Consider the following 115,343-nt stretch of genomic DNA (forward strand, 5'->3'; position numbering starts at 1 on the left):
ACAGATGCCGAAGAAAGTCATCAATTCACTGTAACGGTCGAGTACCGAATCGTAAAGCGCACCGAACTTGGAACCCATATTGCCCAGGCGAGCCACACGTCCGTCCATCATATCGAACAATCCGGCAAACAGAATCACACCTCCTGCCCAGCCGATAATGGCCAAATCGTTTTGTCCGCCATAAATGCCGGCATACACAAACATACCTGCCGCTACTACATTCAGGATAAATCCGGTAGTGGTGATAAAGTTAGGAGTGATCCCTATTTTAATCATTCCGCGTATCAGGGGATTGATAATCTTATAAATCAGCTGTTGTAAATAATCTCTGTAATTCATCTGTTTAAATCTGTTTATATCTAAATCTTCTGTATTTTCAATCTGTATATATCTAATTCTTTCGTTTTTCCATCAGTCTTTTCAATCCGTTTTTTCAGTTTCTTTTTCCGAATAAACTTCTGATATCTATATTCCGGTAAACAAAAAAGCGCTGCATATTATAATTCCAAAACAGTGCAACGATGATTGCCACTACCACTTTAGGGATAATGAAAAAATCTCCGAAATACAGGCTAAGTGTGTCGCGTACCCAGGGAATCTTCGCTAATGATTCCGTCAGCGCATACGTTCCCCACGTATTGAGCCAAACGCTGCAAACCCATACAAGGATAAATTTTACGGCAACGTGCGTTTTCTTTCCTTTCGATTTAAAAGTCCATTTATAGTTGATAACGCAATTTACGATTCCTCCATAGATAGCTCCCGCCAAGGTGGCATATACATAGTAGACATCAAACAGCCTGACCAGAAGAATCGTAACGAGAAAGTCTGCAATAGTTGCCATTTGAGCAGAAAGCTGCGCCCTCAAGAACATGAAGATGCCACCTTTCTGGGAAATCATCCGTGCAACTTTTTTCAGCCAATCACCCATCTCGTTCCCACTAGCAAAATAAAACTATACACTCCCGCCAAAACATCGTCCATCATTACCCCTACTCCACCTTTCAGGCTTTCCATGCGGCGTATGCCCAACGGCTTGGCTATATCAAAGATACGGAACAGGGCAAAAGCCGCAATCACGTACCAAAACCATTTGTCATCATTGGGAACAGCCAACAACGGTATCCACACTCCCACCATCTCATCTACTACCACACGCGAAGGATCTTCTCCCCAATAAGTCTCCAACTTATCGGCAGCCCAAATGCCGGCGAATGTAAATACAATCACCAAAGCGGCAGTCAGCCATAATACCAAAGAGAAAGGAAGGAGAAAATAAAGTGCAATCCAAATGATAGAAGCAAGCAACGCCCCAGCCGTGCCGGGAGCAAAAGGAGAAAAACCGGAGCCAAAGCCCGTGCCTATAAAAACAGGTAGAAAGGGAGGACGCTTCATTTATTACTAATTACTAATTACAAACTACGAGTCGGTTGTGTCACGAGTCCCCAAAACAAATGGGGGATTTGTACAATAAAAAAGTAAAAGTTGAGGTTGAGCATCCACCAGGCTTTATAGGATGGTAAATCTCAATCTCAACTTAGTATTTGGGGTTACTGATTAAGCTAAGTAATCAGGTTCTTTTTCACCAATCATGTTACGCAATGTCTGTTTTACCATTCTCCATTGTGTAAACAAGTCGTGTTCGGGCTGATGTTCGAAATCGTGCATCGGGCTCTTGCAGAAGAATGACAACCAAGTCTGGATGCCACACATGCCTGCACGCATTGCCAAGTCGCTGAACAACACAAGGTCAAGAGCGATAGGAGCTGCAAGGATAGAGTCGCGGCAAAGGAAGTTCACCTTGATTTCCATCGGGTAGCCCATCCATCCGAAGATGTCGATGTTGTCCCATGCTTCTTTGTTGTCTTTGCGGGGAGGATAGTAGTTGATACGTACTTTATGATAAACATCTCCGTAGAGATCCGGATATTTTTCCGGTTCGAAGATAGTGTCGATTACAGACAGCTTGCTGACTTCTTTTGTCTTGAAGTTGTCCGGATCATCGAGCACTTCACCGTCACGGTTACCGAGGATATTGGTAGAGAACCAACCGTTCACACCCAGCATACGGGTTTTGAACATCGGAGCCAATACGGTTTTCATCAGTGTCTGACCACTCTTGAAGTCTTTACCGGAGATAGGTACATTCTTTTGTTTAGAGAATTCCCACATAGCAGGAGTATCTACACACAAGTTAGGAGCACCCATTACGAACGGAGCACCTTCTGCAATGGCAGCATACGCATAACACATACTCGGAGAAATCACGTCTGTGTTGTTTTCCTTCATTGCTTTCTCTAAAGCAGCGAGTGACATGTGTTCGTCAGACAGCGGAATGTAAATTTCAGTACTTGCAGCCCAAAGCACCACTACGCGTTCGCAGTTGTTAGCAGCCTTGAAGTCGCGGATATCCTGACGAAGTTGTTCCACCATTTCCCAGCGGGTAGCGGCCTTCTTTACGTGTGTACCGTTCAGACGTTTTGCCCAGTTGTGATCGAAAGCAGCCGGCATCGGTTTGATAGCTTCCAACTCTTCTTTCACTCCATTCAGGTCCTTTTCTTTCAAAACCTCGGCATACATAGCTGCCTCGTATGCGTTGTCCGGGAAAATATCCCATCCTCCGAAAACAATGTCTTCCAAATTCGTCAAGGGCACAACGTCCTTGATGAGTTTTTCTTCGTTGTTCTCCATACGCATTGTGGCTAACTGTGTAATAGATCCTATCGGTTTTGCCAGTCCCTTGCGAGAGGCTAGTGTACCTACAATCATTGTGGTAGCTACCGCGCCACCCACTCCAACTACCAGTACGCCAAGACGCCCGGTAGCGGGTTTAATTTCTTGTTTCATTTCTATTCTATTAAAATTAAACTAAAATTGATGCAAAAATAAGATTAATTAATTACTAATACGGTCTTTGTTTGTCATATAAACATTGCAATTAGCAGGATTTAACTTTTAAAAGGTCATGTGGAGACTTATCCTCAAGCCTGATCTGTCAATCCCGGGCGAATCACGATAAGTGAGCCTCCAGATATAGTCTAAACGCAATACCTTGAAAATGTTTTCGATACCGACACCCGCCTCCACGTAAGGCGTTTTCCCCATTGTTTGCGTGTTTTCTATCGGAAAAGCAAACAAACCGTCACTCAAAGCCGGATTGTTTTTATCGCTCAAATGTCCATATAATCCACGGCAGGAAACTATTTCCCTCCATTTTAGTTTTTTCAACAACGGCACTCGGTTGAACAGCCAGCCGTTGAGGAAATAAGTAACATCCCACGAGAAATACTCATCGTTCATAAACTCCATCGCATTCATCAACGAGTAGGATTCCGGTTGGATGGTATAAGAAAGGTTGGCGTTAGGCATGATAAGCAACGGAAAAGGAACTTTATCCCACACTTTACCAGCTTTCAATATAACGTCCGTATAGCCGAACGCGGAAAACCAGAAACGTTTCTGGACACCGGCTTCGGTATGATTGTAAGTGTAATCGCTACCCAACACTCCTTTTCCGGAAATGGTATGCGACAGGGTAAACACCGGCGCATCCAACGATACGGGAAAACGGTTCCATTGGGTCTGGAAGAATTTCTCGTTCGGAGCATAACGCAGTTTCAACTCTGCGGCACTGATAGAGAAATCTTTTACCGGAGTGTAGGCATCTCCTTCTTTCTTTAAAAAAGGAATCAAGTAGGAGGAGTCATCTTTCCGTGTGCGTGCTGTCAACTGGAAAGAAAAACCGGAATAGAACTCATTGGTATAGGTCATCTCCGCCTGCCGGAAATAGCCGATACGGTCGTCTTTCTCGCGTTTCAAAGCCAGAAACACGTTGTCTTTACTTGTATACAGGTAATTTTGTCCGTACTGGTTCACATCTGATTCGTAACGCAATTTCAGTGAATGGATAGGAAATTCGTTGGCGTATTCTTTTTTCTTTTTGAAAGAATATTCCAGTTCCGCCAATCCTTTCACTCTTTCATCTTTAAAACCGTAAGCCACATAACCTTTGCCAAACAGGTGCGGATTGAGCCAGGCGGTAGTCATACCTCCGGCACGGATACGGGGGCCTTCCAATGCGTTACCGCTGATAGTGGCATTCATCGGACCGATATAAAAAAGCGGCGCTTCTTTGGAGGTAGGAATATATCCCGTAAAGAGAATGGAAAGCACTTTCTCTGTCCAGTAGTATACCGGATAACTGCGTAATTGTGTCATCAGGCGGTCTACCGAGTTCTCCTGCCGGGAGATGGCGGCTTCCGGGCGATTCTCAGCCCAGAATGTTTCGGGACGCGACAGGGCTTCCGTCTCTTCAATAATACGTTCGGGTTTGGTGAAGGCTTTGTCGGATTCGGCAGTCGGCGTAAAGGTGTAGTTGCTGTAATCCGCTACCCGGCGGGCAAAAATACCGTCCTGCCCTTCGGTCAGTTTAAACTCAACAGTGATGCTTTCATGATCGAGCAGGCGCGTTCCGTCTTCGGCACGCTTAAATTCCTGCTCGAGCAACATATAGTCCACAAAGTTCAGGTTTATCTTTTGGGGAAAGTTGAATACGGCACGTTTAACAAAGTAAGTAGAGTCGAGCGTCACATACAGGTGTCCGTTGAAACCGAAAGATTCGGAATTGAAAGGTGTGAAAGCGAGGTCTGCACAAGGCTCTCCGGCAATCTGCAACGTGTCCATCAGGTAATATTTATAAAAGCCTGTACCGATACGGGACAAGGGACTGACAAACTTATTTGTAAACAGGGAAATGTTGTTTTCGTAGATATCGACGTCTTTAAAGACTTCATTGATGGCTGCCTGCATCCCTTGTTTAGAGAGAAATTCATCAACACTGGCCTGTTTGCGTCCTTTCACCCATTGCTTCTCAGAATGGGGAGATTTCCGGTAATAGTCTGTGGCAAGCAGTTCACGGGCTGATACCGTCAGAATCGGTTTACCGGTAACGGCAGAAGTATCTACGTATTCGGTCAGGAAATCAAATTTACGATATAGCCATTTTTTCTGTTTCTCTTCATCGAAGTTATTCAACGCAAAGGTGGTCTTTTCATAACGTTCGCGTTGCCAGAAGTCTTTCTCATAGGGAGAGTAGTTGTCACGGCTTTCAATCATACGGCGGACAAATTCTACGGCAGGATTATCTTTCTTCCGATAGTGCTCACGTTTGGGTTTGACCACTACTTCGCCAAGCGCGTATTCGGTAGGCGCAAGTGCTACTTTATAGAATGCATTACGGGCAGGACGAATGGTACGGATATAGTCATCATAACCGATTACAGAGATTACAAGCACTGCTTCCGAGCGATGAGTCTTGAAGTAAAAACGCCCGTCGCTTCCGGTAGTAGTTCCTTCAGTCGTATCTTTTAAGCGTACAGATGCATAAGGCAAAGGTTCTTTGGTCAGAGAATCAGTCACTACCCCTTGTACCACATACTGCGCACTAAGCGGAATACTGATAGCCAATAAAAGAAAGAGCGTCAATGTGCCTTTTTTCATTAATCTCATACCTTAAATCCTATTGAATTGAGCGAGGCAAAGGTATGAGTGATTTTAAGACAAAAAAAGGTCTATTTGATGGAAGAAATGTTCTTATTTGACACAATTAGGGGAAAATAATACGGAATCGGGTCAGTCCGTCGGCATAGGTTCGCAAAGAGAATGTGCATCCATGACGCATCAGCACTTCGCGAATAAAGATGAGTCCGATTCCCTGACCGTTCGGTTTGGTGGAGAAGAAAGGACTGAACAGTTTAGCTTCTGTTTCTTTGCTGATTCCCTGACCGTTATCTATCACTTCAACAGTGGCCGGAGCGAGGGTGCGGACTATTATTTCCCCATCGGTTTCAATGCTTTCCGCAGCATTCTTGATGATATTCACAAGTACTTGTTCAAACAAAGCGGCATCCAGCATCACATCTTTCATGCTTTCGTCTATTTCCATGCGGAGGGTGATGCGACGGTCATTGCACATTCCTTCCATAAACCGCTTGCAGGTGAAAACCAAATCATTCAGGTTGACAGAAGAAAGTGTCGGCTCGGGGATTTTCACCACATCGGCAAAGCGGGTAATGAAACGACTCATCGAGAAACAACGGTCGGTACATACACGCATCACGTCGCAGATGTCTTCCATTCCTTCTTCGCAGGAAAGGGCTTGTTCTACCGTATCCAGTGTGGAAGTAATGCCGGCAGTCGTGTTGTTCACTTCGTGGGCAATCATGCGGATCACTTTCTCATAGGCTTTCTTTTCCGCTTTCATCACTTCGTCGGTGAGGGTTTCTACCAAGTAGAAGGGATGCTGAAATCCACGATCAACAAATGAAGAATGAGTGCACCGGTAGATATTCGAGTCGTTCAGACGGACGGTTACCGTCTCTCCTTTCGGCAGGTCGGCCAATTCCAGTGCTAACGGAGAATCAATCTCTTTCATCTTCTTGCCTTGTACGTCTTCCAAACGGACACCCAGCATCTTCAAAGCCATCGGATTCAATTCTGAAAGGTCTTCATCCAAAGAAGTTATAATCACTCCCATCGGAGAAGCTTTAATCAACAAATCGAGAAAATTATTCTGTTCACGCAGGCGGAGACGTTCATTCTTGAGCTGTTCCATCATGCGGTTGAAGATATTCACCACACGGTCGGCTTCATATTGACCTACAGGGCTAAGACGGCTACTGAAATCCTGTTCACGCAACAGTTCCATACCACTTCCGATTGTATTCAACGGCTTCACGATCTTACGATAGAAAAAGGTCAGATAAATGAGGATGAAAAGTATCAGCCCCTCCCCTATGTAGAAAAAGATTGCATTCAGTTGACTGGAAAGGAACAGCAATACACTACCTAATGCCAGCAGCAAAAAGACCAAGATGTAAAAAAATCCTTTTATACGCACGTTATCTTGTGGTTAACGGTTAATCTGTCACACTGTTATATTATATTTTTCGAGACGGCGGTAGAGTGCTGCACGACTGATACCCAATGCTGTAGCTACCTGACTCAAATTTCCTTTGTAACGTTCCAACGCCTGGAGAATGGTCCGGCGTTCTATTTCATCCAAAGTCATACCGGCCAGAGCCGTGCCTTCAGTTACTCTTGCACCATCGTGGCGAATATACTGCGCATCGAAGTCGGAAGCATCGAGAAGCGGTTTACCACTTACCAAAATGGTACGTTCCACCAAGTTCTTCAATTCACGAATATTCCCCGGATAGGGCAAACGGCTCAAGAATTGCATAGCATCGGCAGAGAATTCCGTACGAGGCAATCCGTTGGTTACCGCCTGACGGTCGGCAAAGTGACGTGCCAGCAAGGGAATATCTTCACGACGTTCGCGCAGGGCAGGTAATTTCACTGTTATCAGATTGATACGATAAAAGAGGTCTTCACGAAAAGTACGTTCGCCCACCATCTTGCGCAAATCGGCATTGGTGGCCGATACTACCCGGATATCCGTCTTTCGCGGACGGCTGTCACCGAGCACTTCAAAGGTCTGATCCTGCAATACACGCAGTAACTTCACTTGGCATGAAAGATCGAGATCTCCTATTTCATCCAGAAAAATCGTCCCTTTGTTTGCCATTTCAAAACGTCCGATACGGTCTGCGGAAGCATCGGTAAAAGCTCCTTTCTTATGCCCGAACATTTCACTTTCGAACAGGCTTTGAGAGATACCTCCAAGATTCACTTTCACAAAGGGGTGTTTGGCACGCTGACTGTTGATATGAATGGCTTCGGCTATCAATTCTTTACCGGTTCCACTTTCTCCTGTAATGAGAACAGAGGCATTAGTCTTTGCTATGCGGGCAATCGTGTTCAACACATCCATCAATCCCTGGCTACGCCCGATGATGTGGCTGCGGTTGAAAGAATCACTCTGTTCCAGTGTTGGTTCCTGTGGAGTGCCCGAAAGTTGGAGTGCCGTTTCGATACGTTGCAACAAGGCGGCATTATTCCAGGGCTTCGTAATGAAATCAAAAGCTCCTGCCTGCATTCCTTGCACGGCAAGCTGGATACTTCCCCAAGCGGTCATCAATATCACTGGTGTTTCAGGACGGAATATTTTTACTTGTTTAAGCAGGGTTAAACCCTCCTCACCCGTTGTAGAAAGAGTGAAGTTCATATCCATCAGGATTAAATCCGGAGCTACGGAACGCACTACTTCTATAGCTTCCCGTGGACCGGGAACGGTCTGTGCTTCATATCCTGCCCGCTTCAACATGAAGCTAAGCGAAGAACGCACTGCGCTATCATCATCAATTATCAGAATCATAGTTCAATTTGAGTTTTGCCCAGTCAATTAACAACTTTTTCTCACACTTCAAAGGTACTAATAAATAGTTAGCTACCAAATGATTGATATATAAATCACGGAATACACGCCTCAATAATACAAGTTACGTAATAAAACTGTTATCTTATTATTGTATTTAAGATTTTCCACAAAATAATACTATTTCCAACAAGTTCCTCCATAAAATTCAAAAGCTTTTCTCTACCCTTTTTATTGCCGGATGATTTCATCAAAATCAGCTTCAAGTTCGGTATTGGTACGAAAATCCCATAGCGTCAGACTGCGAATCTGATAATAGTAATACCAATAATAATAAAGTTCGGAAATATGTTTCTGCCTCGCATCATCTTTAGAGTTCTGCGCATCATTCAAATCCAAGGTATTGATTTTACCTATCAGGAAAGTTTCAATACTTGTTTTATATCGTTGCTGGGCTATCGCATCGGCTTCTTTGGCTATGTCCAATTGTTGTGCCTGATTATTGAAATGCTCCACCAACAGGAAAATATCCTGATTGAAGTTTATCTGTTCCTGACGAATCTTTGAAAGCACTACATCCCGATTACTCTTGGCTACCCGTACTTTCCCACGACGTTTTCCCCAATCGAGAATCGGAATCTTAACGCCTACCTGAACAATCTGATTATCCTGCAAATTCCTGTAAACAGCTGGAAAATTCCGGTTCTCACCCGTATATCCTACGCTTGCAAACAAATCGACACTACGCAAATTTCCGCGTGCGGTAGCTACTTCATAATCGGCTTCCAACTGGCGACGACGGATATTCTGTGCGAATGAATTACGTTCCAATGCTTTATTTAACACCTGATTATACTCCATCTTCGGACCATCCACAGCTTCGGGAAGAACAGGACTAAGAACTTCATCCTCCCCTACTCCCAAAAATGCACGGAGCTGGAACATCTTGGCATTGAGATCACTCTCTGCTTCCGTCAATGCTGCTTTTGCATTTAAGGCGGAAAGTTTCAACTGCAAGAGTTCATTCTCGGAGATCTGTCCCATTTTACGTTTGGCAAGGGCTACTTCATAAAGGTGGTCGGCGTTTGTCTGATTCTGTTTCGCCGTGCCAAGATTTTCTTTTGCCAACAAAAGATTAAAGTAATAGGTGATGGCACGCATCGTCACTTCTTCGGTAGCAGTGATAAAAGCAGCTTTTGCTTCGGCATAACGAACCGGTTCGATACGTCTGTTCCACTTTATATTATTGACTCCAAAGATGGGTTGTGTGAGTTGCAATGTAACAGGAACCGACATAAAATGACGGTCTCCTCCGGCTCCCAATTGCTTGATATAGTCGAGAGAGGAAGTCAGCGAGAGTTTGCCACCGGTAAGCCAGATATTTTGGTCGATGGAAAGATCGCCGGTAAGCCCCAATGTGTTATTACGAACGAAACCATAAGAACCGTCCGAATTTTGATAGGAGCTATATGATTTGTTATAATTAGGCAGGGTTCCGGTCAGATTGACTTCTGGCAGAAGATCGGCACGAAAGGTACGGAATTCCCAATAGGCCGTTTTCAATTCATTCAAGGCAACAGCAGCGTCAACAGATTGAGCACGCGCCATAGCAATAGCTTCATTCAAGGTTATTTTCCTTTCCTTCTGTGCCGACAATACCAACGGCAGGCAAACGGCAACAAGAGCAAACAATATACTTTTCTTTTTCATCATGCACAGTATTTTCCACTATGAGAGAATCAAACGATGTGCCAAAAAAGTAAAGTTTTTATTATCAACAGATTAGAAAATAAGGAAGGTGTTCATTTTCGGACACTATGCCCAAAAGTGAACGTCCGATTATTCGCAGTAGTTAGGAAGGCGCACTGTGAAACGAGTGCCTTTACCTACTTCGGAGGTGACAGAGATGGTGCCATCCAGACGTTCGACGATGGTCTGGCAAATACTTAATCCCAAACCTGCTCCTTGCGTAAAATTATCGACTTTATAGAATCGTTCGAATATATGACGGATACCTTCTTTAGAAATACCGACTCCGGTATCCTCCACAAAGATGCGGGTGTAGTCGGGAACTTCATCATCTTCATAGCCGAAAGTAATGAAACCGCTACTCGTAAATTTAGCAGCGTTATTTATCAGATTATTCACGACTTGCTGCAAACGTACATTATCTGTTGTGAGATATTTCTTATCACTTTCGGGCATACGTAACACCAGCTCTACTCCCGGTGGCATATTCAAACGTTGAGAATCATGGACGGTCTTTAATAACAGCGGCAGGTTATGCTCGGCGAACATAAATTCCATGGTTCCCGATTCGATACGTGACAAATCAAGAATATCATTAATCAAAGCCAACAACAGGCCGCAATTCTTATTAATGGTTCCGATAAACTGGGCAATCTCTTCTCCTGTAAAACCACTCGTATCGCTTAGCAAATCGGAGAAACCTACAATTGCATTCAGCGGAGTCCGAATCTCGTGACTCATGTTGGCAAGGAACGCCGATTTCAGTTTGTCAGCCTGGAGGGCTTTATCACGAGCCTCTCTCATCTCCTGCTCGGCAGTCTTATATCGCTGAATACTCTGACAAACACCTAATATATTGTACAATGAATCTTGTGTCAACCCCGTGATTACGGAAGAACGGTATTCCCACCATTCATACTCTCCGTTGACATTTCGCTGACGGAAGTTCAGACGGGTATTGGAATCTTCCCCTGTCAATGCTCTATCAAACAACGGACTTATTTCTTTCAGATCTTCAGGATGGATAGTGCGATCCATTTCATCACGGGGGATGGTAGTAACCGATTCATCGTATCCAAGCCGTTTCAAGAAACCTTGCGGGAAAATGAAACAGTTCGTTTCCATATCAAACTGCCACGGATATATGGAGCTTTCGTCCACTGCCATATCAAAGAAACGTTTCTGCATTTCTTCATCCGAAATATTCCGCGCAGAAAGTGCCATGCCGGTAATCACATCCTTTGAACGGATCGGAACAATTTCCCCCGACACCGGGAAGTACTTATCACTATGCACTTCTTTCATGAAAGCTCCCTGAGGTATCTTCACACTTTCTCCTTTTGAAGCTACCTGCTTCAGCATTCTATGAAGAATGTCCCGACCGTTATAATATATCTTGAAGATACTGCCTGCCATCATTCCTTCATAAAAACGCCCACCTGACTCATACGGCAAGTGAAGCATTTGTAATAAGGAACGGTTTGTGAAATGAATATGCAAATCAGTATCATACGTTATCACACCATCACGGATAGAATGAAATACATTATCGAACTCATTACGCTGTTCCACCAGTTTGTTCTGTACCAGCAAGCGGGTCTGTGCCTGAATCCGTCGTTTGGATTCACGCCGGTTGGCACGCATCAGCCACACGATAGAGGCTATCAACAATGCGAGGATAGACGGATAAAGAAGTATAAAAAGGTATTTATATTTCTCCCAATATGGTTCATTGACTATGGTTCCGCTAGAGGATACTTTATCAGGATCGACATGGAAAAAATCTAATTGCTTGTAATCATAGATGAATCCCTGTGTAATTTCCGTCACTCCTATGTCCTTGGGAGATGTACCTTTCAAAATCAAAGCTGCTCTTTGAGCTGCCAATAATGCTGATGTATAGCTGTCGGCATCATAAGCACCAAACACGCCATTAGTCAGTCCCACATTCTGAGTTGAAAATACGGGCGCTTTTGAGTTTTTACCTACGAATGAAAGGAAAGGCGACCATTTAGGAGCAACGACCAAACGCTCGTAGCTGTTACGAGGGTAACAAATTGCGGCAATGATATGACTAGTCGTATGATTTTGGGTATTATAGATTTTCATCCTATAATCCGGGTTGTCTTTCTGAAAGATTTTCCACTCCTCCTCAAAATCTTCAAGCCCTTTGTTGCTTAAAAAGCTGTTATCTATCACACAAACAACTTCTTTCCGCCGGGGAAATATCTTTTGTGCCTGACGTAATATAACATCGAAATCCGGATTGGCAGTGAATCCGCAAACATTGGGATGAGTGTTAATCAATTTCGTGTCGGGATACTTAATACCGAAAAACACTACCGGAATCTGTAAAGGCAATGAATCCCCACATGCAAAAAGGGTATAAAAAGCTTCATCACTCGCTGTTACAATCAAATCTGTCTGCCTGTCGCGGGCACGCTGACAAAAACGACGCATGATTACTTTCTCGGAATTGAATGTCCAAAAATCTGCATCAAGATATTCCGTTGTTATGTTCACCTTCAGGCCACTCTCTTTAAATCCTTTTGCCAAGCCCTGATTAAGATCACTATGCCAAGGGGTCTGCGAGGTGTAAGACTGTATAAAAAGGATATTGAATGTACGTTCCGCTGCCACCGCCTGAGTAAGAACAGCAAAAAACAGAACTATAAACATACAATAGTAGCGTCGATTCATATAATTAAAACCTGCGGTGTTTTCAATATTATGCCGACAAAGATACGTTAAATCTATTGAAAACAAATAGATAGCCTAAGTTTTTTATTCTTCGCGTAACGCTTCGGCAGGCTGTATGCGGATTGCCTGACGAGCAGGAAACCAAATACCAATGAGAATCATCAAAGCCATCAGGAAGTAGGTTATAATAAACGTGATTAGAAAACGCACTACTCCCCACTCTATAACCCCTCCAGTCAATTCCAGATAGCCTATATTATAACATATGGCGGCGGCAGGCAAAGCGGCCAGAGTCAATAATAGTAGTCCTTCTTTATTCAAACGCTGCCAAAGCTGCATCCGACTGGACCCGACTGCTATACGAAGCGCAGACTCGGCACGACGGTGTTGCGTACGAAACCAGAATGTGCCGACAATACCCAGCAGGATATTGAGTAATAAGAAGCCCATCATCCAGAAACGTACCTGTACCTGGTTATAGCTCTCTTGCTGGAAGTCATTTCGTATATCTTCATAATCATGCACTTTCAGGATGAATAAGTTACCGACACTCAACTGGTTGGCGGACAATTTCATCAAATATTCCGCAAAGTCTTGGGAGGTCCCTGGTTTCACGCGCAGACATACTTCTATATTTGAAGGATAAAATTCTCCTTCCAGTTTCGCCATTTCCTTTTCCGTAAAAGCAATAGCCACATATCGATCACTATAATTAGCCCAGAAGTCATTATAACGTACCTTCGTTGACAAAGCTCCTATTTTATATACTTCCGTAGAATCATCCACTTCAACTACTTCCTTACCCAACAGCATGCGGTCTCCTTTATATTTTTTGGGCCAGAAATTTTCACCGACTACCACATTGCCATTTTCTAAAGCCTGCACCAATGGCTGATAACCGCGTCCATCGGTACTTTGATAACGAAATACCTGAAAAAAACCGGGAGTCATCACCCGCTGCAACGGGTTACTAACCAATGTATCAAGACGCAGCATTATGCCGGAATTATTTCCAATATAGGGACGCGAATTGCTGGATACAGAAACAGCTTCCACTTCCGGCAACCTCCGGAGACGATTGGCCAACTCGATGATATCTTGTCCTAAAGTTGTACTCTTTTGCTCTTTCGAAAGATAGGAATCACTCTTGTCGTTTTTCAGACTTAGCTCTAAATAATACGTATCGGTAATATCAAATCCTACTGGCTCGTAATAAGTACGCGCCGTCACATACGTCCAGTCGACCACATACCACAGGACAACAAAAACAATTAATAGTTCTGACCATAACCATCCGTTTGACCGGCGTTCATTCCATATTTGTTTTAATAGTTGCATTTTCTTTAGAATTAATGAGTTGAAGAATTATCTTTCGTTGATGGCATCCACAATATTGGTGCGAGTTACTTTCCATGCCGGAATGGCGGCACTTAGCAAATTGAGCAAGAAGCAAGCCAGAAATGCCAATAGGAACATGACAGGGTCAAACAGTAAGTCGACACACATGGTCCGCAAATCTTCCACCCCATTGGATACAAAGTCTATGGAGAAAAGCATTCCTCCCAAAAGGAAGGCGGCAACATAACTTAATACCAGTCCGAGAATTCCCCCGAACAGGGAATAAAGCATATTTTCGGACAATACCTGCATCATAAGCTCCCGTCTGGGTGCACCAAAGGCTTTTCTCACTCCTATTTCAGAAATACGCTTACGCATACGTGACAAAGTGAGTCCGGACAAGTTGACGGCAGGGACAATCAACAAGACAAGTAATGTCAGTATGTATTGCCGTACTGCTTCTTTCACAGCCGGAGGATTGTTGGCGGAATAGCGTTGCGCGGCTACGAAATAAGTATCAGGCTGTCCACGATAGAGTAAATCGAAATTGGGATGCCCTGCCATAAAGATAGCCCGCAAGCGGTCTGCTTCCTGATGAATAGCCGGAAAATCGTCTTTTGATTTAGCCAGAATGTAAACGGCAGTCATGCCCATGATATCGTCATTGCCCCAAGTTTCTGTAAAGGCATTTGTTGAACTCAAAGGAATCCAGGCTTGCGCATAAGCGTACTTCGCCAGTTTAGAGACCGGACGTACCACTCCGCAAACAATATAGGCAGAATGATTCAGAAGGAATGTTTTTCCAACCACTTCTGATGTCCCGAACAGGTGGCGAGCCATATCTTCGGAAATCACAGCTTTTGCTGCTCCGGCATCAAAATCGGCATTATCGTATGGTTTGCCGGATAGAAACTCAAATTCAAATATTTTCCAGAAGGCATCGTCTGTTTGCAACACACTACAACTTTTCATCTCACCTGCCGGTTTAGCGGCCAGCATTGTTTCCCGTAAAATGTTAGTAATGGAAACAACTTCGGGAGTTGTCATTGCTTTGAAACAAGCCTTTGCCGTATTGTATCCGATAGGGCCATTGCTTTGCCTATTCACATTGGACTTACTTTGAAGTCCGGCAAACCGGAAAATGAGCATCCGGTCACGATGGGTTTCCGGCGCAAAGGGAGTAATAGTCGCACGTAAAGTAATCACGATCACCATTATCATAGCAATAGCCAAAGCTGTACCAATAATGGAAATAGAAGAAAGCAGTTTATTTTCTCCCAACAGATGGAATGCTTGTTTAAAATAGAGTTTTATCATTATCGTTACCAGTATAGAGTTCAGTATATTTCTTACCCGTCTTTTTTATTCTTTTTCGATTAGGTTCCACAGGAGTTCGTCAAAGAACGTTCCACATTAGAAATTCCAGCCCTTCTTTGTTATATCCTTACATTTCAGGTTTTTGTGATTGATTTTACCAACACCATCCTTTTTAAAGAAAGCAGTATCAGCCTTACCCGATAAAGTGATATTTCCTACTCCATCCACTTTAGCCTTGATAATACCACAGTCAACATTCATTTTCATATTGCCTACTCCATCGACATCGAGTTTCAGTTCATCGCAATGAAGATTTTTCACGTTGCAATTTCCCACTCCGTCAAGTTTGAAAGCTATATTTTTAAGATTCAATTTTTCCTTTGCATCAAAGTTCCCTACCCCGTCGATTTTCACTTTACTCAAATCGGGAGCAGTTATGTAAAAAATCAGATTCTTGACATTCTTTGCATTCTTCTCTTTATAATCGATAACCAGTGTACCGTTCTTCACCGTTACCCGGGTTTTCTCTACAAATTCGGAAGGTCCTTCCAAACGGCAGGTACATTCTGCCGATTGAGCGAAAATAATATTTCCGACAGATTGCAGGTTGATGGCAGAAAAGTCGCCTACATTATAATCTTTACTCACATTTTGTGCTGATAGCGAACAAAAAGCAGCACTTAACAGGATAGCTATCGCAACGATGAAAATATTCTTTGTCATGGTGGTTTTTAATTTAGAGATATATCAATTTGTTTTTCTATTTAGTTTCATGTATAAAACGCAGGTTCTACTGCACTTGTCGTCCGTCAAAAAAACGAATGGTACGCGAAGTCTGCTTCGCCTGTTCTTCATTATGGGTGACCATGACGATGGTGCGTCCATCTTCTTTATTCAACCGGTGAAGCAGCTCCATCACTTCGGCTCCCATCTTTGAATCCAAGTTACCTGTCGGCTCATCGGCAAGGATTATTTCGGGATTACCGATAATAGCACGGGCAATAGCCACACGTTGGCACTGACCACCGGAAAGTTGTGTAGGAAAATGTCTCATACGATGACTTAACCCTACTTTTTCCAATACCTCTTGTGCCAACCGCTTTCGCTCACTACTGCCAACACGACGATAAAGTAAAGGCAGCTCCACATTATCCATAACATTTAACGAATTAATCAAATGGAAAGACTGAAACACAAAACCAAGCGTTTTATTACGAAAAACGGCCAATTCTTTGTCTTTCATCCCTTCGGTACGTATCCCATTGATTTCTACCATTCCCATAGTAGGTGTGTCAAGTAATCCCATTATATTCAACAACGTAGATTTTCCACACCCGGAAGGTCCCATTATACTTAAGAATTCCCCACGTTCTACCGTCAGATTCACATTTTCCAACGCTACCGTTTCAATCTCATCAGTACGGTAGATTTTGGAAAGAGAGTTCAATGTTATCATAACTTCTAGTATTTAATTTATTTGATCTTCAACTTATTCTTGTTCTTATATGCACTCATATCGCTTACCACTACCCTGTCACCCGGTTGCAATCCACTCAAAACTTCTACATATTCAAAGTTTGAATCACCCAACTGTATTTTACGTTTGGCCAGTTCATCGTCAGAGTTGCAGACAAACAGTTCGTATTCACCACGTCCAACATAGAATGAGCCATTGGCAACACGCATCACATCCTCCTTTACAGCATTCATCACATAAACATCTGTCTTCAATCCGGAGCGCAGACGACGGTGATTATCTTCCTTCAACTGAACCGTGAATGATATGACGCCATTCTTGGATAACGGTGTTACACTACTGACCGTTCCTTCCAGTTTATCGCTTCCTATCTTAACAATTGCTTTTCCTCCGGCTGCCACACGGTCGCCATACGTATCAGCAATCTCGCCTTCTACCTTAAAATGACTTAAATCGGAAATGATAGCGACTTGCCCGCCTTCAGAAATCTGCGCACCAATCTGGTTATTAATATAGGTAAGAATAGCTCTGCGCGGAGAACGGATTTGCGCATCATCCAAAGTACGTTTCTTTTCGGAGAGACTCTTGCGGAAGATATTAAAATCAAGTTCCTGCACTTTCAGTTCGGCAGCAGCCACCTCCTTCTCATTTTTATATTGCTGCTGGAGTTGTTCGTACTCTAACTGGGCAACATTATAGCTCAATTCAGCCTGGCGCACTTTATCCGTTGTTCCCGCACCGAGACTGTCCAGATAGTGTTCATTTCTCAACTCAACCTTCATCCGGCTTAATTTCATAGCCGAAACTTTGATCTGCATCGCCATATCGGAAAGCTTCGTCTGATTATTGACACGAAGCTGATCGAGCTTATACCGACGCATCTGCTCTTCGTCCAGCAACTTTTTATATTCGGTTTCCGTACTCTGAAGGTCGAGTTTCAGAATCGGAGTACCTACATCTACGCTATCTCCTCCTTTTTTATAGACTTCAAGAATACGACTGTTGATTGGAGAATTGATTATTTCTTCAAATGCAGGAACCACCTTGCCGGAAGCACTGACACTTACCTCAATAACTCCTTTATCGACTGTGGAAAAGACAAGATCTTTTGCCTCCACTCCTGCCCTTAGTACAGATATAAGTACACCAATGACAATAATACTTGCCGCTCCAATGGATGAATAACGAATGATCTTCTTATTACGCTCTTTCTGACGTACTTCTTTAGGAATTTCTCTGTCCATATCTGATCGTTTACGATTTTATCATGTATCAATTTAGCATTTCATATACCAAATCTATGCCAAAACCGTAAGTGATTGATAAATAGAATATAACAAAAAACAAAGGGTGTCCGATATCGGACACCCTGTACGAATTTACCGTTCAGAATATGAATCTATCCACTTATTGGCGGAATGTCAGTATACCTGGATAATGACGGATTGTCAACTACGGTATAATGACTTCTCATTTACTATTTTTCTCTTGTCCGGAAGGTTCCCGGCTCTCCTGCGGAGAGTGTTGCTTCGGTTCCTGTATCAGTTCTTTTCCCCAATGATTAGTCTCCTCCAGCTTTTCACGATCACGAATTTCTTTTGCTTTACGGGCATAGACAATCATACGCATAGATTGATCGTAAGTGAAATAATTCCAGATCCAATTCAAGAGCACAATGACTTTATTACGCACTCCAAGGATAGAACGCAGATGAACAACCAGCCACATCACCCAGGCAAACCATCCCTGCATCTTTACTTTACTAAACTCTGCCACGGCACGATTGCGCCCGACAGTCGCCATCGAACCTAAATTGCGGTAATGGAAAGGTTTCATTTCCTGCCCTTTCTCTATACGAATCAGATTCTTTGCCAGCAGTTCTCCTTGCTGGATCGCCACTTGTGCCAGTTGAGGATGCCCGTTCGGGTAATTCTCATCAGCCAACTGAATACATTGGTCACCAATAGCAAACACATTGCTCATCCCTTCTACACGGTTGAATGAATCGACTTTAATACGTCCTCCACGTCCAATCAAAGAGGCATCCAGATTGCCGATAGTCACACCGGTGACACCACTCACCCAAATAAAAGTACGCGTGGCAATCTCTGTACCATCTTCAAGTACTACTTTATGGTCACGATAATCCACAACACGTTTATTCAACAGGATATTTACTCCCATTTCACGAAGAAACTGTTCAGCGTGTGCAGAAGATTCTTCCGACATTCCAGCAAGCAATCGCGGCCCGGCTTCAATCAAATAGATATGCATCAGACTGCTGGGCATATCAGGATAATCATTCGGCAAGACGAATTTCTTCATCTCGGAAAGTATTCCGGCTATTTCTATTCCGGTTGCTCCACCTCCTACAATTACGATATTCAGTAGTTCTTGTTGTTCCTGTTTCGTTGAACAGGTCAGCGCCCGTTCCAGATTAGCCAAAAGAGCGTTTCGCAATCCCATCGCTTCTGACACATTTTTCATTGGCATGGCTTCCTCTTCGATATGTTTATTACCGAAATAGTTGGTTGTGGTACCTGCCGCTAACACCAGATAGTCATATTCCGCTTTTCCGATGGAAGTCTGAATCATATTCTTTTCCGGGAAAATGGCACGTACTTCCGCCATACGGAAATAGAAATCTTTCCGGTGCTGGAATATTTTACGGAAGGGGAAAGAGATGGAAGTTGGCTCCATACCGGCCGAGGCCACCTGATAAATCAAAGGAGGAAACTGATGATAGTTGTTTTTATCTATCAGTACGACCTGAAAGCCTGACTTTTTCAGCTTGTTAGCCAGTTTCAAGCCACCGAAACCACCGCCTACTATGACGACACGTTTCTTATTAGTTTTTGCAATGTTAAGACTCATATTCTAATCATGTTTTATCCAGATAATAACACATGAATGAGTCATTAAGTTTTCGAAATTCGAAACTTTTGAGAGAAGTCTCTATCGCAGACGCAAACGGTCTCCTATCTCCGGAACATACTCACCATCCTTACGATTCATCTTATACAGATTTTTGAGACGGATACCATATTTTTGAGAGATGCCATGCATGGAATCTCCATCCTTCACAACATATACAGTATAAGGTTTGGAAGCCTTTTTCTTCTTGCTCTTCAGGTAGATGATATCTCCTTCCACCAGAGTATAATCACGCTGCAAGTCGTTGTACTTCACAAGTTTCTTCCAACTAATATCAAATTCGTTGCCTAAATCTTTAAAGGTATCACCGTTGCGGGCTACCACATAAGCGATATCATTAGCGATATACACTTGATGCGGGTTCATCAACCAAGGATTCTTTTTCAGTTTCCGTTCCGAATATACCCCCTTACGGTCGTATTTATACAGGTCATAATCTTCGATAATTGTAATCAGACGGTTAGCATAAGAAGGATCGGTAGCATAGCCTGCTTTTTTCAGTCCACGCGCCCAGCCTTTATAGTCGGTAATATCGAGTTTGAAAAGAAAGGCGTAACGGGCACCTCTTCTAAGGAAGTCGGAATGATCTTCGTAAGAGTCACGGGGATGCTTATAAGCACGGAAACATTCGTTGCGTGCATCATCATCATGACGAACCGTACGTCCCCGCCAGCTGCTTCCACATTTAATACCAAAATGGTTGTTGCTCTTTCGCGCCAACTGGCTATATCCGGCACCGCTTTCCAGCAATCCTTGTGCCAGCGTGATACTAGCCGGAATCTTATGAAGCTTCATCTGTTCAACAGCCAAATCACTATACTTATTTATATATTCGATGTAACGGGCATTCCGCTTCTGCGCCTGCACTCCTACGGCAAAGAAGAAAACGACGGTTAAAAAGATAAGTCTATGCAGTTTATTCTCCATTTTTATTCAGATGTGGATTAGATGGCACAAAAATCCGAAAAATAATTGGGATTATCAATCTCTTTCCTAACTTTGTAACATTAATTGTAGAAACCAATACCCTGACGTATATGAAAGACCTCACAATTACCGCTATTATTAAAGTATATCAATATGATGAGTTGAATGAGGCCGATCGGGCACTTATGAAGACTGCCATGGAGGCAACAGCTCGTAGTTATTCTCCGTACTCCCATTTCTCCGTAGGTGCCGCCGCGCTATTAGGCAACGGGACGGTGGTGACAGGAACCAATCAGGAAAATGCGGCCTATCCGTCGGGACTTTGTGCAGAACGTACTACATTATTCTATGCCAACTCTCAATATCCCGACCAACCGGTTGTCACTCTTGCCATTGCGGCACGAACGGAAAAGGACTTTATCGACCATCCGATTCCTCCCTGCGGGGCTTGCCGGCAAGTGATTCTGGAAACGGAAAAGCGTTACAAACAGCCCATCCGCATCCTATTATATGGCAAAGAATGTATCTACGAAGTAAAAAGTATAGGCGATCTACTGCCATTATCATTTGACGCATCAGCAATGGAGGATTAATTATGTTACAACAATATCACACGAAACTAAAAGGGACACTCGCACTTACAGACTCTTATCTGACAGAAAAAGCACTGCAAAAAGAAAAAGGGCTTTATAAATTTATATGGGTACGCAACGGAAGCATCACGGTAGAAATCGACCACCAGGAAATGACGCTTACCAAAGATGAAGTGATTTCACTCACCCATCTGCAACATCTCGAATTTAAATCGATTGACGGCGAATACCTGACTTTGTTGTTCAACAGCAATTTCTATTGTATCTATGGCAACGACCATGAAGTGTCATGCAGCGGTTTCCTGTTCAACGGCTCATCTCACCTGATCCGTTTCACACTGAATGAAAAAGAACGTAAAGAACTCGACACTATTACCGAAGCACTGGAAAACGAATTTACTGTTTCCGACAGCCTGCAAGAAGAGATGTTGCGCATCCTGCTGAAACGTTTCATTATTCAATGTACCCGGATTGCACGTCATCGCATGAATATCACCCGTGAAAAAGAATCCGGCTTCGAGATTGTCCGCCAATACTATAACTTGGTCGACGAGCATTACCGGACAAAAAAACAGGTACAGGACTATGCCGATATGCTTCATAAATCTCCCAAGACACTATCGAACATCTTTTCTACCTGCAAACTGCCTTCGCCGCTTCGGGTTATCCACGAACGGGTGGAAGCGGAAGCTAAACGTCTCCTGCTTTACAGCAACAAAAGTGCCAAAGAAATTGCCGATATTCTGGGATTTGAAGACCAGGCTTCATTCAGCCGTTTCTTCAAAAATATGACCGGACAGAGCGCCGTGCAATTCAGAAATACACAGGAAGGGAAAAATTGATAAGGTATACGGAAGTATTGCTATTTGGGGGGTAGTGGGAATGGACGACCTTTGCCACATAAGATAAACCCATTAAAACCCCAACAAAATGAAAGAGAAATTGATCGCTTTACTGACCTTCACTTCAAGTCTGAAAAGTTTTGGTATTAAATTTATCCGCGTTGCCATCCTGATAGTATTTGTATGGATAGGCGGATTGAAGTATTTCCACTATGAAGCCGACGGGATTGTTCCGTTTGTAGCCAACAGTCCTTTTATGAGTTTCTTCTATGCTAAAGGTGCACCCGAATACAAAGAACATAAAAATGCGGAGGGTGCTTTCGTCCCGGAAAATCGTGCATGGCACGAAGCAAACCGCACTTATACTTTCTCTTACGGACTGGGAGGTCTTATTATGAGCATTGGCATACTGGTATTCCTGGGAATCTTTTTCCCAAAAGTGGGATTGGCAGGCGACACTCTGGCTATTATCATGACGCTCGGAACACTTTCTTTTCTTGTCACTACCCCGGAAGTCTGGGTCCCCGACTTGGGAAGCGGAGAATTCGGTTTCCCGTTACTGTCCGGTGCAGGACGGTTGGTGATTAAAGACATTGTGATCCTGGCCAGTGCTGTAGTGTTATTATCCGACTCGTCACAACGCGTACTCAAAACACTTAAAAAAGACTAAGACAACCACTAAAGAGGATTCTGACTTCTTGCCATTGCGGAACAAATCGTATTTTCAGACTGTTATATAGTCTCATACGAATCGTTAATACAAGAAGTTATGAAACAATATGATGCAATTATTATAGGATTCGGCAAGGCAGGGAAAACCCTGGCTGCCGAACTTTCCAACCGCGGATGGCAAGTGGCCATCGTAGAACGTTCCAACATGATGTATGGAGGAAGCTGTCCGAATGTAGCCTGTGTCCCAACAAAGACACTGGTGCATGAAGCCGAGGTTTCCGCTTTGCTTTACCACGATGATTTTCCGAAGCAGGCGAATATGTACAAACAGGCCATCGGCCGAAAGAACCGCCTCACTTCCTTTCTTAGGAATGATAATTACGAAAGACTAAGCAAACGTCCTAATGTGACTATCTACACCGGGATGGGTTCTTTTATATCCGCGAATACTATAAAGGTAACACTACCTGAAGGATATATCGAGCTGCAAGGAAAAGAGATTTTTATCAATACGGGGTCTACTCCTATTATCCCGGCAATAGATGGCATTCAGCAAAGTCAGCATGTATATACCAGTAGCACGCTTCTGGACTTAAGCGTACTTCCTCATCACCTGATTATCATAGGTGGAGGATATATCGGACTGGAGTTCGCTTCTATGTATGCCGGTTTCGGCAGTAAAGTGACGATACTCGAAGGAGGAAACAAATTTATGCCTCGTGAAGATCGGGATATTGCAAACAGCGTCAAAGAAGTGATGGAGAAGAAAGGTATTGAAATCCATCTGAACGCTCGTGCGCAGTCTATCCATGACACGAATGACGGAGTGACACTGACTTACTCGGACATATCCGACGGTACTCCTTATTATGTAGATGGAGATGCCATTCTTATCGCAACGGGACGTAAACCGATGATTGAGGGATTGAATCTGCAAGCAGCGGGTGTAGGAGTTGATGCTCACGGAGCTATCATCGTAAACGATCAGTTACGCACTACTGTTCCTCATATATGGGCAATGGGAGATGTGAAAGGCGGATCGCAATTTACATATCTCTCGCTGGATGATTTCCGGATTATCCGTGACCAGCTCTTCGGCGACAAGAAACGTGATATCGGAGACCGTGATCCTGTGCAATATGCAGTGTTTATTGATCCGCCATTGGCACATATCGGAATCAGTGAAGAAGAAGCTCTGAAAAGAGGATATTCATTTAAGGTTTCCCGGTTGCCGGCTTCCTCCATCGTCCGTACCCGTACATTGAGGCAGACTGATGGTATGCTAAAAGCTATCATCAATAATCATAACGGGAAGATTATGGGCTGTACTCTATTCTGCGCCGATGCTTCAGAAATCATCAATATCGTAGCTATGGCGATAAAAACAGGGCAAACCTCTACATTCTTGCGCGATTTTATCTTCACGCATCCCAGTATGAGTGAGGGATTAAATCAACTGTTTGATGTATAAGAATAAGAAAGAGTATAACTCACTTCTAAAACAGAGCCTCTGAATAGAGTAAACAGAGGCTCTATTTGGAGTAATCGGAGGCTCTGAATGAGGTAAACGGAGCCTCTAAATAAATGAAATTCATTCTTTTTCAGTCTTAATAGAGTGAAATCTAATAGAAAGTGTTATCTTTGCAGCCAAGTTAAACTATATACCTACCGCAATGAGAATTACTAAGTAAGACAACACTTCTAAGTAAACATCACTTTTCTTATATGCTTTTTCTATTTTGTTAAGCATCACGAAATCCGTGTTGTTTAGCCAGTATTGTGTTTGTCGTTCCCCTATCCTGTGATTTTTTTCACTCTATTTTCAACCTCAAACCCAATAGATCATCATGTCTATCAGTATCCAACAAATCAGCTATATCCATCCGGATAAAGAAGTATTATTCAGTGACCTCAATTTTGCCATCAGTAAAGGGCAGAAACTAGGATTAGTCGGTAACAATGGCTGTGGCAAATCTACTTTGCTACAAATTATTGCCGGACAGTTATCACCCTCTTCCGGTGTCATTGTCCGCCCGGACGACCTATATTATATCCCGCAACATTTCGGGCAATATGATTCACTGACCATCGCACAGGCTCTTCAGATAGAGCGTAAACAGCAAGCTCTGCACGCTATCCTGGCAGGAGATGTCTCAAACGAACATTTCACTATGCTAAATGATGACTGGAATATCGAAGAACGTTCCATTGCCGCTCTCGATTTATGGGGATTAGGACAGTTTACGCTATCCTACCCGATGAATCTGCTTAGTGGCGGCGAAAAGACCCGCGTATTCCTGGCAGGTATGGACATTCATCATCCATCTGTCATACTTATGGATGAACCGACCAATCATCTCGATTCTTCCGGCAGACAACGTTTATATGACTGGGTAGAAAAATATCGTTCCACCCTGTTAGTGGTAAGTCATGACCGTACTCTGCTCAATCTTCTCCCCGAAATTTGCGAATTGGAGAAGCATCAAATCAATTATTATGGCGGAAATTACGAATTCTACAAAGAACAAAAAACGCTGATGCAGGAAGCATTGCAACAACGTATTGAAGAAAAAGAAAAGGCACTACGTATTGCCCGTAAAGTGGCTCGCGAAACGGCCGAACGCAGGGACAAACAGAATGTACGCGGCGAAAAGAGTAATATAAAAAAAGGAGTTCCACGCATTGTATTGAACGCACTCCAAGGGAAATCCGAGAAGAGCACTAGTAAACTGACTGGCGTTCATCAGGAGAAAGCCGAGAAGTTAACAAATGAACGCAACCAGCTTCGAGGTTCGCTCTCTCCGACTGCGGCATTAAAAACCGATTTCAACAGTTCCTCGCTTCATACCGGGAAGATATTAGTGACAGCAAAAGAGATTAACTTCAGTTATCATTCCAATTCGATTAACAATGATATTCAGGAAAATAGTATCTCAAAACAACAGCTTTGGCAAGCTCCTGTCAGCTTTCAGCTAAAGAGCGGAGACCGCCTCCGTATAGAAGGAGCCAACGGTAGCGGGAAAACAACTCTATTGAAATTAATCACCGGCCAACTTCAACCACAGGAAGGAACCCTGACACGGACGGACTTTAGCTATGTCTATTTGAATCAAGAGTATTCGATCATTGACGACCGGAACAGTATTCTTGAACAGGCTTACGCTTTCAACAGCCGGAATCTGCCGGAGCATGAAATAAAGATTATTCTAAACCGTTACTTGTTTCCTGCATCCGAATGGGACAAATCCTGCCGGAAACTTAGTGGTGGTGAGAAAATGCGTCTCGCTTTCTGCTGTCTGATGATTAGTAACAATACCCCTGATATGTTTATCCTGGATGAACCTACCAACAATTTGGACATACAAAGTATTGAAATTATCACCGCTACTATCAAAAATTATGCAGGTACTGTGATAGCAATCTCACACGACAATTATTTTATTCAGGAAATTGGTGTCGAACAATGCATTTTATTGAGTTAGTCTATTGATATTTTATCCAGGGCAACCGCACCAAAATTTAATTCATATCCGCACAGTTTTGAATAAAATAATGGAGTATTCTGGAAACGTTGTGGTAAATCTGAAAAAGATGATTGAGTTTTTAAGATTCCCCGTTATCTTTTTATTATAAGATATGGGTCAAAGGTGAGGGGTGGTGAGGGTAGATTTATAACCTTTTATTTTATTATTTTCTATACTATCTCCTTTTTTATCTATAAAAAAAAATACGAAAGTTATAAATCTACCCTCACCACCCCTCACCTTTGACCCATTCATTAGCGCACCGTTTAACTCGTTTCTATGCAGTTTTGATTCTTTTCACCACAGAGGACACGGAGGACACAGAGGTTATAATTATCTCTGAATTAGAACTTTGAAACCTCTATGTCCTCCGTGTCCTCTGTGGTGAAACTGTTCATTTATGCACGGTTATGAATCAAATTTTAGTGCAGTTGCCCTGTATTTTATCTGATAAGTCTAAATATCAATCTAGTTTTTTTATAACTTCGCAGCGCGAAGATCAAGAATTAGAATTAAAATGAATCAGACAGCACAATCATGGTGGTTTATCTTTTACAAAGACCAACTGCTTCTTGAGAAAAAAGAGGATGGCATATATACCGTCCCGTGTGGAGAAAGCTCTCCTATTGTTATTAAAGAAAAAACAACAGTACACAATATCACCACACTGGAAGGGAGAAACTGCAAGGCTTTCTCCCTCTCCTCTCCCATTGAAGAATCGGAGCAATGGATCATGATAGGGCTTCGTGCCTCCTATGAATATCTTCCTTTATCTCATTATCAGACAGCAGGAAAAGCACATGAGATTCTGCATTGGGATAAAAACAGCCGCTTCTGTTCTGCCTGCGGCACGCCTATGGAACAGAAAGAATCTATCATGAAGCGTTGTCCGAAATGTGGCCGGGAAGCATATCCTTCCATTTCCACAGCGATTCTTGTATTAGTGAGAAAAAAAGATTCACTACTTTTAGTGCACGCCCGCAATTTTAAAGGAACATTCAACAGTCTCGTTGCCGGATTCCTGGAAACCGGAGAAACATTAGAAGAATGTGTAGCACGTGAAGTGAAAGAAGAAACCGGACTGGATGTGAAGAATATCACTTATTTCGGTAATCAGCCCTGGCCTTATCCCAGCGGACTAATGGTCGGCTTTATTGCTGATTATGCCGGAGGAGAAATCAACCTCCAAGATGAAGAATTGAGTTCGGGAGACTTTTATACAAGAGACCATCTACCCGAACTTCCCAGAAAACTTAGTCTTGCCCGAAAAATGATTGATTGGTGGATAGAACACCCAAATGAATAAATCGAATATGGAATTATCAACAAAAACACCACGAATTGAAGTAGTAGATGCTCTTAGAGGATTTGCTGTAATGGCCATCCTTCTGGTTCATAACCTGGAGCATTTCATTTTCCCCGTATATCCGGAAAGTTCGCCTGAATGGCTCACCATTTTGGATGCCGGAGTATTTAATGCGACATTTTCACTGCTTGCCGGAAAATCTTATGCCATATTTGCTCTGCTTTTCGGATTCACTTTCTTTATCCAGTCGCACAACCAGCAGTTGAAAGGAAAAGACTTTGGTTACCGCTTTTTATGGAGAATGATATTGCTTGTAGGATTCGCCACATTGAATGCCGCTTTCTTCCCGGCAGGAGATGTCCTGCTTCTGTTTGCTGTAATCAGTCTCGTGCTGTTTATCGTACGTAAATGGAGTGACAAAGCTATTCTAATCACTGCCATCTTGTTTTCACTGCAACCGATTGAATGGTTTCATTATATAATGAGCCTTTTCAATCCTGCCTATACCCTACCCGATTTGAATGTCGGAGCCATGTATGCTGAAGTAGCAGAATACACCAAAGCCGGAAACTTCTGGGATTTTCTGATAGGTAATGTTACTTTAGGACAGAAAGCAAGCCTGTTTTGGGCCATCGGTGCCGGACGTTTCTTACAGACTGCCGGACTTTTCCTGTTTGGCTTATATATCGGACGCAAAGAATTGTTCGTAACTACCGAATCTCATTTGAAGTTCTGGATGAAAGCACTTATTATTGCAGCTATCAGTTTCGCGCCACTGTATTCTCTGAAAGAACAGATCATGCAAAGTGACAGCAGTTTAATTCAGCAAACGGTAGGTACTGCCTTTGATATGTGGCAGAAATTTGCATTTACGATTGTACTCGTTGCTTCCTTCGTGTTGCTTTATCAGAAGGATAAGTTCAAGAAAACTGTATCTAATCTGCGATTCTACGGAAAAATGAGCTTGACCAATTATATTTCTCAATCTATTTTGGGAGCCATTATCTATTTCCCATTCGGATTCTATCTTGCTCCTTACTGTGGATATACTCTTAGCCTGATTATCGGTATTATTCTTTTCCTGGCGCAAGTTCGGTTCTGCAAATGGTGGCTGTCTAAACATAAACAAGGACCATTGGAAACAATATGGCATAAATGGACTTGGATAGGCACGAAGAAATAACAGAAAAAAAGAAATAGCACTGACTGAAAAATAGACTAAGAAAGCAGGCCGCGAAATACACACAACTACAAACGAACAACTTACGAATATGAAACTGAACGTATCACTCTAAAGCATCAACAAAACGTGTGTATCCGCAGCCTGCCTGTTGAAATTGAGATGATGCCAATACAACAAGATTCTCGCAAGAAGGATTAGCAAGTGGACTTAAAGAATGCAAAGGAAATGAAAGAACTGTGCCAAGTTGAGGAAAAAGCCCGAAAATAGGCAGAATCAGGGCTATGTATAGAGAAAAAGAAGCGCCTCCATAATCTTCGAAAAGACCATGGAGGCGCTATTTATTATTTATCTTTCGTTATCTATATCTGAAATTTCAGAAGAAACAAAATCAGATACCCAATGATTTCTTCACTGCTTCAATCTTTTCCATTGCGGCAGATTCGGCAGAAGCATAACAATTGCGGCAACCCATTTCACCCTGAACTTCCATATAGAACTTAATCTTCGGTTCTGTACCTGAAGGACGAACAGAAACTTTGCTACCGTCTTCAGTGAAATATTGAAGCACGTTAGATGGTTCCGGCATATCAATTGCAGTTACGTTACCTTTATCATCTGTCTGTTTCAGTGTCTTATAATCTTTGCTCAAGATCACTTTAGAGCCACCCAATTCTTTCGGAGGATTGGCACGGAAGTTCTCCATCATAGCTTTGATTTCTTCAGCACCGCTCTTACCCGGTTTCACGACGTTTACAGTAAACTCTTTAGAGAATCCGTATTCTACGTAGATATCCAGCAACAACTGATACAAGGATTTACCATTATCTTTTGCCCATGCAGCAACTTCAGCAATCAAACAGCAAGCCGATACGGCATCTTTATCGCGAACGAAATCTTCGGCAAGGAATCCGTAGCTTTCTTCACCGCCACCGATATATTTCTGTTTGCCTTCACGCAAACGGATTTCACGGGCAATCCATTTAAATCCAGTGTAGCAATCAAGCATTTCGATGTTGTTCTTATCTGCGATTTTCTTGATTAGTTCAGTTGTAACGATTGTCTTCACACAGAACTCGCCACCTTTAATCTTACCCAGTTGTTTGTACTGCGTCAGAATATAATAAAGATACATCATACAAGTCTGGTTACCGTTAATCAGTACCCATTCGCCTTTATCATCCTTACAAGCAATACCCACACGGTCAGCATCCGGATCGGAAGCCATTACGAGATCAGCATCAATTTCTTTGGCAAGGTTTACAGCCATTGAAAGAGCTTCCGCATTTTCCGGATTCGGAGATACGACAGTCGGGAAGTTACCGTCCTTAATCATCTGTTCGGGCACAGTAAATACATTTTCGAATCCCCACATTTTCAATGCACGAGGAATCAACATCATACCTGTACCATGAATCGGAGTATAGACAATCTTCATATCTTTGTGACGGGCGATAGCTGCCGGATCGATAGAAACGGTTTTCACCATGTCCAGATAAACCTTATCAATGTCTTCACCGATAATCTGAATCAAATCCGGATTTCCCTGGAATTTGATATCGGCAGCAGAAGCAATTGCATTTACTTCATCGATAATGCCTTTATCGTGTGGAGCCAATACTTGTGCACCATCGTCCCAGTATGCCTTATAACCGTTGTATTCCTTCGGATTATGAGAAGCAGTCAGAATGATACCGCTCTGGCAACCGAGGTGACGGATGGCGAAAGACATTTCCGGTGTCGGACGCATGTCGTCAAACAGATATACTTTAATACCATTGGCGGAGAAAATATTAGCAGAAGTCTCCGCAAACAAACGGCTGTTGTTACGGCAGTCATGACCTACTACTACAGAAATCTGCGGCAGGTCTTTGAAGTTCTTCTTCAGATAGTTGGAAAGCCCTTGAGTAGCTGCACCTACCGTATAGATATTCATACGATTGCTACCTACACCCATAATACCACGTAGACCACCAGTACCAAACTCAAGGTCTTTGTAGAAAGCTTCAATTAGTTCGGTTTTATCATCGTTTTCCAACATACGCTTCACTTCAGCCTGGGTTTCAGCATCATAAGCCGGGGTTAGCCATTTTTCGGCTTTTTCAGTGACCTGTTTAATAAGTTCCTGATTTTCCATTTCGATTGTTATTTATTGGTTAATGAATTATTTATTATCAATTTCTTGAGCACACAAATGTAAAATAATAAGTTTATAATTCCTATTCTTTTAATTGAAATTTGAGAATTAAGAATTAAAAAGTGATATACTTAATACCTTATATCTCATACTTCATATCTATTCTTGTGGCACTTTATATCTGTCACCAGTCTGCTTGACATATTCCTGCAAGAATTCTTTCGGATATCCGGGACGCATCACTCCGGCAGGTTGTCCGATAGAATTACGCTCAAACTTACCGTCTTTAACGCGTTTCACCACTCCATCATTATACTTCACAATCAAGAATGTTCCCAATTGTTTCCAAGTATCGAAAGTGCTCTGTGCAGTCATATTTGTATAGTTTGTCAGAAAGTCAACTGCTGCATTCTTATCTTTTGCTAGCAGTTTGGCAGCCATTTCTTCAATACCTTCCTGCGCATTGTTGAAAGTAGTTTCCATTTCTTTCTGCGCTTCCCGTACATCACCAATCATTAAATCATAACGCGGATAGACCATATTAGACACCCAGTTGAAAATCCAGAAAGCAGAATTCCAAGAGAAAGTAATGTAATCGGCTCCGTCCACACGGGTATAACACACCGGCACCTTAGTAGCACAACAATAAACCGGGGTAAATACTGTCATATTCGCATCATCCACACCAAACCAAAGTACTCCGCCTATCGGGTCCGGCTTATGAGCGCGCATTTGTGCAACAAATACGAACCCACTTTGTTGAGTGGAAATCGGACGTTCGTTGAAATATTCCTGGCCGTCTACCTTGAAGTTCAGAGGAGAAAGACGGTAAGGTGTCTTATAAGGTCCGGCTCCGAAATCATTGGAGATGTCAAGAGGCGTTCCTTCGTAATGGTCGCGCATCATATCTTTCACATCTTGCACGGATAACTTATGTTTCGGTTTCACAAAAAGAGGCATCGGCGTATTGGTCTTTCCCTCAATATAAGGAAGATAATCTTTTCCGTTATCTGTGAACTTATTAAAATAACTCCACACACGAGCCTCACAGAAACGACGTGCACCAAAATCAAGAGGAGCATAGGCTAATGAAAAGCTAAAGTCTTTGTTTACTCCATTAAAATATCCCTTCTCACGGGCAAAAGAAACGACATCCGGAGAGTACATGCAGTTTTCCTTGTCGTTCATATCAAACTGGTGGATACGTGACTGGTTAGCATGTGCCGAGATACAATCATCGGGCACACGTACAGCTACCCAAACCGCTCCACGGATGCCAGGACCTTTACCAATCATTTCCATAATCCATATCTCGTTCGGATCGGCAATAGTAAAGGATTCTCCTTCGCTATAGTAGCCGTATTGCTGCACCAAATCGGTCATGATCTTAATAGCTTCACGGGCAGTGCGCGAACGTTGCAAACCGATATAAATCAGACTTCCGTAATCGATAATCCCTGTAGAATCGGCCAATTCCGGACGTCCGCCGAAAGTTGTCTCACCAATGGTAACCTGATATTCATTCATATTACCGACTACATTGTAAGTTTGGCGTGCCTGCTCTATTTCTCCCAGATACTTACCGGTATCCCATTCATAAACTTTCAACATCGTACCTTTTGGATAGGTAGCAGCCGGATAATGATAAAGTTCTCCGAATAAACCATACGAGTCGGCAGAATAGGAAACAATCGTCGAACCATCGGCAGACGCATTCTTTCCGACAATCAGATTGGTGCAGGCGAAGGTGTTCGCCACAGCCGCCATCAATACAGCGGCACAAAGAATAATTCTTCTCTTCATAATAAATATATGATTCACTTTTAATAATTTACCAAACAAAGCTTTCACGGGCCACTGTTTCATTTCCACAATAATCGGTCACTGTAAATTCAACAGTGTGCTTGCCTCCCTTCTTTACGTGTTTCGGGTCCAATGTACATTCCCAGTACGATTTCACAATATTGGGACGTCCGAAAAGCGCATACTTTCCGTCAATCGTTCCGCGATAGGAAGCTATTCCCGTGCCCTGATCTTTCAGCCGATAAACAATCTTTCCGTTTCTTCCCCACTGATTCTTGTTGACAGGGATAATCTCCGGCGGGATGGTATCGATGGCAACAGTGTAAGTTCCCAACTCCCGGATAGATGCTTTCATGTATCCGTCTTCATACTTTCCGCCTACGCTGTACTTTCCTCCCTTCGGAGTTACGCAGGCCACATAATATTTCGTCGTATCAGCAATTGGTTTTCTACGTAACCCGATACACAGCACACAAGCTGCATGTAGCGGAATCGCTTTATCATTCAGCTGATAAGTAAAAGCAACGGCACCACTATCCGCTTTCACCTGATAATTGAGGGGAACATCATCATACAACATGCCTTTCGGAACAACCAGGTTCAATCCCGGTTCTTGTAGATAATTAGTCTTATTCCAGGTAAAATAATATTTCTCCCGATGACTCAACGGTTCAATCGGTTGCTTCCGGCCCCGTACGGTGAAACTATATTTGGAAGTGTTTCCGAAAGCATCTTTTAGTGTATATAAAAACTGATAATCCCGTTCTTCGTCAATCGTCACCAACCCACGGTTGTCATTCGATGCTTTTAGCAGACGCAAAGTGTTCCCCGGATCAATGAATGATTTCATATATTGTCCGTAAGTCCATGAATTAATCATCCGGTTCTCTTCCTGCGAAAAACGATCTACGGTGCTGCGAAATATTTCATTTCCATCTACCGTAAGCACAACCGAATAAACACCATAATGGTTACTTACTCCATCCATGTAATCGTATGCTTTGATCCCCACACCTATCATTCTCCATGCTTCCACCGGACATTCACTATTGGGAAGGATGGTTTTATTCTCTTGCTTTCCATCCACTACTCCTTTACCTCGTTGTGGGAAAAACATAATGCCATCCGCTTTCGGAGCACGCGTATCTTTTATTTTCGACTGAAAGAAAGGCATAGGATCAATATAATCTCCCGATTCCGTTTCAAATACATCCAGGTGAAGATGCGGGCCGAACGAATATCCGGTGTTTCCGCTCCATGCGATCTGCTGACCTCCTTTCACCGGATATTCTCCCGGTTCGGGAACGATCTCTACTTCCCAATTTTCTTCTTCATACTGCAGTTTCTCCACCCTTTCGGCAATGGGAGAAACAAAACCACTCAAATGACGGTTGATAGTTGAATAGCCATTGTGATAACAGACATCAAGTACATATCCCGAACCATTCGTGACGCGAATACGCGAAATATAGCCATCAGCGAGAGCTCGGACGGGTTTACCGATAACTCCGCCTGTCTTAAAATCCAGTCCGCCGTGGAAGTGATTAGAGCGGATTTCTCCAAAGTTTCCACTCAATGTAAGAGGAAAGTCAAAAGGGGGCACAAAGGTTGCTTGCTTCTTCTCTTGTCCATACCCTCCGATGCAGCAAGCCAGCATCAGAGCAGTAATATATCGTCTCATCATTCCGTTCACTTTTTTACTCCCGCAAATGTACACTATTCCCACTAAACTATGAAATATCCGAGGAGAATGATGACCATAGATACTAGTTAATAATTCTTTTTAATGTTATATTCATTGCAAATTAGTATTCATTATGTTATTTATATTAGTACTTTTGTAGCCGTTTTTTAATTATAATTAAAAGTTAGAAACTCAATGAGAATGTATGTCAAAGTAATGGCAGCGGTCATTGCATGTATATTGCTGAGTGGAGAAACGCTCTCGGCATTTGCAACTACCCCCGCTACAGAAAATCTGAGTTGGTTTAAAAAGAAAAAGAAAAAACCAGAAGAGAAAGAAGAGGAGAGCAAAAGCGACTACGAGAAATTAGTGGAAGGCAGTAAAACGACCAAAGGGATGTTTGCTGTACATCAAAAGAAGAATGATTATTATTTTGAGATTCCCACCTCACTTTTGGGACGTGATTTATTAGTTGTCAATAAGCTGCAACGAGTTCCTGCCGAACTTAACGATGCGGGCGTAAACCGCGGAGTAAACTATGAGAATCAGATGGTTTGCATGGAATGGGACAAAGCAACGGGCAAACTAATGTTACGACAACAACGTCCATTACCTCTGGCCCCCCAAACGGATGCTATCTTCCGTTCGGTAAAGGATAATTTTATCTCACCATTGATTGCCGCATTCAAGATCGAAGCGGTCAATGCAGATTCTACGGCATTAGTAATCAAGGTGAATGATATTTATGATGGTACGGAAACCAGTATCAATAACGTATTTACCAATATCAATCTGGGTACTTCAGCCATCAAGAATTTATCACGTATTCTATCCATCAAATCCTTTTCAAACAATGTCGTGGCAACTTCCGAGTTGACTACCCGGGTAACAGAAGGCACTACTACTGTTTATGTAACGGTGGAAGTTAGTTCTTCTATTCTCTTACTGCCCGAAAAGCCGATGATGGGACGATTCGACAATCAGAAGGTCGGTTATTTCACGAATCCGTTATTAAGTTTCAGTGATGCACAGCAGCGTACGGATAAGACACAGTATATCACCCGCTGGCGCATGGAACCCAAACCGGAAGACCGGGAGGCTTATCTGAATGGTCAGATGGTGGAACCTGCCAAACCAATTGTCTTCTACATTGACAATTCAACTCCTTACCAATGGCGTTCGTACATAAAGAGAGGTATCGAGGACTGGCAGATTGCTTTTGAAAAGGCTGGTTTCAAGAATGCGATTATCGCCAAAGAAATCACGGACAGTATGCATGTAGACATGGATGATGTCAATTACTCCGTACTGACTTACGCTGCTTCGGAAAAGAAAAATGCAATGGGACCTTCTCTGTTAGATCCCCGTTCCGGAGAAATCCTGGAAGCCGATATTATGTGGTGGCACAATGTGCTTTCTATGGTACGTGAATGGATTACTGTCCAGACCGGAACAGTGTGTCCGGAAGCACGTAATGTGCAATTGCCTGATGCTTTGATGGGAGATGCCATTCGATTTGTAGCCTGTCATGAAGTAGGCCACTCTTTGGGCCTCCGCCACAATATGATGGGTTCATGGGCTTTCCCGACAGACTCATTACGTTCTGAGGCATTCACTTCCAGAATGAATTCTACCGCTTCATCCATCATGGATTATGCACGATTCAATTATATCGCACAGCCTGGAGATGGCGTGAAAGTTCTTTCTCCGCATATCGGTCCTTATGACATGTTCGCCATCGAATATGGGTATCGTTGGTACGGAAAGAATACTCCGGAAGAAGAAAAGGATATTTTATTCGATTTCTTGAGCAAACATACTGATCGGCTTTATAAATATAGTGAAGCACAGGATGTCCGCGATGCGGTAGATCCACGTGCACAGAACGAAGATTTAGGTGATGATCCGGTTCGTTCTTCTTTACTTGGCATTGAGAATCTGAAACGTATCGTTCCACAAATTCTTCAATGGACTACTACCGGTGAGAAGGGACAAACTTATGAAGAAGCATCTCGCCTCTACTATGCCGTAATCAACCAATGGAACAACTATTTATATCATGTCCTTGCCAATATTGGCGGTATCTACATTGAAAATACAATCGTAGGAGACGGCGTTAAAACTTACACATTCGTAGAGAAAGAGAAACAACAAGCTTCACTGAAATTTCTGATGGATGAAGTTTTGACATACCCTAAATGGTTGTTTGACACGGAAGTAGGACAATATACTTATCTGCTTCGCAATACTCCCATCGGAAAACAGGAGAATGCTCCGACACAAATCTTAAAGAACGCCCAAGCCTATATCCTTTGGGATTTACTTGGCAATACTCGTTTGATGCGTATGATAGAAAATGAATCTGTCAACGGAAAGAAAGCCTTTACAGTAGTGGAACTTATGGACGGACTTCATAAGAACATTTTCGGTGTTACCGAACGTGGTGGTATCCCTAACGTTATGGAACGTTCTTTGCAGAAAAACTTCCTCGATGCATTACTTACAGCCGCTGCAGAACCTGAAGCCGTTAAAATCAACAAGAAGATTGCCAACGAACATTTCTTGCTTGACCACGCTACTCCTTTCTGCAGCTGTTACGCTGCCGAACAACGTGCACTTCGTCAGGAAGACCGGATGGGTGCTCCACGTGTACTCAATTTCTATGGCAGTCAACTCAACCGTATTTCAGATGCTATTTCTGTGAAACGCGGTGAATTATTACGTATCAAGAAGTTGTTGCAGAACCGTCTCGGAACTTCCGATACCGCTGCACGCTATCATTATGAGGACATGATTCTGCGTATTAATACGGCTTTAGGAATCAAATAAAACCACTTATTACTTTAACTATCTACATTAATGAGAAAAAAATACTTGTGCATTCTTATATGCCTCTTTGCAAATGCGCTGGCCTTTGCCAGCGCTGCTAATCGTACAATCACCGGAGTCGTTATATCCGGTGAAGATAATGAACCTCTGATCGGCGCTTCCGTATATGTTAACGCAGACGATTTGAAAAAGGCCGGAGCATCACAGACTTCTCTAGGTACTATCACTGATATGGATGGTAAATTCTCCATTTCCATTCCGGAAAAGGTGACTAGGTTACATTGTAGTTATATAGGATTTGAAGAACAAGACATCGTTTTGCAAGCAGGAAAAGATACTTATCGTATTGTACTTCAAGCTTCTGCACACACATTGGGAGACGTCGTAGTAACCGGTTATCAAGAACTGGAACGTCGTAAACTGACTGCTGCCATTGCCAAAGTAGATGTTACAGATGGAATGGTAGGTGCTGCAAAAAGTATCGACCAGGCATTAGCGGGACAAATCGCCGGTGTGGCTGTAACGACAACTTCCGGTGCACCGGGAGCTCCAGCACGTATTCGTATTCGTGGTACTGCTTCACTGAATGGAACACAAGACCCGCTGTGGGTATTGGATGGAATACCATTGGAAGGGACTGATATTCCAGAAATCAACAAAGATAACGATAATGACATCGTAAATATGTCACAATCTTCTATCGCAGGTTTAAGTCCAAACGACATTGAAAGCATTACGATATTAAAAGATGCAGCTGCTACTGCTATCTATGGTGCACGTGCTGCAAATGGCGTAATTGTGGTAACAACCAAAAGAGGAAAAACCGGAAAACCTGTTATTAACTTCAATACTAAATTGACTTATACTCCAAATCTCAATACTTCACGACTCAACTTACTAAACTCGGAAGAGAAAGTCGATTTGGAACTTCAATTATTAAAAGAAGCACGGTTTGACATATTATGGGGATTAACAGATCCGATACCGGTATTTCCTGAAAAAGGAAAAGTTGCTGCTATCATGAAGCAATATAACTTAATAGACATCTATAAAGAACAGGGGTGGAACGGACTGACACCTGAAGCCCAAAATTCTATAAACAAACTGAAAACAATCAATACAGACTGGAATGATATATTATTCAGAGATGCTTTCACGCAAGAATATAACTTTAGCATTTCTGGTGGTAGCGAAAAGGTTACTTATTACAACTCACTTGGTTATGTCAAAGAAAACGGAAATGTACCAGGTGTAAGCATGAGCCGTTTTAATCTGACCAGTAAAACGTCTTACCAAATCAACAAAATATTAAAAATTGGAATGTCTATTTTTGCCAACAGACGCAAGAATAACACATTTATGACTGATACTTACGGACTTATTAACCCTATATATTATTCACGTATCGCCAACCCTTACTTTGCTCCGTTTGACGAACAAGGAAACTACCTTTACGATTACGACGTAGTCAGAAGTAATGAAACAGATGAAAAGCAAGGCTTCAATATATTCGAAGAACGAGCAAATACCAATAAAGAGTCTGTCACCACAGCCATCAATTCTATCTTTGATGTTCAGCTACGTTTTAACGATCAGTGGAAAGTTTATTCACAGATTGGTGTGCAATGGGATCAATTGTCGCAAGAAGAATATGCCGGGATAAATTCATATAATATTAGGAATATACGTGAAACCAATAAATATTGGAAAAATGGTGTACAAACCTATCTTATACCAGAAGGAGGCATGCTTAAAACAACTAATAGTACAACCTCACAACTCACATGGAAAATCCAGGGAGAATACAAAAACACATTTGGGGATATACATGACATACAAATAATGGCTGGTTCGGAAATTCGCAAAAACTGGGTAGACAACCAAGCCTCAACCGGATACGGATATGATCCCAAGAAACTAACATTCCAGAATCTCATATTTAAAGATGAAGCACAAGCCAATGATTGGAATCTAAAAACTAAATCGTACAAGGAAAACGCTTTTGCTTCTTTCTTTGCCAATGGTTCATATACTTTAATGAATCGTTATACATTGGGAGGAAGTGTGCGCATGGATGGTTCTGATTTATTCGGAGTAGATAAGAAATACCGTTTCTTACCAATCTATTCGGTAAGTGGTTTGTGGCGTTTATCTAATGAATCGTTCATTAGACAATACAAATGGATTGATAATTTAGCTCTTCGCCTTTCTTATGGTTTACAAGGAAATATTGATAAGGGAACCTCTCCATTCCTAGTCGGGAAATATGATAATGTGAATATTTTACCTGGTTACAGTGAAGAAAATATTATTATCAATAGTGCTCCCAACAGTAAATTACGCTGGGAAAAAACAGCATCTTACAATTTAGGAATGGATTTTTCCGTACTCAATCAAGCCATCAATCTTAGTGTAGATTACTACTATAGAAAAGGAACAGACTTAATTGGTTCTAAAGCATTAGCTTTGGAAAATGGATTCACTAATATGTCTATAAACTGGGCTAGTATGGAAAATAAAGGTGTAGAAGTAAATCTGCAGACACGTAATATCACCACTAAAAACTTCTCTTGGTACACTACTTTCAACTTCGCATATAATCAAAATAAAGTACTAAAAGTACTTACAGATAAAAGCCAAGTGACTCCTAGTCTGGAAGGATATCCTGTAGGTGCAATCTTTGCGCTAAAAACAAAAGGTATAAATCCTGATACAGGACAAATCTATCTTGAGAATAAAGAGGGCAAAGCTGTCACTGTAGAAGAATTATTTAGAATGACATCGAATGAAGACGGACTTGGCACTTACCAAATAGGACCGAATAGCGAAGAACAAAGAGATTTCTACAGCTATGTCGGAACGTCAGACGCTCCCTATACGGGCGGTTTTCTAAATACGTTCAATTACCGAAATTGGGAACTGAATCTGAATTTTTCATATAATTTTGGAGCACACGTAAAAACAACTCCAAGTTATAATGTGTCTGACTTAGATCCAGGACGCAATATGAATAGAGACATACTGGATAGATGGACACCGGAAAATAAAACAGGAAAATTCCCTGCATTAGCAACGTATAACTACAATCCGGCTGACTACTACTTGTTCAGTACTCGAAATGACATTTACAGATCACTGGACATCTGGGTAAAAAAACTAAGCTTTGTACGCTTACAAAATATTCGTCTTGCTTATCGGGTGCCATCCGAATGGCTGCATAAACTAAGTATCGGCGGAGCAACTGTAGGATTAGAGGCTCGTAACCTATTCGTTATCAGCTCTAATTATGATAATTATATGGATCCGGAGTCAATGGGCAACCTATACTCTACCCCAGTTCCCAAATCCATTACCTTCAATCTAAGTCTTAACTTTTAAAAAATATATTATGACAAAGAAAATATATTATATATTCACATTAATAGGAAGCCTGTTATTATCTTCTTGTGATAGTTATTTGGACATACAGCCAGTAGGCCAAGTAATTCCCAATACGCTAGCTGAATACAGAGCTTTATTCACAACAGCTTACAATACAGCACTCAATGACAGAGGAATATGCGAAATCAGAACAGATATCGCAACCATATTACAGTCTGATGCCACTTCCAAAAATTCTTTAGGAGATGTTGAAAAATGGAATGATGTTAATCCGAATGCAAGTACGAGACAATTTGGATGGGCGGCCTATTATACCAATATCTATTATGCCAACGCAATCATCGATAAAAAAGATGAAATATCAGAAGGAAGTCAAGAAGATATTAATCAATTAGTTGGAGAAGCTTACCTCATGAGAGCATATATGCACTTTATATTGGTCAATCTTTATGGACAACCTTATACAGCTGCCGGAGCATTAGAAACCAAAGCAGTTCCTCTCAAACTCAATACTGATTTAGAAGAAATACCATCACGAAACACTGTAAAAGAAATATATACCTCTATATTGTCTGATATAGAAACAGCAAGGAAACTGATTAATAAAAAAGAATGGGAAGTTCAATATTCATACCGTTTCTCAACATTGTCAGTAGATGCTATGGAATCACGGGTATATTTATACATGGGTGAATGGGGCAAATCTTATGAATCTTCGGAACGTGTACTAGCCGGAAAATCAACATTAGTGAACCTAAACAATGAAGGAGACAAACTTCCTAATGAATTTACATCTGTAGAAATGATCACTGCCTATGAAATTTTCCCGAATAGCGATTATGCCGGATCACTCTTACTGTACCCTGCATTTTTACAAGAATATGAGGAAGGAAAAGATCTACGCCCAAACAAGTACTATCAAGCAAATAAAAATGGAGATTATACTTCTATCAAAAGTGGTGAATCTAAATTCAAATGTACTTTCCGCACTGGAGAGTTTTATTTAAATTCAGCAGAAGCTGCTGCACATTTAAACAAATTGCCTGAAGCACGTTCACGACTTCTAAAGTTAGTAGAGAATCGTTATACACCAGAAGGTTATGAACAAAAGAAGAATGAAATAAATGCGATGAGCCAAGAAAAGCTAATCACAGAAATTCTGAAAGAACGCGCTCGTGAGCTTGCTTTTGAAGGACATCGCTGGTTTGATTTACGCCGAACTACTCGACCAGAAATCAAAAAAGAAATAGAAGATGTGACCTACACACTTGTACAAGATGATTCCCGCTATACATTGCGTATTCCACAAGATGCAATTGATGCCAATCCTGGATTATTAAACTAATAACATATTACCATCTATATTCTTATAGATATCACTAAATAACAAACTATAAAAAACTCTCTTTACCAAAAGCGTAAGGGGAGTTTTTTTATTCTGTCCACTAACTACTTTATATTTTATCTACACATCTCGTCCATCGCTAAATCTTTATCCCCCAAAAGAATTGCCGATTAACAGAAAATCCATATCTTTGTAGCGACTTATTACGATTAATAACGTAGAAGCGTTTAGAATATTATCTCTATTCAGAATCTGGTAAATTCTTTAATTGGGGAGATAATGGCAACTAAGCGTTCACGTCTTTGTTATATGCAAGGGCGTGGACTCTGTTGTTCATTTCCCAATAGGCTTACCAGAGCCTTGAATAGAATGAACTAACGACGTCCACGCTTCTCTTGTATATATATGGTATCCGGACGCTTACCACACAAACAATAAAGAAAATGAGCAGCACTATTACAAAGTTCTTCGCTTCTTTTTTAGCTTATGGGGTAGCTAATAAGAAAAAGCGCTTCTCGGCCATTGGCCGTTTCTCTGAAGGATTGGCACCGGTTAAAGGAAAAATCCAATGGGGATACATTAATAAAGAATATGACGTTGTCATTCCTCTAATGTATGAACGGGCTTTCTCGTTTAAAGAAGGATTAGGGATGGTAGTACTCAATTCTCAATACGGATTCATCGACCATACCGGACAAATACGGATTCCGTTTAAATACGCAGCCGCTCACTCGTTTGAGCAAGAATGTGCACGAGTATGTCACGATGGATTATGGGGACTGATTGACAGACAAGGAAACTACATTCTTCCACCGACTTACAGTCAAATAGAGCTATTCGCGGAAGGATTAGCCCTCGTCTCACTACACAACAAAGTAGGATTCATTAATAAGAAAGGAGAAGTTGTCATTCCGTTGGAATATGATAATGGATGCTCTTTTTCTGAAGGATTGGCTGCTGTTTGCATTGAAAGCCAGTCATCCAAGTGGGGATACATAAACAAAGATAATGAAGAAGTACTTCCTTTTAAGTACGATATTGCAGAACCCTTTTATAACAACATAGCTCGAGTGGGTCTCTATGGAAAAAACATGAAAATCAACAAGCAGGGCAGTGAATGTCTATAAAACAACCACTCTACGCATTTATTCATCTCAACACGCGAAGACATTCTGTTCTAAAACATCCCCTTACGAATAACAACGTAAGGGGATTTTTCGTACTTTCGAACACGTTAAATCTTTAATACGCAACATTATGATTATCGGAGTACCAAAGGAAATCAAAAACAATGAGAACCGTGTAGGCATGACACCTTCGGGAGTGGCTGAAGTGGTAAAACAAGGGCATCGGGTATTTATCCAACATACAGCGGGAATAAATAGCGGTTTTCCGGATGAAGCATATCAAGCTGTCGGCGCACATATCCTGCCAACAATAGAAGATATTTACGCCACTGCCGAGATGATCGTAAAGGTGAAAGAGCCGATAATCACTGAATATAACTTAATAAGAAAAGGACAGTTACTATTCACTTATTTCCATTTTGCTTCCGACAGGGAGTTAACCCTTGCCATGCTCTCCAACAAATCAATATGCCTGGCTTACGAAACTGTAGAAGAAGCAGACCACACATTACCTTTATTAATTCCGATGAGCGAAGTTGCCGGACGTATGTCTATTCAGGAAGGTGCCCGTTTCCTGGAAAAGCCGCAAGGTGGAAAAGGTATTCTTTTGGGAGGTGTGCCAGGTGTTAAACCGGCTAAAGTATTAATTTTAGGTGGCGGAATCGTAGGTAGCAATGCTGCGCAAATGGCTGCGGGAATGGGGGCAGACGTCACTATCACAGATATAAATCTGGCACGTTTGCGCTATTTGAGTGAAACACTTCCTAAGAATGTAAAGACATTGTATGCATCCGAACTAAGAATCAGAAAAGAATTGCCGGATGTTGATTTAGTTATCGGTTCCGTATTGATTCCCGGCGATAAAGCACCGCATCTGATTACTAAAGAGATGCTTTCGATGATGCAACCCGGCACAGTATTAGTAGATGTAGCGATTGACCAGGGAGGATGTTTCGAGACTTCTCACCCAACCACCCACAGTGCACCGACCTATATTGTAGACGGAATCATTCATTATGCAGTAGCTAATATTCCGGGAGCCGTACCTTATACTTCCACTCTTGCACTGACTAATGCTACCCTCCCCTACGTGATCGCTTTAGCAAATAAAGGATGGAAAAAAGCCTGCAAAGATAATCCGGCATTGGCTCTCGGACTGAATATTGTAGAAGGAAAAATCGTTTATAAAGCTGTAGCCGATGTATTTGGTTTGAAATACGAACCTGTCAGCCTATCATAAATGGGAATTTATATTTCTCCACAGCTTGCTGATAAGATTCAACCAATTCATTCATCACCTCTGCCACCGACTGTCGACGGGATATAATTGCCGAGACTTGTCCTATTTCCAGTTCACCTTCTTCCAAGTCACCTTCGAAGATACCTTTCTTGGCACGTCCGCGTCCGAGCAAAGTTCTTAATTCTTCGGAAGTAGCACCACTATCTTCAGCCTTCTCCACCGCTTCACGAAAAGCATTCTTTACCAATCGTGTCGGAGCCAGCTTTTTCAATAACAACTTAGTATCCCCTTCACCAAGACTCAAACAATAATCTTTAAATACCGGACTCGCAGAACTCTCTTCAGTCAGCGCAAAACGTGTTCCTATTTGTACGCCTTCGGCCCCCAACACCATAGCAGCCAATATTCCTTCTCCTGTACCAATACCTCCCGCGGCTATCAAAGGTAATGTTGTAGCCTCACGTACAGCCGGAATCAAACAGAAAGTCGTTGTTTCTTCCCGTCCATTATGCCCTCCGGCTTCAAAGCCTTCGGCCACTACTGCGTCCACCCCGGCTTCCTCACATTTCACAGCAAAACGAGAAGAAGATACGACATGAACAACTGTTATTCCACGTTCCTTCAACCATCCCGTCCATGTTTTCGGATTTCCGGCAGAGGTAAAAACAATCTTCACTCCCTCTTCCACCACAATATTCATAATCTCTTCTATCTGGGGATACATCAAAGGGATATTCACGCCAAAGGGAAACTTTGTGGCCGCATTACATTTACGGATATGTTCACGTAAAGTGTCCGGATGCATAGAACCGGCACCGATCAATCCCAATCCGCCGGCATTGCTCACGGCAGAAGCAAGACGCCAGCCGCTACACCACACCATGCCACCTTGAATAATAGGATATTGAATACCCAGAAGGGAAGTAATTCTATTCATAATTAATAATTTATCTATGTGTTAATATGTTGATGTACATTATACATTGTTACATCAACACATCATTATAACGTCTTCAGCGGGCAATCTGTTCGATGGGTTTATTTATCAACACAGTTGTAGAATCTCCATAAGTTCTCAAAACTTCCAATGTGCGGGCGCGGTTATCTCTGCCTTTCTTATTCCAGAACTCTTTGGTAAAGACAGCCATCAAGTCAAGTCCGCCGACCGTTCCGCCATTGATATACACTCCGCTCCCACCAAACAAGGGAATAGGTGCGTCCATCACTACCGAATTCACCATCATTCCATTGGCACGTTCACTCAACTGTCGGAAACGTACTCCGCTCGCCTGTATCTCATCCAAAGATTTACGCACCCCTTTCGCCATCGGATTACGTGCCCAGTTCGAGTAGGATCTTTGATGGCGTATCTCATAGAAAGGATCTCCCCGCCAAGTGTTTTTATCAATCTTTATCTTCTTCTGATAGATAGGATCCCAGTTATAACGGGTATTCGCCTTATATGGCATCAAACTCAACACCACTTTCGGTTTAGGCAAAGCTTCAGGAAGCGATTCATCAGGCATCATCCAGCTTTTCTCCTCCGACATTCGGGGAGTACCGACTGCAGTCCCGAAATCAATCGACTTTACAGCATCCATATTCAAATGCAATTCCTGGTCACTCTCCAGCAATTTCTTCAAATGCAAAGAGTCTTGCGCCGTCCATACTTGCGAATATGCAAATAAAGCCGTCAGGCACAGTACCATCGTTGCAATAAACCGTTTCAATCTATCCATCCTCTATCCTCTTTCATTACCTATTATTTGGGAGCGCTTCATATGCAATACACATATGTTTCTCACTTACGTTATCACTCATATTCTTCAATGAGAAGCGGTCTTTTGAGTGTAGCAATCCCCTGTCAGCAGCATAAGACTACTGATACAAACAAACGTTCCCACATGAATGTTTCCTATTTTTTACTTTCCGAAGGCTCCTCCTTTGTTACCACCAACGATAACCTGATCCACAAAGCGGCTCATCGTAGCACGGATCGATCGTCCATCTTGTTTTCGGATATTGGCGTTCTTCCCACCAATTACGATAACAAGCGGCCGCATCGAGCACTTCCTCATCAGTCAGGAAATAGATTGCTTCATAATTTTCAGCATTCGCCAATACCATTTTGCAACCTAATGACGGAGGTGTGCCCTGACGGATAGACTCAATCACCCAAAGCATACACTCACCCAACCGAATTTTACCGTTGTTCATATTATAAACTGACGGAAAAGAAGGAATAATAGTCAGATCTTCTGCATATTTTAAAAGTTCGGGGATGTCCTCTTCCGTGAAATGAGGAACCTCCACCACCCCTTTTTCATTCTTCATCTTGTACGTACCCGACTTCAATTGTTTCACAAAAAGGGCAACATCCGGATTGTTATAATCCATTTCTTCGCTGGTGCATCCTGTAAAAGATACGATGAGGCAAACAGCCATCCACAGCATTAGTAGTGTTTTTTTCATTTTCATAAGGATTAATACGTCATGCGAAGTCCGCAAAGTAAATTAAAATTAGTCGGCCGTTTCGTTCGTACCGTAGCCAGTTTCGAATCTGTCTTGAAATGACGCGAAACTCCGGGTTCGGCAAAAACAGCAAGTCGGTCATTAATCTTATAATTGATTCCAATACCGGCAGTCACTGCCAGTTGGATAGGTTCTTCTTTAAAACTGTTGTCCGGCGCACCGGCGATACATTTATCGACTATTCCTCCTACGGTAGCGTAAAGGTCTATTTTCTTCGTATCTACCAGTGTCACATTTACTTTAACGGGGATACCCAGATAGTGCAAATGCTGTCCTGCCGAACGAAGGTTTGAATAAAGTAATCCGGTTTCTATTGCGAGAGATTCGTTTAACTTACGTTCTACCGTTACCCCTGCGGAAACCGGCATTTTATACGTACCATTATCAGCCGGAAGCGCCGTGCCTACCTGAACTTTCATCGCCCAGCGATGCTTTTTCATAGCTTTAGGTTGAGCCACATTCACATTCGATTGTTCTTCCGGAGCAACAGATGATTCCGTATCACCGTTTATTGCCTGCCAATAGCCGTTATTCCCTTGATTACCATATCGGTTGCCATTTCCTGTAGAAGTGGTGGCAGAAAAAGAAAACGACATGGAGAAAGTGATAGAAAGCGAATCTTCCTCCTCTGTGTATTGTGACAGCATACCGTAAGACTTTGGAGCCGGTTTCGGCAACACCGGTTCTACCGGCAACGGTAACTGATTGACGCGTATTCCATCTCCATCCATCTGTCCTCCATTTGTCACGGCTATCTTTGTAAATGCTTCTTCCATTTCTTCTTTGGGAGAGAAATACAAGAAAGTAGCCGACGAGGCCGCCAAAACGAGCAATACAGATGCCGCAGCCGCCACACGGAAGAGCAGAATCCGACGACGATGCTGGCAAGCCACAGGTATTTCCTGCGAGAGCTCTTCCCAAAAGCCATCCCGTACACTCATCCCTGCATCAGCGAGACGCGTGCGAAACAGATCGGTTATTTCATCATTTTCTTTCTTCATGATTCCTATACTCTTTAATTCTTTTTGCTAACAAATACTTGGCCCGGTGCAACTGCGAAGTAGACGAATGTTCTTTAATGTGAAGCATCTTGGCTATCTCCTTGTGCGATTTCTCTTCAAACACATAAAGGTTGAAAACAGTTCGGCAACCATCCGGCAATTCGGCAATAAAAGCCATCAATTGCTCTTCGGAGATTCCAGCCCCTCCTCCCGAGTCCGATATATCCGGTATATCGGGAAGCTGCTCTTCATGCACTACCAACTGGCTGACTCGTTTCTCCCGCCGCAGGAAATCGAGTGATTGAGTAACCATCACCCGGGTGATCCATGTACAGAGCGAAGACTCGCCCCGGAACGAGAAGTTGGTAAAAATCTTGATGAAACCGTCATGCAGTACATCGTGCGCCGCATCCATATCGCCCGTATAGCGGAAACATACCGCCAGCATCTGTTTGGAATAGAGGGTGTAAAGTTCCTTTCGGGCTGAATCCTTTCCTGCCCGACAGCCCTTTATCAGTTCTATCTCGTTTTCCAAAGTCAATTACTTTTTTTTAAAATCGAACGTATGTCTGCGTCGTTTACTCATTAGACGCAAATGTTTGAGGAATGCTGCAAGGAATATTGCTAAAAGAAGTTAAACAGAAAGAAAATCACCACAGAAGACGCAGAGTACACAGAGGTTTTAAACTTACTTCATAGGAAGAATTTCCTATCATTGTTCCTCTGTGTACTCTGCGTCCTCTATGGCGAAAAAAAATCAGCACGCTTTGAAACTCATATCCAGTCCTTTCACTGAATGAGTCAAAGCTCCTACCGAGATGAAGTCTACGCCACATTCGGCATAGTCACGGAGGGTGTCAAAGGTAATGCCGCCCGAAGATTCGGTTTCGTATTTGCCTGCTACCATCTCCACTGCTTTCTTAGTCATTTCGGGAGTGAAGTTATCAAACATGATACGATCCACTCCGCCGAGGTCAAGAACTTGTTGCAGTTCGTCGAAGCTGCGGACTTCTATTTCTATTTTCAGGTCTTTGCCTTTTTCCTTGCAATATTCTTTAGCGCGAGTGATGGCTTTGTCGATACCTCCGGCAAAGTCTACGTGGTTGTCTTTCAGAAGAATCATATCGAACAAACCAATACGATGGTTTACTCCACCACCGATTTTCACTGCCATTTTTTCGAGGATGCGCATACCGGGAGTTGTCTTACGGGTGTCGAGCACACGGGTATTTGTTCCTTCCAATACCTTTGCATATTTGCGGGTCATGGTTGCGATGCCGCTCATACGCTGCATCACGTTCAACATCAGGCGTTCGGTTTGAAGCAAAGATTGCACTTTTCCTTCCACTACCATTGCTACATCGCCCGGTTTCACTTCTGTTCCGTCGTTGATAAACACTTCCACTTTCATGGTGGGGTCGAAGCGGTTGAAGATTTCTTTGGCTACTTCGATACCTGCCAATACGCCGGCTTCTTTGATAAGCAATTTTGATTTTCCCATTGCCGTAGCGGGAATACATGAAAGGGTGGTATGATCGCCATCACCTATATCTTCTGCAAAAGCAAGATCGATCAACTTGTCGATCAGTTCTTTTTCCTTATTCATTGATCTTGTCAATTCTTATTTGATGTATTAAATATTGATTCTGCACTTTCTTAAGGAAGCAATTCACACGAAAGTTTCCATTAGTAGTAGCCAACGTACCGATAACGAAACTTGATTCGTCTCGTTTTCCCTGATGGTTCACGTTAAATCCGCTGACTTTATTCTTCGTAAAGAATTCCTGCATCATAGCTGTTGCTTTCTGTTTGTCAACGTTTGTCGAGCGACCTTGGAGCACCAGGTTTACCTTGTCCCCCATATACTTACTTAGCTCTTGCGAGCTTCCTCTTTTAAATGCCGTAATCACTCCTGCCGGTATCTCTTGCGCCATTAGCAACGAGAGGGAAAGAAGCAATGCGGTCATTCCTACGAGCACTCGTTTGTTCATAATTACAAGCTTTTAAGTTGAAGTTTAAAGGCTTAAACTTTCAACTAATGATAGGCAAAGGTAAGCATTAATTGCAGAATAACATAAAAAATGCCTATTTTTGTGCAATAATCAGAATTGTAGACGTATGAAAACAACCCTGCTCGTCGTAGGACGAACCGTAGAACAACACTATATCACTGCCATCAACGACTATATCCAGCGTACCAAACGCTATATCACTTTTGACATGGAAGTGATTCCCGAACTGAAAAACACGAAGAGTCTTTCAATGGAAGTACAGAAAGAAAAGGAAGGAGAACTGATACTGAAAGCTCTTCAACCGGGTGACGTCGTGGTGCTGCTCGATGAGCACGGGAAAGAAATGCGTTCTCTTGAGTTTGCCGAATATATGAAGCGGAAAATGAATACGGTGAATAAACGATTGGTGTTCATTATCGGAGGCCCTTATGGCTTTTCAGAAAAAGTGTATCAGGCAGCACACGAAAAGATTTCAATGTCGAAGATGACTTTTTCTCATCAAATGATTCGACTGATATTCGTGGAGCAGATTTATCGGGCAATGACAATATTAAATGGAGGACCATATCATCACGAATAAAGTATTCCCAATATAGTGTCAAAAGGAGTAGCCTATTTGGCTACTCTGAATTAAACAGTTTCTTTGTAAGCTACAACCCGATAATATAGAAATAAAAAATATCAGAATAGTCTATCCCAATTCATCAGAATATAACTTATCAAATACCTTAATCAGTTTCCCCTCATTAGCAATCAAATTACGAAGTTCCGCCAACCGACCTGCGTTATCCGATTGAGGTATCCATAGTTTCAGATACCCTCCTTCTGCATATTTATCAGTAAGATGTTTCCGGAAGCGGGCATATTGCCCCTCTTTATCCATTTCCGGATAATGGGATAGCCCATATTGAACGGTACGACGCAAGGTGATTTCGGGATCTATAATTCGGTCGGCCTCGGCAACAATCATTCCATAAATTGTTCTGGGAACTTGTTTATTAGAGGCCCGATGATCTTCTATCGCTTCTTTCATTTGCAACAGTTGTTCTTCGGTAAACCAACGACGTAAAGTTTCATCAGCTAACAAAACTTTACCGGAGGCTATATGATGAAACTCACGCCCTTCATACAATCCCAAATCGTGATAAGCTGCAATGACGTAAACCATCGAATAATCGACTTCATAATGCGTCGCTAATTTCAGACTTTCCTCAATCACCTTTTCTACATGATCGACTTGATGCGCTTTATCAAAGTGGGCATATTGAGGGATAATATGTTTGCGAACATAGCTTTGTAATTCAGCGGGCACATGATGAGTCATATTCGATATTTTAATTAGTGAGTTTTTATATTTGTACTATTATTCCCGATTCATCTATTCACGATTCATCAAACGGTGTTCCGCCATCTGCTCGAATTTTGTTCCCGGACGACCGTAGTTGGCGTACGGATAGATAGAAATACCACCACGGGGAGTAAAGATACCTGTTACTTCAATATATTTGGGATTCATCAATCGGATAAGATCTTTCATTATGATGTTCACACAATCTTCATGAAAAGCACCATGACTGCGGAAACTGAAAAGATAGAGTTTCAAACTCTTACTTTCTACCATTTTTATATCAGGAATGTAGCTGATACGTATTTCGGCAAAATCCGGTTGCCCTGTGATAGGACACAGACTTGTAAATTCCGGGCAGTTAAAACGTACCCAATAGTCATTTTCAGGATGCTTATTATCAAAAGCTTCCAATACTTCAGGAGCATAATCTTGCTTATACTCGGTCTTTCTTCCTAATAAAGAAAGTTGGTCTTTTAATTCTGTCATTTTACTCGTTAACTACAATCCCTTCCCTAAACAAAAAAATGCATTTCCTCTTTCACCTATCACCGTCCTGCTTCAAACGCCTTATTCATCGATGTTTCAGTGGTGAATGATTCATTTTACAACCTATCACCACATCTATTACCTATCACCATCCACTCTTTCCCCGTCGTTTGCTTTATCCCCATCTTACTTGTTACGGCGTGTTTCATGACGTGAAACAAACGGTTTCATTAAACGGAACAAACGGTTTCAAGCCTTGGAACTAATAGTTTCAAGCGTTAGAAACTTTAGTTTCTCACCGATGAAACAACAGTTTCATACTATTGAAACTAATCTAAGCCAATACATTCCGGATATAAGCTACTATCATTTATTAATTAGCACTTACCGGTGACAATAGATGTGACGGCAAAATATCAAGTTTAGCTGCTGTCACCACTTGCTGTCACATACTAAATATCTTACAGCTAAACATTTATCTATAATAATGTGACAGATGACAGCAAAAAAATGCATTTTAATCTCTATGTAGAGATATTATTGATTCTTACTTTTTAAATACTTCTCCAATCCTTCCCGACGCAATGTACAAGCCGGGCAATGTCCGCAGCCATCTCCTTGAACACCATTATAGCATGTCAAAGTCTCGGTACGAATCAGTTCCAACACTCCCAGTTTGTCGGCTAACGCCCATGTCTCTGCTTTATCAATCCACATCAAAGGGGTGTGAATCACAAACTGTTCATCCATGGCCAGATTGAGAGTCACATTAAGAGACTTGATAAACGCATCCCTACAATCGGGATAACCGCTGAAATCCGTTTGGGAAACTCCCGTTACCAAATGATTAATACCACGTTCACGGGCATATACAGCCGCAATACTCAAAAAGAACAGGTTACGTCCCGGAACAAATGTATTGGGAACACTATCTGCCGGCTTTTCCTGATCCATCACCATGGTAGTATCGGTCAATGAATTATGGCCTAACTGTCCGATAAAGGAAACATCCATCACATCAAATTCCACTTCCGCTTTCCGGGCTATCTCCCGCGCAAGTTCCACTTCTTTCTGATGCTTCTGACCGTACAGAAAGCTCAAGGCATATACTTTTTTAAAGTTGCGTTTTGCCCAAAACAGGCAAGTGGTAGAATCCTGTCCACCACTAAACACAACCAACGCTGCTTCTCTATTCATATTTTTTATTAAATATCTTTGACTTTCAATACGTTATAAGAGATGTCCGTGTCGTAAACATCGCTACCGTCTATTTTCTTGATTGCTTTCACCACACGGATCGTCACCGGGAGGATTATAACCTCATACAGAGATTTCAGTACAATCTGAATCCCCATCATGATAAGCAGTTCTTTCCAGGCAATGACACCTCCAAAAGCTATCGGGAAGAAAATCAATGAATCGGCAGTCTCACCCACCACAGTCGACCAAATGGCACGGGCTGAAAAGTTACGTCCCTGACTGGCTACTTTCATTCTACTCATCACATACGCATTGAGAAACGAGCCTACCAAAAAGGCCATCAGACTGGCAGCCACAATACGGGGAGCCATACCGAACACAAAATCAAAATGTTCTTCGCCTTCCCAAAAAGGAGCAGCCGGAATGGCAACAGCTATCAATCCAAGAGCAACCACGAAGAAGTTCATGGCAAAACCACTCCAAATGATAAGGCGCGCTTTCTTGAATCCCCAAACCTCGGCGATACAGTCATTTATAATATAAGAAATAGGAAAAACCAATAATCCGGCTGTCACGGTCAAACTACCGATCTGGATTACTTTCGTTTCAAGAAGATTAGCTGCAATGAGGCAAACATTAAAGAGGATACCCAGCAGCATAAAGGGTACAGATACTTTTTCTTTCATAATTCCTGTTTTTTACGTGGTGTTCTAGAATACACGGCCGCTATTCACGGCATCATACGTCTTTTATTCTTTCGGGGTGCAAAGGTAAAAAATAAAACTGGAATTATCACATTCATCTTATCAGAATCTATATTTCCTCAAACAGAAGATAAAAAAAGCCTCCCCATCAGCGTCGTATTCTGACAGGGAGACTCATCACTTTGACCTTAAAACACATTACTCAATTAGAAAGGCGGCGCATCAGGAGGAGAAATCTTTCAGTTCCTCTTTCAACCGCTTACGGATGAAAAACAAACGGCTCTTCACCGTCCCCATCGGCAATCCTAATTTCTCAGCAATTTCTCTATACTTAAATCCGGCTACAAACATCTGAAAAGGCACTTTCATCTCTTCCGGTATGGAATGTATCACCCGGTACAACTGTTTCATATCATATGTAAATTCGAATCTGTCAGCATCCTCATCTTCTATCAGATGTTGTTGATTGATGGAATAGCTATCATCAATCAGGTTCATTTCGCGAACCGTGCGACGGTAGTTGTTCACGAAAATATTACGCATTAGCGTATACATCCACCCTTTCAGATTTTTGCTATACGTAAACTTCTCCTGATTATCTAATGCCTGCAACAAACAATCCTGAACCAAATCATTGGCAGATTCGCGATCTGCCGTCAATTTATATGCGAAGCGATGCAAATCCGGTTGTATCGCTAATATTCCTTTCGTAAAGTCTACTTTTTCCATCATCGTATTCCTTTTATCTAATTAGTACGATACAAAGATCCGCTTTTTTAGAATCATTATAAATAGCAATTCTTCCGATTAGTTTGGCTATTTTTCCTTTGCCCCTCTCAACCATTTCTTTTTTTAGTTGTTGATTGGGCATTCACCTAAAACTTAACTCATAATGAAAACAAGCTTTAAAATGGTAGCTATGCTACTGGGGATAGGAATTTTCCCCCTCTGTGCCCATGCACAAAAGAAGGTAATCATCGAAGATGAAGAGCCCAATTCGATCATGTTTGTTTCGAAGAACAAAGCAGGAGATGAGATCATCCGAATCATGAACGACCGTTCACAGATGCGCTTTCACGACCCGAATGCTCCCCGCTTCCTGCTCACTGACCAGAAAGGGAAATTCGCCCTCGGTATTGGAGGGTATGTTCGTGCAACGGCAGAGTATGACTTTAACGGTATCGTAAATGATGTCGATTTCTATCCGGCATTGATACCACAACGCGGAAGCGACAATTTTGCAAAGAACCAATTCCAAATGGACATCACCACTTCCACCCTGTTCCTCAAACTGGTAGGACGTACCAAGCATTTGGGAGACTTCATAGTTTACACTGCCGGAAACTTCCGTGGTGATGGAAAGACCTTCGAATTACAAAACGCTTACGCGCAATTTCTCGGTTTCACCATCGGGTACAGCTATGGTTCGTTCATGGACCTCTCCGCACTGCCTCCGACTATCGACTTTGCAGGTCCTAACGGTTCAGCCTTTTACCGCACTACGCAATTAAGCTATATGTATGATAAGTTGAAAAACTGGAAGTTTGGTGTTTCTATGGAAATGCCTTCGGTAGACGGCACAACCAACAATGATTTGTCTATCAACACCCAACGGATGCCGGACTTTGCCACTTCCGTACAGTATAACTGGAATAGCAACAGCCATATTAAATTAGGGGCTATTATCCGCAGCATGACTTATTCGAGCAATGTGCATGAAAAAGCCTATTCCGCTACCGGCTTCGGTCTGCAAGCCTCCACAACCTTCAATATTACCAAGAAATTGCAGGCATTCGGACAATTTAATTATGGAAAAGGTATCGGTTCCTATCTGAATGATTTAAGTAACCTGAACGTAGATATCGTCCCCGATCCCGACAAAGAAGGGAAAATGCAAGTTCTTCCGATGCTGGGATGGTACGCAGGATTGCAATACAATCTTTGTCCGAGCATCTTTATATCCGGAACATACAGTTTGTCCAGACTTTATTCTGAAAATGGATATCCAAGTGAAAATCCCGAATCCTATCGTAAAGGACAATATCTGGTAGCCAATGCTTTCTGGAATGTAAGCAGTAATCTGCAAGTCGGCGTTGAGTATTTGAGAGGATGGCGCACTGATTTCAGTTCCGCAACTCGTCATGCCAACCGGTTGAATATGCTGGTGCAGTATTCTTTCTAAACTGACATAATAAAACAAAAAAGCCGTCTCAACACCATGTTCGAGACGGCTTTTCTATATATAAAGGACTAGAAATTTAGAACTTATAGTTCACGCTCACACCAAATACTTTATTAGTACGGCTGTAAACGTCTTTATCCACTAATGATGCCATCGATGTTGCCTCTAAACCACGTGGTTTTTCTTTAGTGTAATCACTATATGTAGTCCAGAAATAAGCTACATCAAGGCTCAATGCCTGAGTAAAATTGATACGACCTCCAAAACCTACTGAATAAGAGTCACAAGAAAAACTTGTATCTGATTGGAAAGCGTCGCTCAAACCGTAGTCTGTTTTCTGATAACCTCCACTAACAGTGAATAATTTGTTAATATCCCACTCAACACCAGCCAAATACTCGTGTGTACCATGTTTCAATGTTTTCTGTTTGCCATCTGCCATACCAGCATTCTTATCATCAAAGAAGTGATATTCTACTGAAGCCCGAAGTGAAGGCAAAAACTCATAACTTGCTGCAACAGAAAGCATAGAAGGAAGATCACTTGGTGTGTTCACACCATTTTGGTAAGGTGCCACAAATGCTGCTGCGGCATCCGGAGCAACAATCTCATGAGTATCATTCTCAATATTCATATTGGCTTTAAACTCATACTTTGCAGCTAAATTCAACTTACCGAATTTTGCATCTACACCGATAATTGGCGTTAATCCCCAACCTGTCTGATCACAATCCAGTTTCAGCTTCGCATCATTCAACTGCTGCGATTTTTGCAATGCTGCTTGTTGCGCCTGCTCTAAAGTCATACCACCAGCCATAAGCTGTTTTATAATCTCACGTCCCAATTCTTCTGCCACACCTTCTTTCAAATTGATATCCAGAAAACCTTTATAGCCACCTGTAAAATAATTCATACGTGCACCAGCAAAAACTGAGAAGTGCTCATTTATTTTATAACTTGCTCCTAACTGCAAACCATAGATATACTGACGTCCCTCCATAGCGGAACTAATACTGTATTGATTAGGAGCTAGCATCCCCTGACCTATTGTATTGACCAAACTAATAGCAGCAGCATCGAACATAGGCAAACCATTATCAAAAGAAGCTTTTCCGCCACCACCAACAATAGCAAAGCTACCGGAAAATGCCCAGTCACCTTTTTTATATACAGCATGTATGGAAGGAATAACGGGAGCAGAAGCTTTTCCTTCATAATTACGCACAGTGGTCTGTCCATCCATAGTCCATAAAGGACTTGTAGCAGCAATATCACGAGTTTGATATGCACTTTGAATAGTAAGCGCTACTTGAAGACCATCTTTGGGAAGAAATGCCAGTCCGGCAGGATTACTATAAACTCCATCAACATCAATGGAAGCGCCGCGGGCTATCATGCGCAAGAAAGCAGCATTCTGATTCGTATTGGTTAGATAATCTCCGGCAAAAGTTGGAATTGAAACGATCAACATTGCAAGACCAATCAACGAAATTTTTCTCATCTAAATCTTTTTTTAATTATTTCGGGCGCAAAGATACAACATTATTGCACACCGAATACACGTTTGTGCATTTATTTTCATTTACCTGCCCATTTTAATTGAAAAAACAAACTGTTTCTAATGAAACAATCTATATTTATCACTATACAGAGAGCAAACAAATCCACCTGTTTTTACGTTTTAATAGAATAATAATTTATAGAATACTATTATGGCCTATACAATTGCATTTTTCGGCACAAAGCCTTATGACGAGTCTTCTTTCAATAAGAAAAACAAAGAATTCGGATTTGAAATACGTTATTACAAAGGAAATCTGAATAAGAACAATGTACTACTGACACAAGGTGTAGATGCTATATGTATCTTTGTTAATGACGTTGCCGATGCAGAAGTTATCCGTATTATGGCAGCTAATGGAGTAAAACTGCTAGCACTGCGATGTGCCGGATTCAACAATGTAGATTTGGATGCAGCTGCAGCTGCGGGAATTACCGTTGTACGCGTACCTGCTTACTCACCCTATGCGACTGCCGAATACACGGTAGCTCTTATGCTATCGCTAAACCGAAAAATACCCCGCGCCTCCTGGCGTACCAAAGACGGTAATTTCTCCCTGCATGGTCTGATGGGATTCGATATGCACGGAAAAACAGCAGGTATCATCGGCACAGGAAAAATAGCGAAAATACTGATTCACATCTTAAAAGGGTTCGGAATGAATATATTGGCTTATGACCTCTATCCGGACTACAACTTCGCCCGTCAAGAACAAATTGTTTATACTTCACTGGACGAATTATACCACAATTCGGATATTATCTCCTTACACTGTCCGCTCACTGAAGAGACCAAATACCTGATAAACGACTACTCTATCAGCAAAATGAAAGACGGAGTAATGATTATCAATACCGGTCGCGGGCAATTGATTCATACCAATGCGCTGATTGAAGGACTGAAGAACAAGAAAATAGGTTCCGCAGGACTGGACGTATACGAGGAAGAAAGCGAATACTTTTATGAAGATCAATCCGACCGCATCATCGATGATGATGTACTCGCCCGTTTGCTCTCGTTCAACAATGTGATCGTCACTTCTCATCAAGCTTTTTTCACACATGAAGCGATGGAGAATATTGCCGCAACCACCCTGCAAAACATAAAAGACTTTATCAATCATAAGCCTTTATTAAATGAAGTGAAGAAATAAAACTTTTAAGTCGCTTTCTTTGTTTACCAAACATATAAACAAATAAGAGAAAGGACAGTTTTTTATGAAAAAAGTAATACATAAAGCAGATACAAGAGGACATTCCCAGTATGATTGGCTGGACAGTTATCACACTTTCAGTTTTGACGAGTACTTCGACTCCGATCGTATCAATTTTGGTGCCCTTCGCGTATTGAATGATGACAAAGTTGCCCCCGGACAAGGTTTTCAGACTCACCCACACAAGAATATGGAAATCATTTCCATTCCTCTGAAAGGACATCTGCAACATGGAGACAGCAAGAAGAACAGCCGCATTATTACTGTCGGAGAAATTCAGACAATGAGTGCAGGAACAGGAATCTTCCATAGTGAAGTAAATGCAAGTCCGGTAGAACCGGTGGAATTCCTGCAGATTTGGATTATGCCGAGAGAACGGAACACCCGTCCCGTATATCAGGATTTCAGCATTGCAGAACTGGAGCGTCCGAACGAACTGGCAGTCATCGTATCTCCCGACGGTAGCACACCTGCTTCCCTTTTGCAAGATACCTGGTTCTCCATCGGCAAAGTAGAAGCCGGAAAGAAATTAGGTTATCACATGCATCAAAGTCATGCAGGCGTCTATATTTTTCTCATTGAAGGAGAAATAGTAGTAGACGGTGAAGTTCTGAAACGTCGTGATGGCATGGGTGTTTACGATACGAACAGCGTTGAACTGGAGACATTGAAAGACTCACATATTCTATTAATAGAAGTACCTATGTGATCTCATCATTAAAAATAATAAACTAAAGCTGCCAGATAATCTTATGGCGAAATTAAACATAGCAGATATCCGACAGGAATATACGAAAGGCGGGTTGCGGGAAAGTGAACTTCCCGGCGACCCGCTTTCGCTTTTCAGTCGTTGGCTGCAAGAAGCGATTGACGCAGAGGTGGATGAACCGACTGCGGTCATTGTAGGAACTGTATCCCCCGAAGGAAAACCGTCCACACGTACAGTATTGTTAAAAGGACTCCATGATGGAAAATTTATCTTTTATACCAATTACGAAAGCCGCAAAGGCAAACAATTGGCACAAAATCCATATATCTCCCTCTCTTTTGTCTGGCACGCCCTCGAAAGACAAATACATATAGAAGGAATAGCAACGAAAGTTTCACCGGAAGAATCGGATGAATACTTCCGGAAGCGTCCTTATAAAAGCCGGATTGGTGCACGAATTTCTCCGCAAAGTCAACCGATAACAAGTAGAATGCAGTTGATACGATCCTTCGTCAAAGAAGCCGCCCGATGGATTGGAAAAGAAGTGGAAAGACCTGATAATTGGGGCGGATATGCCGTCGCACCTACAAGGATTGAATTCTGGCAAGGACGCCCCAACCGACTGCACGACCGCTTTCTATACACCCTACAACCGGACGGAGAATGGAAAATCAGTCGTCTTGCTCCTTGATTTCGTCGATTTTCCTTGGCAACTCCAACTAGAATACGTAATATTGCAACTATAAAATAGTCAGCTTATGACACTGGATTATATTTATCACAGCGGTTTCGCCATCGAAATGGAAGGTGTAACCGTTATCATCGATTACTACAAAGATTCTTCCGAAACGGAACACAACCGGGGAATCGTGCATGATTATCTCCTGCAAAGGCCGGGTAAACTGTACGTATTGGCCACTCATTTCCATCCCGATCACTTTAACCGTGAAATATTGACTTGGAAAGAGCAACGCCCCGACATTCAATATATCTTCTCCAAAGATATTCTGAAGTCCCATCGCGCTAAAGCCGAAGATGCTTTCTATATAAAAAAAGGAGAAACATACGAAGACGACACAATCCGCATCGACGCCTTCGGATCGACGGATGTCGGCAGTTCGTTCCTTCTTCATTTACAAGATTGGAGTATCTTCCATGCCGGCGACTTGAACAACTGGCACTGGAGTGAAGAATCGACCGAAGAAGAGATACGAAAAGCCAATGGTGATTTCCTTGCAGAAGTTAAATATTTAAAAGAAAAAGTGCCAAATATCGATCTAGTGCTATTCCCGGTGGATCGGAGAATGGGAAAAGATTACATGAAAGGGGCAAAACAGTTCATCGAACAAATAAAAACTACTATATTTGTGCCCATGCACTTCAGTGAAGATTATGAAGGAGGAAATGCGCTCCGTAGTTTTGCTGAAAATGCAGGATGCCGTTTTATCAGCATCACCCGTCGGGGTGAAAGTTTTGAGATTACCAAATAAACACATTATAATTATGAATAAATTTACGATTCTGTTTCTTACCCTGTTTCTCGCATTGCCGATGGCAATGAAGGCAGATTCTGCAAAAGAGAAGAAAGATGACACCAGGTACCTTGCAGGAGCTGTTCCTGAAGTAGAAGGTAAAGTAGTATTTTCCAAAGAGTTCCAGATTCCCGGAATGAGTCAGGCACAAATCTATGACACAATGACAAAGTGGATGGATGAGCGTCTGAAAGAGAATAAAAATATCGACAGCCGCATTGTTTTCTCCGACGAAGCAAAAGGAACAATTGCCGGTATCGGAGAAGAATGGATTGTTTTCAGTTCCAGTGCCCTGTCATTAGACCGTACATTAATTAACTATCAGATTACAGTTACCTGTAAACCCGGAAATTGCCTGGTAGAGCTTGAAAAAATCCGTTTTACTTATCGTGAAACAGAAAAATATAAAGCCGAAGAATGGATTACTGATAAATATGCGCTCAATAAAGCTAAGACTAAATTAGTACGTGGCTTGGCTAAATGGCGTAGAAAAACCGTAGACTTCGCTGATGATATATTTATGGATGTAGCGGTAGCTTTCGGAGCACCCGACACCCGTCCGAAAACAGAGAAAAAGAAGAAAGAAGAAGAGCAGCAAAAACCATCAATCGTTGCAGCCGCAGGTCCTATTGTCATTGGTGGCGCAGATAAAAAGACTGACATAAAAGTGACAACTGGCGAACCGGCTCAAACCACTATTCCGGCGGCAACATTAACTCCTGCCACTCCGGCTACCAAAGTTTCATCTGACGCATCCGGCTATACAGAAGTTGATTTGAAACAAATTCCGGGCGAAGTATATGCTTTGATGGGAAGCGGCAAATTAGTGATCAGCATTGGAAAAGATGAGTTTAACATGACTAATATGACAGCAAACGCAGGTGGTGCACTCGGTTATCAATCAGGAAAAGCAGTTGCCTATTGTACGCTTTCACCCGATCAAGCTTACGATGCAATAGAAAAGGCAGATAGCTATACATTAAAATTGTACGCTCCGAACCAAACGACACCTTCAGCTGTTATCGAATGTAAGAAAATGCCTTCACAGACAACCCCGCAAGCCGGACAACCGCGCACATATGTCGGAGAAATCGTGAAGCTCTTAATGAAAAAATAAGGAAAATCGCAACAATGGAAATAAAAAGTAAATTTGACCATTTTAATATCAACGTTACCAATCTGGAGCGGAGTATCGCTTTTTATGAAAAAGCACTCGGCTTAAAAGAACATCATCGGAAAGAAGCATCCGACGGCTCGTTCACATTAGTCTACCTGACTGATAACGAAACAGGTTTCTTGCTGGAATTGACGTGGTTGAAAGATCATACTGCCCCATATGAACTGGGAGAAAACGAAAGCCATCTCTGCTTTCGTGTAGCCGGCGATTACGATGCAATCAGAGCTTATCACAAAGAAATGAATTGTGTATGTTTTGAGAACACTGCCATGGGGCTTTATTTCATCAATGACCCGGATGATTACTGGATTGAAATACTTCCACAAAAGTAAAAGGCCGTCCGTAAAGTTCCTAAAAAGAAAAGGGATGTCTAAAAGTCTCTTTTTTACAAGTTCACCCACGTTACAGATAGTTGTAGCGTGGGTGAATTTTCGTTTTTAGAACTTTTTAGACAACCCCTTTATAATATCAAGATTTTCCGAACAGCCTTTACTGTTTGTTTCTAAAAAACAAAGGATAGTCCCAAAATTGCCGCCAGTATAAAAAAACAACCAGGAACAAATTGGTTAACAAGCAGCCTCATTAGTTGCATTCTGGGCAACACGAACATATCATTCGCCTTATCTTTATCATACAATATGGTAACCTTATCATCTATATGATACTGTTTTGGATAAAGGTAAATGTTATTTTCCTCTTCACTCTTTAGATTAGAAGGAAAAAATTGGCAACACTTCTCGTCTTCTCCCTCCAATTTATATTTTATTTTTGGTATACATACATCAGTAATATTCATACCATCAGACTTTACCTGTGTCTCTATATCCACTACCTTTCCATGTGTTTTCCTGCTATACGCTTTTATTATCCTGCAATGAAGCATCCACAAGAGTCCCATTTTCAGAATTAGAAAAGCACCCCGCAACATAAGTATAACAGATACTACACAAATTATTATATTTATAACCATACTTTTATTTCTTATGACGGTTAGCTCTTTTCTTCCGGATATCTGCTTTCATCTTCGCTGCACCCGAACCATGCTGTCCGCGAATATACGTCGCTTTTTTTGCTTTCGTTTTCACCTTTTCCTCTTCTTGGGGCTTATCTTTCTTACCTTTAAAGACGATTCCACCCATGATTGCTTCTTCTATACTCATATAATCATTTATTAGTATTCAACATTTCCGACGGCAAAGATAACCCTTTTCTGCGGATTTATTTATCTTTGCAGAGTTAACAATCGTAACCACCAATGGCAACAACAACTCTTTCTGCAGAAAAGGACCCGATGGGAACCGCTATTTCTGATTATTTTAATCATCACAGAGCTGATCGTTTGCGGGTATTTTCTTCTCAATTCGAAGAAGATGAAATTCCCGTCAAAGAACTGTTTCGTAGTACACAGTCTATGCCTATACTAGAGCGTACTGCCCTACAAATGGCTACAGGGCGAATATTGGATGTAGGTGCCGGAAGCGGATGTCATGCACTGGCACTTCAGGAAATGGGAAAAGAAGTGTGTGCCATTGATATTTCTCCGCTATCCGTCGAAGTGATGCAACAACGTGGAGTGAACGATCCGCGCCTCATCAATCTTTTTGACGAAACATTTACCGAAACATTCGATACAATCCTGATGCTTATGAATGGCTCTGGAATTATCGGAAAACTGAATAATATGCCCGGATTCTTCCAACGGATGAAACGTATTCTCCGCCCCGGTGGATGTATACTCATGGATTCCAGCGATTTGCGCTATCTTTTTGAAGAAGAGGACGGCAGCATAGTTATTGATCTGGCCGGAGATTATTATGGAGAGATTGACTTCCAAATGCAATATAAAAATGTAAAAGGAGACACATTCGACTGGTTATATGTAGATTTTCAGACTCTTAGCTTATACGCTTCCGAATGTGGTTTTAAGGCAGAACTGGTGAAAGAAGGAAAACATTACGATTACCTGGTCAAACTTAGCATTGCTTGAGAAGCTCATCATTATATAGTGACGGTATGCTTCCCGGATAGCGACACTATATAACCAAAATAGTGACACCATCACATCAGGATAGCGTCACTATTTTTATATACTCATAAATGTTCTGTCAGAAACATCTGATGAAGGCTTTCTTTTATTTCAGCATTTCATTAATCGCCTGTACAAGAGAAGCAAACTCTTCTTCATTATACAAACGAGTCAGTTTTACAATTTTCCCTTCCTTGTCGATTAACACATTTCTTGTTATTCCGGATTCACGTAATGCATATTTTGCAAAAATATCAGCACCCGGGTCCAGTCCTAACGGATAAGTCACTCCGGTGGCCTTAGCAAAAGCCAGTACTTTGTCAAGAGGTTCGTCACGATCAATGCCAATTAAAGCAAAGTCAGGATTATTTTTATGCTTCAGCCAAATATCCTTTTCGATAAACGGCATTTCTTTACGACAAACTCCACACCAACTGGCAGTAAACTGCAACATGACCACTTTACCACGAAGGGAAGATAAACTCACTTGCTTACCATCTGTCAAGGTAATCGTAAAATCCGGAGCCGTCTCTCCTACCCGAACAATATATCCTGTACTGTCTGCCCGAACAGATATAGTATCCGCAGCTACTTCTACACTATCTGTTGCAACCTCTACATTTGCCGTCCCCTTTTTCTGTCCGGAACAAGCCCATATACCTATGGCTAAAAGCGCCATATTACATACATTCATAATTTTCATTTTCATTTTCATCTAATCATTGGTTACTTTGCAAATATAAAAAAAGTGTGCGATGTATTTGCATTTTTAAAAGAAATTCATACCTTTGCACCCGCAAAAGAAAAAATGCCTCTTTAGCTCAGTTGGCCAGAGCACGTGATTTGTAATCTCGGGGTCGTTGGTTCGAATCCGACAAGAGGCTCTCCAGAATAAATGCTGTTTATCACATCAGATAAGCAGCATTTTTTATTAAGTCTCCTCTCAATATCTCTGTTTACAAAATGCGGGTCAATGTAAAAAACAGGTTGAAGTGTTAAAAAACTACCCGAGTGTGAGATTCTTTTTAGGCGCATAGCTTGGAGAGTCTGAACAGAAAGAATGGGATATCAGTAACGCCTCGGAATTGACTTCTGAATGCCTTGACTTTTGCGTTGAAAGATTCAGCGCCGGCATTGGTGGAACGGTTGACAAAGTAATTCAGGATTGTGTCATAGTGGTTGCGGAATGTTTCTGTAACAGTGCGGAATTGGCCTCCGGCCATTTTCTCCACTTTGTCGTACCATCGGGCAAGATTCAGCCGGGCAGTGTCCTTATCAACTTTTTGGTTGAATATGCGGGTGAGGTCCATGGCAAGATCATACGCGTGTTTCAGCTCGGGATAAAATTCAAAAATGATGTCGGCTCTCCATTGCTGGGACTTCGTCCATTTGGAGGCATGTTTTGTCAGAATGTATTTGGCACGTGCAAGGAGCTGTTTCCGGGTGTCGCCGTTGGCATAACGGTAAGGAACATACGGAATGCCCTCCCTGCGACAGCGTGCAATCTCTTCGTTTTCAATATCCCTTGCCATCCACCGCAGAGATATCCGCAGCTCGTCTATGGCATCGTAGTAGAGTTTATGGACATGAAAACGGTCGTTGGTCACGATGGCTTTGGGGAATGACCGACGGGCTATGAGCATCATGGATGACGAAAGGTCGAGCGTTATCTCTCTTACCGTCTTTCGTCTGGCAGAAGATATCTTCTCAAGAACTGCAATGACCGTTTCAGCCCTGGTACCACGTATCGCCGCAACAAGCGCGCCCTTCCCGCCGTGAGCGTCACGGTTGGTGACAAAGGTATAGAGCTCGCCGCAGCTGAGCGAAGACTCGTCGATGGCCAGGTTCGGACCGATGTTCTGCGGATATAGCACGTACCCATCGGCGTGACACAGCTGCTTCCACTGCCTGTAGCCACTGAAAATCTCCTTATACTGCCGCGATAGGTTGGAGCCATTTACACCGTAATGAGCACCGATTGAGCGTATGCTCTCAGGGGTGGATTCAATCCTCCTCTTTTAAAAAAGCAACGAACTCAGGGGTCAGGCGGCTGCCTTCTTCCGTCAGATCGTAGTCATAGGTAAAGATACTCCCGTCTTCCATGTCGCGCCACTTACGCCGTCGCACATGCAAGTATACCGCCTTCCCGCGAATCGGAAAATCCTGTATCACACGTTCTTCGGTAAAGCCATATTCGCGGACAGTACCCTTCTTGTAATCTTCGCGAGACATATAACCACGCTCGTCAAGCCAGTAATCCAGCCGTTCGTACGTTTCCTCGTAGTTGACAAACTCAAAGTTGGCCGTGATAATCTCCGGAAAGATTGTTTTTAATATCTGCCATTGTTTCATACCGCAAAGTTAGCAAGACTATCACATTTTAACAACCTGTTTTTTACATTGACCCCAAAATGCTACCATACTCACAGCCAACAGAATTAATATCTTAAAAGTAAACTTATCCAAAGTTTGCCCCCTATTTGCGTCCCTCAAAAATGGAAAGATTTCTTCCATTTCTTCTTTTATAGTGAGCCTAAACCAGGATAGACAAATACTTCCATAAAGCAGTTGTCTCGGCTTCAACAATCAACTTCTTAAAATCTTCCGGCAACTGTTCCGTATGTGACTTTTCCAAAGCCTCCTGAATCGGATATAGAAAAACCCTTCCAGAAAACATCTGAAAGGGCTTCGTGAGGTTCCTGGCGGATTCGAACCGCCGTACACGGTTTTGCAGACCGCTGACTAAGCCACTCATCCAAGGAACCATTATTTCTCGTTTGCGGTTGCAAAGGTAGTACAAATTTTGAAACTACCAACTATCCGCAGCAATTTTTCTTTGTACTTTTTTTCTTTACATCACATTCTCTGCGTTTCTTCTCCATCATATCCTTTAGTTCACAGCCACTTACGCAGCTGTCACAAGGATTCTGATTTTCTCGCGTATGACGAAAAAAAAGAAATATCCCATATATGACGCGGGCAATGCAGAGCACAACGAGTACTCCGACTACCCACTCTTGCCAATTATTCATACAAACAATCCTCCAATCTGATAAACAGCAAATGATACAAGCCAAGCTAATGCCGTTGTATAGCAGGCAGCAAAAAGTGCCCATTTCCAACTACCCGATTCCTGTTTGATAGCCGCTATCGCCGCAATACACGGGAAGTAAATTAATACAAACAGCATATAACAGAAAGCAACCAATGGAGTAATCGGAATACGTTCTGCCAAACTTACCGAGGCAGCATCCGGATCATCTGCATACAAAACGCCTAACGTACTTACCACCAATTCTTTCGCCCCTACACCGGAAAGCAAGCCAATACCTAATTTCCAATCAAATCCCAATGGCTTTATTACCGGCTCTATTCCACGCCCCAACTGACCGATATAGGAATTTTCCTGCTGCTCGGCAACCGTTTCATAGGCATCGTGATTCGGATAATATCCCAAAAACCAGATAATAATAGAAGCAATCATAATAATTCCTCCCATCTTTTTCAGATACTGTGCTCCCTTTTCCCATGTATGACGGAAGATAGACTTCGCAGTCGGCATTCGGTAAGGAGGAAGTTCCATCACAAACGGCGTATCATCACCCTTTATCAGAAACTTGCTAAACAAGCGAGCCATTACCACAGCCAGTACAATACCAATCACATAAATACTTAACAACACCAAACTTGCATTGTTCGGGAAAAAAGCACCCACCAATAATAAATAAATCGGCAGACGCGCACTACAAGACATCAATGGATTCACCAACATAGTAATAAGACGACTCTTCCGGTTCTCAATAGTACGGGAAGCTATAATCGCAGGCACATTACATCCGAATCCCATAATCAGAGGAATAAACGACTTTCCGTGCAGCCCCATTTTATGCATGATCTTATCCATGATAAAAGCCGCACGAGCCATATAACCGGAATCTTCCATGATAGAAATACAGAAATACAGAATCAGGATATTCGGTAAGAAAACAATGACAGCTCCTACCCCACCGATAATTCCATCAATCAGCAGATCTTTAAATGGACCTTCCGACATATTATTGCGCAGCAATTCACCAATCTGTTCTACCACCCATTCAATCCCCATCATCGGATATTCGCCAATAACAAATGTACCTTCAAACATCAGATACATAAAAAGAAAGAAAATAGGAAATCCCCAGACACGATGAGTTACAATCGAATCCAGCACTTTTGTTGTCTGCGCCTGTTCCAGATGATTATCCGTGAACGTTTCTTTCAACGCGCCACTGATAAATCCATATTTAGCATCAGTAATAGCCGATTCACAATCCTCATTCATTGTCTCCTGAACACGCTTCGACATCTTGTCGCGGACATGGAAAATTTCATCCGCATTCGGCAGTGTGCGTACAATACGCTCAATGTCAGGATCATTCTCCAACAACTTAATGGAAAGGAAACGGGTGGAATATTTATGCCGGATAAACTCGTTCTTGGAGACTTCACTTTTTACAGCCTCAATCGCTTTTTCTATATCAGGACCGTGATTTATATGAATATGCCGGAAGACACGCCCCGTCTTTTTATGTTCACGCACATAATCTTCCAAATGCTCTTCCTCATGGTTCTTACGATCTTCCAAAGAGTCATGCCATTCAGTCAAATCTTTGAGAACTTCCGGATTCATGTTTCCCTGTTTATCGAAGAAGTCTACTCCTTCATACAGATTGATAACCACATGAAACAACGTATCCAATCCACGATTTTTCTTACTGACAGTAGGCAACATCGGTACCCCGAACAACTTGCTCAACAGATGATAATCCAATGTATTTCCACTGGCTTCCAACTCATCATAAATATTCAGAGCCACTACCATGCGGACATTCATATCGATCAATTGAGTAGTCAGATATAAGTTTCGCTCCAGATTAGAAGAATCAACGACATTAATAATCACATCAGGAGTTTCATCAATAATATGACGGCGAACATAGATTTCTTCCGGTGTATAAGCAGATAAAGAATAAGTTCCCGGCAGATCGACAATACGGAAATGATAACCTTCGAAGTCAAAATAACCTTCTTTGGCATCCACGGTCACACCGCTGTAATTTCCTACATGCTCATGAGCACCGGACGCAAGATTAAACAACGAAGTCTTACCACTGTTCGGATTTCCGACCAAGGCAACATTGATGGTACGACGTTTACCTAACGCCAACCGTTTCATATCTTCTTCTTTCACAGAAAGGTCTTCGGGCAATCCTTCATGATAAACAGTCTTTTCAGCCAGTTCCTTTGCCTCCTCCTCGCTGATTACTTCGATCATTTCAGCTTCCTGACGACGAAGAGATATTTCATAACCTAAGACTTTATATTTTATGGGATCTTTTAGCGGAGCGTTCAACAGCACTTCAACCGTTTTACCTTTAATGAAGCCCATCTCCACAATACGTTTACGAAAACCACCGTGCCCCAATACCTTTACAATAACACCTTTTTCTCCTGTTTTTAATTCGGACAAACGCATAATTCTCAAAATTTTCGGCAAAGATAATTCATAACTTCGGAGCACGCAAATTATTTAGAATGTTTTTAAATAGCAGCCATTTTTCTCCTCCAAAAGATTTAGAAAAAAATAAAAATACTTATTGATAAACTCGTATCTTTGCAAGTATGATACAACAACGGGTTACAAAATATATAGAAAAGGAACATTTGTTCTCATTGGATGCCAAAGTCTTGATTGCATTGAGTGGTGGTGCCGACTCGGTGGCACTGTTATGTATTCTACACACAGCAGGTTATCATTGCGAAGCCGCACATTGTAATTTCCACCTGCGAGGCAAAGAATCAGACCGGGATGAACTGTTTGTACGTCAACTTTGCGAAAGAACCGGAATCCATTTGCATACAATTGATTTTAACACGACACAATACGCAAAGGAAAAACATATTTCGATTGAAATGGCTGCACGGGAATTACGCTATGACTGGTTCGAGAAAACGAGAAAAGAATGTCAGGCAGAGGTGATCGCCGTAGCACATCATCAGGATGACAGCGTAGAAACCATACTACTTAACCTGATTCGAGGAACAGGAATTACCGGTTTATTAGGAATCCGCCCACGCAACGGAGCAATCGTACGTCCTCTGCTTTGCGTCAATCGGGAAGATATCATCCATTATCTGGAGAGCATCGGGCAAGATTATGTAACAGACAGCACTAATCTGGAAGACGAATATACCCGTAATAAAATCCGGCTCAATCTCCTTCCACTTATGCAGGAAATCAATCCGTCAGTCAAAAACAATCTGATAGACACGAGCAACTATCTGAATGATATAGCTACAATATATAATAAATGTATAGAGGAAACCAAAAAGAATATTGTGACAACAGAAGGTATCCGAATCAGTGATTTAGTAAAGGAACCGGCACCCGAAGCTATTCTATTCGAAATTTTGCATCCTCTAGGCTTCAATTCTGCACAAATCAAAGATATAGCCCATTCACTTCACAGCCAACCGGGCAAACAATTTTGCAGTAAAAAATGGAGAGTGATAAAAGACAGAGAATTCTTATTAACAGAAGCTATCGAATCTAAAAATGAGACTCTTCCTCCTTTTCAAATCATCAAAGAAGAAAAAGAATACACTCCTGATTTTCTAATTCCACGCGAAAAAGGAATAGCCTGTTTTGATGCCGACAAACTGAATGGAGATATTCATTACCGGAAATGGCAGACAGGAGACACTTTTATTCCTTTTGGAATGAAAGGAAAGAAAAAAATAAGCGATTATCTGACCGACCGCAAATTTTCTATCAGTCAAAAAGAACGCCAGTGGGTACTCTGCTGTGGAGAACACATTGCGTGGCTAATAGGCGAACGAACAGACAACCGCTTTCGTATTGATGAAACGACTAAGCGCGTCGTGATCTACAAAATAGTTTGAGGTAATTTCTGTTTCTTGAAGCAATCTGACAACAAAGCCGCAAAAGGAGTATCATACACCCGTGCTTTCTTAACACAGGTTTTTACACAGGCACAACACTTAATACATTTAACTTCATCCGTATGTAGTTCATCCCCTTTCGTTATAGCCCCTGCCGGACAATGAACTACACACAGCCCACAATGGGTACACAAATTTTCATCCTCCACCCAAGGTGTGCGGGGAAGCGGCGTTCCACTTTTACGCAACTTGATAACTTTCCTCAAAAAACGGAACAAAGGAAAGAATGGCTGACTCGGACGTTTGATAGCACGTACATCTACCGGATAAAGGGTATCCATACTATCGGCAGTCTGTATTTTTTCCATGATTTTCTTCCCAAATTCCGCAGCAAAGGCTAAATCCGACTCATCAGGACGTCCCATCGCAATCGGATGTTTATCAGTACTATATGAATGTTCTCCAATAAAAGTTGCCCCAGCAATCACTTTCAATCCATGAGGAATAGCAAAAGCATCCAATTCCATTAAAGCTTTTTCATAAGCACGGTTTCCATACACCACCACCAAAACGGTCGGAGTATCCACTCCCCGAATGTACTGCAAACGCTCCATTGCCAGAGGAGCGACATGACCTCCATACACAGGCACTACAATAACGGCCAAAGCAGATGCAGGAATTACAATTTCATCTGCAATCTGCTGCGTCACATTAATAGGAAAGATATTTTTTATGCCCGTGCCGTGAACAATCGCTTCCGCAACTTGTTTAGATGTGTGTGTAGGCGAAAAATAAATTAAATGAGCTTCATTTACTGTCATACTATTTTCTTTTATGTAGCAAAGATACACTTTTACGTGGAAAAAAATGGTTGATTGTTCATGAAACCAAAAAAAATTATTATCTTTGCCCCGTTGAAACATTCTACGATTCAACATATACATCCCTAATTCAGAATAAAAAACAAAACGTATGCTTGCATATCTGTAGCCATGAGCTGTAGTAATGCTGTCCATAATTCAGCAAAAAAGAAATATTAATAACTTACCATACTATATGTATAACATTATCCAATTAAACGACAAAAATCTGTCGGAACTTCAAGTTATTGCCAAAGAGTTAGGCATAAAAAAAGCAGACTCATACAAAAAAGAAGACCTTGTTTATAAGATACTCGATGAACAGGCTATTGTAGGAGCTACTAAGAAAGTTGCCGCAGATAAACTCAAAGAAGAACGCAAAAATGAAGAACAAAAGAAAAAGCGTTCACGGGTAGCTCCTACCAAAAAAGAAGACAAGGTAGTTTCCGCAACAAAGAGTGGAGAGGTTAGTAAAACAAAAGAAGCCACTCCTGCAAAAGCACAACAACCTTCCAAGAAAGAAGAAAGTACAAACAAAGAAAAAGAAGCTCCTGTTGTAGAAGTTAAAGCAGAAAACACAGCAGCTCCCAAGCGTAAAGTAGGCCGTCCACGTAAAGGCGCTGACACAGAAGAGAAGAAAGAAGTAGAAAATGCAAAACCAACTGTTCCCAAAGTAGTGGAAACTAAGCTTGTTGTTGCAGAGAAAACTACTGAAACGAAAGAAAAAGCTGCTCCAGTACAACAGCCGACTGCTGAAAAGAAAACAAAAAGCAAACCGGCTACAGAAACAAATAAACCAGCCGCAGAGCCAAACAAACCTGCTGTAGAGAAAAAGGTTATAGATAAACCACAAAAGAAAGCCGCACCCGTTATCGACGAGGAAAGCAATATCTTATCCAGCGTTGACGATGATGATTTTATTCCAATCGAAGATCTGCCTTCTGAAAAAATAGAGCTTCCTACCGAACTCTTCGGCAAATTCGAAGCAACTAAAACAGAACCTGTACAAACAGCGTCTGAACAACCGTCTCATCCTCAACAACAACCATCTCAACAACAGCAGCAACGCCCGCGTATTGTCCGTCCACGCGACAATAACAACGGTAATAACAACGCTAACAATAATAGTAATAACGCTAATAATAATTTCCAGCGTAACAATAATCAGAATCAGGTTCAGAATCCAAATCAAAATCAAAACCCGAATCAGAACCAACAGCGCTTACCGATGCCACGCGCCACTCAACAGAGTAATGCGAGCGAAAATCTTCCGGCACAGCTGCAGGAGCGCAAAGTTATTGAGCGCGAAAAGCCTTACGAATTCGACGATATTCTCAACGGAGTAGGTGTTTTGGAAATTATGCAGGATGGATACGGATTCCTCCGTTCTTCCGATTATAACTACCTTTCTTCTCCGGACGATATTTATGTATCACAGTCTCAAATCAAACTCTTTGGTTTGAAAACCGGTGATGTAGTGGAAGGCGTTATCCGTCCACCCAAAGAAGGAGAAAAATATTTCCCGTTGGTAAAAGTGTCGAAAATCAACGGACGTGACGCAGCTTTCGTTCGCGACCGTGTTCCTTTCGAACATCTGACACCTCTCTTCCCGGATGAAAAGTTCAAACTTTGCAAAGGCGGTTATTCAGACTCTATGTCTGCACGCGTTGTTGATCTTTTCGCTCCTATCGGTAAAGGACAGCGTGCTTTGATCGTCGCCCAGCCAAAGACAGGTAAGACTATCTTAATGAAAGATATCGCTAATGCTATCGCAGCCAATCACCCGGAAGTTTACATGATTATGCTGCTGATTGACGAACGTCCGGAAGAAGTAACCGATATGGCACGTAGCGTTAATGCAGAAGTTATCGCTTCTACTTTCGACGAACCGGCAGAACGTCACGTGAAAATTGCAGGTATTGTATTGGAAAAGGCAAAACGTTTGGTAGAATGTGGTCACGATGTAGTGATCTTCCTTGATTCTATCACCCGTCTGGCTCGTGCATACAATACAGTATCTCCTGCATCCGGCAAAGTTCTTTCCGGTGGTGTTGATGCAAATGCACTTCATAAACCTAAACGTTTCTTCGGTGCTGCCCGTAATATTGAAAACGGCGGCTCGTTGACCATCATCGCTACCGCATTGATCGACACCGGTTCTAAAATGGACGAAGTTATCTTCGAAGAATTTAAGGGTACCGGTAACATGGAGTTACAGCTCGACCGCAACCTGTCCAACAAACGTATCTTCCCGGCAGTCAACATTACTGCATCCAGCACTCGTCGCGACGACCTGTTGCTTGATAAGACAACTCTTGACCGCATGTGGATATTACGTAAATATCTTGCCGACATGAATCCGATCGAAGCAATGGACTTCGTTAAAGACCGTTTGGAAAAGACCAGAGATAACGATGAATTCCTGATGAGCATGAACAGCTAATTAGCAATAAATTATAAATGATGAACGGTGAGCAAACTACAATTATTATGACGCAGTTTGTTCACCGTTCTCTTTTTTAGCCGCCCGGTTAATCAATGACCACTTACCGTTTATCCTTTACAATCCAACATTCATCAGCAATAGTTTCCCCTAATAGCCCATCACATATTACATTTTTGTACAAAATACTTTCATTTGCGTCCAAAACCACTACTTCCCCCTTTTTTGCGTTTCCTTTTTTCCTACTTTTGTTTCAAAATCAAATATTACTTAATTCTAGCCAGTAATGAAAACTATTTATCCATTCATGGGATTAGCCCTGTGCGGCGTAGCAGCCCAGGCTCAAGAAAAACCCAATTTTCTGATTATCCAGTGCGACCATCTGACACAACGCGTCGTGGGAGCTTACGGGCAAACACAAGGCTGCACCCTCCCTATTGACGAAGTCGCTTCACGAGGAGTTATCTTCTCCAATGCTTATGTAGGCTGCCCTCTCAGCCAACCTTCACGCGCAGCTTTATGGAGCGGCATGATGCCTCATCAAACGAATGTGCGTTCGAACTCCAGCGAACCTATCAACCCACGTATCCCCGAAAATGTACCGACATTAGGAAGCCTTTTCTCTGAAAACGGTTACGAAGCCGTACACTTCGGAAAAACACACGACATGGGATCCCTAAGAGGATTCAAGCACAAAGAACCAGTAGCCAAACCATTCACTGATCCGGAGTTCCCGGTTAATAACGACAGCTTCCTGGACGTAGGAACATGCGAAGACGCTGTTGCTTATTTAAGCAATCCTCCCAAAGAACCATTCATCTGCATTGCCGATTTTCAGAACCCTCACAACATTTGCGGATTCGTAGGAGCAAATGAAGGAGTACATACCGACCGTCCCATCAGCGGAACTCTTCCTGAACTACCAGCCAATTTTGACGTGGAAGACTGGAACAATATCCCCAAACCGGTGCAATACATCTGTTGCAGCCATCGGCGTATGACTCAGGCATCTCATTGGAATGAAGAGAATTACCGTCATTACATTGCCGCTTTCCAACACTATACCAAAATGGTTTCCAAACAAGTAGACAGCGTATTAAAAGCTCTTTACTCCACTCCTGCCGGAAAAAATACCATCGTTGTTATCATGGCCGATCATGGCGACGGAATGGCTTCACACCGCATGGTGACCAAGCATATCAGTTTTTACGATGAAATGACAAACGTTCCGTTTATCTTTGCAGGCCCCGGCATCAAACAACAGAAAAAACCGGTAAACCAACTATTAACACAGCCCACGCTGGATCTTTTACCTACTCTTTGTGATTTGGCAGGAATTTCCGTTCCGGCCGAAAAAACGGGAATCAGTCTCGCGCCTATATTAAAAGGAGAGAAACAGAAAAAGACTCACCCTTATGTAGTTTCCGAATGGCACAGCGAATATGAATATGTCGTTACTCCCGGACGTATGGTACGCGGACCGAGATACAAGTACACGCACTATTTGGAAGGCAATGGAGAAGAACTATATGATATGAAAAAAGATCCGGGAGAACGCAAGAATCTCGCCAAAGATCCGAAATACAGTAAAGTTCTAGCAGAACACCGTGCCATGCTTGATGATTACATCGCCCGCACAAAAGATGACTACCGAAGCTTGAAAGTAGATGCTGATCCACGATGCAGAAACCATACTCCCGGTTACCCCAACCACGAAGGTCCTGGAGCCCGGGAAATACTCAAAAGAAAATAAATAATAAAAAAGAGTGAAGATTTCTTTGTAATCTTCACTCTTTTTAGTTCTTTTGCAGGTAAACTTACAAGCAAGCAATTCTTATATCAAGTGAAAGAACACAGTCATCATATAATTGCAGTGGTCGTAACCGTATTTATATCGGTCACCTTATATGCAACACACACAAGTACAGACCATCTTTCTTTATTACAACCATTGCTTGAATACAATCATCCATTCAGCCCGGAAACGCCTACAGACAGTATCATTGTTTGGGAAAAACTTTTAGAACCGGAATTACAAAGACAACAGCAATACCCACTTCTGTTCCAGATAAATCTGCTGACAGTCCAGGCTTTGATAGCAGAAGGGAATATCAGTCTGGCTATCAACCAAGCCAACCAGATGTATCAAAAAGCCAGAGAAATGGATTATCCTTTGGGAACAGCACTCGCATTACACGCCATCGGAAACACTTACTTAAGTTCATCCACACCACAAGCTGCCATCAAATCGTATAAGGAAGCATTAGAAATTGTTCAGAAAATCCCTCATGCCAACCCATACGCCAAAGCGATCTTGGTCCAGCTCATTCTGTCTAAGCTTAAATATCATCAAATGACAGATATAGAGAACAATATACGGGAACTCGAATCAATTACCAACAAGGATGGAAATCCCCAGGATGATTTTCATCTTGTTTATAGTCAGGCATTCTACTGTATCCAGACACACCATCTTCCTGAAGCATTAAACCATATACAGCAGGCCGAGCAAATTAACCGGCAACACCCATATCCATATTTTCATTTAATGATTCAATACCTGTATTCGTGCTACTACACTGAATCCAAAGAGTACACTCAAGCATTAGCCATACTTGATGAAATTCTATCGCATACGAAATCAGCCGACTCATATAAATCCTTGGAAATACAAAAAGAGCGTGCACATATACTTACACTGATGGGTAAAAATGAGGAAGCGTGCGAAACTTATGAAAGGTTTAATACGCGCAAAGATTCTTTGGACGCAATGAATTATATTCGCCAAATCAATGAATTGCACACCCTTTACCAAATAGATAAAAACGAACTGGATAACCTAAACAGGCAAAAAACAATCCTCTATTGGAGCTGGTTTACAATCCTGTTTATAGTCATGATGATTGTATTTTTCATCCTTTTGGTTAAACGGAGCAATAAGAAGCTGCGTCAATCTCAGGAAGAACTGGAAAAAGCCAAGAAACAAGAAGAAAATTCCATCCGGGCAAAGAGCCTTTTCCTTTCCAACATGAGCCATGAAATCCGTACGCCGCTCAATGCGTTGGCAGGCTTCTCTTCCATTCTGACAGAAGAATCGATCGACAACGAGACACGAAAACAATGCAGTGACATTATTCAGCAAAATTCAGAGCTCTTACTCAAACTGATTAATGACGTAATCGACTTGTCCAGTCTCGAAGTTGGCAAGATGAAATTTAAATATGAGCGATGTGACGCAGTGGCAATATGCAGGAATGTTATCGACATGGTTGAAAAAATAAAGCAAACGAATGCCAATGTCCGTTTTTCATCTTCTCTCCATTCATTGGAATTAATAACAGACAATGCAAGGTTGCAACAATTATTAATCAACCTTCTCATCAACGCGACCAAATTTACTCCGCAAGGTTCTATCACCATGGAATTGGAAAAACAGACAGAAGATATAGCACTGTTTTCCGTGACCGACACCGGTTGCGGAATCTCTTCGGAGAATCAGGATAAAATATTCAATCGTTTTGAGAAATTGAACGAAAATGCTCAAGGAACAGGACTTGGTTTGTCTATCTGCCAACTCATTATCGAGCAGTTGGGCGGTAAAATATGGATTGACTCCAATTATAAAAAAGGAGCCCGCTTCCTGTTCATACACCCCATTTGTCATGAGCAACCAAGAAAGGAGGAAGCTGAATGAAACAAGTCCTGCTCCTGTTCGTCCTATTATGCTACACCGTCACCGGGAAAGCCAGTTCCGAAATCGCTCTGGAGTCAGACAGTCTGATAGAGGTGTTGCAAACTTTACCACACGATACGACACGACTGAATGTTCTTAACCAAATCATCAGAATAGAACAGAACAACTATCAATGTATCCAATATTCAGATACATTAATGAAAGAAGCCATACAACTGGGCAATGACAAATATGCCGGTATGGCTGCCTATTACCATATCTTATACTATTACAATCGGAATAATCAAGACAGTGTCACCAAATGGCTCACCATCATGGAACCTTATGTCCGGAAGTCCGATTTATGGAATTACTTCTTTGATGCCAAGCGTTTCCAGATAGACTTGTACACATTCAATGAACAATACGAGCTTGCTATCAACGAATCTCAAAAAATGAAACAGCAAGCTTCCCAAATAAATAGTAACCGGGGTACCATAGCTGCCTATCAATGCTTGAGCAATGCATATATCGGCAGCCAGCGCTGGGACAAGGGAATAGAAGCACTCGAAGCTGCCTATCAAATGCTTACCCCGACCGAAAATCCGGTAGTCCGTATCTCGGTATTATCACAGTTAGTATCCGTTACCAAAGAAAAGAAAGATAATAAAAGGTTACTCAAATATTTGCGGGAGCTGGAAAACACTCTACATAACCATATCAGTGCGAACCCATCTTTAAAAGGAGGATTTGCCGACGTATATCTGTTCAATGAACTTTTCTACAGCTATTATTACCTGAATATCCATCAGCCACAACAGGCTTATGAACATCTCATAAAGTCTAAGGAATATCTGGACGAGAATACATATTTCATGTATAAGGTACTCTATTTCGACACATTTGCCAGATATTATCAGGCCACAGGAGCCTATCAGCAAGCATCAGATTATATCGATACAACCCTGACAATGTTGAAGAAAGACTTCCCCAGCGACTATGCCGAACAGCTACTCGAAAAGGCCAGAATATGGAAACAGGCAGGACAAAGCGAAAAAGCCATCCCTATGTATGAGCAGGCACTAGCCATCAAAGATTCGGCAGCTACTGAACTTGCCAACAATCAGATGGAACAGATACAGAGCAAATACAATATCGATAAAACGGAACTGGAACAAAAAAGGGAAAACAACAAAACCCAGCTCACTTATCTAATCTTTATATTCGTGATCCTGATTCTGCTTTTTATCTTTATGGCACGGCTCTTCATTGTACGAAAGGCACTAAAATACGCGGAAAACGAAATCCGGAAAACGACAGAAAACGTGCGAAAAACCAATGAAATAAAAAATCGCTTCTTGTCGAATATGAGTTATAACATCCGTACCCCGCTCAATAATGTAGTCGGCTTCTCACAGCTCATAGCCAGTGATCCTGACATAGACAAAGAAATAAGACAAGAATACTCGAACATCATCCACAAGAGTTCGGAGAAATTGATGAGACTTGTCAATGACGTTCTTGACTTATCCCGTCTGGAAGCTCAAATGATGAAGTTCCAGTTGCAGGACTATGACGCTATTGCAATATGCAAGGAGGCATGCTACATGGCGCAGATGAAAAATGAGAAAACAGGTATCAAAATTGAGTTTTCTACCGAGACGGATGCTCAAATCATCCATTCCGATATAGCGCGGCTGACACAAGCATTGCTTAGTGCACTGGTGTACCCGCAAGAACACCGGCAAGCACGAACCATCCGGTTCATATTAAGCCGGGAGGAAAATATGCTTTATTTCCGGATCAGCAATTCACCTTTGGCAGACCATGCATTCGTATCGCAGGAGACCATTATCCGGCATGATATCAACTTGTTATTATTAAAACATTTCGGAGGAAACTATCTCATTAACAATAAAACTCCCGAAGGTCCGGAAATAGTTTTCATCTACCCCATCGCTTCCGAATCGAAATAAAGCACTATCTTTGCAAAGTGTAAACTTAAACACTTAATTATGTACACCAACAAACAGATTTGGAGTGTCAGTTATCCGATACTACTAAGCTTGCTGGCACAAAATGTCATCAACGTCACCGACACAGCATTCCTCGGACACGTGAGCGAGGTAGCCCTTGGAGCATCGGCTATGGGCGGGTTATTTTATATCTGTGTATTCACCATCGCATTCGGATTCAGTACCGGTTCGCAGATTGTCATAGCACGACGCAATGGCGAAGGACGCTATTCGGATGTCGGTCCTGTCATGATTCAGGGAGTCATGTTCCTGTTCGTGATGGCACTGCTTCTATTTGGATTCACCAAGGCATTCGGTGGAAACATCATGCGTTTGCTAGTTTCTTCAGAATCCATCTACGAGGGAACAATGGAGTTTCTGGACTGGCGTATTTACGGATTCTTTTTCTCTTTTATCAATGTCATGTTCCGGGCATTGTACATCGGTATTACACGCACTAAAGTGCTAACCGTCAATGCCATTATTATGGCATTAATCAATGTCGTACTGGACTATGCATTAATCTTCGGAAAGTTCGGTTTGCCGGAAATGGGTATCAAAGGGGCTGCTATTGCTTCCGTATTGGCAGAAGCCTCCTCCATCCTCTTTTTCGTCATCTATACGTATGCCACGGTCGATTTGAAGAAATACGGTATGAACCGCCTGCGCACATTCGACCCTGCATTGCTGATGCGGATCCTCAGTATATCCTGCTTCACCATGTTACAATATTTCCTGTCGATGGCCACCTGGTTCGTTTTCTTCGTAGCCGTAGAACGGTTGGGACAACGGGAACTGGCGATTGCCAATATCGTCCGAAGTATTTATGTCGTACTACTGATTCCGGTCAATGCACTGGCTACGACTACCAACAGCCTTGTCAGCAACGCTATCGGTGCAGGAGGTATCCAGCACGTAATGCCACTCATTAATAAAATTGCGCGTTTCTCCTTTTTCATCATGTTGGGGTTAGTAGCGGTATCGGCACTGTTTCCACAGTTCCTGCTCTCTATTTACACCAGTGAAACCGCGCTCATCACGGAGTCCGTACCTTCGGTATATGTGATTTGTTTTGCCATGCTCATCGCATCCGTAGCCAATGTAGTGTTCAACGGTATCTCCGGAACAGGAAATACACAGGCAGCCCTGTTGCTCGAAACGATTACAATCATCATCTACGGATCATACATCATTTTCATCGGAATGTGGCTGAAAGCACCGATCGAAATTTGCTTTACGATTGAGATTGTGTATTATAGCTTACTGTTGATAACAAGTTATATTTATCTCAAAAAAGCAAAATGGCAGAATAAAAAGATATAAATACAAGAGATTTTTGTACATTTGCAAGCTCAAATAAAGAGTAGACGGAAAAGTCCCTCTTTCGCCCAAGTAAATTGTAATTAGTAATTCGTAATTAAATAACTATGTTCGATAATTTAAGTGAAAGACTAGAACGGTCATTCAAGATCCTGAAAGGTGAAGGCAAAATCACCGAAATCAACGTGGCGGAGACGCTGAAAGACGTACGTAAAGCACTTCTCGACGCCGACGTAAACTACAAGGTGGCAAAAAATTTCACGGATACAGTGAAAGAAAAAGCTCTTGGCCAGAATGTGCTTACGGCTGTGAAGCCAAGCCAGTTGATGGTAAAGATCGTACATGATGAACTTACGCAGTTGATGGGTGGAGAGACAGCAGAGATCAATATCGACGCCCGTCCGGCAGTCATCCTGATGTCAGGTTTGCAGGGTTCGGGTAAGACCACCTTCTCCGGTAAGTTGGCACGGATGCTGAAAACCAAGAAAAACCGTAAGCCATTACTGGTCGCTTGTGACGTTTACCGTCCGGCAGCTATCGAACAGTTGCGCGTATTGGCAGAACAAATCGAAGTACCGATGTACTGCGAACTGGATAGCAAGAATCCGGTAGAAATCGCACAACACGCTATTCAGGAAGCTAAAGCCAAAGGATATGACCTCGTTATCGTCGATACAGCCGGACGTCTGGCAGTAGACGAACAAATGATGAACGAAATCGCTGCTATTAAAGAAGCAATCAACCCGAACGAAATTCTGTTCGTGGTAGACTCCATGACCGGTCAGGATGCTGTAAACACAGCTAAAGAATTCAACGAGCGTCTGGACTTCAACGGTGTGGTACTGACCAAACTCGATGGTGATACCCGCGGTGGTGCGGCTCTTTCTATCCGTTCGGTAGTGAACAAACCGATCAAATTTGTTGGTACAGGCGAAAAGCTGGAAGCAATCGACCAATTCCACCCTGCCCGTATGGCCGACCGTATTCTCGGTATGGGTGACATCGTTTCATTGGTAGAACGCGCACAGGAACAATACGATGAAGAAGAGGCTAAACGTTTACAGAAGAAAATAGCCAAGAACCAATTCGACTTCAACGACTTCCTTAGCCAGATTGCACAAATCAAGAAAATGGGTAATCTGAAAGATCTTGCCTCCATGATTCCGGGAGTGGGAAAGGCAATCAAAGATATTGATATTGACGACAATGCTTTCAAAAGCATCGAAGCTATCATCTATTCCATGACTCCGGCAGAACGTTCTAATCCGGAAATACTGAACGGATCACGTCGTACACGTATTGCCAAAGGTAGCGGAACGACTATTCAGGAAGTAAACCGCCTGCTGAAACAGTTTGACCAGACTCGCAAAATGATGAAGATGGTAACTAGCAGCAAGATGGGTAAGATGATGCCTAAGATGAAAAGATAAGAAAAAAGATTCTTTCCCCCATAAAAAAAGAGGAAGCCGTGGCTTCCTCTTTTTTTTATTCCTCCACCCAAAAGACTGTATATATAATATTGAAGCTGCAATAACAGAATTTATTTACTTGTAACGAATACAATTTTATAAAGATTTTAGCAATTTATTCGTTTTTATTTTATTACTTTGCAAAAGATTACAAACAAAAACACAAGTATGCGCTATATCTATACGACCGGATATATATTATTAGCAATTGCCATGCAACTATTTACAGGAAATTTTCCGGTTTCCTTCCTCTCCTTTCCGCTTAATATTATTTTTGCAGGGATCTGGCTCGTCATGTTATGGATATTACATAAAGAGTACAAGAAATCGTTTTTTACCCGGTTACTTTGTTTACCTCAGACCAGTGTACTATCTATCGGGGTATTCATCAGCGGCTGCTTAGTCATAGGACTTCTCCCCCAGTTATCGGACATATCTGCAAAAAACCGTGAAGGAATTCTTGCCCAATTGGGATGCTACAACTTTATGACTAGCTGGATCTTCATAGCCATTCTTTTTTTATTGTTAAGCAATCTTGGAATGATCACCATCCACGCTTTTCAACACCGCAAACGAGCCCGGTGGCGTTTCATCCTGAATCATGCAGGTTTGTGGCTGGCACTTTTTGCCGGTTTTCTTGGTAGTAGCGATACTCAAACTCTGCGCATACCCATATATAGAAGTGAACCTGCACATGAAGCATTCGACATGAACGGCACATCGCATTATCTGGATTATGAAATAGAGCTCAACTCTTTCACCGTAGAATATTACCCGAACGGACGTCCTTCCCGCTTTGCGGCAAACGTACGGCTGGGAAATAAAAAAGCAGTACTCGAAGTAAACCACCCGTATGCCTACCGGCTAGGAGAAGATGTATATCTCACCGGTTATGACGTAATGAAAGGCAGCGAAAGTGAATATTGCATCCTGCAAGTAGTAAAGCAGCCTTGGAAATATGTGATAGTGGCAGGTATCCTGATGATGCTTGCCGGAGCTGTTCTTTTATTCATTAACGGACCTGAAGCATATGATAAACTGGGATAATTTCTATGTATTTGCAGCAGTATCCGCCTGTTTATGGCTGGCAGGAGCTGCATGTGCTTTTCGCTCCTCAACGAAAAGCAAGGTAGCAATAGCCTTTACATCAGGCGGCATCATCACCTTAGGCATATTCATTGCCGGATTGTGGATATTCCTCCAACGTCCCCCATTACGCACTATGGGAGAAACTCGTCTGTGGTACTCTTTCTTCATGGGTATTGCAGGACTGCTAACTTATATCAGATGGCAATATCGCTGGATTCTGTCTTTCTCTACACTGCTCTCCACAGTATTTATCATCATTAACCTGATGAAGCCCGAAATACACGACCAGTCGCTGATGCCGGCCCTGCAAAGCGTATGGTTCATCCCTCATGTCACCGTATATATGTTCTCCTATTCCGTACTGGGATGTGCATTTATAATCGCTTTGACCGGATTGTTCCGACATAAGGAAGAGTACCTCCACACAGCGGATAACCTTGTTTATGCAGGGATAGCCTTCCTTTCTATCGGTATGCTGCTTGGTTCCCTTTGGGCAAAAGAAGCATGGGGAAACTACTGGAGTTGGGACCCCAAAGAGACTTGGGCAGTCATCACTTGGATGGGATATTTACTTTACATACACCTCCGGCTTTTCAGAAAAGTCGGACAGAAAAGCCTATATGCATTGCTCATCATCTCCTTTCTAGCCTTACAAATGTGCTGGTATGGAGTGAACTACTTACCGGCCGCTCAGCAAAGCGTGCATTTATATAATCGTAATAACAACTAATTTAATTCAAATGTGAAATGAAGAAAAGTTCAAAACTAATTGTAGCACTGTTGGTGGTAGTGGCAGCACTGGCAGTCACCTACCGGCTCATGCACCGAGTACCTTCCAGCGACTTGGAAGCAAATCTCAGGATGCAACAAATCATTACAGATGCAGGATGTCTGCGGTGTCACACTTCAACTCCTGATCTCCCATTCTACGCAAGCGTGCCTGTTGCCGGAAAAATCGTGATGGAAGATATAAGCAATGCTTACCGTGCATTCGACATGACCCAAATAGAACAGAATTTAAAAGAGGGACGTCCTCTTAATCCGGTAGACCTGGCTAAAATAGAAAAAGTGATCCTCGATGGAAAAATGCCGCAGGCAAAGTATTATCTTGTACACTGGGGGTCTTCTTTCAACGATGCCAAAAAGGAAGTGGCACTTAATTGGATAAAGAACCACCGCATGGGACTATATACCGACGTAACGGTAGCTCCGGATTTTATCAACGAACCAATCCGCCCCATCGCCGACTCCATTGCAGTGGATGTACGCAAAGTAGTTCTTGGAGATTTACTCTATCATGACACCCGTCTGTCTGCAGACAACACCGTATCATGTGCCAGTTGCCACGGATTGGACACCGGAGGCGTAGACAATAAACAATATTCCGAAGGCGTAGGCGGACAGTTTGGCGGTGTGAATGCTCCGACAGTCTACAATGCAGCTTATAATTTTGTTCAATTCTGGGACGGACGTGCCGGAACACTTGCCGAACAAGCTGCCGGTCCTCCGTTGAACCCGGTGGAAATGGCCTGTGAATCTTTCGACCAGATTATTAACAAACTGGCAGAAGATAAAAGTTTCGTTCTGGCATTCAATGAAGTATATCCCGACGGACTCAGCGAAAAGAATATCACAAACGCCATTCAGGAATTTGAAAAGACATTGCTGACTCCCAATTCACGTTTCGACCGTTATCTGAAAGGCCAGAAAGAGGCTGTCACAGCAGATGAAATAGCCGGATACGAGCTTTTCAAGAAGTACGATTGTGCCACTTGCCACGTAGGAGAAATCCTTGGCGGACAGTCATACGAACTAATCGGCGTTAAACATGATTATTTTGCCGAACGACAGGCAGAAATGACCGAAGAAGACAACGGACGATTCAAGCAAACCCAGACCGAACGTGACCGTCATCGTTTCAAAGTTCCTGGTTTGAGAAACATTGAACTTACCGCTCCTTACTTCCATGATGGTAGCATGGCTACTATGGACGATGCAGTTCGTGCCATGGCCAAATACCAGTTAGGTATTGATTTGCCACAACAGGAAGTAGATAAAATAGTCGGCTTCCTCCGTACACTGACAGGAGAATACAAAGGCAAACTACTGACCAATAAGAATATGATTTAAAAGATAAAAGACATATGTCCTATAAAAAAAGAAGATGCCGGCAGCATCTTCTTTTTTTATGCTCCAATCTTCTTGGACAGTTCAGTTATTTATTTTACTTTTGCCCATCACCAATAAATACTCTGAAAATATGACTCTGATAGACGGAAAAGCCATTTCCGAACAAGTGAAACAAGAGATTGCAGCCGAGGTAGCCGAAATAGTGGCTCGTGGTGGAAAACGCCCGCATCTGGCGGCCATCCTTGTAGGACACGATGGTGGTAGCGAAACGTATGTAGCTGCCAAAGTAAAAGCCTGTGAAGTATGTGGATTCAAGTCCTCCCTCATCCGTTATGAAAGTGACGTGACCGAAGAAGAACTGCTTGCCAAAGTACGCGAACTGAACGAAGACAACGATGTAGACGGCTTTATCGTACAACTTCCCTTACCTAAACATATCTCCGAACAGAAAGTAATCGAAACGATTGATTACCGTAAAGACGTAGACGGCTTCCACCCGATCAACGTAGGCCGTATGTCCATCGGACTTCCGTGCTATGTATCCGCTACTCCCAACGGTATCCTCGAATTGTTGAAACGTTACGAAATAGAGACTTCCGGCAAAAAATGTGTTGTACTCGGACGTAGCAATATCGTCGGCAAACCGATGGCTGCCCTGATGATGCAGAAAGCCTATCCGGGCGATGCCACAGTGACAGTATGCCACAGCCGCAGCAAAGACCTGATAAAAGAATGTCAGGAAGCTGATATTATCATTGCTGCCTTGGGACAGCCCAACTTTGTAAAAGCCGAAATGGTAAAAGAAGGTGCGGTAGTTATCGACGTAGGTACTACGCGTGTGCCGGATGCAACCAAGAAATCAGGTTTTAAACTGACCGGTGACGTGAAGTTTGACGAAGTTGCCCCAAAATGTTCCTTCATCACTCCCGTACCGGGTGGTGTTGGACCGATGACAATTGTATCGTTAATGAAAAATACACTCTTAGCTGGTAAGAAAGCCATTTATCAATGAGGCATAGCTTGTTTCTGATGATTTTACTTCTCTCTTTGTCCTGCACCTCCCGGTCGCAGGCAAAGAGAGATTCTATCATCGATACCCTGTCGGACAGCCTTTCCGCAACCGACAGTATTTCCCCCACTGATACCCTACGAGTCCTTTTCGTAGGTGACCTCATGCAACATCAAGGACAAATCAACGCTGCACGAACCTCAACCGGCTATGATTATTCCACCTGTTTTACGTACGTTAAAGAAGAAATAGGGAGAGCCGATCTCGCTATCGCCAATCTGGAAGTTACGTTAGGAGGCAAACCCTACAAAGGTTATCCTGCTTTCAGCGCACCGGACGAATTTCTGACCGCAATTCACAACGCAGGTTTCAATGTTTTAGTGACTGCCAACAATCATAGTCTCGACCGTGGTAAATCCGGGCTGGAGCGTACCATTCAACTTATCGACTCCTTGAAAATCCCACACGCAGGCACGTATATCAACACCGAAGAACGCGAAAAGAAATATCCTCTTTTATTGGAAAAGAACGGCTTCCGCATCGCCTTACTCAACTATACGTATGGAACAAACGGTATTCCTGTTACTCCTCCCAATATCGTGAACTATATTGATACGACAATTATCGCCAAAGATATTGAAGAGAGCAAAGCAATGAAACCAGACGCAATCATAGCCTGTATGCATTGGGGAATCGAATACCAGTCACTCCCGGACAAAGAACAGAAATTCCTTGCTGAATGGCTGATTCAAAAAGGAGTAAATCATGTCATCGGCTCCCATCCTCACGTAGTTCAGCCCATTGAAGTTCGCACAGACAGCCTGACGAATGATAAACATCTCGTAGTCTATTCGCTGGGAAATTATATTTCCAATATGTCCGCCCGCCGCACCGATGGTGGACTGATGGTAAGAATGGAATTAGTAAAAGACAGCACAGTCCGTCTCAATAATTGCGAGTATAGTTTAGTATGGACAGCCCGCCCCATTCAATCCGGGAAAAAAAATCATCAATTACTCCCAGTCAATCTCCCGATTGATTCAATTCCTTTACAAGCACGTAACTCACTGAAAATCTTCACGAATGACGCGCGAACCCTTTTCAGCAAGCATAATCAGGGAATAAAAGAATATACTTTTTTCGAAAAAAAATAGCAAAATCTTTTGGAGATTAGAAGATAATATCTATCTTTGCACCGCGTTAGAGAAACGCAGACATGGTGGATGTAGTTCAGTTGGTTAGAGCGTCAGATTGTGGTTCTGAATGTCGCCGGTTCGAGTCCGGTCTTCCACCCAACAAAAACCCTTATAAGTTAAGCACTTATGAGGGTTTTCTTGTTATTGGTGGTAACCACTCAGATACTGAAATCAGGGGTCAATATTCCCCTTCAAAGTATAGTTGTTGATCTATAGTTGCTCCCAAAACGGGGATCGCTTTAAAAAGACTATTTATTGGCTAATTGTTGATAGAAAATGTTTCTCTCCAGCTCCATCCAAGTGAAATGAATCAATCAGAATCCAGAGGAATAGAGAGGGTCAATGTAAAAAACAGGTTGAAGTGTTAAAAAACTACCCGAGTGTGAGATTCTTTTTAGGCGCATAGCTTGGAGAGTCTGAACAGAAAGAATGGGATATCAGTAACGCCTCGGAATTGACTTCTGAATGCCTTGACTTTTGCGTTGAAAGATTCAGCGCCGGCATTGGTGGAACGGTTGACAAAGTAATTCAGGATTGTGTCATAGTGGTTGCGGAATGTTTCTGTAACAGTGCGGAATTGGCCTCCGGCCATTTTCTCCACTTTGTCGTACCATCGGGCAAGATTCAGCCGGGCAGTGTCCTTATCAACTTTTTGGTTGAATATGCGGGTGAGGTCCATGGCAAGATCATACGCGTGTTTCAGCTCGGGATAAAATTCAAAAATGATGTCGGCTCTCCATTGCTGGGACTTCGTCCATTTGGAGGCATGTTTTGTCAGAATGTATTTGGCACGTGCAAGGAGCTGTTTCCGGGTGTCGCCGTTGGCATAACGGTAAGGAACATACGGAATGCCCTCCCTGCGACAGCGTGCAATCTCTTCGTTTTCAATATCCCTTGCCATCCACCGCAGAGATATCCGCAGCTCGTCTATGGCATCGTAGTAGAGTTTATGGACATGAAAACGGTCGTTGGTCACGATGGCTTTGGGGAATGACCGACGGGCTATGAGCATCATGGATGACGAAAGGTCGAGCGTTATCTCTCTTACCGTCTTTCGTCTGGCAGAAGATATCTTCTCAAGAACTGCAATGACCGTTTCAGCCCTGGTACCACGTATCGCCGCAACAAGCGCGCCCTTCCCGCCGTGAGCGTCACGGTTGGTGACAAAGGTATAGAGCTCGCCGCAGCTGAGCGAAGACTCGTCGATGGCCAGGTTCGGACCGATGTTCTGCGGATATAGCACGTACCCATCGGCGTGACACAGCTGCTTCCACTGCCTGTAGCCACTGAAAATCTCCTTATACTGCCGCGATAGGTTGGAGCCATTTACACCGTAATGAGCACCGATTGAGCGTATGCTCTCAGGGGTGGATTCAATCCTCCTCTTTTAAAAAAGCAACGAACTCAGGGGTCAGGCGGCTGCCTTCTTCCGTCAGATCGTAGTCATAGGTAAAGATACTCCCGTCTTCCATGTCGCGCCACTTACGCCGTCGCACATGCAAGTATACCGCCTTCCCGCGAATCGGAAAATCCTGTATCACACGTTCTTCGGTAAAGCCATATTCGCGGACAGTACCCTTCTTGTAATCTTCGCGAGACATATAACCACGCTCGTCAAGCCAGTAATCCAGCCGTTCGTACGTTTCCTCGTAGTTGACAAACTCAAAGTTGGCCGTGATAATCTCCGGAAAGATTGTTTTTAATATCTGCCATTGTTTCATACCGCAAAGTTAGCAAGACTATCACATTTTAACAACCTGTTTTTTACATTGACCCAATAGAGATAGAGCTAGGTATAGTCCAACGTCAAGATGCGCAAGGAACCATCCGGAGTATTTATTTCAGAGCCCCGGATGGTAATCTGATAGAAGTAAGTATATTAGTATAGTTCCAGTCCGAACTCATCTTTCAGTTGCATCAATGCCTGATTCTTTTGAGCCATCATTTGGAATTTCTCGACACGTCCCACAGGACGTATTGTTTCCGTTGCCTCACTTACCCGCACTGTCATCACCACTTTGCTGTTCTTCAGTCTGCCACGAAGATAATCCTGCAATTCTGGAATCAACGCTGTAAAATCCTTTGCAGCAAACTCATTATCAACCACCACTTCAAAAGTCGTAGAGTTATTAAGTAGCACCGGACGGAGCATCTGCATACGCTTAGTAAGAGCATCCTGTTCTTTCGGCAACTGACCGGCATATTCCTGCCAGTAATAATTCAAATCCCGTTCATTGAAGATAAAATCTTCTTCCGGTTGCTGTACTCTGGGAATATGAGTTGTAGCCGTATTACGCGTTACCTGATCGCGCTGCGGATTCTTGATAGACACGCCTAAACTAGACATCTTCATCACCGGAATTTTCCGCTCTTCCTTAACAGTCGGGGCAGCTCCCGCTCCTTGCGATGGAGCAGACGAAGCCGAACCAGAAGAAGCCGATGCTCCCGGTTGCGCTGCCGCAGATGCTTGCGGAGGCTGGGCAGTAGTGCCATTAGCAGCCTGTGTTGTTACTGAAGACGGAGACGAATGAACTGGAGCCTGCTGAACCTGGGTTGCAGAAGCGACCTGCGGCTGCTGAGCTGCGGCAGGCTGAGTAAATATGGGTTTTATGGTCTTCGTAGGGCCACGCCCACCACTCACGTCATCCCCCTCGGTGGTAAGCTGTGCAACCTGTATCAAGGTCAATTCTACCAGCAAACGCTTATTTTTGCTGATGCGGTAATTCAAATCGCACTCATTACAAAGCTTCATGGCCCGGTATAAGAAAGGTAACGGACATTTCTGCGCCTGTTCCTGATAGCGCTGGCGTATGCTCGCTCCCACTTCCAGTAAAGGCAATGTCACCGGGTCTTTCCCAACCAACAGGTCACGGAAATGAGATGATAATCCGGTAATAAAATGACTTCCGTCAAAGCCTTTATTCAATATATCATTGAAAAGCAACAAAGCATCACTTACCCTATTTTCGAGGAAACAATCTGTCAGGCGGAAATAATATTCATAATCAAGAACGTTCAGATTATCAATCACACTCTTATAGGTGATATTTCCTCCGGTGAAACTAACAACCTGGTCGAAGATAGACAAAGCATCACGCATACCACCGTCTGCCTTCATAGCTATCACGTTCAGTGCTTCCGGCTCTGCCGTGATTCCTTCTTTCGAAGCAACATACGCCAAATGATTCACCGTATCTTCCACGCTAATCCGGTTAAAATCATAAATCTGACAACGGGAAAGAATAGTAGGGAGAATCTTATGTTTCTCCGTCGTAGCCAGGATAAAGATAGCATGCCGGGGAGGTTCTTCCAGCGTTTTCAGGAACGCATTGAAAGCAGATGCCGAAAGCATGTGCACCTCGTCAATGATATATACCTTATACTTACCAATCTGCGGCGGGATGCGTACTTGCTCCACCAATTGGCGAATATCATCTACCGAGTTGTTGGAAGCAGCATCAAGCTCGTGAATATTGTATGATCGCTGTTCGTTGAAAGCTACACATGACTCACACTGATTGCAAGCCTCTCCGTCGGCAGTAGGCGTCATACAATTGATAGTTTTGGCAAAGATACGCGCGCAAGTAGTCTTTCCTACCCCACGCGGTCCGCAAAACAAATAAGCATGAGCCAGTTTCTGGGTAGCGATTGCATTTTTCAGCGTAGTAGTCAACGCCCGCTGTCCTACCACCGATTCGAACGTGGACGGACGGTACTTGCGGGCTGAAACAATATAGTTTTCCATATCCGGGATTCTCTCTGTTTTTTTGAATTTTCGCTTATTCTGCAAATGTACACAAAAAAAGTGAGATGTAATAAGGGATAAAGAGAGAAGTTTTGAAGCCGAAGCGATAAGTTTTTAAGTTATTAGTTTTATCTTTGCGGATATTAAAAGGAGAAATTATGGGTAAACTAATCAATATCTGGAGTTTCATATGCAGACGGAAGTATCTCATTACGGTCGTTGCGTTTGCTGTTATCATTGGTTTCCTGGACGAGAACAGCCTGGTTCGTCGTTTCGGATATGAACGAGAGATCAGCCAGTTGAAAGAAGAGATAGAAAAATATCGGGCAGATTACGAAGAGAACACCAAGCGCCTCAACGAAATAAGCACCAATCCGGACGCCATCGAGCAGATCGCCCGTGAAAAGTACCTGATGAAGAAACCCAACGAAGATATTTACGTTTTTGAAGATTAAAGAATGAAACAATTAGTACCCGCCCTTTTTGTCGTAGGCGCCATCATGGCTCTCACCGGAGCAGCTGTATTTATCACCGGATGGATTTATGCTCCTTACATATATACTATCGGAGCCGGACTTTTTGCATTGGCACAAGTGAACACGCCTGTCAAAGGAAAAGGCAAAACACTGAAACGTCTGCGCGTTCAGCAGATATTCGGAGCACTGGCGCTGGTCCTGACCGGAGCTTTTATGTTTACCACCCGAGGCAATGAATGGATTGCCTGCCTCACGATTGCCGCTATCCTCGAACTTTACACCGCTTTCCGTATTCCGCAGGAAGAAGAAAAAGAAAAGTTATAAAAAAGCCTGTCCATAGCTTCGCAGTCTTGAACAGGCAGAAATCGAAAAATTATTAAGTTACGTTCCGTCCTTTTATCAGGAAACGGAACGTTTATTTTTTATCATTCACTATTATTTCTTTACAGGTGAATATCTTGCATTCAACCCGTCAACAATTTCTTTTGTGATATTAAAAGCGCTGTCAGCATAAAGCAGGTTATCAAAACCAGTGTTGCTGAAAATCAGACTATATCCGTGAGTCTTATTATATTCTTTCAGGAAAGCATTGATAGAATCGCGGAACTGCAAGCTGTTCTTGTTGTTCTCTTCCATCAAACCATTCTGAAGTTTGTTGCTCAACTCTTGCAAATCCTGTTCCAACTTCACCAGACGATTGTATTCTTGCTGTGCTCTATCTTGTGACAGGAAAGCATTGTTTTCTACTTTCTTCTGGAAATCTTGTTTTTCCTTGTTCAAAGAGGTGGCCTTCTGATTCAATGTCATACGAACGTTTTCGCTCTTCTTTACCATCGCCTCATTCAAGTCAATACAGAAATTGTATTTGGCAAGCAGCGTATCTATTTCGACATAGGCAATTTTCATTCCTGACAGTTCGGCATTAGCCTGAGCCGGAGTACTTGTAGTTTGATTGTCAGTTTTGCCAGCACATTGTGAAAATAAAACGATAAACGCAAGAGCAGCCAAACCGTTCATGAGGTAGTTCATTCTATTCATAATTTAATAAGTATTGTTTTTAATAAATTTAATTCATACTATCGTTCAAGGCTTTTTCCAACTCATCAATAGAAAAACGCGGTTTCTTTTGTGCTTCGCGATCCTGCGACTGTGCGCATCCGATTCCTTTCTGACGCAACGCTTTATTCCCGCTCACATGACCATTCGGAAATTTCCCACCCTTCGTAAAGAATACTTTCACCCCTAATAATACCAGGGAAATAGCAACTATTAACAAAGTTATCAGTATAGTCTCAACCATTTCTATTAATTTTGTGAGTGCAAAGATAGGCTTTAATGAGATATGAGTTCAGATAAGTCAATCAAATTAACCATATTTAGCAATAGAAGAAGTGAAAACAGCCCTTCTATTCCTATTATAAAATAGAAACAGCATGGAAAAAAAAGAATTAAAGCCGGCTGGCGTATTCAAGTATTTCGAAGAAATCTGCCAAGTGCCACGTCCTTCGAAGAAGGAAGAGAAAATGATTGCCTACCTGAAGGCATTCGGTGCAAAACATAACCTGGAAACTAAGGTGGACGAAGCCGGTAACGTATTGATTAAAAAGCCCGCTACTCCGGGAAAAGAAAATCTTCAAACCGTCGTATTGCAATCACATATCGACATGGTGTGCGAAAAGAACAATGACGTTCAACATGACTTCCTCACCGACCCCATCGAAACAGAAATCGACGGCGAATGGCTGAAGGCCAAAGGTACTACTCTCGGAGCCGACAACGGTATCGGTGTAGCCACCGAATTGGCCATCCTGGCTGACGACAGCATCGAACATGGTCCGTTGGAATGTCTGTTTACCGTAGACGAAGAAACGGGGCTTACCGGAGCTTTCGCCCTGCAGGAAGGCTTTATGAGCGGTGATATTCTTCTGAACCTCGATTCGGAAGATGAAGGGGAAATCTTTATCGGCTGTGCCGGAGGTATTGACTCCGTTGCAGAATTTACGTATAAAGAAGTGGAAGTTCCTGCCGGATATTTCTTCTTCAAGGTGGAAGTGAAAGGTCTGAAAGGTGGTCACTCCGGTGGTGACATTCATTTGGGACGGGGCAATGCCAACAAAATACTGAACCGTTTTCTTTCACGCATGGCTGGCAGACAGGATCTGTATCTTTGTGAAATCAACGGAGGTAATCTGCGTAACGCTATTCCCCGCGAGGCTTATGCGGTCTGCGCAGTTCCCGAAGATGCCAAGCATGATGTCCGCACCGAACTGAATATCTTCACCAGCGAAATGGAAGACGAATTATCCGTTGTAGAACCTGACTTAAAGTTGGTTCTCGAATCGGAAGCTCCCCGCAAGACGGCTATTGATCAGGATACCACTGCCCGTTTATTAAAAGCCCTCTATGCAGCTCCTCACGGTGTATACGCCATGAGCCAGGATATTCCCGGGCTGGTGGAAACTTCTACCAATCTGGCATCTGTCAAGATGAAACCGAATCATATCATCCGCATTGAAACCAGTCAGCGCAGCTCGATACTATCCGCACGCAACGATATGGCGAACACGGTTCGTGCCGTATTCCAACTGGCGGGAGCCAATGTTACGTTTGGCGAAGGCTATCCGGGATGGAAACCGAATCCGCACTCGGCTATCCTCGAAGTGGCAGTTGAATCTTACAAGCGTTTATTTGGTGTAGACGCGAAAGTTAAAGCCATCCATGCAGGATTGGAATGTGGCCTGTTCCTTGATAAATATCCAACACTGGATATGATCTCTTTCGGACCGACACTGACAGGTGTTCACTCTCCTGACGAACGAATGCTTATTCCTACTGTAGAAAAGTTCTGGAAACATCTGTTGGACATCCTGGCACATGTACCTGCCAAGAAGTAACAGACAGATAAGTCAACATAAAGAAGAGTATGGTAACAGTCGAAAAAAAACAGCTGTTACTGTGCTCTTTTTTACTATGATTTTATCAGGTGTAGTAAGCTTCTTCGCTCTTTCCGATGTCATAGCACAAGAGGTTCACGGCAGACAAGCCCCCTTTCAACAAGAAAGAATCCCTTTCCGCGTTGCAAGTTGGAACATAGAAAACCTGTTCGACACACGCCACGACAGTCTGAAGAACGATCATGAATTTCTTCCCGACGCGATGCGTCATTGGAATGATAGCAGATATAAGAAAAAGCTGGCTGATGTCGCCCGTGTAATTACCGCTATTGGTGAATGGAGTCCGCCTGCATTGGTCGGACTATGTGAAGTAGAAAATGATACAGTGCTTCGTGACCTTACCCGCCGCTCTCCTTTAAAAGAGCTTAGTTATCGTTATGTAATGACCGACTCCCCAGATTTAAGAGGAATTGACGTAGCCTTGCTTTATCAACGGGATTTATTCAAACTATTATCTTTCCGTTCTATTTCCATCCCTCCGTTTAAGCAATACCGCCCGACAAGAGATTTACTACACGTCAGCGGACTTCTACTGACGGGAGATACACTCGACGTATTTGTCTGCCACCTCCCCAGCCGTTCGGGTGGAGCCAAAGAATCAGAACCCTATCGTTTATATGCAGCTCACATTCTGCGTATGGAAGTCGATAGCATTATGAACATTCGTTCTCTTCCGCAAGTCATTATCATGGGGGATTTCAACGATTACCCAACCAATCAATCTATTCAGAAAATACTGGAAGCCGAAGCGCCTCCCGTTACTACCAATGACCTAGCCCCAACAACCGGCTCCACCAACTTCTCAACAGTTGTCCCCTCCTCCCTACAACTATATCATCTACTTGCCCGAAAAGTTAAGTCAAAAGACTTCGGTTCTTACAAATATCGTGGTGAATGGGGATTACTTGACCACTTGATTGTATCAGGCACTCTATTAAATCAATCAAGCCACTTTTTCACCAGCGAAGAAAAGGCAAATGTCTGCCTTCTCCCTTTTTTACTGAAAGATGACGAAAAATATGGCGATAAAGAACCTTTCCGCACTTATAAGGGAATGAAATATCAAGGAGGCATCAGTGACCATCTTCCTATCTATACAGATTTTGAACTGATTCTATATTAATTTAGACGGTAATAGCCCAATTAGCGGTTTTTTACAAAAAAGACAGTCAACCATTATCAGGCTATTACAAACGCTGTTACAGTATGCTCTGACAAGGGACAATTCTCACCGCAATGAGAAAATATTCTCATAACTATGAGAAACTTTTCTCATTACTATGAGTATTTTTTCTCATTGCGATGAGCATAGTTGAGAAAATGTAACGCCTCATCATAGTTTATAAATTAATCCGAATACTGATAAACCTTCAAATCGAACTTCGGAACCATTGCCAGCAAATGGTCGAAGATATCCGACTGAATACGCTCGTATTCTTTCCATACCTTATTGCGAGAGAAAAAATAAACCTGAATAGGTACTCCATACATCGTAGCTTCTTTCTGACTGATAATCAAATCCAACTCTTGATTGACCACAGGCAGACTACACAAATAGCGTTCAATATATGCCCTGTACACTTGAGAATTGGTAGGAACGACTCCTTCTTCCGGCTGATAATCCGCCATTAGTGGAATCTCTTTTCGATAACGGTCCAGCATTTCCGGTGTACAGAATTGAAGTGTAGTCAAGTCTAAAGTTATATTCTTCATCACCCGTCGTCCTCCCGACTGTGTCATTCCCCGCCAATTCTGAAAAGGACTGCTCACTAATGTATAAGGGGGAACGGTGGAAATGGTATTATCAAAATTTTGAATCTTGACTGTATTCAACGTTATTTCCTGTACAATACCGTTTGCGTCACCGGAAGGAAGCGTCACCCAATCCCCCGGACGAACCATATCGTTAGCAGAAAGCTGGATACCCGCCACAAAACCTAGGATGGAATCTTTGAATACTAACATTAAAATAGCCGCCGAAGCACCCAAGCCCGCAAATAAAGTGGCCGGAGACTTATTCACAATAATAGCGACGATTACAATTCCGCCTACAAAGAAAAGAAGCACCTGCAACACTTGGATAAATCCTTTCATCGGGCGGTCTTTCATCGACTCTCTTCCGTCATAGATATCCATTATCATCAACAGAATTCCATTAATAGCCAATAGTAAGGAGAAAATAATATAAATGACGCACGCTTTCTGGGAAATCAGTAACAACTCTTTTCCACGGATAAAAGCCATTGGCAACAACGAATAAACTAGAAAAGCCGGGATAGTATGAATCAAATGATGAAATACCTTGCGCTTCATCAACAACGTGTTCCATTGATGGGGTTTCCGTCTCGTATACTGTTTCATACCTCCGATAAGAATCGCCTGGCAGAGGTAATTCAGAACGATAGCAATCACTATCATCAGTAAAGCCATAATAGTCTCATCAAAACGATCGGCAACTGCCGGGTCTATCCCCCAACCTATGAGGGTTTTATTCATCCATTTTCCTAAATCTACTACTAACATAACTTCTGTCTTTTTTAATAAATAACAGTAAAAGATTCATTTGGTTTAGAAAAAAAGAGACCGGCATCCGATTCATCAAGAAACAAGACGCCAGTGCATACCTTTCAATGAAGTGACTCATCAGGGAGTCACTATCACTCCTATTTCATTCATGTTTACTTCTGCAATAGTATCATCAGGGGTAGTTGCCTCCAGTTTAATGAAACGTGACTGCACCTTCTGCCTGAAAAGTACTGCTGATAGGATTAACAAAGTTCGTTTCTTAAAGCTAATGTTCATAAGCATGTCATCATAATTAGTTTATACAAGATTGTTTTACAATATGTATGTTCTATTTTTACTATAATTCTTCCATTTTTGTCTAAAATCGTCCAATTCATCAACAAATTACGGCACTATAGACATCATTGAAAATCTTACAAATCAAAAAAAGAAAGCGGAAGTATTCACTCCTGAATATTCCCGCCTCTTTTATATTTTATCCTAATATAACTACAACAATTTTCCTACGAAGATATATTATAGGTTTTCTATATCAGAAGATTGAAGACCCGTGTATTTGATAATTATATCAACAGATATTCCGTCCTCTCTCATCTTTCGAGCAATTTCAATTTGCTTCTTTTGCTCTCCTTTCTCCATTCCTTCCTTTCTTCCTTCTTTTATTCCCTCTAGCCTTCCTTTTTTCACTCCTTTTTCCAACCCGGCCTTCATCCCTTCCTTCATCCCTTCTTCGGCCGCTTTTCTCCGCATCTCTTCATTTTTACGTCGTTCATCCTCCTCTACAATTTGGTTGACCCTATACCGATCTAACGCCTTATCATAAGCGATACGGTTTTCTTCCGAAAGATCGGCAACAGCTGCCAATCTCGCCAAATGTTCAAACACTTGTTCTTTCAAAGCATCCGGCATTCTATTCCAATTGCTCATATTCTTCAGTGCATAAATTAATTTATCATATAATGTATGGCAGTCCGACAAATCCTTTGTAAAATAAGGAAATTGCAAATAAATCTGCCGAAGATGCGGATTGACAATCTTCCCTGTATCACGATCGGAAAGAACCGTATCCGTACGGAATTTAGCCTCTAAGCTTTCCTCTTTGAAATTCATCAAGAAAATTCCATATATAGTAGGTAGTCTATACTGCTTTCCATAAGAGACAAGTGATTCTCTTGCAGTCATCGGATCTTCAGGGACAGGGACTTCTTTTGAAGAAGGAGATTCTATCTGCCGACTCACAGCACGACAGACATAATAAAGTGTACGATCTAAAAAATTACTGTGCCAACGGTTCTGCATCTCCACAATTATATACTCACCACTTGCTGTACGGCAATAAAGATCATAAATGATACCTTTATCACTCACATTGTCTGCATGATCTTCCTTATCGAGAAAAGTAAGTTCTGTAATATGATGTTCACCTGCAAGTAGTTCGTTCAACAAAGTGATGAGTAAATCCTTGCTGGCCCGTTGACCAAAAATTATTTTAAATCCTATATCAGTAAAAGGATTGACGTATTTGGACATGATATTCTATTTTTGTAGCAAAGGTAACTATTTAAATCCATAAATATGAGGAACAAGCCTAATCTTTACAGATTTACAGTCTTTTATAGTAAGTTGTCTCCCTTTCAATTCCTCCAAATAAACAAAAGAAATGTTCTATTTTTTAGATTAAGAAAGAAAACAAAACTATTGAAGATGGTAGTCTGAAATTAAAAGCATCCATATTATCACATATATATGCATATTACTGCCACAATACAGCATATATTTTCAGAGGATATGCGTTTTCTTTAAAGAAATAAATGATTTTCCTCGGTGAGCAACAAGCCATTCCTCGATAAGGAACACATCCTTTCTCACCGAGAAAGCTTTCCATACTCACCGACCAAGTTATTAAAGCTCTCGGAAAAGCCCGTTTATATGCCAGTTCATCATCACATGCGGACAAAAAAAGAATGACAAAGCGAACTACATACAGGTAAATAACAAGCATATAGACATTAATACAAAGATATTATTTGTTTTTAGACAAGAATTATCTAAAATTACAAACACTCCTGCATTCTTTCATTTAAAATGCAGAGTGTTTTTTCCTTCACCACAAGCAAGTGACTGATATATTAAAAACAGAAAGAATAGAATATACCTTTTTTTAGATCAGCACATTTTTAATTCCATCCTTTCAACAACCATACTCTTTTAGAGTCTGCATCAACTTCGCGCCATTGATCGGCTTCACCAGATAATCATCACAACCGGCTTTCAACGCAGCTACCCGGTCGGCATCAAAGGCATGAGCAGTCAGAGCGATAATTGGAATTTCCGCATTAAACTTCCGGATCTCTGAGGTTGCAGTACGCCCGTCCATCACAGGCATCTTCATATCCATCAATACCAAATCCACCGGTTGGGTACGGACAATCTCAACTGCCTTCAGTCCATTCGGTGCGTGTAACAACTGGCATTTGTTTTTCTAGATAGCATTAGTTACAAAGTTAGTGAGAATCTGCGCTAACCGTTTTTTATCCAAACGAACGGTACAGGTCTCATAAGGATTCACGGGAACCAAACAAACCTGCGGATTTACTATAAAAAGTCTTCTGCTTTCGCTAAAGTTTCCGGTTTGCCTATATCAATCAGATGTAACTTTTCTGTCAAATAACCACCATAGTTTACTTGCTGACAAGTGGCAAGATAGAAATCCATAATAGAGAATTTACCCTCCCAACAGGGAGAAGCCATCCATTGGAAAATGGCAGGCGAAAGTACATGGATGCCACTGAATGCATATTCGTGATAAAGGGAAGGATCATACTGAAAACCTTCCGGTTTCACTTGTTCCGTATCCTTGTTTATCCATCCGCAAAGTCTCTTGCCTGCATCAAAAAGAAGATAGCGGGAGGTTTTACGTTGGCTGGCCAGTAAAGTGGCAACAGCACCGCTTTGTAGATGGTAGTCATATAAATCTTTCAAATTCACGTCTGAAAGAATATCTACATTGTGTATCAGGAAAGGCTCATCGGAGTTTTCAAAGAAAGAACGGGCTTTCTTAACTCCCCCACCCGTGTCGAGTAACAGGTCACGTTCGTCGGAAATATGTATGATAAGTCCAAAATTCTCATTGGCTTTCAAGAAGTCAAGTATCTGTTCGCCAAAATGGTGAATGTTAATCACTATTTCTGTGAAGCCGGCAGCTTTCAGTTTTAAGATCACATGTTCCAACATCGGACGTCCGGCTATGGGAACCAAAGCCTTAGGCATGGTATCGGTGAGTGGCTTCAGCCGGCTACCCAAACCGGCTGCAAATATCATTGCTTTCATTCTTTCAGTTACTTTCTTCTTTATATTTACTCTTCTTAGATTCTTGCTTCAAACGTATGTTCGATATTCTGTTCCCGATGTACCAGTTCGACTTTCACACCAAATTTCTGATTCAGGTGCTCTGCCAGGTGCTGGGCGGAATAAACAGAACGGTGCTGTCCACCGGTGCAACCGAAGCAGACGGACAAATTGCTGAATCCACGTTCCATATAACGTTGCACGGAGGCATCTACCAAAGCATAGACATGATCGAGGAAACGGAGTATTTCTCCATCTTCTTCCAAGAAAGTGATAACAGGTTCATCCAGTCCGGTGAAAGGTTTGTAACGCTCATACTTGCCAGGATTATTCACGGCGCGGCAGTCGAATACATAACCTCCTCCATTGCCGGTAGAGTCATCAGGAATTCCTTTCTTATAGGCAAAGCTCATTACTTTAACGGTTAGCTGTCGCTTTTTCAGGTCGTCCGTAAATTGTTTCAGTCCGGTAAGCTCCCGCAAAACGTTACAGAGATATGGATATTCCGGATATTCTTCTTTCAACAATTCACGCAGGTTTTCGATAGCATAAGGGACGCTTTGGATAAAATGCGGTTTCTTTTCAAAATAACCACGGAAGCCATAGGCTCCCAGCACTTGCAGCGTACGGAAAAGAACGAAGTGACGAAGTTGGCTATAAAAATAGGATTCGTCAATCGGTTGATATTTGCGAAGAGCTTCCATATACTCTTGCAGCAGTTCTTTACGGAGGCTATCGGGATATTTCGCTTTCGCCTGCCACAGGAAAGAGGCTATGTCATAATAAAACGGGCCTTTGCGTCCGCCCTGAAAGTCGATAAACCACGGTTCCCCGTCTTTTATCATCACATTGCGGCTTTGAAAATCACGATACATAAAAGTAGCGGAAGAACTGCGAAGCAAGACATCGCTCATTTTTTGGAAATCATCTTCCAGTTTATCTTCCTGAAACTCCATACCGGTAGCTTTCAGAAAGCAATATTTGAAGTAATTCAAATCCCACAGAATGGAACGTTGATTAAACTCCGGTTGAGGATAACAACGGGAAAAATCAAATCCATCCGCCCCGGCAAACTGAATAGCAGGAAGCAGACGAATCGTTTTGCGAAGCAACTCTTTCTCCTCTTCTGAAAAGACACTGGTAACACGCCCTTTCTCTATGGCATGGAACAACAGAGTATCGCCCAAATCTTCCTGCAAATAATAGGTCTTATCTTCCGAGGCGATACGCACTTCGGGAACAGGCAGTCCACACTTGCGGAAGTGTCCTGCCATATAAAGAAATGCTTCATTTTCATCGTTAGAAGCTCCGTAGACTCCAATCAATGTTTCTATACCCGTCAGTCGAAAATAACGACGGTTGGAACCGGAAGACGGTAATTCTGTTATGTTTTCAGCGGGAACGCCCGTATATGACTGATAAAGTTTCTGTAGTTCTTCGGTAATCATAGTCGTATATTTTCGAGCAAAGATAGAGAATCTAGTTAAATAATACTATCTTCCCGCTGATAAAAACCAGCTACTTTACCAAATCTGCTGTATACAGGCCTTTACTTCCGAATACATGATACATTGCTCATTTAACCGTTAGTCCTATCCTTCTCAACCATGCTTCTACCCCACTGGCATGACCAGGCATATCGATTCCGTCATCATCGGGACGTCCGGGAGTCGTAATATCATCCGGATCAAGATCCTCCGGAAGAGTTTCCGGGATATGTTTCGAATTGGGAGTCAGTTTATAAATTTTCTGCATTGATTCGTTCAGATAAGTGGTTGCGCCGTAAGTGATAAACGGAATAATCGTTTTACCGCTCAAATCATAATTTTCCAGGAATGTGCAGACAACCATAGCAGGTTGATGCCACCAGCAAGGCGAACCGACGAAAATCGTATCATACTGTGCTATCGTTTCGGCAGAAGGCAGATTGGCTACCCCCGGGCGTAGATCGTTGTAGGCTTCTTTCTGAACACGGTCGCTGTCGTCATAAGGATTCGACGCATAGGGAACAGATGCCCTGATGCGGTATACATCAGCTCCTGTCAATTCTATAATACGTTCTGCAACCGCTTGTGTATTACCTGTTGCAGAGAAATAAGTAACCAAAATCTTACTGTCACCTGATAATCGGTCGGGAGTGTCCGGTTGTTCAGTATCATCACTCCCGGAACAAGCAGCCGCTATTGTCAGGGAAAAAAATAAAAAGGGGACTAAAAGTAACTTTCTCATACGTTGTAGTTTTTATATTATTTATCCAATTTATTATTATGCAACCACTCGGTCAGAAAATCAGCAGTTTTCATATCGTGACGACTGATGTCGGAGGTCATTTGGCGAAAGAAATGTCAAACCAGAATTGCTCACCCACATAAGAAGGATGAATAAATTTATAGATAATCGTTTCATACACATTGTTTTTTAGGTGATTACACATCTTTTTATTGTCTGTTAGCTCTCTTTATATCCACCAGTGAAATATGCTCATTCCGGTAGCGGGCATTCGGATTTCGTTCGCCATTTGCCAATAAAGGGTCCTCATCATTTTTCTTGAACTGAATGGCTTTCTGCGGACAATTCTGGATACAGGCAAAACAGAAATCACAATCCCCCTGCATTTTAATACCGTTTGAAGTAAACTCATAATTACCACGCGGACAGACATCTGTACAAGCTCCACAATCAATGCAATTTTTGGTGACAACAAAATAGTTTTCGCTCCTTTTGAGAAAACCGACTTCCGGATCAAGCCCTGAACGGGCCATGAACCCAGCATGCATCTGTCGCTCTTCTTCACTTACCGGTTCGTGCCAATGTCGTCTTTGTGATAAGTCTTCGGTAATCTTCCGCAAGTTCTCCGGAATATGTTTGTCTATTTTTATCTGTTCATTCATATCGAAGTTCGGCAACCAGTTATCTACCATAACGAGCGTGTTGATATAGTCAAATTTGTTACCGGCCTTACTCGATATATCGTTCCATATCTCTACCGAATCGCATTTCCTCGCTCCATAAGTAAGCACTGCAAATTTATATGCCGCTTTCAACTTTGCTTTCTTTATGAAATTCCGTACCATATTAGGCGGCATATGACCGTATATCGGATAAACAAGCCCTATCTCATCAGCCTCAAACTCATACTGGTTTTGCTTAACCATTTGCGGAATACTCAACAATTGTTCTTCCGACTCTGCTAATTGACGGGCAACATGCAAACAGTTTCCCGTGGCAGTGAAATACAAAATGATGCGTTTCTTTTGAGGCTTTTCAGCACAGGATATTAAAGCCGGCAGTCCTATGGATGAGGCGGCTGCCCCGGCAACAATCATCCCCATTCGTGTCAAAGCTTCCCTACGACTGATTCTTTTATCTGTTTCCATATCGTTATTTTTTTTATTATCAGTTACCACTACTCCTGCATTCTTAAAACGGAAATACTCATTTTACTTATTTTCAGTCGATTCTAATTCATTATACTCTTTATCCGTTACCGGTTCGAACCATTTGACCGGACCTTTCGCCACCTGCGTACCAATGGCAATATGCGTAAACTCACTGTCGGGAGCCGCACCGTGCCAATGTTCTATATCGGGAGCGATTCTCACAACATCACCGGGATGAAGCACTTGTATGCTCTTCCCTTTTTCCTGATAATATCCCTTACCGGAAGTACAAAGCAAAATCTGACCGCCCGGATGCGAATGCCAGCTATTGCGTACACTTGGCGCGAAAGTCACATTACTGACAGTGCAGTCCATTGAATCAGCTGCCATGACAAATCTATCAAGCCATGCTTCCCCTGTAAAGTTCGGATGATCTACTATCAAAGAGCCTTTAGAGAACACATCTTTTTGAACAGCAGTTCCCATCTCTTTTTCATTTTGATTACAGCAGGCACTCATCAACGCCGCAACAGCAATTATAAATATTTGTTTCATATCGAGTTGTTATTTTAGGTATTGTTTGAAGTAATTATCCAACTTGGGAAGCGTTATTCTCAGATACTCCGGACGGTCGTAAAGATCGACATGAGTAGCACCCGGTACAACGAACAGTTCCTTGGGTTCGGCAGCTTTTGCATAGGCATCTTCCGAAAAATAGGCAGATACGGCATTCTCTCCTACGATGAAAAGTAACGGGCGCGGTGAGATCGTTTCAATCTGCGCGAACGGGAAGAAGTTCATCATCGGCGCAAGGCTCGTATAAGAATAATAAGCCGTAGAGTTAGGATGCTGTCCACGTGCAGGATTATCATAATAATCGAGGAAATCGAGTGCGTATTTCGGTGTCGAAGCATCTACCTTCTCCGGCAGGGCACGGATATCTTTACGGTCTGCTCCACCAAACTCTGCCGTGCGTTGACGGCCTACTGCGTCGAGTATCGCCATCCGCTGTTCGTAAGTCATCGAATCACCTACTCCCTGGCGGCGGGCACGTCCCATATCGTACATACTGATTGTTGCCACAGCTTTGATACGATGGTCTATTTGTGCAGCACTCACCGAATAGCATCCACCACCACAAATACCAATCACTCCGATTTTATCCGCATCAACTGCCGGATGATTCGACAGAAAATCGACCGCTGCGCTGAAATCCTCCACCCGTACTTCGGGAGATTCGATACGTCGCGGATAACCGCTGCTTTCACCGTAATAAGAAGCATCGAATGCCAGTGTAACATACCCCTGTTCTGCCAAACGGCGTGCATAGAGTCCCGAAGTCTGTTCCTTCACACCACCGAAAGGATGACCGACAACCAGCGTCGGGTATTTCCTTGCCGGATCATAGTTGGCAGGAAGATAAAGATCACCGACCACATCAATCAAAAAACGGTTGTGAAATGTAACTTTCTGCTTCTTCACCCCATTTTCCACAGATATAACCGGTGTGTCGGGATTGGCTATTAATCCTTTACTTTGTAATACTTCATTCAACACTATGCGTCCGGCATCAGCCTCGCGATGACCAATCTGCTTCTCAACAATAATAAACAGATGGCGCAACTCGTCGGGTGTAACGCCTACATTCAGCGCAATACCCATATGACCTTTCATCATCGGTTCTACCCCACCAATGGCCGCTAACACTGCTACGGTAGCAATTTCACGTTCGGCATGGGTCAGTACGTCACGTTCGAAAATATCGGCAAAAAGATGTTCTTTAAGAAACACTTCTATTTCGGGAGCCAATACAGCATAATCCGCTTTCGGAGCATCAACCGGCGCACCCGAAATTTTGGAAAGGATATCCCGTCCGCGCTCGTACTTGCTGCGGGTATTGGTAATCGGTGAAGCTTCACGCCCTCTTTTATCCTCAATACCGTTTGCCTTACGCTCATCAAGTACAGCGACAAAAGTCTGTAATCCGCGAAGAGCTCGTGGAAAACCACAATAAGCATAAGAATGAACCATTACTTCTTTCAATTCATTGACGGTCATTCCGTCCTCCAATCCTGCAACGAGGACCGGTTTCAGTTTTGCAAGATCTCCTTTACCCACAAGGGCGGCAATCTCTACAATGTATTGCTGTTTCTTATTCATAACTTGTTCTGCTTTCGGAGTTTGTGCCATGCCTAAAGAAGCAAGACAAACCATCCATATTCCTAAAATATACTTTTTCATTATCTCCCTTTTTCCTGGCGGACTAAGCAGCACGGAACCGACATCCAGTCCGATAGCGGACATTTGTGATTTCTTGTTTCCTAATTTTCTGTACTTCATATTCTCGTTATTTAGATGATTCAAATAATCTACTTTCGATGATGCAAAATTATGCGATAAATAGAAGCACGTCCATAGACGAATTACGGTTTCAACTACCAATTTTACTGATTGGATATTGCTTGCTTTCAATAGAATAACACAAATTACATATTCACTAACCGATATTACGGATTCTTCCGGAGAAAGGTTGCTTGTATATAAAAATCTGCTATCTTTGCCATAGAAAAAAAGAATAGAGTATGGGAACAATCATAAAGTTAGATTCGGTGCAAGACTACAACGAACTGTTGGGAGTAGAGACTGTTCATCCATTGGTAAGCGTAGTCGATTTTTCGGAATTGGAGAGTGTCCGCCACTGCCTCAAGAATTTTGGTTTTTACTGCATTTTCCTCAAACATATCGATTGTGGTCCGCTACTTTACGGACGTAACCAATACGATTATCAAGAAGGAACATTAGTCTTTATTGCACCGGGGCAGGTTGCCGGCGTTGATGATGGCAAAGTATCGTACCGATACAAAGGATGGTGTCTGATGTTCCACCCCGATTTGTTGCGTGGCACTTCTCTCGGACGTCGCATGGCAGATTACTCATTCTTTTCCTACTCGTCAAACGAAGCATTGCATATGTCCGAACGCGAACAGCAAATTATCATTAACTGTTTCCACGAAATCAAGGAAGAACTGCAACACGTCATAGACAAACACTCGAAACAAATTATTGCAGCCAATATTGAAGTGTTGCTCAACCATTGCGTCCGTTTTTACGACCGCCAGTTCGTAACACGTGAAACGGTGAACAAAGACTCACTAACTCGTTTTGAAGAACTATTACGTGGTTACTTTGCTTCGGATAAACCCCAGCAACTCGGTTTGCCCTCGGTGGCATGGTGTGCCGACCAACTGCATTTATCCGCCAATTATTTCGGTGATCTTATTAAGAAAGAAACCGGAAAATCAGCACAAGAATATATCCAGCTAACCACCATCGACCGTGCTAAAGAATTGCTGATTGAAGGTAACAAATCGGTTAGCGAAATCGCCTACGAATTAGGATTTAAATATCCACATCATTTAAGCCGGTTATTTAAAAAAGTGGTAGGGTTGGCTCCGAATGAATATAAGATGGCTAATTAGTCAATAATAAACTTTCATTTTATTATTGTATTTAAGATCTTCCAGTGCAAAGAATAAAGAATTTCAGTGCAAAAACTTATATATAGTTTATGCACTCGGGTAGTCGTCACCTTATAATAAGACAATAGTCACCTTATAAAAAGATAAATGTCACTTTATAATAGCGCAACAGGAAATTAGTATCAACCTGGCACACAAAATGCAGCATTTTAAAGGGCTTGCCTAATCTTATCAATGATTTAACAGAAAATATATTCATTGCGCAAAAACAAATCTGAAATAACGTTGTTCATATCGAATTCTATTTTGATTTTCTGTTTAAATCTTGACTATTATGAATGTACGGTTCATGCATTCTTTATATTTGGCAGCTTTATTGGGATTTACCAATTCCTGCATCTCCGATGATCTTTCCGATTGTCCCAATCCTCAATATATAGTGCAGGTATCTGTAAAAGATAAGAATTACAAGAATATTGTAGACTTCCCACAACTTGGATCTAAAGAAGAGAATGCACCGTTCCAACGTTTTGAAGGAACGATCTATTATACTTTAAGCGAATCGACTACCCGTGCCCGGGTGAAAGAGTCTTCCGTGATGACTGTTTATGGCGAAGACCGGACATACTCTATTATTCTTACCGATATTCCGGAGGGAGAATATATTCTGACTGTATGGGGAAACATGACATCAGAATACCCGGCAGGTATCTTGCACCAGAATACCAAAGAGCATACGGACATTTATATGACTACCCGTACACTCCGGCTTGACCGTTCCTATCAGACAACCGAACTTTCATTGGAACGAACTAAAGGTCTGTTCCTGTTACTTTGCTCCAACTTCCCGGCTACAGTGACAAGTGTAGGTCAAAGTATCAACCATCTCTATCAGTCAGTAGATGCAAATTTCAATTATACAGGTAATACGAATATAGAAAAACGTGTACCAATGCAACCAACCATATCTACATGGCTTGCCCCCACTTCAGAAGGTCCTTCAAAGGTAAAACTCATTTTTTATACAGATGATACAAGGGCAACCGCTCCCTTTCCGGAACTGCCGGAGATGGACCTTACCATGAAGCGCAACGAAATATCAGCTATCGCTGTAGATTATAAAAAAACAGATGGCGTATGTGAAGTCTGGATGTTCATCCAAGAACAATGGGTCATGATTCATCGTCTGGATATACAATGATTATTCCCTTATTTTTTACTAAAACCTTTACAATTATGAAGAAATGGATGTTTTTTGTAGCAGCAAGCCTGTCCGTATTTGCTGCATGCTCTAATGAAGATGATCTGACTGTTCAGCCCCAACCGGAGGACGGTAGCGTTATTTTTGAACTTTCGGCCGTAAATAAACTTAGTGACGGCATTTCCACGCGCACTCCGGTGTATAGCCAGGAAGCTTCCCAACATGTCACCCGAGTTAGCATTTATGCTTTCCAGTTTGCTTCTGCCAGTTCCAGCTATCTGTATTATAAGACTTATACGGTGACAGACTGGAGTGATGGAACCACTTTTAAGCACTTTGCTGTGCCTGATGGAAACAAACTTCCTGGGGGAACCTATAAGTTTTTGGCAGTAGGACGTGATGCATCAGACTTGTTCAATATAACTACGCCAACATCTACTACGACTTATGGTGATATGCTGGCTACGATTGCGAGTACGGGACAGGAATCTGAAATCTTTTCCGGTTCGGCAGAAGCTATGGTCACCGATCAAGGTGCCCGTGTAAGCATTGAAATGACCCGTAAAGTTGCCGGTGTGCTCGGATATTTTAAAAATGTACCACAACAGTTGAATAACAGTACAGTGCGATACTTACGCCTGGCGGTGAGCAACTCTAATCAACAAGTGAATCTGACCACCGGAACAGGTATTAATACAACTCCCGTCTCCTATAATATCATAGATCTTGATTTGTCCGGACAGGCAGTGTCCAATGGTGTATTTGCAGGGAATGATCTTTCATCGCAGGGAGTCGTAAAAGTTGCTAACTCACAGTTGGGCGGTGCTTTCTATATGCCGGTTAGCGGAGTAACCATGACTCTTGGACTTTATGACACTTCGGGTACGGCCATTAAGGAATGGACTGTAAAAGATAATACCAGTAATGCCACCACTTTTGATATTCTGGCTAATCACTTCTACTCTTTGGGAACGAAAGGAGCTGCCGGCAGCACGAATGGTGGCACTCCGGGTGACCCGGGTGATGATGACAATCCGATCGATTTATTAATTGACCAGAATATAGTAATCACGATCAGTCCGGCATGGTCACTGATTCATAACCTCATCATCCAGTAAAAAACTTGAATCGTAGATTTTGAGAACAACAGGTATGAAATTGACAAATCATATAATAGCCTTGTTTACGGGAATAGGAATGATTCTCTTGGGTGGATGTTCCACAGAAGAGAACCGGGACCTGTTCCCGGATGAAAGCATCGTTCCTGTGCATTTGGCTATAAGCGGAAACAGCAATTATACTCGTGCCCCGGGTGATGCTGCCCTTTCAGTGAACAGGATACTGATTTTACCTTTCCGTAAAACGAATGAAGCATTGACGGATGATCCTGCCAATTTCGTACCTGAATATAGTTCGGCACGCCAACTGAATGTCAGTTCGTTTCCAGCAGTCGCTACCATGCTGAACTTATCCGCCACATCCACTTATCAGCTGGTTATAATCGGTTATAACCAAAACGATTATGATTTTGCCAATCAGAATAGTGCTACACGGAAGTTCAGTATTCTTTCTACCGTTACACCTGCCACACTGGCAAACTTGTATCTGCAACCAACCAACACACCGGTTGTGCCGGAATTATTTTCCTGTACCGGGACCGGTTATTTAAAAAACGCTCTGGTAGGACAAAAATTCAAACCTTCGCAGGTGGACAATGTGAAAGGAACGCTTACACGGTTAGTAAGTGCCCTAAGCCTGCAAGTAAATAACGTTCCGGGCTACGTAAACGCTATGACTCTAGCAGCCGAACAACTGGTAACGGGTACTAGGATTACGGATGCTGCCCCCTTGACATGGCAGACAGCAGGCGATAGTGGAATAAAGACATTAGGAACGAAAATGCCTGTTTCGGGCAGTGTGAGTTTTAATCTTTATATGCTGCCAACTACCACAACCAGAAACACACTGCTCTATCTGGATGTAGCGTATGGCACCGGTTTCAAGGAACGATATACAGTAAAAATTCCCGATCAGACAGGAGTCGTGTCAGGAAACCGTATTACGTTCGATTCTAATCATTGGGTAAAGATTACTGGAGATTATTCTTCTATTAATCTGGGATTTACCTTATCTGGCAACATCAATCTGGATGATAATGCATGGGATGGTATTCAATAATAATGATAAAAGCCATGAAAACAGCTTGTTTGGTAATAGTAGCTTTATTTTTTTCTTTTCTCTTTGCCGGCTGTGACAAGGAGGAGGACAATCTATCGGAACCGTCTTCCGGGAATCAATCTTCGGAGGAAGTTACATCGGATATACCTGACGGATATTTTGAGGTTATGTTTTCGCCAAAGAAATCCCCCGATACTCGTGCCGCAGTTTCCGGTTCAGATCTCCGGGTGCGTAGTATTCGTTACGTCATCTATAAGACTACCGGCGAGTTTGTGAAAGAAAAAGTAGTATTAAAACCTACTGATTCCGCTCCGGTATGGCCTTTAGCCGCCATGAGAGATACGCTTCCCAAAGGACAATATACTGCTGTATTCCTTGCGAATATGGATAAAACACAATTTCCGATATCAGGAACAGGAGGAAGCACTTATTCGGATCTATTGACCGATTATCAGACTATGCGTGCCAATGCGCGTATCAATCTGCCCGGTTCGGAGTTCTCCGACACTTCTGAATTTTATTTTGCCAACGTGAGTTTTTCGAATACGACATCACAACCTTCTGTTTTGTTACAGCGTATCATTACGATGCTCAATCTCCGCCGCGTGTTTGTAGATTCGCAAACGGCATTGAACTCGCTAAGCAATAATATCGTAACTCAAATCGGTTATAAGAATATAATAAAGACTACAGTACAAGGAGTTCTTCCGGGTTTGTTGAAAACAGCTATGGATCTGGGGGCACTGGGGAATGCAGTATATGCCGTGGTGGGAGGATTGGATGCTGCTGTCAACTTGGTGGTCGGTGTACTAGTTCAACCGGTTACTGATGCATTATATAATCAGTTGTTGCAACAGTTAGTGAATGAAATAGGCCGGACCCTTTCCGGTAACGCCACACAGGATGGCGCTCTGGGAGCTTTGGGAAATTTGTTGAATCCCTGGCGTGGCAGTGATGCCGCCTATGCTTTGGTTACCATTAATAACTTTCCGAAAGCTATGGATTTAGATTTGAACGTAACGGACACTTATTCCGGCAATCATCGCTTCCGTTACAGCTTTACCCCTACTCCCGGAACCACTAATAGTGAAAAAGATATTCTTATCAGAGGATTCCATGGTGTGTTTAACGTACGGGAGATTCATGTAGCCAAACCCGGGCTTATCTCCGGCTTACTGATTGATGAAGTTATAGACGGTAGTCTGTTGCTGAATGGCGCACTGGTGAATATAACCGATCCTATTCAGGCTACAGTAGAGACTAACTATCGCTATCGGTCGGATTACTCTTTCGTCAGCCTGGGATTGAAATCATATACCCAACAAACGGATGGCAATCACTCGTTGACTCTTTCTGTGAAATTGTCCAATATAGCTAATTTGAACGGTATCTTGGAGGGGATTCCACTCCTGGGTCCTGTATTGAATATTACGATTAAAGGGTTAATAGGTAATATTACGGTCAGCGTGCCTATCAATCTGCCTTTATTGGGAGCCGATAATTTAAGCTTGTCCGGTAGCTGGAAAACACCACCAGTGAAATATTAGACTGTTATATGCTCTCTTACTCATAAGGGAAGCATATACAGATTCGCAGTCAGGAAGTATTGGAACTAACCATTCTCCCTCCCTGGTATCAGACATGGTGATTTATTCTCTGTTGTGTAATTTTCATTGCCGCTATCATTATTGAAACCCTGAAACGTAAGGAAGAGAAGCTGAAATGGGTTATGAAGGAACATGAGCAACAGGTATATGAAGAAAAAGTACGTTTCCTTATTAATATCAGTCACGAGTTGCGCACACCTTTAACGCTCATACATTGCGCCACTTAGAGCTTTCAAACAATATACAGGAGAAACACCGACTCAATATAAAGAAAAGCAGAAGCAGGAAAGGAAAAAAGAGTAATAAGAGCTACCCGGGAAATAACTATTTTTCAGGCACAGATTACGCAGATTTCACAGTTGTTTTATGATAACTATCATTCTAAAAACCGTGAAATCCGTGCAACCCGTGCCTGAAAATTTTAATATATTGCAGGTCTCATTGCATACTCAACCATTGACTTTTTTATAGTCTTCCAGGAACTTCTTCAATCCCGAATCAGTCAGCGGATGATTGAGCAATCCTTTGATAGCATTCAACGGGCAAGTAGCAACGTCGGCTCCTACTTCTACACATTCGATAATATGCTTCGTATTACGGATAGAAGCAGCCAATACCTGTGTTTTATAGTCATACGTACGATACATACGTACAATATCCCCCACAAGCCTTACTCCATCTTCACAAATGTCGTCCAAACGACCGACAAACGGTGAAACATAAGTAGCTCCGGCTTTAGCTGCCAGCAACGCCTGTCCTACTGAAAAGACTAATGTACAGTTCGTGCGAATTCCCTTTTCCGTGAAATGTTTGATGGCTTTAATGCCATCGGCAATACAGGGAACTTTTACTACGATGTGCGGATTGAGCGCGGCAAGTTCCTCGCCTTCACGAATCATTCCCTCATAATCGGTTGCTATCACTTCGGCACTTACATCTCCGTTGACAATCTCGCATATCTTGATATAATGTTCACGCTGATTCTGCGTTCCTTTGATACCTTCTTTCGCCATCAGCGAAGGGTTGGTAGTCACTCCGTCAAGTACTCCGAGGTCATAAGCCTCTTGGATTTGCTCCAAATTGGCTGTGTCAATAAAAAACTTCATACTCTTAATTTTTAATGGTTAACGATCTAATAGTCAAAGATAAGAATTTATTTCTATTCATCTCTGATTAAGCAATCGTAATTGACGAATCAAGATATACATCCTGAATGGCATTCAATAATTCCACCCCTTCGTTCATTGGTTTCTGGAACGCTTTACGTCCGCTAATCAATCCCATACCACCGGCACGTTTGTTGACAACGGCTGTAATGACAGCATCACGCAAATCGGAAGAACCGTGAGATTCTCCACCGGAGTTAATCAAACCAACGCGTCCCATATAACCATTGGCAACTTGGTAACGACAAAGGTCAATCGGGTGTTCGGAAGCCAGTTCGGTATACATACGTTCGTCTACCTTGCCGAAGCCGATGGCTTTAAAACCACCATTATTAGTAGGAAGTTTCTGTTTTACGATATCAGCTTTAATAGTCACTCCCAAACGGTCGGCTTGTCCTGTTAAATCGGCAGCCGCATGATAATCGACAGCACCTTTCTTGAAATCATTATTGCGCAGGTAACACCAAAGAATGGTTGCCATCCCCAGTTCGTGAGCATATTCAAAAGCTTCGGCAATCTCCACGAGCTGACGGCGGCTCTGTTCAGAACCGAAATAGATGGTGGCTCCTACCGCTACTGCTCCCATATTCCAGGCTTCTTTGACTGTACCAAACAGTACTTGGTCGAAACTGTTGGGATAAGAAAGTAATTCATTGTGATTCAACTTGACGATGAAAGGTATTTTATGGGCATATTTACGTGCTACGGAACCAAGGATACCAAAGGTGGAAGCGACTCCATTACAGCCTCCTTCAATGGCCAGTTTCACGATATTCTCCGGATCGAAATAGATCGGATTGGGAGCAAATGATGCTCCGGCAGTATGTTCGATGTCCTGATCGACAGGAAGTATGGACACATAACCGGTATTTGCCAGGCGGCCATGTCCCAACAACGTTTGCAGACTGTTTAATACTCTGATGTTCCGGTCCGAATCAATCCATACTTTATCTATTGTATCGGGAGACGGAACGTGAATCAGTGATTTATCAATGGTTTCGCAAGTGTGGTCCAAATAATAACAGGCCTTATCTCTTAATAATTCTACTACTTTACTCATAACTTCATTTTTTA

At 42.4% G+C, this 115,343-nt stretch carries 98 protein-coding genes, 3 tRNA genes and 2 pseudogenes (1 of these 103 cut by a window edge); 45 read left to right on the plus strand and 58 right to left on the minus strand.

What is annotated here, in order from left to right:
* From GD631_RS19350 to GD631_RS19425, 16 genes are all read right to left on the minus strand, one after another.
* Window positions 1-339: the 5' portion of a CDP-alcohol phosphatidyltransferase family protein gene (locus tag GD631_RS19350; protein WP_143259517.1), read on the minus strand. It extends 312 nt beyond the left edge of the window; only the first 339 of its 651 coding nucleotides appear in the window; it begins with the start codon at window positions 337-339; its stop codon lies beyond the left edge, outside the window.
* Window positions 340-433: 94 nt separating this feature from the next.
* The gene (locus GD631_RS19355) at window positions 434-901 is read right to left on the minus strand and encodes a GtrA family protein (protein WP_143259516.1); all 468 of its coding nucleotides are present in this window, start codon (window positions 899-901) and stop codon (window positions 434-436) included.
* Window positions 902-915: 14 nt separating this feature from the next.
* Window positions 916-1,395 (minus strand): phosphatidylglycerophosphatase A family protein, encoded by a 480-nt coding sequence (locus GD631_RS19360; RefSeq protein ID WP_143259515.1) that lies wholly within the window; start codon window positions 1,393-1,395, stop codon window positions 916-918.
* A 162-nt stretch (window positions 1,396-1,557) separates the two neighbouring features.
* Window positions 1,558-2,847 (minus strand): inositol-3-phosphate synthase, encoded by a 1,290-nt coding sequence (locus GD631_RS19365; RefSeq protein ID WP_004314280.1) that lies wholly within the window; start codon window positions 2,845-2,847, stop codon window positions 1,558-1,560.
* A 108-nt stretch (window positions 2,848-2,955) separates the two neighbouring features.
* On the minus strand, window positions 2,956-5,508 hold the full coding sequence (locus tag GD631_RS19370) for a DUF5686 and carboxypeptidase-like regulatory domain-containing protein (RefSeq protein ID WP_143259514.1): 2,553 nt from the start codon (window positions 5,506-5,508) through the stop codon (window positions 2,956-2,958).
* Between the two features lie 97 nt (window positions 5,509-5,605).
* Window positions 5,606-6,898 (minus strand): sensor histidine kinase, encoded by a 1,293-nt coding sequence (locus GD631_RS19375; RefSeq protein WP_143259513.1) that lies wholly within the window; start codon window positions 6,896-6,898, stop codon window positions 5,606-5,608.
* A 27-nt stretch (window positions 6,899-6,925) separates the two neighbouring features.
* On the minus strand, window positions 6,926-8,275 hold the full coding sequence (locus tag GD631_RS19380; RefSeq protein ID WP_143259512.1) for a sigma-54-dependent transcriptional regulator: 1,350 nt from the start codon (window positions 8,273-8,275) through the stop codon (window positions 6,926-6,928).
* A 231-nt stretch (window positions 8,276-8,506) separates the two neighbouring features.
* Complete coding sequence (locus GD631_RS19385; RefSeq protein ID WP_143259706.1) at window positions 8,507-9,985, minus strand: TolC family protein; 1,479 nt, start codon at window positions 9,983-9,985, stop codon at window positions 8,507-8,509.
* 129 nt (window positions 9,986-10,114) lie between these two features.
* On the minus strand, window positions 10,115-12,724 hold the full coding sequence (locus GD631_RS19390) for a PAS domain-containing sensor histidine kinase (RefSeq protein ID WP_143259511.1): 2,610 nt from the start codon (window positions 12,722-12,724) through the stop codon (window positions 10,115-10,117).
* 84 nt (window positions 12,725-12,808) lie between these two features.
* Window positions 12,809-14,062 (minus strand): ABC transporter permease, encoded by a 1,254-nt coding sequence (locus GD631_RS19395; RefSeq protein ID WP_143259510.1) that lies wholly within the window; start codon window positions 14,060-14,062, stop codon window positions 12,809-12,811.
* Between the two features lie 27 nt (window positions 14,063-14,089).
* On the minus strand, window positions 14,090-15,379 hold the full coding sequence (locus GD631_RS19400; RefSeq protein WP_143259509.1) for an ABC transporter permease: 1,290 nt from the start codon (window positions 15,377-15,379) through the stop codon (window positions 14,090-14,092).
* Window positions 15,380-15,475: 96 nt separating this feature from the next.
* Entirely contained in the window at window positions 15,476-16,102 is a 627-nt protein-coding gene (locus GD631_RS19405) for a GIN domain-containing protein (protein WP_143259508.1), read from the minus strand.
* Window positions 16,103-16,169: 67 nt separating this feature from the next.
* A complete protein-coding gene (locus tag GD631_RS19410) occupies window positions 16,170-16,835 on the minus strand; it encodes an ABC transporter ATP-binding protein (RefSeq protein WP_143259507.1) in 666 nt (221 codons plus the stop codon).
* A 17-nt stretch (window positions 16,836-16,852) separates the two neighbouring features.
* Window positions 16,853-18,100 (minus strand): efflux RND transporter periplasmic adaptor subunit, encoded by a 1,248-nt coding sequence (locus tag GD631_RS19415; RefSeq protein ID WP_143259506.1) that lies wholly within the window; start codon window positions 18,098-18,100, stop codon window positions 16,853-16,855.
* A gap of 226 nt (window positions 18,101-18,326) precedes the next feature.
* The gene (locus GD631_RS19420) at window positions 18,327-19,730 is read right to left on the minus strand and encodes an NAD(P)/FAD-dependent oxidoreductase (RefSeq protein ID WP_143259505.1); all 1,404 of its coding nucleotides are present in this window, start codon (window positions 19,728-19,730) and stop codon (window positions 18,327-18,329) included.
* An 81-nt stretch (window positions 19,731-19,811) separates the two neighbouring features.
* Window positions 19,812-20,717 carry a glucosaminidase domain-containing protein gene (locus GD631_RS19425; protein WP_143259504.1) on the minus strand — a complete coding sequence of 302 codons (906 nt, stop codon included), beginning with the start codon at window positions 20,715-20,717 and terminating at the stop codon, window positions 19,812-19,814.
* A 110-nt stretch (window positions 20,718-20,827) separates the two neighbouring features.
* Here GD631_RS19425 and cdd point away from each other — a divergent pair, with 110 nt between their 5' ends.
* The 7 genes from cdd to GD631_RS19460 all read left to right on the plus strand — a co-directional run bounded on the left by cdd (window position 20,828) and on the right by GD631_RS19460 (window position 28,837).
* Window positions 20,828-21,310 carry a cytidine deaminase gene (gene cdd / locus GD631_RS19430; protein ID WP_143259503.1) on the plus strand — a complete coding sequence of 161 codons (483 nt, stop codon included), beginning with the start codon at window positions 20,828-20,830 and terminating at the stop codon, window positions 21,308-21,310.
* A gap of 2 nt (window positions 21,311-21,312) precedes the next feature.
* Window positions 21,313-22,152, plus strand: coding sequence for an AraC family transcriptional regulator (locus GD631_RS19435; RefSeq protein ID WP_008025757.1), 840 nt, complete (start codon window positions 21,313-21,315; stop codon window positions 22,150-22,152).
* Window positions 22,153-22,240: 88 nt separating this feature from the next.
* Window positions 22,241-22,822: a DUF417 family protein gene (locus GD631_RS19440; RefSeq protein ID WP_143259502.1), complete on the plus strand. Its 582-nt coding sequence runs from the start codon at window positions 22,241-22,243 to the stop codon at window positions 22,820-22,822.
* Window positions 22,823-22,921: 99 nt separating this feature from the next.
* Window positions 22,922-24,295, plus strand: a complete 1,374-nt coding sequence (locus GD631_RS19445; protein WP_143259501.1) for an FAD-dependent oxidoreductase — start codon at window positions 22,922-22,924, stop codon at window positions 24,293-24,295.
* Window positions 24,296-24,671: 376 nt separating this feature from the next.
* A complete protein-coding gene (locus tag GD631_RS19450) occupies window positions 24,672-26,306 on the plus strand; it encodes an ABC-F family ATP-binding cassette domain-containing protein (RefSeq protein ID WP_143259500.1) in 1,635 nt (544 codons plus the stop codon).
* Window positions 26,307-26,865: 559 nt separating this feature from the next.
* The gene (gene nudC, locus GD631_RS19455; protein WP_143259499.1) at window positions 26,866-27,654 is read left to right on the plus strand and encodes an NAD(+) diphosphatase; all 789 of its coding nucleotides are present in this window, start codon (window positions 26,866-26,868) and stop codon (window positions 27,652-27,654) included.
* Window positions 27,655-27,661: 7 nt separating this feature from the next.
* Window positions 27,662-28,837, plus strand: a complete 1,176-nt coding sequence (locus tag GD631_RS19460; RefSeq protein WP_143259498.1) for a DUF418 domain-containing protein — start codon at window positions 27,662-27,664, stop codon at window positions 28,835-28,837.
* Window positions 28,838-29,225: 388 nt separating this feature from the next.
* On the opposite strand, the gene GD631_RS19465 is transcribed toward GD631_RS19460, so the two are convergent.
* The 3 genes from GD631_RS19465 to GD631_RS19475 form a co-directional block, all read right to left on the minus strand.
* Window positions 29,226-30,971: a phospho-sugar mutase gene (locus GD631_RS19465; RefSeq protein ID WP_022275297.1), complete on the minus strand. Its 1,746-nt coding sequence runs from the start codon at window positions 30,969-30,971 to the stop codon at window positions 29,226-29,228.
* Window positions 30,972-31,130: 159 nt separating this feature from the next.
* Window positions 31,131-32,774, minus strand: coding sequence for a C69 family dipeptidase (locus GD631_RS19470; RefSeq protein ID WP_143259497.1), 1,644 nt, complete (start codon window positions 32,772-32,774; stop codon window positions 31,131-31,133).
* 28 nt (window positions 32,775-32,802) lie between these two features.
* Window positions 32,803-34,455: a M23 family metallopeptidase gene (locus GD631_RS19475; protein WP_143259704.1), complete on the minus strand. Its 1,653-nt coding sequence runs from the start codon at window positions 34,453-34,455 to the stop codon at window positions 32,803-32,805.
* 198 nt (window positions 34,456-34,653) lie between these two features.
* Between GD631_RS19475 and GD631_RS19480 the strand changes: the two genes are divergently transcribed.
* From GD631_RS19480 to ald, 5 genes are all read left to right on the plus strand, one after another.
* Entirely contained in the window at window positions 34,654-37,287 is a 2,634-nt protein-coding gene (locus GD631_RS19480) for a zinc-dependent metalloprotease (RefSeq protein WP_143259496.1), read from the plus strand.
* 30 nt (window positions 37,288-37,317) lie between these two features.
* Window positions 37,318-40,665: a SusC/RagA family TonB-linked outer membrane protein gene (locus GD631_RS19485; protein WP_143259495.1), complete on the plus strand. Its 3,348-nt coding sequence runs from the start codon at window positions 37,318-37,320 to the stop codon at window positions 40,663-40,665.
* Between the two features lie 10 nt (window positions 40,666-40,675).
* The gene (locus GD631_RS19490) at window positions 40,676-42,013 is read left to right on the plus strand and encodes a RagB/SusD family nutrient uptake outer membrane protein (protein ID WP_143259494.1); all 1,338 of its coding nucleotides are present in this window, start codon (window positions 40,676-40,678) and stop codon (window positions 42,011-42,013) included.
* A 443-nt stretch (window positions 42,014-42,456) separates the two neighbouring features.
* Window positions 42,457-43,140: a WG repeat-containing protein gene (locus GD631_RS19495; protein WP_143259493.1), complete on the plus strand. Its 684-nt coding sequence runs from the start codon at window positions 42,457-42,459 to the stop codon at window positions 43,138-43,140.
* A gap of 130 nt (window positions 43,141-43,270) precedes the next feature.
* Complete coding sequence (gene ald, locus GD631_RS19500; RefSeq protein ID WP_143259492.1) at window positions 43,271-44,380, plus strand: alanine dehydrogenase; 1,110 nt, start codon at window positions 43,271-43,273, stop codon at window positions 44,378-44,380.
* Here ald and GD631_RS19505 read toward each other — a convergent pair.
* The 7 genes from GD631_RS19505 to GD631_RS19535 all read right to left on the minus strand — a co-directional run bounded on the left by GD631_RS19505 (window position 44,367) and on the right by GD631_RS19535 (window position 49,904).
* Complete coding sequence (locus GD631_RS19505) at window positions 44,367-45,317, minus strand: NAD(P)H-dependent flavin oxidoreductase (protein ID WP_143259491.1); 951 nt, start codon at window positions 45,315-45,317, stop codon at window positions 44,367-44,369. The two genes, ald and GD631_RS19505, sit on opposite strands and share 14 nt — an antisense overlap.
* A 76-nt stretch (window positions 45,318-45,393) precedes the next feature.
* Window positions 45,394-46,119, minus strand: coding sequence for a DUF4858 domain-containing protein (locus GD631_RS19510; protein ID WP_143259490.1), 726 nt, complete (start codon window positions 46,117-46,119; stop codon window positions 45,394-45,396).
* Between the two features lie 208 nt (window positions 46,120-46,327).
* Complete coding sequence (locus GD631_RS19515) at window positions 46,328-46,852, minus strand: DUF4943 family protein (protein WP_143259489.1); 525 nt, start codon at window positions 46,850-46,852, stop codon at window positions 46,328-46,330.
* Between the two features lie 11 nt (window positions 46,853-46,863).
* Window positions 46,864-47,913, minus strand: a complete 1,050-nt coding sequence (locus GD631_RS19520) for a putative outer membrane beta-barrel protein (protein ID WP_143259488.1) — start codon at window positions 47,911-47,913, stop codon at window positions 46,864-46,866.
* The gene (locus GD631_RS19525; RefSeq protein WP_004300758.1) at window positions 47,897-48,448 is read right to left on the minus strand and encodes an RNA polymerase sigma factor; all 552 of its coding nucleotides are present in this window, start codon (window positions 48,446-48,448) and stop codon (window positions 47,897-47,899) included. Before GD631_RS19525 ends, GD631_RS19520 begins: the two co-directional genes overlap by 17 nt.
* A 222-nt stretch (window positions 48,449-48,670) precedes the next feature.
* Window positions 48,671-49,519: a carboxylating nicotinate-nucleotide diphosphorylase gene (gene nadC, locus GD631_RS19530; protein ID WP_004314515.1), complete on the minus strand. Its 849-nt coding sequence runs from the start codon at window positions 49,517-49,519 to the stop codon at window positions 48,671-48,673.
* On the minus strand, window positions 49,512-49,904 hold the full coding sequence (locus tag GD631_RS19535; protein ID WP_143259487.1) for a DUF4783 domain-containing protein: 393 nt from the start codon (window positions 49,902-49,904) through the stop codon (window positions 49,512-49,514). Before GD631_RS19535 ends, nadC begins: the two co-directional genes overlap by 8 nt.
* A 127-nt stretch (window positions 49,905-50,031) precedes the next feature.
* Here GD631_RS19535 and rlmH point away from each other — a divergent pair, with 127 nt between their 5' ends.
* Window positions 50,032-50,505, plus strand: a complete 474-nt coding sequence (gene rlmH, locus GD631_RS19540; protein WP_004314516.1) for a 23S rRNA (pseudouridine(1915)-N(3))-methyltransferase RlmH — start codon at window positions 50,032-50,034, stop codon at window positions 50,503-50,505.
* Window positions 50,506-50,616: 111 nt separating this feature from the next.
* Here rlmH and GD631_RS19545 read toward each other — a convergent pair whose 3' ends face one another.
* The 5 genes from GD631_RS19545 to GD631_RS19565 form a co-directional block, all read right to left on the minus strand.
* Complete coding sequence (locus GD631_RS19545; protein WP_143259486.1) at window positions 50,617-51,249, minus strand: HD domain-containing protein; 633 nt, start codon at window positions 51,247-51,249, stop codon at window positions 50,617-50,619.
* Between the two features lie 54 nt (window positions 51,250-51,303).
* On the minus strand, window positions 51,304-51,759 hold the full coding sequence (gene queF / locus GD631_RS19550) for a preQ(1) synthase (RefSeq protein WP_004304260.1): 456 nt from the start codon (window positions 51,757-51,759) through the stop codon (window positions 51,304-51,306).
* Between the two features lie 537 nt (window positions 51,760-52,296).
* Window positions 52,297-52,956, minus strand: coding sequence for a 7-cyano-7-deazaguanine synthase QueC (queC, locus tag GD631_RS19555; protein ID WP_015532987.1), 660 nt, complete (start codon window positions 52,954-52,956; stop codon window positions 52,297-52,299).
* Between the two features lie 8 nt (window positions 52,957-52,964).
* Complete coding sequence (locus GD631_RS19560) at window positions 52,965-53,645, minus strand: queuosine precursor transporter (protein ID WP_143259485.1); 681 nt, start codon at window positions 53,643-53,645, stop codon at window positions 52,965-52,967.
* A 240-nt stretch (window positions 53,646-53,885) separates the two neighbouring features.
* Window positions 53,886-54,392, minus strand: a complete 507-nt coding sequence (locus GD631_RS19565) for an RNA polymerase sigma factor (RefSeq protein WP_004314521.1) — start codon at window positions 54,390-54,392, stop codon at window positions 53,886-53,888.
* Between the two features lie 163 nt (window positions 54,393-54,555).
* Here GD631_RS19565 and GD631_RS19570 point away from each other — a divergent pair, with 163 nt between their 5' ends.
* Window positions 54,556-55,845 carry a DcaP family trimeric outer membrane transporter gene (locus GD631_RS19570; protein WP_143259484.1) on the plus strand — a complete coding sequence of 430 codons (1,290 nt, stop codon included), beginning with the start codon at window positions 54,556-54,558 and terminating at the stop codon, window positions 55,843-55,845.
* Window positions 55,846-55,921: 76 nt separating this feature from the next.
* Here the strand turns inward: GD631_RS19570 and GD631_RS19575 are convergent, their stop codons facing one another.
* Window positions 55,922-57,346 carry an OmpP1/FadL family transporter gene (locus GD631_RS19575; RefSeq protein ID WP_004314522.1) on the minus strand — a complete coding sequence of 475 codons (1,425 nt, stop codon included), beginning with the start codon at window positions 57,344-57,346 and terminating at the stop codon, window positions 55,922-55,924.
* A gap of 211 nt (window positions 57,347-57,557) precedes the next feature.
* On the opposite strand from GD631_RS19575, the gene GD631_RS19580 reads away from it, so the two are divergent.
* The 6 genes from GD631_RS19580 to GD631_RS19605 all read left to right on the plus strand — a co-directional run bounded on the left by GD631_RS19580 (window position 57,558) and on the right by GD631_RS19605 (window position 62,369).
* The gene (locus GD631_RS19580) at window positions 57,558-58,559 is read left to right on the plus strand and encodes a 2-hydroxyacid dehydrogenase (RefSeq protein ID WP_143259483.1); all 1,002 of its coding nucleotides are present in this window, start codon (window positions 57,558-57,560) and stop codon (window positions 58,557-58,559) included.
* Between the two features lie 64 nt (window positions 58,560-58,623).
* A complete protein-coding gene (locus GD631_RS19585) occupies window positions 58,624-59,328 on the plus strand; it encodes a pirin family protein (RefSeq protein WP_004314524.1) in 705 nt (234 codons plus the stop codon).
* 43 nt (window positions 59,329-59,371) lie between these two features.
* Window positions 59,372-60,019 carry a pyridoxamine 5'-phosphate oxidase gene (gene pdxH / locus GD631_RS19590; protein WP_143259482.1) on the plus strand — a complete coding sequence of 216 codons (648 nt, stop codon included), beginning with the start codon at window positions 59,372-59,374 and terminating at the stop codon, window positions 60,017-60,019.
* A gap of 67 nt (window positions 60,020-60,086) precedes the next feature.
* Entirely contained in the window at window positions 60,087-60,818 is a 732-nt protein-coding gene (locus GD631_RS19595) for an MBL fold metallo-hydrolase (protein WP_143259481.1), read from the plus strand.
* A gap of 13 nt (window positions 60,819-60,831) precedes the next feature.
* Window positions 60,832-61,977, plus strand: a complete 1,146-nt coding sequence (locus GD631_RS19600; RefSeq protein WP_143259480.1) for a DUF4468 domain-containing protein — start codon at window positions 60,832-60,834, stop codon at window positions 61,975-61,977.
* Between the two features lie 14 nt (window positions 61,978-61,991).
* Entirely contained in the window at window positions 61,992-62,369 is a 378-nt protein-coding gene (locus GD631_RS19605) for a VOC family protein (RefSeq protein WP_004304308.1), read from the plus strand.
* 642 nt (window positions 62,370-63,011) lie between these two features.
* Here GD631_RS19605 and GD631_RS19615 read toward each other — a convergent pair.
* On the minus strand, window positions 63,012-63,197 hold the full coding sequence (locus GD631_RS19615) for a hypothetical protein (protein WP_143259478.1): 186 nt from the start codon (window positions 63,195-63,197) through the stop codon (window positions 63,012-63,014).
* Window positions 63,198-63,292: 95 nt separating this feature from the next.
* On the opposite strand from GD631_RS19615, the gene GD631_RS19620 reads away from it, so the two are divergent.
* Window positions 63,293-64,024, plus strand: a complete 732-nt coding sequence (locus GD631_RS19620; RefSeq protein WP_143259477.1) for a class I SAM-dependent methyltransferase — start codon at window positions 63,293-63,295, stop codon at window positions 64,022-64,024.
* Between the two features lie 145 nt (window positions 64,025-64,169).
* On the opposite strand, the gene GD631_RS19625 is transcribed toward GD631_RS19620, so the two are convergent.
* A complete protein-coding gene (locus tag GD631_RS19625; protein ID WP_143259476.1) occupies window positions 64,170-64,772 on the minus strand; it encodes a TlpA family protein disulfide reductase in 603 nt (200 codons plus the stop codon).
* Window positions 64,773-64,873: 101 nt separating this feature from the next.
* On the opposite strand from GD631_RS19625, the gene GD631_RS19630 reads away from it, so the two are divergent.
* Window positions 64,874-64,947 (plus strand) — tRNA-Thr (locus GD631_RS19630).
* Window positions 64,948-65,088: 141 nt separating this feature from the next.
* Here GD631_RS19630 and GD631_RS19635 read toward each other — a convergent pair.
* The 6 genes from GD631_RS19635 to feoB form a co-directional block, all read right to left on the minus strand.
* Window positions 65,089-66,072: an ISAon1 family transposase gene (locus GD631_RS19635; RefSeq protein WP_425321961.1), complete on the minus strand. Its 984-nt coding sequence runs from the start codon at window positions 66,070-66,072 to the stop codon at window positions 65,089-65,091.
* Window positions 66,068-66,415 (minus strand): ISAon1 family transposase N-terminal region protein, encoded by a 348-nt coding sequence (locus GD631_RS19640; protein ID WP_143260734.1) that lies wholly within the window; start codon window positions 66,413-66,415, stop codon window positions 66,068-66,070. The genes GD631_RS19635 and GD631_RS19640 overlap by 5 nt, the downstream gene beginning before the upstream one ends.
* A gap of 181 nt (window positions 66,416-66,596) precedes the next feature.
* On the minus strand, window positions 66,597-66,740 hold the full coding sequence (locus GD631_RS19645; RefSeq protein WP_244983346.1) for a hypothetical protein: 144 nt from the start codon (window positions 66,738-66,740) through the stop codon (window positions 66,597-66,599).
* A 16-nt stretch (window positions 66,741-66,756) separates the two neighbouring features.
* A tRNA-Cys gene (locus GD631_RS19650) sits at window positions 66,757-66,828 on the minus strand.
* Window positions 66,829-66,879: 51 nt separating this feature from the next.
* Entirely contained in the window at window positions 66,880-67,095 is a 216-nt protein-coding gene (locus tag GD631_RS19655; protein WP_143260700.1) for a hypothetical protein, read from the minus strand.
* The gene (feoB, locus tag GD631_RS19660) at window positions 67,092-69,578 is read right to left on the minus strand and encodes a ferrous iron transport protein B (RefSeq protein ID WP_143260698.1); all 2,487 of its coding nucleotides are present in this window, start codon (window positions 69,576-69,578) and stop codon (window positions 67,092-67,094) included. Before feoB ends, GD631_RS19655 begins: the two co-directional genes overlap by 4 nt.
* Before the next feature lie 146 nt (window positions 69,579-69,724).
* On the opposite strand from feoB, the gene tilS reads away from it, so the two are divergent.
* The gene (tilS, locus tag GD631_RS19665) at window positions 69,725-71,005 is read left to right on the plus strand and encodes a tRNA lysidine(34) synthetase TilS (RefSeq protein ID WP_143260695.1); all 1,281 of its coding nucleotides are present in this window, start codon (window positions 69,725-69,727) and stop codon (window positions 71,003-71,005) included.
* Here the strand turns inward: tilS and GD631_RS19670 are convergent.
* Window positions 70,990-71,826 (minus strand): 4Fe-4S binding protein, encoded by an 837-nt coding sequence (locus GD631_RS19670; protein ID WP_185911515.1) that lies wholly within the window; start codon window positions 71,824-71,826, stop codon window positions 70,990-70,992. The two genes, tilS and GD631_RS19670, sit on opposite strands and share 16 nt — an antisense overlap.
* Before the next feature lie 235 nt (window positions 71,827-72,061).
* On the opposite strand from GD631_RS19670, the gene rho reads away from it, so the two are divergent.
* The 12 genes from rho (at window position 72,062) to GD631_RS19730 (ending at window position 88,307) form a co-directional block, all read left to right on the plus strand.
* Window positions 72,062-74,308, plus strand: a complete 2,247-nt coding sequence (gene rho, locus GD631_RS19675) for a transcription termination factor Rho (RefSeq protein ID WP_143260692.1) — start codon at window positions 72,062-72,064, stop codon at window positions 74,306-74,308.
* A 286-nt stretch (window positions 74,309-74,594) separates the two neighbouring features.
* Window positions 74,595-76,061: a sulfatase family protein gene (locus tag GD631_RS19680; RefSeq protein ID WP_185911516.1), complete on the plus strand. Its 1,467-nt coding sequence runs from the start codon at window positions 74,595-74,597 to the stop codon at window positions 76,059-76,061.
* Window positions 76,062-76,151: 90 nt separating this feature from the next.
* The gene (locus GD631_RS19685) at window positions 76,152-78,002 is read left to right on the plus strand and encodes an ATP-binding protein (RefSeq protein ID WP_143260690.1); all 1,851 of its coding nucleotides are present in this window, start codon (window positions 76,152-76,154) and stop codon (window positions 78,000-78,002) included.
* Complete coding sequence (locus GD631_RS19690) at window positions 77,999-79,957, plus strand: tetratricopeptide repeat-containing sensor histidine kinase (protein WP_143260689.1); 1,959 nt, start codon at window positions 77,999-78,001, stop codon at window positions 79,955-79,957. The genes GD631_RS19685 and GD631_RS19690 overlap by 4 nt, the downstream gene beginning before the upstream one ends.
* A 39-nt stretch (window positions 79,958-79,996) precedes the next feature.
* Window positions 79,997-81,319 (plus strand): MATE family efflux transporter, encoded by a 1,323-nt coding sequence (locus tag GD631_RS19695; RefSeq protein WP_143260687.1) that lies wholly within the window; start codon window positions 79,997-79,999, stop codon window positions 81,317-81,319.
* 104 nt (window positions 81,320-81,423) lie between these two features.
* Entirely contained in the window at window positions 81,424-82,746 is a 1,323-nt protein-coding gene (gene ffh, locus GD631_RS19700) for a signal recognition particle protein (protein ID WP_004312925.1), read from the plus strand.
* A 207-nt stretch (window positions 82,747-82,953) separates the two neighbouring features.
* On the plus strand, window positions 82,954-83,832 hold the full coding sequence (locus GD631_RS19705; RefSeq protein WP_143260685.1) for a cytochrome c biogenesis ResB family protein: 879 nt from the start codon (window positions 82,954-82,956) through the stop codon (window positions 83,830-83,832).
* Window positions 83,816-84,604 carry a cytochrome c biogenesis protein gene (locus GD631_RS19710; protein WP_143260682.1) on the plus strand — a complete coding sequence of 263 codons (789 nt, stop codon included), beginning with the start codon at window positions 83,816-83,818 and terminating at the stop codon, window positions 84,602-84,604. The genes GD631_RS19705 and GD631_RS19710 overlap by 17 nt, the downstream gene beginning before the upstream one ends.
* 17 nt (window positions 84,605-84,621) lie before the next feature.
* Window positions 84,622-86,004 carry a cytochrome c peroxidase gene (locus GD631_RS19715; RefSeq protein WP_143260680.1) on the plus strand — a complete coding sequence of 461 codons (1,383 nt, stop codon included), beginning with the start codon at window positions 84,622-84,624 and terminating at the stop codon, window positions 86,002-86,004.
* A gap of 130 nt (window positions 86,005-86,134) precedes the next feature.
* Window positions 86,135-87,016: a bifunctional methylenetetrahydrofolate dehydrogenase/methenyltetrahydrofolate cyclohydrolase FolD gene (folD, locus tag GD631_RS19720; protein WP_143260679.1), complete on the plus strand. Its 882-nt coding sequence runs from the start codon at window positions 86,135-86,137 to the stop codon at window positions 87,014-87,016.
* Complete coding sequence (locus GD631_RS19725) at window positions 87,013-88,167, plus strand: CapA family protein (protein WP_143260677.1); 1,155 nt, start codon at window positions 87,013-87,015, stop codon at window positions 88,165-88,167. Before folD ends, GD631_RS19725 begins: the two co-directional genes overlap by 4 nt.
* A 64-nt stretch (window positions 88,168-88,231) precedes the next feature.
* Window positions 88,232-88,307, plus strand: a tRNA-His gene (locus GD631_RS19730).
* A 296-nt stretch (window positions 88,308-88,603) separates the two neighbouring features.
* Here the strand turns inward: GD631_RS19730 and GD631_RS19735 are convergent.
* The 3 genes from GD631_RS19735 to GD631_RS19745 all read right to left on the minus strand — a co-directional run bounded on the left by GD631_RS19735 (window position 88,604) and on the right by GD631_RS19745 (window position 91,954).
* Window positions 88,604-89,587 carry an ISAon1 family transposase gene (locus tag GD631_RS19735; RefSeq protein ID WP_425321961.1) on the minus strand — a complete coding sequence of 328 codons (984 nt, stop codon included), beginning with the start codon at window positions 89,585-89,587 and terminating at the stop codon, window positions 88,604-88,606.
* Entirely contained in the window at window positions 89,583-89,930 is a 348-nt protein-coding gene (locus GD631_RS19740) for an ISAon1 family transposase N-terminal region protein (protein WP_143260734.1), read from the minus strand. The genes GD631_RS19735 and GD631_RS19740 overlap by 5 nt, the downstream gene beginning before the upstream one ends.
* 158 nt (window positions 89,931-90,088) lie before the next feature.
* Window positions 90,089-91,954, minus strand: a complete 1,866-nt coding sequence (locus GD631_RS19745; RefSeq protein WP_143259458.1) for a DNA polymerase III subunit gamma/tau — start codon at window positions 91,952-91,954, stop codon at window positions 90,089-90,091.
* Between the two features lie 158 nt (window positions 91,955-92,112).
* Between GD631_RS19745 and GD631_RS19750 the strand changes: the two genes are divergently transcribed.
* Together GD631_RS19750 and GD631_RS19755 are read left to right on the plus strand one after the other, a co-directional pair.
* Window positions 92,113-92,409: an FtsB family cell division protein gene (locus GD631_RS19750; RefSeq protein ID WP_143259457.1), complete on the plus strand. Its 297-nt coding sequence runs from the start codon at window positions 92,113-92,115 to the stop codon at window positions 92,407-92,409.
* Window positions 92,410-92,412: 3 nt separating this feature from the next.
* Window positions 92,413-92,754 carry a hypothetical protein gene (locus GD631_RS19755; RefSeq protein ID WP_143259456.1) on the plus strand — a complete coding sequence of 114 codons (342 nt, stop codon included), beginning with the start codon at window positions 92,413-92,415 and terminating at the stop codon, window positions 92,752-92,754.
* 111 nt (window positions 92,755-92,865) lie between these two features.
* Here GD631_RS19755 and GD631_RS19760 read toward each other — a convergent pair whose 3' ends face one another.
* The gene (locus GD631_RS19760) at window positions 92,866-93,468 is read right to left on the minus strand and encodes an OmpH/Skp family outer membrane protein (RefSeq protein WP_008771479.1); all 603 of its coding nucleotides are present in this window, start codon (window positions 93,466-93,468) and stop codon (window positions 92,866-92,868) included.
* A gap of 28 nt (window positions 93,469-93,496) precedes the next feature.
* Window positions 93,497-93,730 (minus strand): hypothetical protein, encoded by a 234-nt coding sequence (locus GD631_RS19765; RefSeq protein ID WP_143259455.1) that lies wholly within the window; start codon window positions 93,728-93,730, stop codon window positions 93,497-93,499.
* Window positions 93,731-93,863: 133 nt separating this feature from the next.
* On the opposite strand from GD631_RS19765, the gene GD631_RS19770 reads away from it, so the two are divergent.
* Window positions 93,864-95,324, plus strand: a complete 1,461-nt coding sequence (locus GD631_RS19770) for an aminoacyl-histidine dipeptidase (protein WP_143259454.1) — start codon at window positions 93,864-93,866, stop codon at window positions 95,322-95,324.
* Window positions 95,305-96,507 carry an endonuclease/exonuclease/phosphatase family protein gene (locus GD631_RS19775; protein WP_143259453.1) on the plus strand — a complete coding sequence of 401 codons (1,203 nt, stop codon included), beginning with the start codon at window positions 95,305-95,307 and terminating at the stop codon, window positions 96,505-96,507. The genes GD631_RS19770 and GD631_RS19775 overlap by 20 nt, the downstream gene beginning before the upstream one ends.
* Before the next feature lie 224 nt (window positions 96,508-96,731).
* On the opposite strand, the gene GD631_RS19780 is transcribed toward GD631_RS19775, so the two are convergent.
* From GD631_RS19780 to GD631_RS19825, 10 genes and pseudogenes are all read right to left on the minus strand, one after another.
* Window positions 96,732-97,907 (minus strand): mechanosensitive ion channel family protein, encoded by a 1,176-nt coding sequence (locus GD631_RS19780; protein WP_143259452.1) that lies wholly within the window; start codon window positions 97,905-97,907, stop codon window positions 96,732-96,734.
* A 120-nt stretch (window positions 97,908-98,027) separates the two neighbouring features.
* Entirely contained in the window at window positions 98,028-98,186 is a 159-nt protein-coding gene (locus tag GD631_RS19785; protein ID WP_153260292.1) for a hypothetical protein, read from the minus strand.
* Between the two features lie 240 nt (window positions 98,187-98,426).
* Complete coding sequence (locus GD631_RS19790) at window positions 98,427-99,440, minus strand: PD-(D/E)XK nuclease family transposase (RefSeq protein ID WP_143259451.1); 1,014 nt, start codon at window positions 99,438-99,440, stop codon at window positions 98,427-98,429.
* Between the two features lie 661 nt (window positions 99,441-100,101).
* A pseudogene (locus tag GD631_RS19795) lies at window positions 100,102-100,392 on the minus strand (response regulator); the annotation flags it as partial.
* Between the two features lie 113 nt (window positions 100,393-100,505).
* Window positions 100,506-101,240 (minus strand): nucleotidyltransferase family protein, encoded by a 735-nt coding sequence (locus GD631_RS19800; protein ID WP_185911517.1) that lies wholly within the window; start codon window positions 101,238-101,240, stop codon window positions 100,506-100,508.
* 35 nt (window positions 101,241-101,275) lie between these two features.
* Window positions 101,276-102,706, minus strand: a complete 1,431-nt coding sequence (locus tag GD631_RS19805) for a RapZ C-terminal domain-containing protein (RefSeq protein ID WP_143259449.1) — start codon at window positions 102,704-102,706, stop codon at window positions 101,276-101,278.
* A 127-nt stretch (window positions 102,707-102,833) separates the two neighbouring features.
* Window positions 102,834-103,487, minus strand: a complete 654-nt coding sequence (locus GD631_RS19810) for a flavodoxin (protein WP_143259448.1) — start codon at window positions 103,485-103,487, stop codon at window positions 102,834-102,836.
* Between the two features lie 209 nt (window positions 103,488-103,696).
* Window positions 103,697-104,635: an EFR1 family ferrodoxin gene (locus tag GD631_RS19815; protein WP_143259447.1), complete on the minus strand. Its 939-nt coding sequence runs from the start codon at window positions 104,633-104,635 to the stop codon at window positions 103,697-103,699.
* 63 nt (window positions 104,636-104,698) lie between these two features.
* Window positions 104,699-105,193 carry a cupin domain-containing protein gene (locus GD631_RS19820; protein WP_143259446.1) on the minus strand — a complete coding sequence of 165 codons (495 nt, stop codon included), beginning with the start codon at window positions 105,191-105,193 and terminating at the stop codon, window positions 104,699-104,701.
* A gap of 9 nt (window positions 105,194-105,202) precedes the next feature.
* Window positions 105,203-106,879, minus strand: coding sequence for an alpha/beta fold hydrolase (locus GD631_RS19825; protein WP_143259474.1), 1,677 nt, complete (start codon window positions 106,877-106,879; stop codon window positions 105,203-105,205).
* A gap of 341 nt (window positions 106,880-107,220) precedes the next feature.
* On the opposite strand from GD631_RS19825, the gene GD631_RS19830 reads away from it, so the two are divergent.
* The 6 genes and pseudogenes from GD631_RS19830 to GD631_RS22235 form a co-directional block, all read left to right on the plus strand.
* Window positions 107,221-108,117, plus strand: coding sequence for a helix-turn-helix domain-containing protein (locus tag GD631_RS19830; protein WP_143259445.1), 897 nt, complete (start codon window positions 107,221-107,223; stop codon window positions 108,115-108,117).
* A gap of 334 nt (window positions 108,118-108,451) precedes the next feature.
* Window positions 108,452-109,318, plus strand: a complete 867-nt coding sequence (locus tag GD631_RS19835; protein ID WP_143259444.1) for a hypothetical protein — start codon at window positions 108,452-108,454, stop codon at window positions 109,316-109,318.
* Between the two features lie 35 nt (window positions 109,319-109,353).
* Entirely contained in the window at window positions 109,354-110,436 is a 1,083-nt protein-coding gene (locus tag GD631_RS19840) for a FimB/Mfa2 family fimbrial subunit (RefSeq protein ID WP_143259443.1), read from the plus strand.
* A gap of 34 nt (window positions 110,437-110,470) precedes the next feature.
* On the plus strand, window positions 110,471-111,496 hold the full coding sequence (locus GD631_RS19845; protein ID WP_185911518.1) for a hypothetical protein: 1,026 nt from the start codon (window positions 110,471-110,473) through the stop codon (window positions 111,494-111,496).
* Window positions 111,497-111,510: 14 nt separating this feature from the next.
* On the plus strand, window positions 111,511-113,043 hold the full coding sequence (locus GD631_RS19850; RefSeq protein ID WP_143259442.1) for a FimB/Mfa2 family fimbrial subunit: 1,533 nt from the start codon (window positions 111,511-111,513) through the stop codon (window positions 113,041-113,043).
* Window positions 113,044-113,084: 41 nt separating this feature from the next.
* Window positions 113,085-113,318 (plus strand): annotated as a pseudogene (locus tag GD631_RS22235) (hypothetical protein); the annotation flags it as partial.
* A 234-nt stretch (window positions 113,319-113,552) separates the two neighbouring features.
* Here the strand turns inward: GD631_RS22235 and fsa are convergent.
* Window positions 113,553-114,209 (minus strand): fructose-6-phosphate aldolase, encoded by a 657-nt coding sequence (fsa, locus tag GD631_RS19855; RefSeq protein WP_143259441.1) that lies wholly within the window; start codon window positions 114,207-114,209, stop codon window positions 113,553-113,555.
* Window positions 114,210-114,276: 67 nt separating this feature from the next.
* Window positions 114,277-115,329 carry a class I fructose-bisphosphate aldolase gene (locus tag GD631_RS19860; protein ID WP_143259440.1) on the minus strand — a complete coding sequence of 351 codons (1,053 nt, stop codon included), beginning with the start codon at window positions 115,327-115,329 and terminating at the stop codon, window positions 114,277-114,279.
* Between the last annotated feature and the right edge of the window lie 14 nt (window positions 115,330-115,343).

This window comes from Bacteroides luhongzhouii, from assembly GCF_009193295.2.
In the GTDB taxonomy this organism is placed as follows: Bacteria; Bacteroidota; Bacteroidia; order Bacteroidales; family Bacteroidaceae; genus Bacteroides; species Bacteroides luhongzhouii.

Bases quoted from the DNA above. Each gene is read 5' to 3' on its own strand.
- GD631_RS19355 (WP_143259516.1), bottom strand. From the start codon at position 901: ATGATTTCCCAGAAAGGTGGCATCTTCATGTTCTTGAGGGCGCAGCTT.
- GD631_RS19360 (WP_143259515.1), bottom strand. From the start codon at position 1,395: ATGAAGCGTCCTCCCTTTCTACCTGTTTTTATAGGCACGGGCTTTGGC.
- GD631_RS19365 (WP_004314280.1), bottom strand. From the start codon at position 2,847: ATGAAACAAGAAATTAAACCCGCTACCGGGCGTCTTGGCGTACTGGTA.
- GD631_RS19370 (WP_143259514.1), bottom strand. From the start codon at position 5,508: ATGAGATTAATGAAAAAAGGCACATTGACGCTCTTTCTTTTATTGGCT.
- GD631_RS19380 (WP_143259512.1), bottom strand. From the start codon at position 8,275: ATGATTCTGATAATTGATGATGATAGCGCAGTGCGTTCTTCGCTTAGC.
- GD631_RS19385 (WP_143259706.1), bottom strand. From the start codon at position 9,985: ATGAAAAAGAAAAGTATATTGTTTGCTCTTGTTGCCGTTTGCCTGCCG.
- GD631_RS19390 (WP_143259511.1), bottom strand. From the start codon at position 12,724: ATGAATCGACGCTACTATTGTATGTTTATAGTTCTGTTTTTTGCTGTT.
- GD631_RS19395 (WP_143259510.1), bottom strand. From the start codon at position 14,062: ATGCAACTATTAAAACAAATATGGAATGAACGCCGGTCAAACGGATGG.
- GD631_RS19400 (WP_143259509.1), bottom strand. From the start codon at position 15,379: ATGATAAAACTCTATTTTAAACAAGCATTCCATCTGTTGGGAGAAAAT.
- GD631_RS19405 (WP_143259508.1), bottom strand. From the start codon at position 16,102: ATGACAAAGAATATTTTCATCGTTGCGATAGCTATCCTGTTAAGTGCT.
- GD631_RS19410 (WP_143259507.1), bottom strand. From the start codon at position 16,835: ATGATAACATTGAACTCTCTTTCCAAAATCTACCGTACTGATGAGATT.
- GD631_RS19415 (WP_143259506.1), bottom strand. From the start codon at position 18,100: ATGGACAGAGAAATTCCTAAAGAAGTACGTCAGAAAGAGCGTAATAAG.
- GD631_RS19420 (WP_143259505.1), bottom strand. From the start codon at position 19,730: ATGAGTCTTAACATTGCAAAAACTAATAAGAAACGTGTCGTCATAGTA.
- GD631_RS19425 (WP_143259504.1), bottom strand. From the start codon at position 20,717: ATGGAGAATAAACTGCATAGACTTATCTTTTTAACCGTCGTTTTCTTC.
- cdd (WP_143259503.1), top strand. From the start codon at position 20,828: ATGAAAGACCTCACAATTACCGCTATTATTAAAGTATATCAATATGAT.
- GD631_RS19435 (WP_008025757.1), top strand. From the start codon at position 21,313: ATGTTACAACAATATCACACGAAACTAAAAGGGACACTCGCACTTACA.
- GD631_RS19440 (WP_143259502.1), top strand. From the start codon at position 22,241: ATGAAAGAGAAATTGATCGCTTTACTGACCTTCACTTCAAGTCTGAAA.
- GD631_RS19445 (WP_143259501.1), top strand. From the start codon at position 22,922: ATGAAACAATATGATGCAATTATTATAGGATTCGGCAAGGCAGGGAAA.
- GD631_RS19450 (WP_143259500.1), top strand. From the start codon at position 24,672: ATGTCTATCAGTATCCAACAAATCAGCTATATCCATCCGGATAAAGAA.
- nudC (WP_143259499.1), top strand. From the start codon at position 26,866: ATGAATCAGACAGCACAATCATGGTGGTTTATCTTTTACAAAGACCAA.
- GD631_RS19460 (WP_143259498.1), top strand. From the start codon at position 27,662: ATGGAATTATCAACAAAAACACCACGAATTGAAGTAGTAGATGCTCTT.
- GD631_RS19465 (WP_022275297.1), bottom strand. From the start codon at position 30,971: ATGGAAAATCAGGAACTTATTAAACAGGTCACTGAAAAAGCCGAAAAA.
- GD631_RS19470 (WP_143259497.1), bottom strand. From the start codon at position 32,774: ATGAAGAGAAGAATTATTCTTTGTGCCGCTGTATTGATGGCGGCTGTG.
- GD631_RS19475 (WP_143259704.1), bottom strand. From the start codon at position 34,455: ATGAGACGATATATTACTGCTCTGATGCTGGCTTGCTGCATCGGAGGG.
- GD631_RS19480 (WP_143259496.1), top strand. From the start codon at position 34,654: ATGAGAATGTATGTCAAAGTAATGGCAGCGGTCATTGCATGTATATTG.
- GD631_RS19485 (WP_143259495.1), top strand. From the start codon at position 37,318: ATGAGAAAAAAATACTTGTGCATTCTTATATGCCTCTTTGCAAATGCG.
- GD631_RS19490 (WP_143259494.1), top strand. From the start codon at position 40,676: ATGACAAAGAAAATATATTATATATTCACATTAATAGGAAGCCTGTTA.
- GD631_RS19495 (WP_143259493.1), top strand. From the start codon at position 42,457: ATGAGCAGCACTATTACAAAGTTCTTCGCTTCTTTTTTAGCTTATGGG.
- ald (WP_143259492.1), top strand. From the start codon at position 43,271: ATGATTATCGGAGTACCAAAGGAAATCAAAAACAATGAGAACCGTGTA.
- GD631_RS19505 (WP_143259491.1), bottom strand. From the start codon at position 45,317: ATGAATAGAATTACTTCCCTTCTGGGTATTCAATATCCTATTATTCAA.
- GD631_RS19510 (WP_143259490.1), bottom strand. From the start codon at position 46,119: ATGGATAGATTGAAACGGTTTATTGCAACGATGGTACTGTGCCTGACG.
- GD631_RS19515 (WP_143259489.1), bottom strand. From the start codon at position 46,852: ATGAAAAAAACACTACTAATGCTGTGGATGGCTGTTTGCCTCATCGTA.
- GD631_RS19520 (WP_143259488.1), bottom strand. From the start codon at position 47,913: ATGAAGAAAGAAAATGATGAAATAACCGATCTGTTTCGCACGCGTCTC.
- nadC (WP_004314515.1), bottom strand. From the start codon at position 49,519: ATGAATAAGGAAAAAGAACTGATCGACAAGTTGATCGATCTTGCTTTT.
- GD631_RS19535 (WP_143259487.1), bottom strand. From the start codon at position 49,904: ATGAACAAACGAGTGCTCGTAGGAATGACCGCATTGCTTCTTTCCCTC.
- rlmH (WP_004314516.1), top strand. From the start codon at position 50,032: ATGAAAACAACCCTGCTCGTCGTAGGACGAACCGTAGAACAACACTAT.
- GD631_RS19545 (WP_143259486.1), bottom strand. From the start codon at position 51,249: ATGACTCATCATGTGCCCGCTGAATTACAAAGCTATGTTCGCAAACAT.
- queF (WP_004304260.1), bottom strand. From the start codon at position 51,759: ATGACAGAATTAAAAGACCAACTTTCTTTATTAGGAAGAAAGACCGAG.
- queC (WP_015532987.1), bottom strand. From the start codon at position 52,956: ATGAATAGAGAAGCAGCGTTGGTTGTGTTTAGTGGTGGACAGGATTCT.
- GD631_RS19560 (WP_143259485.1), bottom strand. From the start codon at position 53,645: ATGAAAGAAAAAGTATCTGTACCCTTTATGCTGCTGGGTATCCTCTTT.
- GD631_RS19565 (WP_004314521.1), bottom strand. From the start codon at position 54,392: ATGGAAAAAGTAGACTTTACGAAAGGAATATTAGCGATACAACCGGAT.
- GD631_RS19570 (WP_143259484.1), top strand. From the start codon at position 54,556: ATGAAAACAAGCTTTAAAATGGTAGCTATGCTACTGGGGATAGGAATT.
- GD631_RS19575 (WP_004314522.1), bottom strand. From the start codon at position 57,346: ATGAGAAAAATTTCGTTGATTGGTCTTGCAATGTTGATCGTTTCAATT.
- GD631_RS19580 (WP_143259483.1), top strand. From the start codon at position 57,558: ATGGCCTATACAATTGCATTTTTCGGCACAAAGCCTTATGACGAGTCT.
- GD631_RS19585 (WP_004314524.1), top strand. From the start codon at position 58,624: ATGAAAAAAGTAATACATAAAGCAGATACAAGAGGACATTCCCAGTAT.
- pdxH (WP_143259482.1), top strand. From the start codon at position 59,372: ATGGCGAAATTAAACATAGCAGATATCCGACAGGAATATACGAAAGGC.
- GD631_RS19595 (WP_143259481.1), top strand. From the start codon at position 60,087: ATGACACTGGATTATATTTATCACAGCGGTTTCGCCATCGAAATGGAA.
- GD631_RS19600 (WP_143259480.1), top strand. From the start codon at position 60,832: ATGAATAAATTTACGATTCTGTTTCTTACCCTGTTTCTCGCATTGCCG.
- GD631_RS19605 (WP_004304308.1), top strand. From the start codon at position 61,992: ATGGAAATAAAAAGTAAATTTGACCATTTTAATATCAACGTTACCAAT.
- GD631_RS19615 (WP_143259478.1), bottom strand. From the start codon at position 63,197: ATGAGTATAGAAGAAGCAATCATGGGTGGAATCGTCTTTAAAGGTAAG.
- GD631_RS19620 (WP_143259477.1), top strand. From the start codon at position 63,293: ATGGCAACAACAACTCTTTCTGCAGAAAAGGACCCGATGGGAACCGCT.
- GD631_RS19625 (WP_143259476.1), bottom strand. From the start codon at position 64,772: ATGAAAATGAAAATTATGAATGTATGTAATATGGCGCTTTTAGCCATA.
- GD631_RS19640 (WP_143260734.1), bottom strand. From the start codon at position 66,415: ATGAAACAATGGCAGATATTAAAAACAATCTTTCCGGAGATTATCACG.
- GD631_RS19645 (WP_244983346.1), bottom strand. From the start codon at position 66,740: ATGTTTTCTGGAAGGGTTTTTCTATATCCGATTCAGGAGGCTTTGGAA.
- GD631_RS19655 (WP_143260700.1), bottom strand. From the start codon at position 67,095: ATGAATAATTGGCAAGAGTGGGTAGTCGGAGTACTCGTTGTGCTCTGC.
- feoB (WP_143260698.1), bottom strand. From the start codon at position 69,578: ATGCGTTTGTCCGAATTAAAAACAGGAGAAAAAGGTGTTATTGTAAAG.
- tilS (WP_143260695.1), top strand. From the start codon at position 69,725: ATGATACAACAACGGGTTACAAAATATATAGAAAAGGAACATTTGTTC.
- GD631_RS19670 (WP_185911515.1), bottom strand. From the start codon at position 71,826: ATGACAGTAAATGAAGCTCATTTAATTTATTTTTCGCCTACACACACA.
- rho (WP_143260692.1), top strand. From the start codon at position 72,062: ATGTATAACATTATCCAATTAAACGACAAAAATCTGTCGGAACTTCAA.
- GD631_RS19680 (WP_185911516.1), top strand. From the start codon at position 74,595: ATGAAAACTATTTATCCATTCATGGGATTAGCCCTGTGCGGCGTAGCA.
- GD631_RS19690 (WP_143260689.1), top strand. From the start codon at position 77,999: ATGAAACAAGTCCTGCTCCTGTTCGTCCTATTATGCTACACCGTCACC.
- GD631_RS19695 (WP_143260687.1), top strand. From the start codon at position 79,997: ATGTACACCAACAAACAGATTTGGAGTGTCAGTTATCCGATACTACTA.
- ffh (WP_004312925.1), top strand. From the start codon at position 81,424: ATGTTCGATAATTTAAGTGAAAGACTAGAACGGTCATTCAAGATCCTG.
- GD631_RS19705 (WP_143260685.1), top strand. From the start codon at position 82,954: ATGCGCTATATCTATACGACCGGATATATATTATTAGCAATTGCCATG.
- GD631_RS19710 (WP_143260682.1), top strand. From the start codon at position 83,816: ATGATAAACTGGGATAATTTCTATGTATTTGCAGCAGTATCCGCCTGT.
- GD631_RS19715 (WP_143260680.1), top strand. From the start codon at position 84,622: ATGAAGAAAAGTTCAAAACTAATTGTAGCACTGTTGGTGGTAGTGGCA.
- folD (WP_143260679.1), top strand. From the start codon at position 86,135: ATGACTCTGATAGACGGAAAAGCCATTTCCGAACAAGTGAAACAAGAG.
- GD631_RS19725 (WP_143260677.1), top strand. From the start codon at position 87,013: ATGAGGCATAGCTTGTTTCTGATGATTTTACTTCTCTCTTTGTCCTGC.
- GD631_RS19740 (WP_143260734.1), bottom strand. From the start codon at position 89,930: ATGAAACAATGGCAGATATTAAAAACAATCTTTCCGGAGATTATCACG.
- GD631_RS19745 (WP_143259458.1), bottom strand. From the start codon at position 91,954: ATGGAAAACTATATTGTTTCAGCCCGCAAGTACCGTCCGTCCACGTTC.
- GD631_RS19750 (WP_143259457.1), top strand. From the start codon at position 92,113: ATGGGTAAACTAATCAATATCTGGAGTTTCATATGCAGACGGAAGTAT.
- GD631_RS19755 (WP_143259456.1), top strand. From the start codon at position 92,413: ATGAAACAATTAGTACCCGCCCTTTTTGTCGTAGGCGCCATCATGGCT.
- GD631_RS19760 (WP_008771479.1), bottom strand. From the start codon at position 93,468: ATGAATAGAATGAACTACCTCATGAACGGTTTGGCTGCTCTTGCGTTT.
- GD631_RS19765 (WP_143259455.1), bottom strand. From the start codon at position 93,730: ATGGTTGAGACTATACTGATAACTTTGTTAATAGTTGCTATTTCCCTG.
- GD631_RS19770 (WP_143259454.1), top strand. From the start codon at position 93,864: ATGGAAAAAAAAGAATTAAAGCCGGCTGGCGTATTCAAGTATTTCGAA.
- GD631_RS19775 (WP_143259453.1), top strand. From the start codon at position 95,305: ATGTACCTGCCAAGAAGTAACAGACAGATAAGTCAACATAAAGAAGAG.
- GD631_RS19780 (WP_143259452.1), bottom strand. From the start codon at position 97,907: ATGTTAGTAGTAGATTTAGGAAAATGGATGAATAAAACCCTCATAGGT.
- GD631_RS19785 (WP_153260292.1), bottom strand. From the start codon at position 98,186: ATGAACATTAGCTTTAAGAAACGAACTTTGTTAATCCTATCAGCAGTA.
- GD631_RS19790 (WP_143259451.1), bottom strand. From the start codon at position 99,440: ATGTCCAAATACGTCAATCCTTTTACTGATATAGGATTTAAAATAATT.
- GD631_RS19800 (WP_185911517.1), bottom strand. From the start codon at position 101,240: ATGAAAGCAATGATATTTGCAGCCGGTTTGGGTAGCCGGCTGAAGCCA.
- GD631_RS19805 (WP_143259449.1), bottom strand. From the start codon at position 102,706: ATGATTACCGAAGAACTACAGAAACTTTATCAGTCATATACGGGCGTT.
- GD631_RS19810 (WP_143259448.1), bottom strand. From the start codon at position 103,487: ATGAGAAAGTTACTTTTAGTCCCCTTTTTATTTTTTTCCCTGACAATA.
- GD631_RS19815 (WP_143259447.1), bottom strand. From the start codon at position 104,635: ATGGAAACAGATAAAAGAATCAGTCGTAGGGAAGCTTTGACACGAATG.
- GD631_RS19820 (WP_143259446.1), bottom strand. From the start codon at position 105,193: ATGAAACAAATATTTATAATTGCTGTTGCGGCGTTGATGAGTGCCTGC.
- GD631_RS19825 (WP_143259474.1), bottom strand. From the start codon at position 106,879: ATGAAAAAGTATATTTTAGGAATATGGATGGTTTGTCTTGCTTCTTTA.
- GD631_RS19830 (WP_143259445.1), top strand. From the start codon at position 107,221: ATGGGAACAATCATAAAGTTAGATTCGGTGCAAGACTACAACGAACTG.
- GD631_RS19835 (WP_143259444.1), top strand. From the start codon at position 108,452: ATGAATGTACGGTTCATGCATTCTTTATATTTGGCAGCTTTATTGGGA.
- GD631_RS19840 (WP_143259443.1), top strand. From the start codon at position 109,354: ATGAAGAAATGGATGTTTTTTGTAGCAGCAAGCCTGTCCGTATTTGCT.
- GD631_RS19845 (WP_185911518.1), top strand. From the start codon at position 110,471: ATGAAATTGACAAATCATATAATAGCCTTGTTTACGGGAATAGGAATG.
- GD631_RS19850 (WP_143259442.1), top strand. From the start codon at position 111,511: ATGAAAACAGCTTGTTTGGTAATAGTAGCTTTATTTTTTTCTTTTCTC.
- fsa (WP_143259441.1), bottom strand. From the start codon at position 114,209: ATGAAGTTTTTTATTGACACAGCCAATTTGGAGCAAATCCAAGAGGCT.
- GD631_RS19860 (WP_143259440.1), bottom strand. From the start codon at position 115,329: ATGAGTAAAGTAGTAGAATTATTAAGAGATAAGGCCTGTTATTATTTG.